A 112,015-nucleotide genomic window follows, 5' to 3' on the forward strand; every position below is an offset into this window, starting at 1 on the left:
CATGATTACTCGGCCATCGAAGAAGAACGGGAGGTAGGGATAGGTGGAACCGGGTCATAACCACCGGGATTCCACGGATGACAGCGACCTAAACGACGAAAGGTCAGCCAGCCACCGCGCAGAAGACCATGATTTTCTATGGCCTCTAACGCGTAGCAGGAACAACTGGGGTAGAAACGACAGTGGCTGGCCATCAGAGGACTAATGGCATAGCGATAAAACTGGATCGGAACGAGTGCCAGTTTACGCATCGGTGCTGTCTACCCCTACAGTTTCGGTGCTGACTGCTGGTGCTGGTTTGTTGGTACGCGCCAGACGTTTCCAGAGCTTGCCGAAATGCTGAATCAATTCGGGGTTTTCTACATCCCCCAAGCCTTTGCGCGCGACGATAACAATATCCCAACCAACCAGGGTGTCCTGGTGGAGGCGAAACGATTCGCGCATCAGACGCTTGAGGCGATTGCGCTCAACGGAGAGCTTTACGCTCTTCTTGCCGATCACCAACCCGAGACGGGGGTGATCAAGATCGTTGTTACGCGCAAGGAGCAGGAGATTTTTCCCCGGAACCTTGCCGGTGGGGGAGTCAAAGACTGCCTTGAAGTGCCGGGGGGTTAGCAGACGCTTTTCCCGACTGAAGTCCTGACTCACCACCAGTACCGGATTATCAAACTGCCAGACGCGCACGACCTTTGGCGCGGCGACGCGACAGGACAGCACGGCCGTTCTTGGTAGCCATGCGAGCACGGAAGCCGTGGGTACGGGCGCGTTTGATGGTGCTTGGTTGGAAAGTACGTTTCATGGCGTTGTTACCTGGTTCGTCCACAACGGGCCGGAATGGCCCCCGTTTTAAGAGACCGGCGATTCTAGAGAAAGCAAGCCTCTAGGTCAATTTCCAACCAGCTTTTCCTTCAATTAGATCTTTACAGGCCTCCAGACCTTTTCTTTCCGTTCTGCTTCCATGAGCAATGCCATAGATATAAAAATAAAGAAGGAAGTTATTTAAAGCTTTTCTGTAAAGCTTATAAAAGCTATGCAGGCAATCCTCTGTGGATAACTGCCTTAAGGCCATATTCCACGTGCTGTACAGAGAATGACAACATGGGGGAGAAGCGGTGCTCTGCCTGTGCTGCGCTGTCGGATAAGCTGTGTGTGGAATGGCATGTTATCCACAGGCCAGTTACCCACAGACTTTCGACCCCACTTGTACAACGAGCTCAGGCGCGCTTATCCACAGTGCTTATGCACAGACCATCTGTCGCATTTTTTGCAGTTAAGGCATTGATTTTGGCTGGCCTGTGAGCAACCTACATGTGGATAAGTGGGCTGCTGGCCGCTACAATGGCGGCTGTTTTTGCCTCACCGGCTTTCAACTTAGGGGATATCCGTGTCAGTGGAACTTTGGCAGCAGTGCGTGGAGCTTTTGCGCGATGAGCTGCCTGCCCAGCAATTCAACACCTGGATCCGCCCGCTACAGGTCGAAGCCGAAGGCGACGAGTTGCGTGTCTATGCGCCCAATCGTTTTGTTCTCGACTGGGTCAACGAGAAGTACCTGAGCCGCGTTCTCGAATTGCTCGATGAACACGGCAATGGCCTTGCGCCCGTGCTCTCCTTATTAATAGGCAGCAAACGCAGCTCGGCACCTCGTGCTGCACCAAATGCTCCGCTCGCAGCGAGTGCCTCGCAGGCTCAAGCCCCTGTGACGCCTGTTAATAACTCGCCAGCGCCGGTTGCTCAGGCGCCTTCGAAATCCTCGTCGCAGAACAACGCGCCTATCAATGAAGAGCCGTCCCGCGACAGCTTCGATCCGATGGCGGGTGCCAGTTCCCAACAGGCTCCGGTCCGCGCCGAGCAGCGCACGGTGCAGGTCGAAGGTGCGCTCAAGCACACCAGCTACCTGAACCGCACGTTCACCTTCGAGAACTTCGTCGAAGGTAAATCCAACCAGCTGGCCCGCGCGGCCGCCTGGCAGGTCGCCGATAACCCCAAGCATGGTTACAACCCGCTCTTCCTGTATGGCGGCGTTGGCTTGGGTAAGACCCACTTGATGCACGCCGTGGGTAACCACCTATTAAAGAAGAACCCGAATGCCAAGGTTGTGTACCTGCACTCGGAGCGCTTCGTCGCTGACATGGTCAAGGCCCTGCAGCTCAATGCGATCAACGAGTTCAAGCGGTTCTACCGCTCCGTTGATGCATTGCTGATCGATGACATTCAATTCTTCGCGCGCAAGGAGCGTTCCCAGGAAGAGTTTTTCCACACCTTCAACGCCCTGCTCGAAGGCGGCCAACAGGTCATCCTGACCAGTGACCGTTACCCGAAGGAAATCGAAGGCCTGGAAGAACGCTTGAAGTCGCGCTTTGGTTGGGGCCTTACCGTTGCGGTAGAGCCGCCGGAGCTGGAAACCCGCGTTGCGATCCTGATGAAAAAGGCCGACCAGGCGAAAGTCGATCTGCCCCACGACGCCGCGTTTTTCATCGCCCAACGCATCCGTTCCAACGTGCGTGAGCTGGAAGGTGCGCTCAAGCGTGTCATCGCGCACTCTCACTTCATGGGCCGCGACATCACCATCGAGCTGATTCGCGAATCCCTGAAAGACTTGCTGGCATTGCAGGACAAACTGGTGAGTGTGGATAACATCCAGCGCACCGTGGCCGAGTACTACAAGATCAAGATTTCCGACCTGCTGTCCAAGCGCCGTTCGCGCTCGGTGGCGCGTCCGCGTCAGGTGGCCATGGCACTCTCCAAGGAGTTGACCAACCATAGCCTGCCGGAAATCGGGGATGTGTTTGGCGGCCGCGACCACACCACGGTCTTGCACGCATGCCGCAAGATCAACGAACTTAAGGAATCCGACGCGGATATTCGCGAGGACTACAAGAACCTGCTGCGTACACTGACTACGTGATGACACCAGCGCAGCTTATTAAGGCAAGGGACTAGACCATGCATTTCACCATTCAACGCGAAGCCCTGTTGAAACCCCTGCAACTGGTCGCAGGCGTCGTCGAGCGCCGACAGACCTTGCCGGTGCTCTCCAACGTATTGCTGGTGGTCGAAGGCCAGCAATTGTCCCTGACCGGTACCGACCTTGAAGTCGAGCTGGTCGGTCGCGTGCAACTGGAAGAACCCGCTGAACCTGGCGAGATCACAGTACCCGCGCGCAAGCTGATGGACATCTGCAAAAGCCTGCCGAACGACGCGCTGATCGACATCAAGGTTGATGAGCAGAAGTTGGTGGTCAAGGCGGGTCGCAGTCGTTTCACGCTGTCTACTTTGCCGGCCAATGATTTCCCGACTGTGGAAGAAGGCCCGGGCTCACTGACCTGCAGCCTGGAGCAAAGCAAACTGCGCCGTCTGATTGAGCGCACCAGCTTCGCCATGGCCCAGCAGGACGTACGTTACTACCTCAACGGCATGCTGCTGGAGGTGTCGGAAGGCATCATTCGCGCCGTGGCCACTGACGGTCACCGTCTGGCGATGTGCTCGATGCGCGCCGATATCGGTCAACCTGACCGTCACCAGGTGATCGTGCCGCGTAAGGGTATTCTCGAACTGGCGCGCCTGCTCACCGAGCCGGATGGCAATGTCAGCATCGTGCTGGGTCAGCACCATATCCGCGCGACCACCGGCGAGTTCACCTTCACCTCCAAGCTGGTCGACGGCAAGTTCCCGGATTACGAGCGCGTTCTGCCTAAAGGCGGCGACAAGCTGGTGATCGGTGATCGGCAGGCTCTGCGTGAAGCGTTCAGCCGTACTGCGATCCTGTCCAACGAGAAGTACCGCGGTATTCGTCTGCAGCTGGCCAACGGTCAGTTGAAAATCCAGGCCAATAACCCGGAGCAGGAAGAAGCGGAAGAGGAAGTGGGCGTCGACTACAACGGCGGTTCTTTGGAAATCGGCTTCAACGTGAGCTACTTGCTGGACGTGCTGGGTGTGATGACCACCGAACAGGTTCGCCTGATCCTGTCCGACTCCAACAGCAGCGCCCTGGTGCAGGAATCCGATAATGACGACTCGGCTTACGTTGTTATGCCGATGCGCCTGTAATCATGCCCAGCAGAAGCTAGATGTCCCTTAGTCGCGTCTCGGTCACCGCGGTGCGCAATCTGCACCCGGTGACCTTCTCCCCCTCCCCCCGCATCAATATCCTCCACGGCGCCAACGGCAGTGGCAAAACCAGCGTGCTGGAAGCCATCCACCTGCTCGGGCTTGCCCGTTCCTTTCGCAGTGCCCGCTTGTTGCCGGTAATTCAGTACGAACAACTGGCCTGCACGGTATTTGGCCAAGTCGAACTGGCAGAGGGTGGGCACAGCAGCCTGGGGATTTCTCGTGATCGCGGCGGTGAGTTCCAGATTCGCATCGACGGGCAAAATGCTCGCAGTGCCGCACAACTGGCAGAGATCCTGCCGTTGCAACTGATCAACCCTGACAGCTTCCGCTTGTTGGAAGGCGCGCCGAAGATCCGCAGGCAGTTCCTCGACTGGGGAGTGTTCCACGTGGAACCGCGATTCATGGCCACGTGGCAGCGCCTGCAGAAGGCCCTGCGGCAGCGGAACTCATGGCTGCGGCATGGTACACTTGACGCCGCTTCGCAAGCGGCCTGGGACCGGGAATTGTGCCTGGCCAGCGATGAAATAGATGAATACCGCCGCGCCTATATCAAAGCCTTGAAACCAGTCTTTGAGCAGACCTTGAGTGAGTTGTTGGATCTCGAGGGGCTGACGCTGAGTTACTACCGTGGCTGGGACAAAGACCGTGAGCTGAGTGCAGTGCTCGCGACGTCCCTGCAGCGGGATCAGCAAATTGGCCATACCCAGGCCGGACCCCAACGGGCTGATTTGCGTCTTAGATTAGGCGCACACAATGCTGCGGATATCTTGTCCCGCGGCCAGCAGAAGTTGGTGGTGTGTGCACTGCGGATCGCCCAGGGGCATCTGGTTAGTCAAGCCCGACGTGGTCAGTGTATTTATCTGGTGGATGACTTGCCGTCTGAACTCGACGAGCAACACCGCCGTGCGTTATGCCGCTTGTTGGAAGACTTACGCTGCCAGGTGTTTATCACCTGTGTAGACCACGAATTATTGAGGGAAGGCTGGCAGACGGAAACGCCAGTCGCTTTGTTCCACGTGGAACAAGGCCGTATCACCCAGACCCACGACCATCGGGAGTGAAGGCATGAGCGAAGAAAACACGTACGACTCGACCAGCATTAAAGTGCTGAAAGGTTTGGATGCCGTACGCAAACGTCCCGGTATGTACATTGGCGACACTGATGACGGTAGCGGTCTGCACCACATGGTGTTCGAGGTGGTCGACAACTCCATCGACGAAGCTTTGGCCGGTCACTGCGACGACATCAGCATCATCATCCATCCGGACGAATCCATTACCGTGCGCGACAACGGTCGTGGCATCCCGGTAGATGTGCACAAAGAAGAAGGTGTGTCGGCAGCAGAAGTCATCATGACCGTGCTCCACGCCGGCGGTAAGTTCGACGATAACTCCTATAAAGTCTCCGGTGGTTTGCACGGTGTGGGTGTGTCGGTGGTGAACGCTTTGTCCGAAGAGCTGATCCTGACGGTTCGCCGCAGTGGCAAGATCTGGGAGCAGACCTACGTCCACGGTGTACCGCAGGAACCGATGAAAATCGTTGGCGACAGCGAAACCACCGGTACCCAGATCCACTTCAAGCCCTCGGCTGAAACTTTCAAGAACATCCACTTCAGCTGGGACATTCTGGCCAAGCGGATTCGTGAATTGTCCTTCCTCAACTCCGGTGTCGGCATCGTCCTCAAGGATGAGCGCAGCGGCAAGGAAGAGCTGTTCAAATACGAAGGCGGCTTGCGTGCGTTCGTTGAATACCTGAACACCAACAAGACTGCGGTCAACCAGGTGTTCCACTTCAACATCCAGCGTGAAGACGGCATCGGCGTGGAAATCGCCCTGCAATGGAACGACAGCTTCAACGAGAACCTGTTGTGCTTCACCAACAACATTCCACAGCGTGACGGTGGCACTCACTTGGTGGGTTTCCGTTCGGCGCTGACGCGTAACCTGAACACCTACATCGAAGCCGAAGGCCTGGCGAAGAAGCATAAAGTCGCCACCACCGGTGACGATGCCCGTGAAGGCCTGACCGCAATCATTTCGGTGAAAGTGCCGGACCCTAAGTTCAGCTCCCAGACCAAAGACAAGCTGGTGTCTTCCGAAGTGAAAACTGCGGTTGAACAGGAGATGGGTAAGTACTTCTCCGACTTCCTGCTGGAAAACCCGAACGAAGCCAAGTTGGTTGTCGGCAAGATGATCGACGCCGCACGTGCCCGTGAAGCGGCGCGTAAAGCCCGTGAGATGACCCGCCGTAAAGGTGCGCTGGATATTGCCGGCTTGCCAGGCAAACTGGCTGACTGCCAGGAGAAGGACCCTGCCCTTTCCGAACTGTACCTGGTGGAAGGTGACTCTGCTGGCGGTTCCGCCAAGCAGGGTCGTAACCGTCGCACCCAGGCCATCCTGCCGTTGAAGGGTAAGATCCTCAACGTCGAGAAGGCTCGTTTCGACAAGATGATTTCCTCCCAGGAAGTCGGCACCTTGATCACGGCACTGGGCTGCGGTATTGGCCGAGACGAGTACAACATCGACAAGCTGCGCTATCACAACATCATCATCATGACCGATGCTGACGTCGACGGTTCGCACATCCGTACCCTGCTGCTGACCTTCTTCTTCCGTCAGTTGCCGGAGCTGATCGAGCGTGGCTACATCTACATCGCCCAGCCGCCGTTGTACAAAGTGAAGAAAGGCAAGCAAGAGCAATACATCAAAGACGACGACGCCATGGAAGAGTACATGACGCAGTCGGCCCTGGAAGATGCCAGCCTGCACTTGAACGACGAAGCCCCGGGGATCTCCGGCGAGGCGCTGGAGCGTCTGGTTAACGACTTCCGTATGGTGATGAAGACGCTCAAGCGCCTGTCGCGCCTGTACCCACAGGAACTGACCGAGCACTTCATCTACCTGCCGTCCGTAAGCCTGGAGCAGTTGGGCGACCACGCACACATGCAGGAATGGCTGGCCCAGTACGAAGTACGCCTGCGTACTGTCGAAAAATCGGGCCTGGTGTACAAGGCCAGCCTGCGTGAAGACCGTGAGCGCAACGTGTGGTTGCCGGAGGTCGAATTGATCTCCCACGGTCTGTCGAACTACGTCACCTTCAACCGCGACTTCTTCGGCAGCAATGACTACAAGACCGTTGTGACCCTCGGCGCGCAACTGAGCACCCTGCTGGACGATGGTGCTTATATTCAGCGTGGCGAGCGTAAGAAAGCGGTCAAGGAGTTCAAGGAAGCCCTGGACTGGTTGATGGCGGAAAGCACCAAGCGCCACACGATCCAGCGATACAAAGGTCTGGGCGAAATGAACCCGGATCAACTGTGGGAAACCACCATGGACCCAGCCCAGCGCCGTATGCTGCGCGTAACCATCGAGGACGCCATTGGCGCAGACCAGATCTTCAACACCCTGATGGGTGATGCGGTCGAACCTCGCCGTGACTTCATCGAGAGCAATGCCCTGGCAGTGTCTAACCTGGATTTCTGATCCAGGCACGACGCGCAAAATAAAAAGGCCAACGCATAGCGTTGGCCTTTTTTATTGCGTGGAAATTATCTTCTGCAAAATGCTCCACGTGGAACATCGTGTTTTTATCCATGAGAAGAAGCCGCCGCCACGCTCTCCAATCGATACCCATACCCATAGATCGTCAGCAATTGCCAGCCCCTGTCAGCGGTAAGCCCGAGCTTGTTGCGTAGCCGATAGATATGCGTATCCAGTGGCCGGGAGGACACCATTTCTTCATGGGTCCAGAACCGCTCATAAAGGTACTCGCGCGACAGCGGCCGAGCCAAGTTGGCGAACAAGCAGCTCGCCAGGCGGTATTCGCGCTCGGTAAGGTTGATCGGTTTGCCTGCGCGCGTAACGGTCAACTCTGCGTCGTCGAAGGTCAGGTCGTTGAAACTCTGCACTTCAGGGGTTGCCGATCTCTGCAGGCCATGCCGACGTAGAACGGCTGTCACTCGTGCCTTCAGTTCGTTAGGCCGAAAGGGTTTACTGACGTAATCGTCGGCGCCACTGTTCAATGCGCTGACGATATCGCTTTCGGCATCACGGCTGGTGAGCATGATGACTGCAGGTGGCGACTCCATGTGTTCACGGGTCCAGCGCAGTAAGGCAATACCGGTGATGTCGGGCAGTTGCCAGTCGAGTATCAGCAGGTCGAAGGTCTCCCGACGCAACTGGCGCAGCAGGTCTTCGCCGCGTTCGAAGCAATGCAGTGTCCAGGGTTGCTCGGCGATGCTGGGGATTTGTCGCAGTGTCTGTTCCACCCGTCGCAATTCAGCGGGTTCGTCATCCAGTATTGCGACACGCATGGGTGGGTCCTTTCTTCTTGAAGAGTACGGCAGTCGTATTGAGGGGCACGTACTGCGCAGATGCCGGTCAATGAATCTGAAGAATTGTGCTCAGGTTCGTCGACCCCTTGGATCTCTCGGTACGCTGGGATCAACAAGCGAATAAGCCATTGAAAGTCCTCCATACCGATGTGGGAAAGATACCGGCTCCAGGCGTTAAGGAAAAGGATCAGCCGACGCGTGCGCTGTCGTAAACTCCTGTGCCCCGATAGTGGATGCCCTTTGGAATCCCCGCCGTTATGAACATCCAGCAGGAAATTTTTTCCACTGCGTCGAAAATGAGCTTCACTGGGCTCAACGCGTCGTTCTATCACGTACGTGTGTCGGCTTACGCCGTGCAACGCCTGAGGAGGAATCGGGGGTCTATGTCATCTTCTATCGCACGCCAACAACTCAGGCGCGTTGATCCATGATGCTCTGGGGAAAGGCCGAAAAGCGCCAACCCACCCATGCTCAGCGCCTGTTCCACGGTCTGGTACGTGAGTGGTTATGGATCGGTTTGCTGCTGTTGCCAATCACTGCCTACCTCTCGATGAGTCCTGGCCTGGCCTTGAACAACCCGCTATACGACAGCCTTCGTCGTCTGGCACCGCTGCCGGTGGACCCGCGTATCCTGCTGGTAACAATCGATGACCCTAGCCTGAAGAAACTCGGCCAGTGGCCCTGGCCGCGCAGTGTGCACGCCGACCTGATCGATCGCCTGAGCGCGGCGCAACCGGCCGGTATCCTGTTTGATGTGGTCTTCAGCGAGCCCGGTAACCCGGTCAATGACAAGCGCCTGGCCGACGCGGTGTGCAACGCCGGCAACGTATTGTTGCCCTTGGCTCGTGACGATTCCGCCAGCTATAGCCAGCCTGGGGCACAAATGTTGTCACTGCTCAAATGTGCCAAGGGTGTCGGGCATATAAATGTGGAGGCGGATAGCGATGGCGTGGTCCGAAGGCTGTATATGCGCGAGGGACCAGCCGACGCCACGGCGCTTCAGTTAGCGTGGCTGGCTTTCGTGATGAGCGGGCAATCGGCCGAGATGCCCGGGGAACCTCTGCCATCGATCACCCAGGATTGGCACCGGGAGCATGCCGTCCGTATCCCGTTTATTGCTGCCGACACCCACTTCCCGAGCGTGTCTTATGCCAGCGTATTACACGGTGAGGTCCCTCCCGAGCGGTTACGGGGCCGTCTGATTCTGGTGGGGGCGACAGCGTCGGGCATGGGCGATCGCTTTGTCACCCCGCTCTCGCCTATGGCCGGTACGACTGCGGGTGTGGAGATCCAGGCCAATGTACTCAATGGCTTGCTGCAAGGTCGAAGTATCGTCGACATGCCCGGTTGGCTGGCCGCACTGATGGCAACGTCCCTGGTGGCGGTGCTGTTGGGCCTGCTGCTCTACCGCCCACGCTATGCGCTGTGGATGACCCTGGGGTGCATGTGCATGGCCTTGCTCGGTTCAGCGGCCTTGTTACGCCTGGGCTACTGGTGGTCGCCCGCGGCCTGTTGGATCGGTTTGCTGCTCAGCTACCTGATCTGGAACTGGCGGCGTCTCAGCGTGATCCTGGCCTACTTTGGCTGGGAATTGGCGCGCCTGGATAACGAACCCAAAGTCTTGCCCGAACGCCGTCGTGCACCCGCCAGCAAAGGTGATGTATTACAGGGCCGTATCTTTGCCTTGGAGCAAGCCGTCAGTCGTACGCGGGACACCCGACGGTTTATGGCCGATGGGTTGGAATGCCTGCCGGTGGCGACACTGATCACAGACACCCAGGGTAATGTCCTGTTGGCCAACCGCATCGCCCGGGAAGTGTTCGGCAATGACTTGATCAACCATAACCTTCTGGAGCAACTGGCCGACCTGGGTTATCCACCGCTGCACAATGGCGTACGCCCCACCCTCTCGACACTGGAACTCGTTGAGTTTCGTGATATCCATCAACGCAGCCTGCGCATGGAACTTGCCCCCTTGCTGCCGGCCGAAGGGGATGTCGCGCTGGGATGGCTGTTGAGCCTTACTGATCTGAGCAAGGAACGCGAGGCCCAGCAGCATCGGGAAACCATGCTGCGTTTCCTCTCCCACGACTTGCGCGCCCCCCACTCGGCGATCCTCGCCCTGTTGGATGTGCACGGCAGTGAGTCGCCGATATTCGCCCAGATAGAGCAACAAGTACGCCGCGCCTTGAGCCTGACCGAATCATTTGTGCAACTGGCGCGGGCTGAGGCCGATGGCTACCAGTTCGAGCCTACGCTGTTCGCCATGTTGGTAATGGATGCCTTTGATCAAGTGGCCGTGATCGCCCAGCTCAAGGGGATTCACCTGGTCCACGATCTGGACGAGGCCGACGAAGGGATGGTGTCAGCCGATCAATCGCTGCTCACCCGCGCATTGTTCAATGTGCTGGAGAACGCGATCAAATACTCCCCGTCCGGTACCACTGTCCGGCTGCGACACAGCAGCGCGCAAGGCTGGTTGGAATGCCGCATCAGCGACCAGGGCCCAGGGATAGCCGCCGAGGATTTGCCTGAACTGTTCAGCCAGTACAAGCGCTTTGACTCGGCCCAAGGCAGCGAAGGGCTGGGGTTGGGACTGAGCATGGTCAAGGCGGTGGTGGAGCGTCATGGGGGCCGTATCGAGTGTGAAAGCGCCGTGGGCAAAGGCACCACTTTCAGTCTGCAGCTGCCCTTGCTGGACGACGGCTAAAACGTACCTTTGCGCTGTGCATAAAAAACCGGTCTCAAGGACCGGTTTTTTAATGCGGGAAAAACTTATGCACGTTTTTTGCGATTTTATTGGATTTAGAAATATCTAAGTAAATCAACTTATTAGGATCAAAAAAAGCCAATTCGCCAACAAAGCGTACACAGGTTATCCACAGATGCTCATACCACCGGCGTCTCCACCACAATCGGCTCCGGCGGTAGGGAACCCATGGCCCGCTGCTGCGCTTCATTCCATGCCTGGGCACGGTCATTCAGCGCGGCAATGGCGCGTGGGCCTTCCCCTTCTGCGTACATTGGCTCGCCTATCACCACAGTGATGGTGCCTGCGCGTTTTGCCCAGCCCGCCTTCGGCCAGAACTTGCCGGCGTTATGCGCAATCGGCAGCACTGGCAGGTTGGCGTTGACTGCCAATGCGGTACCGCCGCGAGAGAACTTGCCGACTGTCCCAAAGGGTACCCGCGTACCTTCCGGGAAGATCAGCACCCACACGCCATCCTTGAGCAGTTCATCGCCCTTCTTGGCGACGTGCTTGAGCGCCGCCTTGGGGTTGTCACGGTCGATGGCGATCGGGCGCAACATGGCCATGGCCCAGCCGAAGAACGGCACGTACAGCAGCTCGCGCTTGAGCACCTGGCTCAACGGCGAGAAGTAAGCCGAGAGGAAGAAGGTCTCCCAGGTGCTCTGGTGGTTCGACAGAATCACGCACGGCTGGTCCGGTACGTTTTCAGCGCCCTGGATCTCGAAGCGAATGTTCAGGAACACCTTGGTCAGCCACAACGCGCAGCGGCACCAATAGACGTTGATAAAGCGATAGCGCGCCTTGAACGGCAGGAACGGCGCAATAAAAAAGCTCAGGGTGCACCAGAGAAACGAACTGGTGCCCAGCAGCAGGTAAAAGAAAAAGGTTCTGATGGCCTGCAAAATCGACATGGCGGCATTTACCGTTGCGGGACATGGCCCGCCTGTTAAAAGCGCACTCCCGAACAGTCCTTGGCCAGGAAGTCGAGGGCGGCTAGTTGTTGATAAGTTCTGCGGCAACCGCCGCCAGATCGTCAAAAATCAAGGTGCCTACCGGCAGGTTTTTCGCCTGGGTCTTTTCGCCTTTCCCGGTCTTTACCAAAACTGGCTGAGAGTCGACGGCTTTGGCCGCCTCCAGGTCACCGAGGCTGTCCCCGACGAACCATATCCCAGCCAAGGGCACCTTGTAATGTTCTGCAATGGTTTTCAACATGCCAGGCTTGGGTTTGCGGCAATCGCAGCCCTCATCCGGCCCGTGAGGGCAATACACCACCAGCCCCACCTCACCGCCCTGCTCCGCCACCAGCGTGCGCAAGCGCGCGTGCATGGCGTCCAGGGTGGCGATGTCATAATAGCCGCGGGCGATGCCGGACTGGTTGGTGGCGATGGCCACCGTCCAGCCGGCTTTGCTCAACTGCGCGATGGCCTCGATCGAACCGGGCAGTGGAATCCATTCCGCCACCGACTTGATGTAAGCGTCGGAGTCGTAATTGATCACCCCGTCCCGATCGAGAATCAGCAGTTTCAACATGGTCAGCTCAGCGTCGAAATGTCAGCGATGTTGACGAACAGGCCACGCAGGCGCGCCAGCATGGCGTAGCGGTTTTTCCGCACGCCGGCATCTTCGGCATTGATCATCACCGCTTCGAAGAACGCATCCACCGGCTCACGCAAGGTCGCCAGGCGTGCCAGGGCTTCGGCGTAATTGCGTTCGGCGATCAGCGGCTTCACCGCGTTCTCTGCCTTGGCAATGGCAGAATTCAGCGAGAACTCCTTGGCATCGGCAAACAAGCCTGGGTCGACATCGGCGTTGCCCAGGCCTTCGGCCTTGCTCAGCAGGTTCGACACACGCTTGTTCACAGCGGCCAGGGCGTCGGCTTCCGGCAGCTTACGGAACGCCTGTACGGCTTGTACGCGCTGATCGAAGTCCAGTGCCGAACCCGGTTGCAAGGCACGTACCGACAGGTAGACGGAAACGTCCACGCCTTCGTCTTCATAACGCGCACGCAGGCGGTCGAACACGAACTCCAGCACTTGCTCGGCCAGGCCGGCTTGCTTGACCTTGCCACCGAACTGGCCGACCGCAAACACCACGGCCTGGGTCAGGTCGAGGTCGAGCTTCTTGTCGATCAGGATACGCAGCACGCCCAGGGCCGCACGACGCAGGGCATACGGGTCTTTGCTACCGGTAGGCAGCATGCCGATACCGAAGATACCGACGAGGGTATCCAGCTTGTCGGCGATGGCCACGGCCGCACCGGTCAGGGTGGTCGGCAGCTCGGCGCCGGCGCCACGCGGCATGTACTGCTCGTTCAGCGCCAGCGCGACATCGTCCGCCTCGCCATCGTTGAGGGCGTAGTAGTAACCGGCAACGCCCTGCATCTCCGGGAACTCGCCGACCATCTCAGTGGCCAGGTCGCACTTGGACAGCAAGCCTGCGCGCGCAGCCCAGGCGGCATCACCGCCGATGCGTGGGGCAATGTAGGCCGCCAGCTTGGAAACGCGCACGGCCTTGTCGTAGACGCTGCCGAGTTTTTCCTGGAACACCACGTTCTGCAGGCGCAGGTTGAAGTCTTCGAGTTTCTGCTTCTTGTCTTGCTTGAAGAAGAACTCGGCGTCAGTCAGGCGCGGACGCACGACCTTCTCGTTACCGGCGATGATCTGCTGCGGGTCCTTGCTTTCGATGTTGGCCACGGTGATAAAGCGCGGCAGCAACTTGCCGTCCACGTCCAGCAGGCAGAAATACTTCTGGTTGTCCTGCATGGTGGTGATCAGCGCTTCCTGCGGCACATCGAGGAAACGTTCTTCGAACGAGCACACCAGCGGAACCGGCCATTCAACCAGCGCGGTCACTTCGTCGAGCAGGCTTGGCGGCACGATGGCGGTGCCTTCCTGCAGGCGGGCGAGTTCTTCGGTGCGCTTGCTGATCAGCTCGCGACGCTCGTTGGCATCGGCCAGCACGTAGGCAGCACGCAGATCGGCGGCATAGTTAGCCGGCGAAGTGATGCGCACCGCTTGTGGATGGTGGAAGCGATGGCCACGGGAATCACGGCCAGCTTTCTGGGCGAGGAGGGTGCAATCGATGACCTGGTCACCGAGCAGCATCACCAGCCACTGGGTCGGGCGCACGAACTCTTCCTTGCGCGCGCCCCAGCGCATGCGCTTGGGAATCGGCAGGTCGTTCAGGGAGTCTTCGACGATGGTCGGCAACAGGCTGGCGGTGGGCTTGCCTGTGATGACCTGGCTGAAACGCAGTTTCGGGCCGCTCTGGTCGATCTCGCTCAGCTCGACGCCACACTTCTTGGCGAAGCCCAGTGCGGCTTGGGTCGGGTTGCCTTCGGCGTCGAAAGCCGCCTGGCGTGGCGGGCCGTCGAGGTTGATGCTGCGGTCCGGCTGCTGGGTTTCCAGCGCGGTCAGCAACACGGCCAGGCGGCGCGGTGCGGCGTAGACTTTTTTCGCTTCAAATTTCAGGCCGGCGCTCTGCAGGCCTTTTTCGATACCGGCCAGGAACGCATCGGCCAGGGTATTGAGTGCCTTGGGTGGCAGCTCTTCGGTGCCCAGTTCAACCAGGAAATCTTGAGCACTCATTGTGCAGCCTCCAGCTTAGCCAACACTTCATCACGCAGGTCCGGGGTGGCCATCGGGAAGCCCAGCTTGGCGCGAGCCAGCAGGTAGGCTTGGGCGACGGAACGCGCCAGGGTGCGTACACGCAGGATGTATTGCTGGCGCGCGGTTACCGAGATGGCACGACGGGCGTCCAGCAGGTTGAAGGTATGGGATGCCTTCAACACCATTTCATAGCTCGGCAACGGCAGCGGCTGGTCGAGTTCGATCAGGCGCTTGGCTTCGCTTTCATAGAAGTCGAACAGTTCGAACAGCTTGTCGACATTGGCGTGTTCGAAGTTGTAGGTCGATTGCTCCACTTCGTTCTGGTGGAACACGTCGCCATAGGTCACTTTGCCGAACGGGCCGTCAGCCCACACCAGGTCGTAGACCGAATCCACGCCCTGCAGGTACATGGCCAGGCGCTCGAGGCCGTAGGTGATCTCGCCGGTCACCGGGTAGCACTCGATGCCACCGGCCTGCTGGAAGTAGGTGAACTGGGTGACTTCCATGCCATTGAGCCAGACTTCCCAGCCCAGGCCCCAGGCGCCGAGGGTGGGCGACTCCCAGTTGTCTTCGACGAAACGGATGTCGTGCACCAGCGGGTCGAGGCCCACGTGCTTGAGCGAGCCCAGGTACAGTTCCTGGAAGTTGTCCGGGTTCGGCTTCAGGACTACCTGGAACTGATAGTAGTGCTGCAGGCGGTTCGGGTTTTCGCCGTAGCGGCCGTCAGTCGGGCGACGACTGGGCTGCACATAAGCGGCGTTCCAGGTTTCCGGGCCGATGGCCCGCAGGAATGTAGCGGTGTGGAAAGTGCCGGCGCCTACTTCCATATCGTAGGGCTGAAGTACCACACAACCTTGCTCGGCCCAGTATTGCTGGAGGGCGAGGATCAAGTCTTGGAAGGTACGCACGGCTGGCGTAGGCTGGCTCACGAAATTCACCTGTTACTTGGGCTGCGATTTAAAGAGCGGGAGTATACCCGATTCGGCCGCGCCACCATCCCCTGGAGCCTTATGCCACGCTGCTTTTGGTGTTCTGAAGATCCGCTGTACATGGCTTATCACGATCAGGAGTGGGGAACGCCGCTGCGCGATGCGCAGGGTTTGTTCGAGTTGCTTTTGCTCGAAGGGTTCCAGGCGGGCCTGTCCTGGATCACCGTTTTACGCAAACGCGAGCATTATCGAAAGGTCTTGTTTGGTTTTGATGCCCGGCGTCTGGCACAGCTGACCGATGCCGAGATCGAAGCGCTGATGCTTGACCCAGGCATTGTGCGTAACCGCCTCAAGCTCAACGCCACCCGGCGCAACGCCGCAGCCTGGCTGGCGCTTGAAGATCCGGTGGGGTGGCTCTGGTCGTTTGTCGGCGGCGCGCCCAAGGTCAACCATTTCAAGGACCGCAGCGAAGTGCCGGCGATTACGCCGGAGGCTGAAGCCATGAGCAAAGCGCTCAAGAAAGCCGGCTTCACCTTTGTCGGCCCGACCATCTGTTACGCGTTCATGCAGGCCTCGGGCATGGTCATGGACCACACCCAGGACTGCGACCGTTACGCGGACTTGGCCAACGCCGGTTAGAATGGCGGCTTTGCGCACCACACACGATCAGGAGTGACCTGTGGAAAAGTTTAAAGGCGCCTTGCTGGTAGGCGCTCTTCGGTTGTTTGCCCTATTGCCCTGGCGCGCGGTTCAAGCGGTCGGCACGGCCATCGGCTGGATCATGTGGAAAACCCCCAACCGCTCCCGTGACACGGTGCGGATCAACCTCTCTAAATGCTTCCCGGACATGGACCCCGCCGCGCGCGAGCGCCTGGTTGGCCAGAGCCTGAAGGACATCGGCAAGTCCCTGACCGAAAGCGCCTGCGCCTGGATCTGGCCGGCCCAGCGCTCCATCGACCTGGTGCGTGAAGTCGAAGGCCTGGAAGTGCTGCACGACGCCCTGGCCTCGGGCAAAGGCGTGGTCGGTATCACCAGCCACCTGGGCAATTGGGAGGTGTTGAACCACTTCTATTGCAGCCAGTGCAAACCGATCATTTTTTACCGTCCGCCCAAGCTCAAGGCAGTGGACGAGTTGCTGCGCAAGCAGCGCGTACAACTGGGTAACCGCGTGGCGGCGTCCACCAAGGAAGGCATCCTCAGTGTGATCAAGGAAGTGCGCAAGGGCGGCCAGGTGGGTATTCCGGCCGACCCGGAGCCGGCCGAGTCCGCAGGGATCTTCGTGCCGTTCTTCGCCACCCAGGCGCTCACCAGCAAGTTCGTGCCGAACATGCTCGCCGGCCACAAGGCCGTGGGGGTGTTCCTGCATGCGCTGCGGCTGCCGGACGGTTCGGGCTACAAAGTGATCCTGGAAGCGGCGCCGGAAGACATGTACAGCACCGACACCGCCACGTCCTGCGCGGCGATGAGCAAAGTGGTGGAGCGCTATGTCGGCGCTTACCCGAGCCAGTACATGTGGAGCATGAAGCGCTTCAAGAAACGCCCGCCGGGTGAAGAACGGTGGTACTGACCCACTGCTGACCAAATGTGGGAGGGAGCTTGCCCCTCCCACATTTTTGATCTGCTCAGGCCTGGCGCTCGAGTTTCTTCAGGAACACCGTCATCTCTTTCTCGGCCTGCTTGTCGCCATGGGCCTGGGCCGCTTCGATGCCCTTCTCCCACGCCTGTCGCGCCGCGGCGTTATCACCCTGCCCCAGCTGCGCCTTGCCCAACAACTTCCACGCCGCCGAATACTTCGGATCGAACTCGACGCATTTGTGCAAATGCTCCGCCGCCTTGGCATTGTCCTTCAGGTCCAGATAACCCTTGCCCAGCCCAAAGCGCAGTAGGGAATTATCCACACCCTTGGCGAGCATTTTTTCCAGGGATTCGAGCATGTCGGTCACTCCGGTTGATCAGAAAAAGCTCAATCCCACGTGGAACAGCTTCTCCACATCGCGGATATGTTTTTTATCCACCAGGAACAGGATCACGTGGTCACCCGTGGCGATCACCGTGTCGTCGTGGGCGATGATCACTTCCTCATCACGAATGATTGCGCCAATGGTGGTGCCCGGCGGCAGGCCTATATCGCGGATGGCCTTGCCGATCACTTTGCTCGACTTCGAATCACCGTGGGCAATCGCTTCGATGGCCTCCGCCGCGCCCCGGCGCAGGGAGTGCACGCTGACGATATCGCCACGGCGCACGTGGGCAAGCAAGGTGCCGATGGTGGCCAACTGCGGGCTGATCGCGATGTCGATGTCGCCGCCTTGGATCAGGTCGACGTAGGCCGGGTTGTTGATGATGGTCATCACCTTCTTGGCCCCCAGCCGCTTGGCCAGCAAGGACGACATGATGTTGGCTTCGTCATCGTTGGTCAGGGCCAGGAAAATATCCGCGTCGGCGATGTTTTCTTCCATCAGCAGGTCGCGGTCCGAGGCACTGCCTTGCAGTACGACCGTGCTGTCCAAGGTGTCGGACAAATGCCGGCAGCGTGCCGGGCTCATCTCGATGATCTTCACCTGGTAGCGACTCTCGATCGCTTCGGCCAGGCGCTCGCCGATCTGCCCGCCGCCGGCGATGACGATGCGTTTGTAGCTCTCATCGAGCCGGCGCATCTCACTCATGACGGCACGAATATTCGCTTTGGCAGCAATGAAGAATACTTCGTCATCGGCCTCGATCACCGTATCGCCCTGGGGCAGGATCGGCCGGTCACGTCGGAAAATCGCGGCTACGCGGGTTTCCACATTCGGCATGTGTTCACGCAGTTGACGCAACTGCTGACCCACCAGCGGCCCACCGTAGTAGGCCTTCACCGCCACCAATTGCGCCTTGCCGCCGGCGAAGTCGATCACCTGCAAGGCGCCGGGGATTTCGATCAGGCGCTTGATGTAGTGGGTGACGACCTGTTCCGGGCTGATCAGCACGTCCACGGGGATAGCGTCGTTATCAAACAGACCGGCGCGGGTCAGATAGGCGGCTTCACGCACCCGGGCGATCTTGGTCGGGGTGTGGAACAGGGTGTGGGCGACCTGGCAGGCGACCATATTGGTCTCGTCGCTGTTGGTGACCGCGACCAGCATGTCGGCGTCGTCGGCACCCGCCTGACGCAGCACGGTGGGAAACGAAGCCCGGCCTTGTACGGTGCGGATATCCAGGCGGTCGCCCAGGTTGCGCAGGCGCTCGGCATCGGTGTCGACCACGGTGATGTCATTGGCTTCACTGGCCAAATGTTCGGCCAGTGTGCCGCCAACCTGCCCTGCTCCAAGGATGATGATTTTCATCCGGTCACTCCCTTAAACCCGTTCAGCCGCGCGCGGCGGCGATCTTGATCAGTTTGGCGTAGTAGAAACCATCATGCCCGCCTTCCTGCGCGAGTAACTGGCGGCCATGGGGCTGCTTGATACCGGCGGCCGTGGCGAGGTCCAGTTCCCGCGCGCCGCTGGTGCGGGCGAGAAAGGCTTCGATCACCTCGGTGTTTTCGGTGGGTAAGGTGGAGCAGGTCGCGTAGAGCAGGATGCCGCCGACTTCGAGGGTCGGCCACAGTGCGTCGAGCAGTTCGCCTTGCAGCACCGCCAGGGCGGCGATGTCGTCGGGTTGGCGGGTGAGCTTGATGTCCGGGTGACGGCGGATCACACCGGTGGCGGAACACGGCGCGTCGAGCAGGATGCGTTGGAACGGTTTGCCGTCCCACCAGGTGGCGGTGTCGCGGCCGTCGGCGGCGATCAGTTCGGCGCTGAGGCCCAGGCGCGCGAGGTTTTCCCGCACACGCACCAGGCGCTTGGCTTCCAGATCGACCGCCACTACACCGGCCAGGTCCTTTTCAACTTCGAGGATGTGACAGGTCTTACCGCCTGGAGCACAGCAGGCGTCCAGTACACGCTGACCGGGAGCCAGGTCGAGCAGGTCGGCGGCCAGTTGCGCGGCCTCGTCCTGCACACTGATCCAGCCTTCGGCGAAGCCCGGCAGGCTGCGCACGTCGGTGGCCGCTTCCAGCACGATGCCGTCGCTGCTGTACACGCATGGCGTGGCGTTGATCCCTGCGTTCGTCAGCAAGTGCAGGTACGCATCACGGCGGTGATGGCGGCGATTGACCCGCAGGATCATCGGCGGGTGCGCGTTGTTGGCCGCGCAAATGGCTTCCCATTGCTCGGGCCAGAAGGCCTTCAGGGATTTTTGCAGCCAGCGCGGGTGAGCGGTGCGCACCACCGGGTCATGTTCCAACTCGACCAGCAGCGCTTCGCTTTCGCGCTGGGCGCGGCGCAGTACCGCGTTGAGCAACGCCTTGGCCCAGGGCTTTTTCAGCTTGTCGGCGCAACCGACGGTTTCACCGATGGCGGCGTGGGCCGGCACGCGGGTGTAGAGCAACTGATAGAGACCGACCAGCAGCAGCGCCTCGACATCAGCATCGGCCGCCTTGAACGGTTTTTGCAGCAGCTTGGCTGCCAGCGCCGACAACCGTGGTTGCCAGCGGGCGGTGCCGAAGGCCAGGTCCTGGGTGAAACCGCGATCGCGGTCTTCAACCTTGTCCAACTGCGTGGGCAGTGAACTGTTCAGCGAAGCCTTGCCGTTGAGTACGGCGGCCAGGGCCTTGGCGGCGGCCAGACGCGGGTTCATTGGGCTGCCACCCCGAGGATCGTGCCCAGGGAAAATTTCTCACGGCGACTGTTGTACAAATCGCTGAAATTAAGCGCCTTGCCACCTGGCAATTGCAGACGGGTCAGGCACAGCGTCTGTTCGCCGCAAGCGACCAGCAGCCCCTCCTTACTGGCACCGATGATTTCACCGGGTGTGCCTTTGCCGTCGGCCAAGGTCGCGGCCAACACTTTCAAGGCTTCTCCATTGAGTGTGCTGTGGCAGATCGGCCACGGGTTGAAGGCACGCACCAGGCGTTCCAGCTCCACAGCCGGGCGGCTCCAGTCGATGCGGGCTTCGTCCTTGTTCAGCTTGTGGGCGTAGGTGGCCAGGCTGTCGTCCTGCACCTCACCTTGCAGGGTGCCAGCGGCGAGACCGGCAATGGCCTGGATCACGGCGGGCGGGCCCATCTCGGCGAGGCGGTCGTGCAGGCTGCCACCGGTGTCTTGGGCCGTGATCGGGGTAGTGACCTTGAGCAGCATCGGGCCGGTGTCCAAACCCGCCTCCATGCGCATCACGGTCACGCCGCTTTCGCTGTCGCCGGCCTCCACGGCACGTTGGATCGGCGCCGCACCGCGCCAGCGTGGCAGCAGTGAGGCGTGGCTGTTGATACAGCCCAGGCGTGGAATATCCAGCACGACCTGGGGCAGGATCAAACCGTAGGCCACCACCACCAGCAAGTCCGGTTGCAGCGCCGCCAGTTCAGCCTGGGCCTCGGCGTTGCGCAGGGTCGGCGGTTGCAGCACGGGGATGTTGTGCTCAAGCGCCAACTGCTTGACCGGGCTCGGCATCAGTTTTTGCCCGCGACCGGCCGGGCGATCCGGCTGGGTGTACACCGCGACGATGTCATAAGGGCTGGCAAGCAGGGCCTTGAGGTGTTCGGCGGCAAATTCAGGCGTGCCGGCAAAAACAATGCGCAATGGCTCGGTCATGGGAGGTCTCGGTTAAAAGCAGTCACAAAAGAAAAAGGCTTGCCGCAGCAAGCCTTTGGAAGGAGGGCATCAAGCTTGCTGGCGATGCTTTTTTTCCAGCTTCTTCTTGATCCGGTCGCGTTTGAGCGTGGACAGGTAATCGACAAACAGCTTGCCGTTGAGGTGGTCGCATTCGTGCTGGATGCACACGGCCAGCAGGCCTTCGGCAATCAGTTCGAACGGTTTGCCGTCGCGGTCGAGGGCCTTGATCTTCACGCGCAGCGGGCGCTCGACGTTCTCGTAGAACTCCGGTACCGAGAGGCAGCCTTCCTGGTATTCGCCCATCTCGTCGGTCAACGGTTCGAACTCGGGGTTGATGTACACCCGCGGTTCGCTGCGATCTTCCGACAAGTCCATGACCACGACACGCAGATGCACGTTGACCTGGGTGGCGGCGAGGCCGATACCAGGCGCTTCATACATTGTTTCAAACATGTCATCGACCAGCTGACGAACCTTGTCGTCCACTACGGCCACCGGCTTGGCGATTGTGCGCAGGCGCGAGTCGGGGAATTCGAGGATGTTCAAAATAGCCATAAGCGTAATTGCTGCACATGTGAGGTAAAGGCAAATCGGCGGTGGGAATGGACCCATACGGCCGGTGTGAAACGCCCGAAAGCCGCGAAGGCTGTGGCATTTCACGCGAACGCACATAATAAAGGAGATTCACCCCATGAGGAAATCGCTACTCGTCTTGCTGCTATGGGCCCCGTTCGCCATGGCCCTGCTTCCAGAGCCCGGCCCGCGGCTGGATCAAGCGACGCAACAGGCCATTCACTATTTCTTGTTACACAATCCCATTCTTAATACTACGACGTCCCAAGGGCTTTACCCCCCATTTCGAGACTGCCCCTCGACCGCAATAAATAGCCTGCTAAATAAGTTACCAACAGAGTTATCCACAGCTTGTTCCGGTCAAGGATGATCAGATGCTTTCGACAAACTGCAATGAAATTTCCCCTTCAGAACTGGAAGCCCGCCTACGCCTGCACAGGCTGCCGGAGGTAGGCCCGAAGCGTTTTCGGTTGTTGATCGAAGCGTTCGGCAGCGCTTCAAAGGCCATCGGTGCCCCGGCCAGCGCGTGGCGCTCCTTGGGGTTGTCACCCATCAGCGCCGATGCCCGCCGTAGCCATGAGATCCGCGACGGCGCCAGTGAGGCGTTGGCCTGGTTGGAGCGTCCAGCCCAGCATTTGCTGATGTGGGACCAACCTGAGTACCCGGCACTGCTCGCCCAGATAGATGATGCCCCGCCGCTTTTATTTGTCGCCGGCGACCCCGGGATCCTGGAAAAACCGCAACTGGCGATGGTCGGCAGCCGCCGTGCATCCCGCCCCGGCATGGACACGGCTGCCGCATTTTCCCGCAGCCTGGCGAGCGCAGGTTTTGTCATCACCAGTGGCCTTGCACTGGGTATCGACGGTGCGGCCCATCAAGCCGCTTTGGATGTGGGGGGTCATACAATCGGCGTACTCGGCACGGGCCTGGAAAATCTTTATCCACAGCGCCATCGACGGCTTGCGGCGGCGATGATTGCCCAAGGCAGCGCCGTGGTTTCCGAGTTTCCGCTGGACGCCGCCCCCCAGGCCGGTAACTTCCCCCGGCGCAACCGCATCATCAGTGGCCTGTCCTTGGGCGTGCTGGTGGTGGAGGCCAGCATGGCCAGCGGCTCGCTGATCACCGCCAAGCTCGCGGCCGAGCAAGGGCGCGAGGTGTATGCAATCCCGGGCTCCATCCATCATCCGGGGGCCAAGGGGTGTCACCAGTTGATCCGAGATGGTGCGATGCTGGTGGAAACCATTGAACACATCCTCGAAGGTTTGCGTGGCTGGCAGGCATTGTCGCGCCCGGCGCCGATGCCTGTGATGCATCCGTTGGTGGCGCTGTTGCACGCGGCGCCCCATACCAGCGAAGCCCTCGCGCTGGCCAGTGGGCGGCCGTTGGCCCAGGTGTTGGCGACCCTCACGGAGTTGGAGCTTGAAGGCCTGGTGATCTGCGAAAGCGGGCGCTGGCTTGCGCGTGGCCAGCTTTTGTAGCGGCCAGTTTTTTGGAACTAGGTTTTGTAAAGAAGATCGGTAAACTGCCCAGAGCTTTAGTCCGGAGAGTAAACAATGGTCAACAGGTGGCGTGTGCTGGAAGCCGCACGAGAAATTCGCGCAGGCGCGGTGATTGCCTATCCAACCGAAGCGGTCTGGGGCCTGGGTTGCGATCCCTGGAACGAAGAGGCGGTGGATCGGCTGCTGGCGATCAAGAACCGTTCGGTGGACAAGGGCCTGATCCTGGTGGCAGACAATATTCGCCAGTTCGACTTTCTGTTCGAAGACTTCCCGGATACCTGGATCGAACGTATGGCCAGCACCTGGCCCGGACCGAATACGTGGCTGGTGCCGCATCAGGATTTGTTACCGGAATGGGTCACCGGTGTCCACGACACGGTGGCGCTGCGAGTGAGCGATCATCCGCTGGTACGGGACTTGTGCGCGCTGGTGGGGCCGTTGATCTCCACCTCAGCCAACCCCCAGGGCCGCCCGGCAGCGCGCACGCGGATTCGTGTGGAGCAGTACTTTCGCGGGCAGGTAGATCTGGTTTTGGGTGGTGCCCTGGGTGGGCGCAAGAACCCGAGCCTGATTCGCGATTTGGCAACGGGTGAGGTGGTGCGGCCTTCCTGAGACCGCGTCCCACCCATCGCGGGCAAGCGCCCTCTCACATTTGAACCGTGTCCGTCATGACAACACGGTCAAATGTGGGAGGGGGCTTGCCCCCGAAGAGGCCCTCAAGGCAACAGAATGGTCGACCCAGTGGTACGCCGCCCCGACAACTCCGTCTGTGCCTTCGCCGCGTCCGCCAGCGAATACCGCTGGTTGATATCAATGCGCACCTTGCCGCTCTTGATCATCGAAAACAGATCATCCGCCATCACCTGCAAGTTCGCCGGATTGTTGGCGTAGGTCGCCAGGGTCGGCCGTGTCACGTACAGCGAGCCTTTGGCCGCGAGTATCCCCAGGTTCACCCCATCCACCGCGCCCGACGCATTGCCAAAGCTCACCACCAGGCCACGTGGCGCCACGCTGTCCAATGAGGTCAGCCAGGTGTCCTTGCCGACCCCGTCGTAGACCACGGGCACCTTTTTGCCGTCAGTCAACTCCAGCACGCGCTGTGCGACATTTTCCTTGCTGTAGTCGATGGTTTCCCACGCGCCGAGGGATTTGGCCAGGGCGGCTTTTTCTGGCGAGCTCACGGTACCGATCAGCTTCACGCCCAGTGCCTTGGCCCATTGGCAGGCCAGGGAGCCCACGCCACCGGCGGCGGCGTGGAACAGGATGGTCTCGCCACCTTTGAGCTCATAGGTCTGGCGCAGCAGGTATTGCACGGTCAGGCCCTTGAGCATGGCGCCGGCGGCTTGTTCGAAGCTGATGTCGTCCGGCAGGTGCACCAGGTTGGCGGCGGGCAGCACGTGCAATTCGCTGTAGGCCCCGAGTGGGCCACTGCCGTAGGCCACGCGGTCACCGACTTTAAATTGCGTGACTTCGCTGCCCACTGCATCAACCACACCGGCGCCTTCTGCGCCCAGCCCCGATGGCAGGGCCGGCGGCGCGTAAAGGCCACTGCGGAAATAGGTATCGATGAAATTCAGGCCAATCGCCTCGTTACGCACTCGAACCTGTTGCGGGCCGGGCTCTGCCGGTGTGTAGTCCACATATTCAAGTACGTCGGGGCCGCCATGGGCGCTGAACTGGATACGTTTGGCCATCTGCACTTCTCCTGAGGTCGAATTCGCGTAGCCCCCTATCGGACTCCTAAGCTTGATCTTCGTCAACTGCGGCGCTCCTAAGTGCAGTGCTGTCCAAGTGCAGTGGTATCCTGTGCGCCCATTTGCCGCCGACGCCCCACGGCTTCGCGTAGCTTTGCCCGATTCAAGGTGATGTCATGACTACTCGCACCGAGGCTGTCAAAGCCTACCTGCTCGACCTGCAAGACCGCATTTGCAGCGCCCTGGAAACCTTCGAGACGGACACTCGCTTTATCGAAGACGCCTGGACCCGGCCTGCCGGCGGCGGCGGCCGCACCCGTGTGATGGAGAACGGCTCGGTCATCGAAAAGGGCGGCGTTAACTTTTCCCACGTGTTCGGCAGCGGCCTCCCACCGTCAGCCAGTGCGCATCGCCCCGAGCTGGCCGGTCGCGGCTTTGAAGCCCTGGGCGTGTCGCTGGTGATTCATCCGCACAACCCACACGTGCCGACGTCCCACGCCAACGTGCGTTTTTTCATCGCCGAAAAAGAAGGCGAAGAGCCGGTGTGGTGGTTCGGTGGCGGCTTCGACCTCACGCCCTACTACGGCAACGAAGAAGACTGCATTCACTGGCACCGCGTGGCCGAGCAGGCCTGCGCGCCGTTTGGCCCGGACGTTTACTCGCGCTACAAGGCCTGGTGCGATACCTACTTCCACATCAAGCACCGCAACGAGCCCCGTGGTATCGGCGGCCTGTTTTTCGATGACTTGAACGAGTGGGACTTCGACACCTGCTTCGCGTTTATCCGCGCCATCGGCGATGCCTACATCGACGCCTACCTGCCAATCGTGCAGCGTCGCAAAGCCAGCGCTTATACCGAACAGCAACGCCAGTTCCAGGAATTCCGTCGCGGCCGTTACGTGGAATTCAACCTGGTCTATGACCGTGGCACTTTGTTCGGCCTGCAATCGGGCGGCCGTACCGAGTCGATCCTGATGTCGCTGCCGCCCCAAGTGCGCTGGAGCTACGACTGGAAAGCCGAGGCCGGCAGCGAAGAAGCACGCCTCACCGACTACTTCCTGCAAGACCGCGATTGGCTGGGCGTCGCGGCGCCTAAGGCGGCTGTCTGATGGATCGTTATGTGGTGTTCGGCAACCCCATCGGCCACAGCAAATCGCCGCTGATTCACCGTATGTTCGCCGAGCAGACCGGCGAACAACTGGACTACAGCACCTTGCTCGCGCCCCTGGAGGATTTCACCGGCTGTGCCCGTGAGTTTTTCCAACAGGGTCGAGGTGCCAACGTCACCGTGCCGTTCAAGGAAGACGCCTACCGCCTGGCCAACAGCCTCACCGAACGGGGCCAGCGCGCCGGGGCGGTGAACACCTTGAGCAAACTGGCTGACGGCACGTTGCTCGGCGACAACACCGACGGCGCCGGCCTTGTGCGTGACCTGACGGTAAACGCCGGCTTGAATCTGCAAGGCAAACGCATCCTGTTGCTGGGCGCGGGTGGCGCGGTAAGGGGCGCGTTGGAGCCGTTGCTGGCTGAACGGCCCGCTTCGTTGATCATCGCCAACCGCACTGTGGAAAAAGCCGAATTGCTCGCCGAGCTGTTCGACGACCTGGGCCCGGTGTCCGCCAGTGGATTCGACTGGCTGCGTGAGCCGGTGGACGTGATCATCAATGCCACGTCCGCCAGCCTGTCAGGCGATGTACCGCCGATTGCCGGCAGCCTGATCGAACCGGGCAAGACATTTTGCTACGACATGATGTACGCCAAGCAACCCACCGCGTTCTGCCGTTGGGCCAGTGAGCAAGGCGCAGCCGTGGCGATGGATGGCCTGGGCATGCTGGTGGAGCAGGCAGCCGAAGCGTTCTTCCTGTGGCGCGGTGTGCGCCCGGATTCGGCGCCGGTGTTGGCTGAACTGCGCCGGCAGTTGGCGCAGTAATCAATCTTCAAACTGGATGGGGCATTTATCGGCCCCCTCCAGTTTTTTCAACTCTTCCACCACCTGCGGCCTGGCACGGCGCAATGTCAGGCTACGGCCCAGCCCGCTTAAACGACGCGCCTCCTGGTGCAGCATCTCCACCCCGGAATAGTCGATAAAGTTGATCTGCTGCGCCTCGATCACCACCCGCTCACCCTGCAAGCTTTGCAGGCGCACTTGCAGGTAATGGCTGGCGCCAAAGAAGATCGACCCACCGACGCGCAGCACATCCTCTTCCTCATCACGCCATTGCTGTACCCGTGGCTGTGAGGTGCGCTTGAGGTAGAAAAACAACGACGCCAACACCCCCGCATAAATCGCCGTTTGCAACTCCAGCAACAAGGTGGCGACACAGGTCAGGCTCATCACTACGAACTCTGCGCGGCTCACGCGGAACAACGCACGAATACCCCGACGATCCACCAGGCCCCAGGAAATCAGCAAGATGCTGGCGGCCATGCTCGGGATCGGAATATGTGCGATCAATGCGGCGCCAAACAGCGCAAACAAGGCCACCCATACTGCGGAAAACACCCCGGCCAACGGCGAACAGGCACCTGCCTCATAGCTGAGGCCGGAGCGGGTGAACGACCCTGCCGACAGATACCCGGAGAAAAATCCGCCAACGATATTGGATAAACCCTGGGCGCGAACTTCCTGGTTGGCATCGAGCAATTGTTGCGAACGGGCCGACAGCGAACGGGCAATCGACAGGCTGGTCACCAGCCCCAGCATGCCCACCGCAACGGCGCTGGGCAGCAGGCGCAGGATCATGTCCGGATCCAGCGGCAACGGGCTGAACGGTGGCAGCTTGCCGATAAACGAACTGACCAGCGCCACATGCCCGAACATCGTCGGCCATAGCCACGTTGCCAGGCTACCCAGGGTCAGTGCGATCAGTAGCGTTGGCCAGCGAGGCACAAGGTATTTGAGCAATGCGCCCACCAGCAAAGTACCGAGCCCAAGGGCAAGGGAGGCGTGGTCCCACTCGCCGGCGTGGTCGATCAGCGCCAGCAGGCTATTGATCGCTGTGGCCTGGCTCGGTAAATCCAGGCCCAGCAGGTTGGGCAGCTGCCCAAGGGCAATCACCACGGCGGCACCGAGGGTAAAACCCAGCACCACCGAATGCGAGACGAAGTTCACCAGCGCGCCAAAGCGCAGCATGCCCAGCAGCCACTGGAATACCCCGGCGAGGAATGTCAGCAACAGGATCAGGGTGATGTAGTCCTGAGACCCCGGCACTGCCAACGGGCTGACGCTGGCGTACAGCACGATGGAAATCGCTGCCGTGGGGCCACAGATCAGGTGCCAGGATGAACCCCACAGGCAGGCGATCAGCACCGGGATGATGGCGGCATACAGACCGTACTCCGGTGGGAGACCGGCGATCAGCGCGTAGGCAATCGACTGGGGCAGCGCGAGCACGGCGCCGCTGAGGCCGACCAGCGCGTCCCGGCCCACAGTGGCTCGGGTTTGACGCGGGAGCCAGCTGAGGAAGGGGAAGAGTGTATGGCGGTTGGGCCGGGGCATTTATAACTCGGCTGAAAAGGTTTGACTCAGGGTATCAGTACACACTGGTCCTTGTGGGAGGGGGCTTGCTCCCGATATAGGTGGACCCGTCTAAATCTCTCTGACTGGCACTCCGCTAGCGGGAGCAAGCCCCCTCCCACATTGGAATAGCGCAAGGCCCTAGAGTTTGGCTTTTACTGCCGGCAACGCATCCTGGCCATCCACCGTTTTCACGCCGTCGAGCCATTTGTCCAATACAGCCGGGTTCGCCTTGATCCACGCCTTCGCCGCGTCGGCATTGCTGACCTTGTTGTTGGCCACCTCAGCCATGATGCTGTTCTCCATCTCCTGGGTGAAGCTCAGGTTGGTCAGCAGTTTGCCGACGTTAGGGCAGGCCTGCGCATACCCTTTGCGGGTCAAGGTATACACACTGCCGGTATCACCGAAGTATTTCTCGCCGCCTTTGAGATAGTGCATTTTCAATTGCACGTTCATTGGGTGTGGCGTCCAGCCGAGGAAGGTGACGAAACGCTGTTTTTTCACCGCCCGTGAGACTTCGGCGAGCATCGCCTGTTCGCTGGACTCGATCAGCTTCCACTGGCCAAGGTCGAAGTCATTCTTCTTGATGATCTCCTGCAGCGAGATATTCGCCGGCGCGCCCGAGCCGATGCCGTAGATCTTCTTGTCGAACTTGTCGGCGAATTTGTTCAAGTCGGCAAAGTCATGCACCCCGGCATCCCACACATAATCCGGCACGGCGAGGGTGAACTCGGTGCCGTCGAGGTTCTTCGCCAACTGCACCACATCGCCGTTGGCCACGAATTTGTCGTAGAAGCCCTGCTGCGCCGGCATCCAGTTGCCCAGGAATACATCCACCTGGCCGTCCTTGAGCCCGCCGAAGGTGATCGGCACCGCCAGGGTGTCGACCTTGGCCTTGTAGCCCATGCCGTTCAGCAGGAAACCGGTAATGGCGTTGGTCGCGGCAATGTCGCTCCAGCCTGGATCGGCCATCTTCACGGTCTCACAGCGGGTGTCCGCATACGCATTGGCGCTACTTAGCACCAACATGCCCACTACTGCAGTTAACTTTTGCATGGCCTTCCCTCTGTACTTATTGGTTTTGGCAGGGTTGTGGATAACGTGCCTTGCGCTCCAGGTCGTCGAGGTCGATATGGTTGCGCATGTATTGCTGACTGGCGTCCACCAGTGGCTGGTGATCCCAGCTCTTCAGCTTGCCCTGGGTCAGCGCCTCGAACACCAGGCGACGACGGCGTTGGCTGGCGAGTACCTGCTGGTGGATCGCCGGGATGTCCCATTTGGCCCGCGCTTCATTCAAAAACGCCTCGAACAGTGGCCGGTGTTCCGGTGACTGGCTGAGGTCTTCCCGCTCGTGCGGGTCGTTGTGCACATCGAACAGTAGACAAGGGTCGTCTTCGCTGTAGATGAATTTGCAGGCACCACGGCGAATCATCATCAATGGGCTGATGGTGCCTTCGGCCATGTATTCGCCAAAGACTTCGTCATGCCCGCCCTGCCCCTGCAAGTGCGGGACCAGCGAGCGACCGTCCAGTGGCAGGCGCGGGTCCAGCTCGCCGCCGGCCAGTTCCACCAGGGTGGGCAGCAGGTCGGCGGTGGACACGGCCTGGGTCACCCGGCCCGGCGCAAATTGCCCCGGCGCAGTGACCAGCAGCGGCACGCGGGCGGCCATTTCAAACCAGTGCATTTTGTACCAGAGGCCGCGCTCACCGAGCATGTCGCCGTGGTCGCCGGAGAAAACTATGATCGTGTCGTCGGCCAGGCCGGTGTCTTCCAGGGTCTGCAGCAGCTTGCCGACATTGCTGTCGATGTAACTGCACGCGCCGAAGTAGGCACGGCGAGCGTCGCGAATCTTATCCACAGGCAACGGTTTGTCCCACAGGTCATAGACCTTGAGCAGGCGCTGGGAATGCGGGTCGAGGTCTGCCTGGCTCGGCGTTGCGGGCAACGGGATGTCGTTGTCGTCGTACAGGTCCCAGAATGGCTTGGGAATGGTGTACGGGTCGTGGGGATGGGTCATCGACACGGTCAGGCAGAACGGCTGGTCGCCGTCTTCGCGGATGTGGTCGAACAGGTACTGCTGGGCCTTGAACACCACCTCTTCGTCGAAGTCCAGTTGGTTGGTGCGCACGCACGGGCCGGCTTGCAGCACCGAGAACATGTTGTGGTACCAGGTGGGGCGTACGTCCGGCTCATCCCAGTTCACCGCCCAGCCATAGTCGGCGGGGTAGATGTCGCTGGTCAGGCGTTCTTCATAACCGTGCAATTGGTCGGGGCCGCAGAAGTGCATCTTGCCCGACAGCGCGGTGCGATAACCGAGGCGCCGCAGGTAGTGGGCATAGGTCGGCACATCGGCGGGAAAATCCGCCGCGTTGTCGTAGGCGCCGATCTTGCTCGGCAATTGGCCGCTGACCAGGGTGAAGCGTGAGGGCGCGCACAGCGGGCTGTTGCAATAGGCCGCATCGAACACCACGCCCTGTGCGGCGAGGCGGCTCAAATTCGGCAACTTGATCGGAGAAGGTCCGTAGAACGGAAGCAGCGGCGCGGCCATTTGATCGGCCATGATGAAAAGAATGTTCTTGCGCTTCATGGGTCTTCGGCATTCCATAGGCAGTGTTTATGCGAATGAGCATGCAGCCCATGGAAAATGGGGTAAAGCCCATGAAAAGCAATGTCTAGGATAAGCACAGCTTATGTATGAAGCCCTTGGCGATGTCTCCCTCGATTTGCTGCGTGCGTTCGAAGCCGCAGCCCGTCACCGCAGCTTTACTGCCGCTGCGATGGAGCTGGGCACCACTCAGCCGGCGATCAGCCAGCAGATCAAGCGCCTTGAAGAACAACTGACGATCCGCCTGTTTGACCGCATCTATCGGGGCATCGAACTGACCGACGCCGGCGCCCTGCTGTTCGAGCATGTGCAAGGCGGTTTGCAGAGCATCAACCAGGGCCTCAGTGTGATTACCCAGCAGGACCAGCATGAAGTGCTGCAAGTAGCCACCGACTTCGCGTTCGCCGCCTACTGGCTGATGCCGCGCCTGCATCGCTTCCACGCCGCCAACCCCCAGGTGGACGTGAGCCTGGTAACCAGCGAGCGCAACCACGCGACACTGCGTAGCGACATCGACGTGGCGGTGCTGTTTGGCGATGGCCGTTTCAAGCAGGGCGACAGCCTGTGGCTGTTCAACGAGGAGGTATTCCCGGTGTGCAGCCCGCAGTGGCTCAAGGAGCAGGCCAGGCCTTTGACTGTGCACACCTTGCCCGACTACCCGTTGCTGCACCTGCGCCAGGAAAACAACAGCCAGTGGTTCGACTGGAGTGGCGTATTCCGCGAGCTGGGCATCACCGCCACGCCCACGCCCGGCCAGCTGCGATTCGACAACTACACCTTATTGATCCAGGCAGCGATTGCCGGCCAAGGGGTGGCGATCGGCTGGCGCCATTTGGTGGATAACTTGCTGGAACAGAACTGGTTGTGCCGACCGATCGGCAATACGGTGATTTCGCGCTTTGGCTATTACGTGGTGCAGCCCCAGCGCAAGCGGCGTGGGCAGTTGGTCGAACGTTTCGTCGACTGGTTGCAGGCAGAACAGGCCAGCAGCGCGCAGTCCCTGACCGGACTGGCCCTGCCGTCGATTGCGGTCTAGGATTTGCCGCACATTGGATCCGGAGTCCGTCATGCAACGTATCAAGGGCTACCATGCCCATATCTACTTTGACGCCAGCACCATCGACCAGGCGCGCACCCTATGTGAAGACGGCGCGAAATTGTTCCCGCTGCGCATGGGCCGTGTGCATGAACGGCCCGTAGGCCCGCACCCGGACTGGAGCTGCCAGCTGGCGTTCGATGCCGAATACATTGGCGTGGTGCTGCCGTGGCTGGCGCTGCATCGCAATGGGCTGGTGGTGTTTCTGCACCCTGAAACCGGCGATGAGCTGAAGGATCACACCGATCACGCGATCTGGATGGGTGCGATGCGCGAGCTGGATCTGTCGGTTTTTTAACCTCTCTTTATCAGATAAAACCCGCTTCTTCCCGCACTAAAAGGCGAGGAAGTTGTAGGATTTATCTTGTTTCGTCTCACTATATGGGACTGTTATTTATATATTGAGATATTGCCGGCCATAGGTTTATATTCGCCCATCTGCTTTTTTCAGCACCCACTCATTTCAGGTGAAGCGATGCAGGCGCAATTGATCGCGCTCGATTGGGGGACCAGCTCCCTTCGTGCTTATAAACTCGGGCCCGCAGGCGTCGTGCTGGAACAGCGCTCGCTGGCGTCGGGCATCATGCATTTGCCCAGTGAGCCCCGGGACATCGGCGGTGTTCACTGCAGCGATGGCTTCGAGTTGGCGTTCGATGCGGCATGCGGCGACTGGCTCGAGGCCCAACCCCATCTTCCAGTGATCGCCTGCGGCATGGTCGGCAGCGCCCAGGGCTGGAGCGAGGCGGCATATCGCAATACGCCGGTCGACGTCGCCAGCCTGGGCCAGGCGTTGCACACGGTGCGCAGCCTGCGCGGCGTCGATGTGCATATCGTGCCCGGCGTGATCGAGCAGGTCGGCTTGCCCAATGTGATGCGCGGTGAAGAAACCCAGGTGCTGGGTGTGCTGCAAAGCCTGCCGGCCAGTGGTGAATTGTTGATCGGCCTGCCCGGCAGCCATTCCAAATGGGTCGAGGTGGTGGAAGGTTGCATTACCCACTTCGATACCTTCATGACCGGTGAACTGTTCGCGGTGCTGAGTAAGCACAGCCTGCTCGGGCGTACGCAAAAGGTATCCGCGCAGTTCCAGGCCGAGGCTTTTGATCGCGGCGTTCAAGTGGCGCTGTCGAAAGAGGGTCAGCGCGGCGTGCTGTCGACCCTGTTCAGTGCGCGCACCCTTGGGCTGACTGCCGAACTTACCCCTGAGCAGCAGCCCGATTACCTGTCCGGCCTGCTGATCGGCCATGAACTGGCCGGTTTGCCAGCCAGTGCACGGCTCGTCCCCATCATCCTGGTGGGCGCCGGCCCGCTTTGCGTGCGCTACCAACGCGCCCTCGCCCTCTGCGGTTTCGCCCACGTCAGCCTGGCGCAGGAAGCGACCGAGCGCGGCCTGTGGCAATTGGCAGTGGCCGCCGGGCTCACTCAACCTGCAACGGAGGCCTGACATGCTCAAGCAAGCACTGGCACAAAACGGTTTGATCGCAATCCTGCGCGGTGTGCGCCCGGACGAAGCCCAGGCGGTCGGCCAGGTGCTCTACGACGCCGGTTTTCGCGTGATCGAAGTCCCGCTCAACTCGCCGGACCCTTACACCAGCATCCGCATCCTGCGCGACAGCCTGCCCGCCGATTGCCTGATCGGCGCCGGTACGGTGTTGACGCCTGCGCAGGTCGAGCAGGTGAAAGCTGCCGGTGGCCAAGTGATCGTCATGCCCCACAGCGATGCCAAGGTCCTGCGCGCCGCCAAGGCCGCTGGCCTGTACCTGTCGCCGGGTGTGGCCACGCCCACCGAAGCGTTCGCCGCGCTGGACGAAGGCGCCGACGTGTTGAAGCTGTTTCCGGCCGAGCAAATGGGCCCTTCTGTGATCAAGGCGTGGCTGGCGGTATTGCCGGCAGGCACGTTGCTGCTGCCGGTGGGCGGCATTACCCCGGACAACATGCAGGTGTTTATCGACGCCGGCGCCAAGGGGTTCGGGCTGGGTTCCGGGTTGTTCAAACCGGGTATGACAGTGGATCAGGTAGCGAGCCGCGCCCAGGCTTATGTCGCCGCCTGGAAAGCCCTGAGCTGAGATCAAGTTCCGCGCCCCTGGCGCTGCATCTATAAGAGAGATAACAGATGAAAATCACCAAACTGACGACCTTTATCGTCCCGCCGCGCTGGTGCTTCCTCAAGGTCGAGACCGACCAGGGCGTGACCGGCTGGGGTGAGCCCGTGGTCGAAGGCCGCGCTCACACCGTGGCTGCGGCGGTCGAGGAACTGTCCGATTACCTGATCGGCAAGGACCCACGCAATATCGAAGATATCTGGACCGTGCTCTACCGCGGCGGCTTCTACCGTGGCGGCGCCGTGCACATGAGCGCCCTCGCCGGTATCGACCAGGCGCTCTGGGACATCAAGGGCAAGGCCCTGGGCGTATCGGTCAGCGACCTGTTGGGTGGCCAGGTACGCGACAAGATCCGCGTGTACTCCTGGATCGGTGGCGACCGTCCGGCCGACACCGCCCGCGCCGCCAAAGAGGCCGTAGCCCGTGGCTTTACTGCGGTGAAAATGAACGGCACCGAAGAGTTGCAGTTCGTCGACAGCTTCGAAAAAGTCGACCTGGCCCTGGCCAACGTCGCGGCCGTGCGCGATGCGGTCGGCCCTAACGTCGGCATCGGCGTCGACTTCCATGGCCGTGTGCACAAGCCCATGGCCAAGGTGCTGATGAAAGAACTCGACCCGTACAAACTGATGTTTATCGAAGAGCCGGTGCTCAGCGAAAACTACGAAGCCCTCAAGGAACTGGCGCCCCTGACCAGCACCCCGATTGCCCTGGGCGAGCGCCTGTTCTCGCGCTGGGACTTCAAGCGCGTGCTCAGCGAAGGCTACGTCGACATCATCCAGCCGGATGCTTCCCACGCGGGCGGTATCACCGAAACCCGCAAGATCGCCAACATGGCCGAAGCCTACGACGTGGCCCTGGCCTTGCACTGCCCGTTGGGCCCGATTGCCTTGGCGGCGTGCCTGCAACTGGATGCGGTTTGCTACAACGCGTTTATCCAGGAGCAAAGCCTGGGCATTCACTACAACGAGAGCAACGACCTGCTCGACTACGTGCGCGACCCGGGCGTGTTCGACTATGACCAGGGCTTTGTGAAGATCCCCAACGGGCCGGGCCTGGGTATCGAGATCAACGAGGAATACGTGATCGAACGCGCAGCCATCGGCCACCGCTGGCGCAACCCGATCTGGCGCCACGCCGACGGCAGCTTTGCCGAGTGGTGATGTCTGCCTGAAAGAACACGGTCAAACATGTGGGAGAGGGCTTGCCCCCTCCCACATGTTGATCCGGTTTCTGCAAAAGTCCCTTCCTCAACAAATATAAGAAGAGGCACCTACCATGCAACCTGAATCCTTGAGCGGGCAGGCTTCTTTAGTCACGCCTACCCGAAAGCGCTACTTCATCATGGTGCTGCTGTTTATCACCGTGGTGATCAACTATCTCGACCGCAGCAACCTGTCGATTGCCGCTCCGGCGCTGACCAGTGAGCTGGGCATCGACCCGGTACATGTCGGGCTGATTTTCTCCGCGTTCGGCTGGACGTACGCCGCCATGCAGATCCCCGGCGGCTGGCTGGTGGACCGGGTGCCGCCGCGTATCCTCTACACCGCCGCCCTGTTGCTGTGGTCCATCGCCACCGTGATGCTCGGTTTTGCCGCCAGCTTCATTGCGCTGTTTGTGCTGCGCATGGCGGTGGGTGCCCTGGAAGCACCGGCTTACCCCATCAACAGTCGCGTGGTCACCAGCTGGTTCCCCGAGCGTGAGCGCGCCACGGCCATTGGCTTCTACACCTCCGGGCAGTTTGTCGGGCTGGCGTTCCTGACGCCGGTCCTGGCCTGGTTGCAGCACCATTACGGCTGGCACATGGTGTTTGTCGTGACCGGCGGCGTGGGCATTCTGTGGGCGGCGATCTGGTATGCCCTGTATCGCGAGCCTCGGGACTTCAAAGGCGTCAACGCCGCTGAAATCGAGTTGATCCGCGAAGGCGGCGGGCTGGTGGACTTGAGCGCACAAGCGAGCAAGAGCAAGGCGCCCTTCAGTTGGGTCGACCTGGGCATTGTCCTGAGCAAGCGCAAGTTGTGGGGTATCTACCTGGGGCAGTTCTGCCTGAACTCCACGTTGTGGTTCTTCCTGACCTGGTTCCCGACCTACCTGGTGAAATACCGCGGCATGGATTTCATCAAGTCCGGCATGCTCGCGTCGCTGCCCTTCCTCGCGGCTTTCGTCGGCGTGCTGTGTTCGGGGTTGTTTTCCGACTGGCTGATCCGCCGTGGCGCCTCGGTGGGGTTTGCCCGCAAGTTGCCGATCATCAGCGGCCTGTTGATCTCGACGGCGATCATTGGCGCCAACTTCGTCGAATCGACACCGTTGGTCATCGCTTTCCTGGCCCTGGCGTTCTTCGGTAATGGCCTGGCCTCGATCACCTGGTCGCTGGTCTCGACCCTTGCCCCGGCACGTCTGCTGGGACTGACCGGCGGGGTGTTCAACTTCATCGGCAACCTGGCGGCGATTGCCACGCCGATCGTCATCGGTTTCCTGGCCAGCGGCGATTCGTTTGCCCCGGCGATCACTTACATCGCCGTGCTGGCGCTGTTGGGCGCACTCTCCTATGTGCTGCTGGTGGGCAAGGTCGAGCGGATCGAGCTGTAAACAGTGGGCGGCCTGCGGGCCGCCCGTTGGCCGGGCTCAGGGCACCGACATTTCGTTACGGAACACATTCGACGGATCCCAGCGTTGCTTGGTTCGGCGCAGACGGTTCTCGATGATCGTGTTGGGGAAGAAAATTCCATACCACAGGGGGTTCTTGGCGTTCGCGGGATTGCCACCGAGGTGGGTCATGTCCAGGTCGGGGTAGTTGATGTAGCAGCCCTCGAACTCCGGGTCATTGGGAACACCGTTGGTGAAGGCAGCGTAATAGAGGCCGCGGATCCAGTCGGCATGGGCGCGGTCGATGGCGTCATCGTCGGCGTGCCAGTAACACTGCGGTTGCCATTTGAGGTACGAGGAGCGTTGCGCGGCTGACGTCTGCGCCAGGATCGGGCCGTCCATCTGGTTGATGCGCCCGCCAAATGACTGGATCTGGATCAGGCTCTGGGTCAGGTATTGCTGATCGTCCGGCAAGTTCAGCGTCGTCCAGATCGCATCCAGCACGCGCTGTGTAAATCCGCCTTTCTGATACGCCGATTTATACCGGCCGCGCTGATTGTCGCCGGAGCCGTTGAGTGATTGGGTGGCGTACAACCAGTCCAGACGCCTGGCGCTTTTGTGGGCGCTCCGCAGTGAATCGATCCGGCGACCCTTTTGCCGACCACGTGGCTGATGCACGACGTGGAACGGCAGGAGCGACTCTGTCGCACTGACGCCCACCGCGGCCTGCATGCTGCTGACAAAGTCGTTGAAAGGCGCCAGGTCATCGAGCTTCCCGTCCTTGTCGACGTAGTGAATGCCGAGGGTCACGTTGCCAGTATTGAGGTGGCGCATCTCCAGTTTGGTGGCCAGGCCCCAGGTTTTCGGGTCGGCCTGATGATCCACGAACCAGTTTTGATAGGCGTGCAGCAAACGTTCGAGGGCGGCGCGTGTGAGGTTTGACCAGTCCCATTCCAATGGCAGCCAGAGCACTTCCTCCGGGGCTTGCGGCAGCGTCTTGAAATAGTAACTGGTGATGATGCCGAACTGCCCGCCACCGGCGCCGCAACAGGCGGCGAACAGGTCCAGCTCATCGGTGTCGAGGCTGTTACGGGACACATGGACAGGTTCAAGACCCGAGCCGGAGGCGTTGGCGACCAGCAGGTCGACGCCGTCCAGCCAGTCGCAGACCAGCCCGTATTTACGCGACAGCAACCCATAGCCGCCGCCGCAGATATGCCCGCCCAGTCCCACCGAATAGCAGGATCCACTGGGCAGCGCCTTGCCTGCCAATTTGTACAGCGCGACGCTGGTATCCCAGTTCTGGCAGCCGGGCTCCAGGCGGAATGCATAGCGATGGGGTGACGCGGGTACCAGCACGGAGCCGATTTGCCCGTTGGGGTCGTAGGCCAATTGGTTCATCTGGCCGATGTCCAGGATCGACAACACCTCGCCCGGCGCATCCGGCATCTTGTTAGAGACGAATCCTTCATAGCAATGCCCGCCGCTGCGCACCGTGATGCGGCCGTTGGGCACAGCCAGGGCCTGGGCGGCTGCGTCGAGGATGTCTTGTGGGTTGCGGCAGAGGTAGATGAGGTTGGCGCCGTTGGCCGAAGACTCGCCCTGGACGTTACCCAATGGCCAGCGCAGGTTGAAACCCTTTTGCAACGTGGAATGACGACGGTCCGAGGGGGTGATGAGATCAAATGCCATGATGGACTCCTGGGAGACGATAATGACTTCTGATGCAGCTAACTTAACGACCGGCAACGCAAGAAGGCGTGACTTGCAGAGGTGGTTAGACGGCAATAGGCACGAAGTGTGTTGAGGGGGGGTTCCCCCTCAAGCCTAGCCTATATGGAAAAAGCCCGGATCAGTTCAGCACGCCGTCCAGAATTTCATAGACGATACCGGTACCCACCGCGATCAACACCACATCCGGCCCCGAACGGCGCCACTCATAACCCGGGTACACCGGCAGGCGCGCCAGCGCACGGTTGTCCAGGCGCTCGCCGTAGTAGCCGCGCGGCAGGGGTTGGCCGCGCACCAGGCGCACATTCGGCGGCGGCGGTGCGCCACGGGAGAACTGGCCGTGGTTGTCGTGAATGATCTGGCGTACCGGGCCGAAGTCCTGGGGCGGGCCTCCGCGACGGTTGTCCTGCGGGCCGCGATGGTCGTCGCCACGTTGCTCGTGCTGGCCTTGTGGGCCGCCACGGTCGTCACCCCGCTGGTCAGGCGGCGCGGCTTGCACCAGGGCGCTGGCGCCAAGCACCAGCACACCAAGACCTGCAATCACGGATTTGGGCATTTTCATCGGGTATTCCTCAGGGCACACATACAAAAAAGGGATCTCGAACGCGGTTCGAAATCCCTTGGTCTTGCTGTTTAGGCCGTGATTGCGCGCGTTGATTCCTCTGTATCAGGAACTTTACCTCTCGCTACATGGCGCTTACTTACGGGCGTTGCGCACACCTTCCGACAGTGCCGCGCACAGGCTCAATACGCCATCGATTGCTTGTTGATCGTTACTGGCATTGGCGATGTGATCGATCAGGGCCGAGCCCACCACCACACCATCAGCCAGGCGCGCGATGGCGGCCGCCTGTTCCGGTGTGCGTATACCAAAACCGATGCTGATCGGCAGGTCGGTATGCCGACGCAGGCGGGTCACGGCTTCCTCGACGTGTTCCAGGGTCGCGGCGCCAGCGCCGGTCACACCGGCCACGGATACGTAGTACACGAATCCGGAACTGCCGTTGAGCACGGTCGGCAGGCGCACGTCATCGGTGGTCGGCGTGGTCAGGCGGATAAAGTCGATACCTGCGGCCTGGGCCGGGTCGCACAGCTCGCCGTTATGTTCTGGCGGCATGTCGACCACGATCAGGCCGTCGACGCCGGCCTCTTTGGCGTCAGCGATGAACTTAGGCACACCGTATTTGTGGATCGGGTTGAAGTAGCCCATCAACACCAGCGGGGTATCGTTGTTGTCCTTGCGGAACTCACGCACCATCTGCAGGGTTTTCAGCAGGTTCTGTTTGGCTTCCAGCGCGCGGATGTTGGCCAGTTGGATGGCCGGGCCGTCGGCCATCGGGTCGGTGAAGGGCATGCCCAACTCGATCACATCGGCGCCCGCAGCGGGCAAGCCCTTGAGGATCGCCAGCGAGGTGTCATAACCCGGGTCGCCGGCCGTGACGAAGGTCACCAGGGCGGCGCGGTTTTGTTCCTTGAGTTGCGCAAAGCGGGTTTGCAGGCGGCTCATTTAGTGTTTCTCCTGCTGAGACTGTTCCATGTGGTGCATCACGGTCTGCATGTCTTTGTCGCCACGGCCGGACAGGTTGACCACCATCAGGTGATCCTTCGGCAGGGTCGGTGCGCGCTTGAACACTTCGGCCAGGGCGTGGGCGCTTTCCAGGGCAGGAATGATCCCTTCCAGGCGGCAGCATTTGTGGAACGCGTCCAAGGCTTCATCGTCGGTCACCGAGGTGTACTGGACACGGCCGATATCGTGCAACCAGGCGTGTTCCGGGCCGATGCCTGGGTAGTCGAGGCCGGCGGAAATCGAGTGGGCGTCGATGATCTGGCCGTCGTCATCCTGCAGCAGGAAGGTACGGTTGCCGTGCAGCACGCCCGGTACGCCGCCGTTGAGGCTGGCGGCGTGCTTGCCGGTTTCGATGCCGTGGCCGGCCGCTTCAACGCCGATGATCTCGACGCTGGTGTCGTCCAGGAACGGGTGGAACAGGCCCATGGCGTTGGAGCCACCGCCGATGCATGCCACCAGGCTGTCCGGCAGGCGGCCTTCCTGGGCTTGCAGTTGGGTGCGGGTTTCCTTGCCGATCACGGCCTGGAAGTCGCGCACCATCGCCGGGTACGGGTGCGGGCCGGCCACGGTGCCGATCAGGTAGAAGGTGTCGTCGACGTTGGTCACCCAGTCGCGCAGGGCTTCGTTCATGGCGTCCTTGAGGGTGCCGGTACCGGCGACCACGGGGATCACTTCAGCGCCCAAAAGCTTCATGCGGAACACGTTGGCCTGTTGGCGCTCGATGTCGGTGGTGCCCATGTAGATCACGCACTGCAGGCCGAAACGCGCGGCCACGGTGGCCGTGGCTACGCCGTGCATACCGGCGCCGGTCTCGGCGATGATGCGTTTCTTGCCCATGCGCCGCGCCAGCAGGATCTGGCCGATGCAGTTGTTGATCTTGTGCGCGCCGGTGTGGTTCAGCTCTTCGCGCTTGAGGTAGATCTTGGCGCCGCCGCAGAACTCGGTCAGGCGCTCGGCGAAATACAGCGGGCTGGGGCGGCCGACGTAGTCGCGCTGGAAGTAGGCCAATTCTTCGTTGAACGCCGGATCGATCTTGGCCGCTTCGTATTCGCGGGCCAGGTCGAGGATCAACGGCATCAGGGTTTCGGCGACGTAGCGGCCGCCAAACGCGCCAAACAGGCCGTTGGCGTCAGGGCCGTTGCGCAGATCGGTCTGGGACTGAGTCATGGGACGCTCCAGGTAGGAATTCTGTATGGGAAGCAATGACGGCCACTCTACCCCTCACATCCGGCGCTGAAAACCGATAAGATCGCTGCAACCTGTCAGGAAAACTCACAGATGAGCCGCGACCTCCCGCCCCTCAATGCCCTGCGCGCATTTGAAGCCACTGCCCGCCTCAACAGCGTCAGCCAGGCTGCCGAGCAATTGCACGTGACCCACGGTGCGGTCAGCCGCCAGTTGAAAGTGCTGGAGGAGCATTTGGGTGTCAGCCTGTTCATCAAGGACGGGCGCGGCCTTAAACTCACAGATGCGGGTGTGCGGTTGCGAGATGCCAGCGCCGAGGCGTTCGAGCGCCTGCGGGACGTGTGCGCCGAACTCACCCAGGCCAGCGCCGACGCACCTTTCGTGCTCGGCTGTTCAGGCAGTCTGCTGGCGCGTTGGTTGATCCCGCGCCTGGGACGCTTGAATGCCGACCTGCCGGACCTGCGCCTGCACCTGTCGGCGGGCGACGGCGACCTCGATCCCCGCCGCCCCGGCCTCGACGCCCTGCTGGTCTTCGCCGAACCGCCGTGGCCGGCGGATATGCAGGTGTATGAGCTGGCGAGCGAGCGTATCGGCCCGGTGATGAGCCCGCGTTTTGCCGGTTACGAGCGCCTGCGCCAGGCGCCGCCGCACGCCTTGTGTGGCGAAGCTTTATTGCACACCACGTCCCGTCCGCAAGCCTGGCCCAGTTGGGCGCAACAGCACGGCATCGAGCCCGGCGCGCTGAAACACGGCCAGGGTTTTGAGCATTTGTATTATTTGCTGGAGGCGGCGGTTGCGGGGTTGGGCGTGGCGATTGCGCCAGAACCGCTGGTAGCAGAGGACCTGCGCGCGGGTCGCCTGGTGGCGCCGTGGGGTTTCAGTGAAACCCCGGCGCACCTGGCGTTGTGGCTACCCAAGCGCGCCGCAGACGGGCGCGCGGGTCAGTTGGCGCACTGGTTCAAGGCTGAGCTGGCGCGCCAGCCGGTGTAGCCTGTCAATCAGTCACCGCGTTTGCACAGCAGGTAAGCCGCCAGCAGGCCCAGTGCGCCAACGGCGACGCCGGCGGTGGTCCATGGGTGCTCTTGTGCGTAGTCCCGGGTGGCAACACCGGTTTCGCGGATTTTGACTTTGCTTTCTTCGTAGGCATCGCTGATCAGGTGACGGGAATGCTTGAGGGCATTCTCGGCATTGCTTTTCAGGGCCTTCAGGGTTTTGCGCGACTCATCCGACGCATCGTCCTTGAGGCTCTCAAGGGACTTGAGCAGGCTCGAAATCTCGGCTTCCATGCTTTCCAGCGACGCTTTGCGTAAAGAAGTGTTGGCCATGTGAATTCTCCTGAAGTGATTGAGTGGCGTGTGTAGATACCGACTCCAGCGTTTTCAGAAAGTGCAGTAAATCTGAACTTTCGGGTAGGAACGGTCGCCAGAAGCAGTATGAACAATGACTGCTAGGCTTTATTGACGACCCTCAGGAGAAACACCATGTCTGATCATCACACCTACAAGAAAGTCGAATTGGTAGGTTCGTCCACCACCAGCATCGAAGACGCAATCAACAATGCCCTGGCCGAAGCCAATAAGAGCATCAAGCACTTGGAGTGGTTTGAGGTGACGGAGACCCGTGGTCATATCAAGGACGGTAAGGTCGCCCACTATCAGGTCACGCTCAAGGTGGGGTTTCGAATTGCCAGTAGTTGATCGCGTCGGTTGAACTTGCCGGCTGGCCGATTGCCATAACCTGCGCTACAAACAATGGGTGCCGATGCCTGCAGCGTCGGCACGCTCGTTTCAATCAGCGCAAGGAAAGTGACGGATGAAGAAGTTCCTGTTAGCGGTAGGTTTGTTGAGCATTGCGGGCACAGCCCTGGCGGCGGGCAAGCCTTGTGAAGAGCTGAAAAGTGAAATTGCAGCGAAAATCGACGCCAAGGGCGCTTCGGGTTATTCCCTGGAAGTCGTGGATAAAGGCGCCTCGACCGACGCTAAAGTGGTTGGCACCTGTGAAGGTGGTACCAAGGAAATCGTCTACAAGCGCGGTTAATTCCGTGTGGCAGGCTTGAAGCCGACGCACCTGTGGCTAGGGAGCAAGCTCCCTAGCCACAGGTGCGTCGGTTTTTTTTCGCCTGGGGGTTTAGCCCTTCATCAACTGCGCCAGCAGCTCGTAGGAATGAATCCGATCGGCGTGCTCGTACAGGTCGCAGGTGAAGATCAATTCGTCGGCGCCGGTCTGTTCGATCAGCACTTCCAGCTTGGCGCGGATCTTCGCCGGGCTGCCCACCATTGCCAGTCCGAGGAAGCTGCCGACGGCGTCTTTTTCATGGGGCAGCCACAGGCCGTCCATGGTTTTCACGGGTGGGCGCTGCACCAGGCTTTGCCCGCGCATCAAGGCAAGGATGCGCTGGTACACCGAGGTGGCCAGGTAGTCGGCCTGTTCATCGGTGTCGGCGGCAACCAACGGAATGCCGAGCATCACGTAAGGCTTGTCCAGCACGGCCGAGGGCTTGAAGTGGTTGCGGTACACGCGAATCGCCTCGTGCATCAAACGCGGTGCGAAATGGGAGGCGAAGGCGTAGGGCAAACCGCGTTCGCCCGCCAGTTGCGCGCTGAACAGGCTGGAACCCAGCAGCCACACCGGTACGTTGGTGCCGGTGCCGGGCACCGCAATCACCCGTTGGTCCGGCGTGCGTGGGCCGAGATAGGCCATCAGCTCGGCCACGTCTTCCGGGAAGTCATCCGCACTGCCGGAGCGTTCACGGCGCAGGGCGCGGGCGGTCATCTGGTCGGAGCCGGGCGCGCGGCCCAGGCCCAGGTCGATACGCCCTGGGTAGAGGCTTTCCAGGGTGCCGAACTGCTCGGCGATCACCAGCGGTGCATGGTTGGGCAGCATCACGCCGCCGGAGCCGACGCGAATCGTCGAGGTACCGCCGGCCAGGTAGCCCAACAATACCGAGGTGGCCGAGCTGGCGATGCCATCCATATTGTGGTGTTCCGCCACCCAGAAACGGTTGTAGCCGAACTTTTCCACATGCTGGGCCAAATCCAGGGAATTGCGCAGCGACTGCGCCGGGCTGCCGTTGGCACGCACCGGCACCAGGTCGAGGGTCGAAAACTTTACGTCGGACAGCGAATTCATAAGCCTGCTTCTCCAATGGGGGCGCAGGCTTCTTAGACGAACCAAAACCTGCCGCTTCATGTGCATGCTCTATGCAATGAGGGCATATACCCGAGATTCAATAGCGGCAATGAAATTTCCTACTTAATCGCTAGGTTTCTCTTACAACTGAACTTTGCCGGCGCGTCTATCCTCAGAACCTTACCGACGCAAAACCACCGTTCGAGGAGAAAGCTATGAGTATCGTTAAAAAGGCATCCGCGCATTGGGAAGGTGATCTGAAGACTGGCCTGGGCTCCATTTCCACCGAAACCGGCGTGCTGCGCGAAGCGCCCTACGGCTTCAAGGCCCGTTTCGAAGGCGGCAAGGGTACCAATCCTGAAGAACTGATTGGCGCGGCCCACGCCGGCTGTTTCTCCATGGCTTTTTCCATGATTCTCGGCGATGCCGGGCTCAAGGCTGACAGCATCGACACCCAGGCCGAAGTGACCCTGGACCAGGTCGAAGGTGGCTTCGCGATCACCGCCGTGCACTTGGTGCTCAAGGCCAAGATCCCGGGCGCCAGCCAGGCGCAGTTCGATGAATTGAGCAAGAAGGCCAAGGAAGGGTGCCCGGTGTCCAAGGTGCTGAATGCGAAGATCAGCCTGGATGCGACGCTGGTCAGCTGACATTGCAGGTCCACTGTGGGAGGGGGCCAGCCCCTCCCACATTTTGTTCTGCGTTAAATCAGAACTCGTGTTTCCCGAATGTGGTCCTATAGCCTATGCAGCCTTAGGCGCACACCCGTGCGCATGCATTCAGGGAGCTTCACACATGAAACGTTTTGCTTTGGCGATCATTTGCGGTGTGTTGGCCACATCGGCTGTGGCCGCACCAAAAGACTGCGAAGAGCTCAGGAAAGAGATTGAGGTCAAGATCCAGGCGAACGCGGTTCCGTCCTACACCTTGGAAATTGTCAGCAAGGAAGAGGCTGACAAGCACGACGTCGCCATGGTCGTCGGCAGCTGTGAGAACGGTACCAAAGCCATCATCTATCAGAAGAACAACGACTGATCAGAGACAGTTGACGCTGCGTTCTTCCGCCAGCAATTGGCGAGCGGCGTTATACAGCCTGATATTCGGCGTGAAGGCCAATGAGCGCCCTTCCAGGCGATAGCGTTGGCCAGCCTCGAAATGGTCGTACTGCAGCGTGATGAAACAGGTGCGGTCGGCCGTTTGCCCAAAGCCATTGAGGCTGCCGCCGGTCGGCACCTCGAAATCAAAGCGCACCATCAACTCGTGACTGCCCGGTGGCACCTGGAAGTAGCGTCCGTCCGGCAGGTTCTTACCATCCAGGCGCTGCGCCATCACCAGCTTGGCTCCCGGCGTCGGCGTAGCGAAATCGACCCAGGCCTGATGCGGGTCGACCGGCGGCAGGGGGGTCGAAGCGCAGGCGCTGAGCAACAGGGCGACGATGGGAAGCAGGAGCTGGCGCATGGCAGGTACTCAACGCAAGGAGAGGTTTGAGTATAAACACGCCACGCCATGGAAAAATCCCCTTCAGGCGCGATAGTCTGGCGAACACATCACCCAGGAGCGGTCGGGGCATGGTCAGGCGTTTTCTTCCAGGGTTGATAGTCGTGCTGCTCAGTGGCTGTTCCAGCGTCAGTTACTACAGCCAATTGGCAGGTGGTCAGTGGCAGCTGTTGCGAGCCCGGGAACCGGTTGCCGAGGTCATCGCCGATCCGTCGCGGCCACAGGGGCTGCGTGATCATCTGGCTCAAGCACAGAAAGCCCGAACCTTCGCCAGCGAACACCTGCATTTGCCGGACAACCAAAGTTACCGGTTGTATGCGGATATTGGTCGACCCTATGTGGTCTGGAATGTCTTCGCCACGCCGGAATTTTCCCTGGCGCCTCAAACCCATTGCTTCCCCATTGCCGGTTGCGTGGCCTATCGCGGCTATTACCGCCAGGGCGCGGCACGGGGTGAGGCGGCGTTGTTGCGCCAGCAAGGCATGGACGTATCGATAGGTGGCGTCGAAGCCTATTCCACCCTGGGTTGGTTCAACGACCCGATCATGAATTCGATGATGAACTGGGGCGACGAACGCCTGGCCACGCTGATTTTCCATGAGCTGGCGCACCAGCGGTTCTACGTGAAGGATGACACCGAATTCAACGAGTCGTTTGCCAGCTTCGTCGAGCAGGAAGGCACCCGCCAGTGGCGCGCGGCCCAGGGCCTGGCGCCGCTTGGCAGCTCGACGCGGCAGCAGCGGGACCAATTTACCCAGCTGATCCTCGATACACGTAAGCGCCTGGAAAAACTCTATGCGCAACCGCTGTCCGTCGAGGCGATGCGCCAGGCCAAGGCCGCCGAATTCGAGGCGTTGCGCCGTGAGTACCGGCAGATGCGCGATAGCCAATGGGGTGGGGACAAGCGTTATGACGCCTGGATGAACCTGCCGATGAACAATGCGCGGTTGTTGCCGTTCGGGCTGTATGACCGGTGGGTGCCGGCGTTTGCGGCGTTGTTCAGGCAGGAAGGCGGCGATTGGCTGAAGTTTTACGCCGCAGTGGAGAAGATGGGCGAGTTGCCGGTGGGGCAGCGCAAGGCTGCGTTGAGGCGGTTGGAAGGTCCTGATCTGTAGAGCCTCATCGGGGCAAGCCGCTCCCAATGTGGGAGGAGGCTTTCCCCCGTGGCGGCCTCAGGGCCGTTGCAAAAACGCCTGATGCATCTGCGCCAACGTCTCGAAATGCCAGGTCGGCGCTTCGGCGTTCAACTCTTCGAAACTACCAAACCCGTAACCGACGGCCGCCGAATCCACGCCATTGCTGCGCGCCCCGATCAGGTCGTGCTTACGATCACCGATCATCAAGGTGGTCGCCGGGTCCAGGCCTTCTTCGCTGATCAGATGCGCAATCAACTCGACCTTGTTGGTGCGTGTCCCGTCCAGTTCGCTGCCGTAGATCACCTTGAAGTGCCTGGCAAAATCGAAATGCCGCGCGATCTCGCGGGCAAACACCCAGGGCTTGGACGTGGCGACGTACAACTGGCGGCCCTGCTTGCCCAGGTCTTCGAGCAGCGGCATCACGCCGTCGAATACGCGGTTTTCATACAGCCCGGTGACCTTGAAGCGCTCGCGGTAGAAATTCACCGCCTCCCAGGCCTTGGCCTCATCGAAGTCGTAGAACTGCATGAAGGCTTGCAGCAACGGCGGGCCGATGAAGTGTTCGAGCTGGGTCAGGTCGGGTTCGTCGATGCCCAGTTTGCCAAGGGCGTACTGGATCGAGCGGGTGATGCCCTCCCGTGGGTCGGTGAGGGTGCCATCCAGGTCGAACAGGACGGTTTGGTAAGGGAGGGTCATTGGTCGAATCCTTCAGCCAGGTGCAGGTCTTTGAGCTTCACGTAGTTGGCGGCGCTGTAGGTGAAAAAGGCGCGTTCCTTGTCAGTCAGCGGGCGGATTTGTTTAACCGGGCTGCCCACATACAAAAAACCACTGTCGAGTTTCTTGCCCGGTGGCACCAGGCTGCCGGCGCCGATGATGACGTCGTCTTCCACCACGGCGCCGTCCATCACGATGCTGCCCATGCCGATCAAAATCCGGTTGCCCACCGTGCAGCCATGCAGCATGACCTTGTGGGCGATGGTCACGTCATCGCCGATCAGCAGCGGGAAACCGTCAGGATTGAACGGTCCGGCATGGGTAATGTGCAGCACGCAGCCGTCCTGCACGCTGGTGCGCGCGCCGATACGGATGCGGTGCATGTCGCCGCGAATCACGGTCAGCGGCCAGACCGAGCTGTCGGTGCCGATTTCGACATCGCCGATCACCACCGCCGAAATATCGACAAAAGCCCCGGTGCCCAGGGTTGGCGTGTGGTTCTGATAGGTGCGAAGGGTCACGATAGCCTCTCTCTTATGTGCTGATAGCTGCGGTGGACGTTGATTGTAATTAAGATGGCCCCATCTTTGTTCTTACATGTTTCTTCAGCCAAGGTGCCAACCGTGAGCGCGAACAACCCTCTTCTGCAGTCCTACGACCTGCCGCCGTTCTCGGCGATCCGTGCCGAGCACGTGCAACCGGCCATCGAACAGATCCTCGCCGACAACCGTGTTGCCATCGAAGGCATCCTGCAAAGCCAGGGTAAAAATCCGACATGGGCCGGCCTCGTGCTGGCTATGGACGAATTGAATGATCGCCTGGGCGCCGCCTGGAGCCCGGTCAGCCACCTCAACGCCGTGTGCAACAGCGCCGAGCTGCGCGAAGCCTACGAGGCGTGCCTGCCGGCATTGAGTGCCTACTCCACCGAGATGGGCCAGAACCGCGCGCTGTTCCAAGCCTTCGAAGCCCTGGCCAACAGCCCGGAAGCCGCCGGTTTCGACGTGGCGCAAAAAACTATTCTTGAACACTCCCTGCGCGACTTCCGCCTCTCGGGTATCGACTTGCCGCCTGAGCAGCAAAAACGTTACGCCGAAGTGCAGAGCAAGCTTTCCGAGCTGGGCAGCAAATTCTCCAACCAACTGCTGGACGCCACCCAGGCGTGGACCAAGCACGTCACCGAGGAAGCCACCCTCGCCGGCCTGACCGATTCGGCCAAGGCGCAGATGGCCGCTGCCGCGCAGGCCAAAGGCCTCGACGGTTGGCTGATCACCCTGGAGTTTCCAAGCTACTACGCGGTCATGACCTACGCCCAGGACCGCGCCCTGCGTGAAGAAATCTACGCGGCCTACTGCACCCGTGCGTCAGACCAAGGGCCGAATGCCGGTCAGAACGATAACGGCCCGGTGATGGAGCAGATCCTCGACCTGCGTCAGGAACTGGCCAAGCTTTTGGGTTACGCCTCGTTCTCCGAGCTGAGCCTGGCCACCAAGATGGCCGAGTCCAGCGACCAGGTGTTGAGCTTCCTGCGTGACCTGGCCAAGCGCAGCAAGCCGTTCGCTGCCCAGGACCTGCAACAGCTCAAGGCCTACGCCGCCGAACAAGGCTGCGCTGACTTGCAAAGCTGGGACAGCGGTTTCTACGGCGAAAAGCTGCGTGAGCAACGCTACAGCGTGTCCCAGGAAGCCCTGCGCGCCTACTTCCCGATCGACAAGGTGCTGGGCGGCCTGTTCGCCATTGTGCAGCGTTTGTACGGCATCGAGATTGCCGAGCAAAAAGGCTTCGACACCTGGCACCCGGATGTTCGCCTGTTTGAAATCAAGGAAAACGGCCAGCACGTCGGGCGCTTCTTCTTCGACCTGTACGCCCGCGCCAACAAGCGTGGCGGTGCCTGGATGGACGGCGCGCGCGACCGTCGTCGCACCATCGACGGTGTGCTGCAAAGCCCGGTGGCGAACCTGGTGTGCAACTTCACCCCGGCCGACAGCGGTAAGCCTGCCCTGTTGACCCACGATGAAGTGACCACCCTGTTCCACGAATTCGGCCATGGCCTGCATCACCTGCTGACCCGCGTCGAGCATGCCGGCGTGTCCGGTATCAATGGCGTGGCATGGGATGCGGTGGAGTTGCCGAGCCAGTTCATGGAGAACTGGTGCTGGGAGCCGGAAGGCCTGGCGCTGATCTCCGGCCACTATGAAAGCGGCGAGCCACTGCCCCAGGACCTGCTGGAAAAAATGCTCGCGGCGAAGAACTTCCAGTCCGGCCTGATGATGGTGCGCCAGTTGGAGTTCTCGCTGTTCGACTTCGAGTTGCATGCCACCCATGGCGATGGCCGCAGCGTGGCGCAGGTGCTTGAAGGTGTGCGCGATGAGGTGTCGGTGATGCGTCCTCCGGCCTACAACCGTTTCCCCAACAGCTTTGCGCACATCTTCGCCGGCGGTTATGCCGCGGGCTACTACAGCTACAAATGGGCCGAAGTGCTGTCGGCGGACGCCTTCTCCAAATTCGAAGAAGACGGCGTGCTCAATGCCGAGACCGGCCGTGCCTTCCGCGAGGCGATCCTGGCGCGCGGCGGTTCCCAGGCGCCGATGGTGCTGTTCGTCGACTTCCGCGGACGTGCCCCGTCGATTGACGCACTCTTGCGCCACAGCGGCCTGAGTGAGGACGCAGCAGCATGAGTGAAGGGCCTGTGATTACCAAAAAGCAATTTATCGCCGGGGCGGTCTGCCCGGCGTGCAGCGAGCCGGACAAGTTGAAGATGTGGACCGAGGACAGCGTGCCGCATCGCGAGTGCGTGGCCTGCGGGTATACCGATACGCTGAATGATCAAGGCCTGTCGGTGCCCAAGGAACTGGGCACGCGGGTCAATACATCGGCGTTGAAAGCGCCGGACCCGAAGGTGCAGGCGGTGCAGTTCTTCCCTAACCCGAAGCTGACGAAAGACTGATTCGTCTACCCCCTGGGAGTGCGTCTCAGGGGGTGACCAGCAGTGCGGTTTTTTCCTCGGCGGGCTCGTGATCCTTGTTCGCCGGGTTCAGCCAGCTGTTCATTGAGCACAACGCAAAGGCGCTGGTGCTGCAATCGCCATTCGCCAAGGCTGTGCGCAACTTGTCGATATCGGCCCTCATCATGTAGCGAACGCCGTCCTTGAAGCCGTTACTGGTGCCGAAACCGCCCAAGGTCATCTCGTTCAACGCATCCTCCTTGCTCCATCCCTGGATCACCACGCGATACATCGCCGCCATCAGGCCGGTGCGGTCAGAGCCGTGCTTGCAATGCATCAGCACCGGGCCGTCAGCTTCCGCTTCCTTGATCGCCCTGAGTGCCGCCAGCACGTCAGAGTCATCCACATGGTTGGTGCGATAACTCAACTGAACCTGACGGATGCTTGGCGCCTTCAGCCAGTTGCTATCGGACTCGGGCAGGAAGTTGATCACGGTGCCGATCTTGAGCTGTTCCAGCAACGGCGCTGCATTGCTATCCGGCAATGCGCTGCGATAGAGCGTGGGCGTCATTTGATGCAGGTTGTAGCGGTCGCCCACTGGCTGGGCCCATTCTGGAGAACGCAGGGACGTAGTGTCATCGGCCCGCGCAAAAGCTGTGGTGAACAGTGCCATGAGCGCCAGGCCCAGGGCCGGCAACCAATGATGCTTGTACATGGGCGACGTCACCCTATAGGGAGTGGTTGATGGCGCCCAGAGTCGGTCACGGCGGGTCAAGGAGGTGTGAGGTGTGCGTCAAAGAATCGTGAATCCTCAATCTTTAGTCGCTGAAGCGATTCTCTCGATGCTTAGGCTGCTATCATTTGTAACTATTGTTTGCGCGCTGCGCTCTATCTCCCTGGATCACCTGGATCCAGTTCGCCGCCCGACAACGCCAAGCCACTCCCTAGAAGCGGCTGATAACCCCGTGACCACATGATGAGGTGCCACCATGTCTGATCAAGATCAAGACAACCCCCGGCGTGACTTTCTACGCAAATCCTTGACCTTGATCCCGGTGGTCACGGTTGCCAGCACCGGCCTTGGCGGTTCGATGCTGATGGCGACGCCTGCGCCGGTCGAGGCTGCGCCAGCCAAGCCTGCGGCCAGCGAAAAAGCCTACGAGCCAAGCTATTTCACTGCCGAGGAATGGGCGTTTATCAACGCTGCCGTCGAGCGTCTGATCCCGGCCGATGCCCAAGGCCCCGGCGCCCTGGAAGCTGGCGCGCCGGAGTACATCGACCGGCAGATGAACACGCCTTACGCCAGCGGTGCGCTGTGGTTCATGCAAGGCCCGTTTAATGCCGATGCGCCGCCGGAGATGGGCTGGCAGAGCAAATTGGTGCCCAAGGATATCTATCGCCTGGGTATTGCCGCGACGGATGCCTGGTCGAAGGCGTTCAACGGCAAAGTTTTTGCTGCGCAAGACAGCGCTACCCGAGACGATATGTTGCGACGCCTGGAGGCGGGCGGCAGTGAGGTCACGGCACATTTTGACGCGGTGCCGCCGAAGATGTTCTTCAATCTGTTGCTGCAAAACACCAAGGAAGGCTTCTTCTGCGACCCGATCCATGGTGGCAACAAAGGCATGGTCGGCTGGACCATGATTGGTTTCCCCGGCGCCCGCGCCGATTTCATGGACTGGGTGGAACGCAACGAGCAGTACCCCTTCCCGGCAGTATCCATCCGCGGCGAGAGGGCATAAACGTGGCGACCATCATGAAGAAAGTGGATGCGGTGATTGTCGGCTTTGGCTGGACCGGCGCGATCATGGCCAAGGAGCTGACGGAAGCCGGACTGAACGTGCTGGCGCTGGAGCGCGGCCCGATGCAGGACACTTACCCGGACGGCAACTATCCCCAGGTCATCGACGAACTGACCTACAGCGTGCGTAAAAAACTCTTCCAGGACATCTCCAAGGAGACGGTGACGATTCGCCATAGCGTGAATGACGTTGCCTTGCCTAACCGTCAGCTCGGCGCGTTTTTGCCGGGTAACGGCGTGGGCGGTGCGGGCTTGCACTGGTCGGGCGTGCATTTCCGTGTCGATCCGATTGAACTGCGCATGCGCAGCCATTACGAAGAGCGCTACGGCAAGCATTTCATTCCCAAGGACATGACCATCCAGGACTTCGGCGTGAGCTACGAAGAGCTGGAGCCGTTTTTCGACTATGCGGAAAAAGTCTTCGGCACCTCAGGCCAGGCCTGGACCGTGAAAGGCCAGGTGGTGGGCGAAGGGCGTGGCGGCAACCCCTATGCGCCGGACCGTTCCAACCCGTTTCCGTTGGAAGCGCAAAAGAACACAGTCTCCGCACAGCTGTTTCAGAAAGCCGCCGCCAGCGTCGGGTACAAGCCCTACAACCTGCCGTCAGCCAATACCTCGGGGCCTTACACCAACCCCTACGGCGCGCAGATGGGCCCGTGCAACTTCTGCGGTTTTTGCAGCGGCTACGTGTGCTACATGTACTCCAAGGCCTCGCCGAACGTGAATATCCTGCCGGCGCTGCGCCAGGTGCCGAATTTCGAGCTGCGGCCCAACTCCCACGTGCTCAAGGTCAATCTGGACAGCACCAAGAGCAAGGCCACCGGCGTGACCTACATCGACGCCCAGGGCCGAGAGTGCGAACAACCGGCAGACCTGGTGATCCTCGGCGCGTTCCAGTTCCACAACGTGCGGTTGATGCTGCTGTCGGGCATCGGCAAGCCTTACGACCCGATGACCAATGAGGGTGTGGTGGGCAGGAACTTTGCTTACCAGAACATGGCCACCATCAAGGCGTTCTTCGACAAGGACACCCATACCAACAACTTTATCGGTGCCGGCGGCAATGGCGTAGCCATCGATGACTTCAACGCCGACAACTTCGATCACGGGCCCCATGGCTTTGTGGGCGGTTCGCCGATGTGGGTCAACCAGGCCGGCAGCCGGCCGATTGCCGGTACGTCCAATCCGCCCGGCACGCCGGCCTGGGGCAGTGCCTGGAAGCGCGCCACCGCCGATTACTACACCCACCAGGTGTCGATGGATGCACACGGTGCCCATCAATCCTACCGGGGTAACTACCTGGATCTGGACCCTGTCTACCGCGATGCCTACGGCCTGCCGTTGCTGCGCATGACGTTCAACTGGCAGGAAAACGACATCAAGATGAACCGCTTCATGGTCGAGAAAATGGGCAAGGTCGCCGAAGCGATGAACCCCAAGGCGATAGCCGTACTGGGCAAAAAAGTCGGTGAGCACTTCAACACCGCGTCCTACCAGACCACCCACCTCAACGGTGGCGCGATCATGGGGACCGACCCGAAGACCAGTGCGCTGAACCGCTACTTGCAGTGCTGGGATGTGCACAACGTGTTTGTCCCCGGCGCATCCGCTTTCCCACAGGGCTTGGGCTACAACCCTACCGGCCTGGTGGCGGCATTGACCTACTGGTCGGCCCGGGCGATCCGCGAGCAGTACCTGAAAAACCCCGGCCCGCTGGTTCAGGCATAAGGAGCGATGACCATGAAAGCATTTGTTATCGCGACGTTTGCCCTGCTCAGCAGCTGCTCGATCAGTGCCGCCGAAACCGACCTGATCAAGCAGGGCGAATACCTGGCCCGCGCCGGCGACTGCGTGGCCTGCCACACCGCCAAGGGCGGCAAACCGTTCGCTGGTGGCCTGCCGATGGAAACCCCCATCGGTGTGATCTATTCCACCAACATCACCCCGGACAAGACCGGCCTGGGCGACTACAGCTTCGAGGACTTCGACAAGGCCGTGCGTCACGGTGTCGCCAAGAGTGGTAGTACGCTTTACCCGGCGATGCCCTACCCGTCCTATGCGCGTGTCAGCGAAAGCGATATGCAGGCGTTGTATGCGTACTTCATGAAGGGCGTGGAACCGGTCGCCCAGGAGAACAAGGACAGTGACATTCCGTGGCCGTTGAGCATGCGTTGGCCGCTGGCGGCGTGGCGCTGGATGTTTGCCCCTGAGGTGGTGGATAAGCCTGTCATGGCCGACGCAGACCCGGTGATCAGCCGCGGCGCTTATCTGGTGGAAGGCCTTGGCCACTGTGGCGCGTGCCATACACCACGCGCCCTGACCATGCAGGAAAAAGCCCTGAGCGCGACTGACGGCAAGGCCTTCCTGTCCGGCAGCGCGCCACTGGAAGGCTGGATCGCCAAGAGCCTGCGCGGTGACCATAAGGACGGCCTCGGCAGTTGGAGCGAGGCGCAGCTGGTGCAATTCCTCAAGACCGGTCGCAGTGATCGCAGTGCGGTGTTTGGCGGTATGAGCGACGTGGTCGTGCATAGCATGCAGTACATGTCCCAGGACGACCTGACCGCTATCGCCCGTTACCTCAAGAGCCTGCCGGCGGTGGACCCGCAGGACCAGCCGCACCAGTATGACAAGCAGGTGGCCGAGGCGCTGTGGAAGGGCGATGACAGCAAGCCCGGTGCCTCGGTGTATATCGACAACTGCGCGGCCTGCCACCGTACCGATGGCCATGGTTACACACGGGTGTTCCCGGCGTTGGCGGGCAACCCGGTGGTGCGGACGGCGGACGCCACGTCGTTGATCAACATCGTGTTGAACGGCGGCACGTTGCCGGCCACTCACACGGCACCGTCGACCTTTACCATGCCGGCGTTCGCCTGGCGCCTCTCGGACCAGGAAGTGGCGGATGTGGTCAGCTTCATCCGTGGCAGTTGGGGTAATCAGGGGGCCGCGGTGAAAGCCAGTGACGTGGCCGACCTGCGCAAGAACGACATGCGCACCACCTCGGGCGATGACCTGGGGCAGGTCACCCAAAAGCACTGACCGCCAGACGGCACTGGTCAGGAACCTCGCGCCTCTATACTGTATATAAAAACAGTATCGAGGCGCTTTCATGTCTACTCCGCTGCCGCCCCGTGGTCGGGGCACGGCCACCAACCTGCACAACCGCTTTGCGCCCACCGCCAGCGTGGCCGAGGACGACGGCTGGTACCAGGAAGTGCCGCCGACCCAAGGCACCGAAGTGCGCATCGAAACGGCCAAGACCATCATCACCCGCAACAACTCGCCTGACCTGCCGTTCGACCGCTCCATCAATCCTTACCGTGGCTGCGAACATGGCTGCATTTACTGCTATGCGCGGCCCAGCCACGCCTATTGGGACATGTCGCCGGGGCTGGATTTCGAAACCAGGCTGATCGCCAAGAGCAATGCGGCCGACGTGCTGGAACAGCAGCTGTCGAAGCCGGGCTATGTGTGTGCGCCGATCAACCTAGGTTCCAACACCGACCCGTACCAGCCTATCGAGCGTGAGTACAGGATCACCCGGCAAACCCTCGAAGTGCTGCTGCGCTATCGGCACCCGGTCACCATCATCACCAAGGGCTCGTTGATCCTGCGCGACCTGGACCTGCTGGCGGAGCTGGCCAGGCAACGCCTTGTGGCGGTGATGATCAGCCTCACCAGCCTGGATGATGAGCTCAAGCGCATCCTGGAGCCGCGCACCGCCGCGCCCAAGGCACGGTTGCGGGCCATACGGGTGATGCGCGAGGCGGGCATCCCGGTGGGCGTGCTGTGCTCGCCGATGATCCCGATGATCAACGACAGCGAGTTGGAAAGCCTGCTCACCGAAGCCCATGCCGCCGGTGCGCAGAGTGCGGCGTACATGATGTTGCGCCTGCCGCTGGAGGTGGCGCCGCTGTTCGAGGAGTGGCTGGCGGTGCATTACCCGCAGCGTGCGGCCCATGTGATGAGCCTGGTGCGCCAGGTGCGCGGTGGTGAGGTCTACGACAGCCGGTTCGGTGTCCGCATGCGGGGCGAGGGGCCGTTTGCCGACCTGCTGGCCCAGCGCTTCAGCAAGGCGATCAAGCGCCTGGGGCTCGATCGCAGAGAAGGCTTCAATCTGGATTGCACGGCGTTCTGTCCTCCGGGCAGACAGATGGCATTGTTGTAGACTGATGAGGCGGAATGCACCTTCCTTGTAGGAATAGTCGCGTTTTGACATCACTGAAACCCGCGATCTAGAGCGGTTCATTCAGTTTGAGTTAAGTTTCGGTGGTTACCTTGTTCAGCGAGTGACTGATGAGTCGGCAGCCTGGTTTGTGGCTTTTACAACTATTTCACTGGCCTGGCGTCGAACTGACCTGAAAACTCCCCTGCATTAATCAAGAGGATGAATCATGAGTGACAAGGATAAACAGCCGTTGGCTGCGTCGGCTTCAGCCCCTCAGGTGGCAGAGTCTGCCGATGCAGCGCTAAAACATATCGTTGACGGCTTTTTGCATTTCCATCACGACGTCTTCCCTCAGCAGGAAGAACTCTTCAAGAAACTCGCCACGGCCCAGAGCCCACGGGCGATGTTCATTACCTGCGCCGACTCGCGCATCGTGCCTGAGCTGATTACCCAAAGCTCTCCCGGCGACCTGTTCGTGACCCGCAACGTCGGTAACGTCGTGCCGCCTTATGGGCAGATGAACGGCGGTGTCTCCACTGCCATCGAGTACGCGGTACTGGCCCTGGGCGTGCAGCACATCATCGTGTGCGGGCACTCCGATTGTGGCGCCATGCGGGCGGTCCTCAACCCCGCCAGCCTGGAGAAGATGCCAACGGTAAGGGCCTGGCTGCGGCACGCCGAAGTCGCCAGGTCCATGGTCGAGGACAATTGCGACTGTGCCAACGAAGGCGAGAGCATGAAAGTGCTCACCGAAGAAAACGTCATCGCCCAACTGCAGCATTTGCGTACCCATCCTTCGGTGGCGTCGCGCATGGCCAACGGTCAGCTGTTTATTCACGGCTGGATCTACAACATCGAGACCAGTGAAATTCGAGCCTACGATGCTGATCAGTCGGCATTCCGACCGTTGAGCGGCGAAGGGCCGATTCCTTCCGCGACGCCTAAAGCGCGCTTCTAAACACTTCCCTGCCGGGTAAAGCGGTGGCTGCCATGGATGCAGCCAGGCTTTGCCGCGCCCGGCGAATACCTCGGGAGAGCCATCATGCGTGCTGCTCAATTGAAAGCTGTATTGCCACGGGAGCTGCTCGCCTCCGTGGTTGTGTTTCTGGTCGCCCTGCCCCTGTGCATGGGGATCGCCATCGCGTCCGGCATGCCGCCGGCCAAGGGCCTGATCACCGGGATTATCGGTGGCCTGGTGGTGGGCTGGTTGGCGGGCTCGCCGCTGCAGGTCAGCGGCCCGGCAGCGGGTCTGGCGGTCTTGGTGTTCGAGCTGGTGCGCCAGCACGGGATGCTGATGCTCGGGCCGATCCTGCTGCTGGCCGGCTTCCTGCAACTGGTGGCCGGGCGCCTGCGCCTGGGTTGCTGGTTCCGCGTCACGGCGCCGGCGGTGGTGTACGGGATGCTGGCGGGGATCGGCGTATTGATTGTGCTATCGCAGATCCATGTGATGCTCGACGGTGCGCCCAAGCCCTCAGGGCTGGATAACCTGGCGGGCTTCCCCGCCGCGCTGGTGGAGGCGATTCCAACCTTGGGCGGTGGCCTGGGTTGGCAGGCCGGCTTGCTCGGTTTGTCGACGATGCTGGTGATGTACCTGTGGGATAAATTCCGCCCGCAAACCCTGCGTTTCGTGCCGGGAGCCCTGTTAGGCGTGGGCCTGGCAACGGTGGCCAGCCTGGTGCTGGCGTTGCAGGTCAAGCGTGTGGAAGTCCCGGAGAACCTCGCCGACGCCATCGATTGGCTGCGTCCCAGCGACCTGTTGAACCTGGCTGACCCTCAGTTGTTGATCGCTGCGTTTGCGGTGGCGTTTATCGCCAGTGCCGAAACCCTGCTCTCTGCGGCAGCGGTCGACCGCATGCACAGCGGCCAGCGTTCCGATTTCGATAAGGAATTGTCCGCCCAGGGTGTGGGCAACATGCTGTGCGGCCTGGTCGGTGCCCTGCCGATGACCGGTGTGATCGTGCGCAGCTCCGCCAACGTGCAGGCCGGTGCCACCACGCGGTTGTCAGCGATGTTCCATGGCGTATGGCTGTTGGGGTTCGTACTGTTGCTGTCGAGCGTGCTGCAAAGCATTCCTGTGGCAAGCCTGGCGGGTGTGTTGGTGTACACCGGGATCAAGCTGGTGGACATCAAGGCCTTCAAGGCCCTCGGTCGTTATGGGCGCATGCCGATGTTTACCTACGCGGCCACGGCGTTGGCGATCATTTTCACCGACCTGCTGACCGGTGTGCTGGTGGGCTTCGGGCTCACACTGGTCAAGCTGGCGCTCAAGGCCTCACGCCTGAAAGTCAGTCTGATCGACCTGCCCCCGGAGGGGGAAATGGAGCTGCGTTTGACCGGTGCGGCGACTTTCCTGAAAGTGCCGGCGTTGACCCAGGTGCTGGCGACGGTTCCTCCGGGCACGACTGTGCACGTACCGCTGAGTAACCTGAGTTATATCGACCATTCCTGCCTGGAGTTGCTGGAGGAATGGGGTCGGGCGAATGCGGCCAAGGGTTCGAGGCTGGTGATCGAGGCGCGTGGGTTGAAGCGCAGGCTCGAAGGCCGGGTCAGGACGACGACAGGGATAGGCTCGGCGCCCTCAGTCGGCTGACGGAACCGGAGCAACATGTGGGAGGGGGCAAGTCCCCTCCCACATTCGTTCTGTGTCGAATTCAGGATTTAAGCCGGCTGGTCCAACGCCAACTCAACCCCCAGCTGGCGGGACAGGCACGGCCAGCGCTTCCACGCGGCTTCCGTTGCCGGGCTTTTCAGCTGTTCGCGATATGCTTCGACAGATTCCAGTGCAAAGCTGTCTTCGTTGAGCATTTCATCCACCGCATGATGAACGGCTTCATCCAGCTGGTTGGCGAATGCTTCGCCGATCAACTGATGGGCAATCACGTTGGCCACGGTGGTATCTGCCGGAATCAGTGGCTGGCCAAAGTGTTTGATGTACAAATCGTTGACCTCTTCCACCAGGCGATGGGCCAGGTAAGCCTCGTCCAGCAGACCGTCGAGCCCTTCATGGCCGGCCAGGATGGCGGGGGGCTGCAGGAAGAAATGCTCGGCGATTTTCAGCACTGGCTTGATCTGGCTTTCGATGCCGGCCTCGCGGGCCACGTCGTTGGCGGCGTCCAGCAGGTCTGGTACCAGATCGATGTAGGCCGTGACGAAGCGGGTCATGACAATGTTGCGATCACCATCAGCCAGGGAAATGGCCGAATGCAGGTGCGGCAATTGCTCTTCCAGCTGCTTGGCCAACTGGCCAGTGCTGGATTCGTGTTGATGGGCACGGGAAATCTGCTCGCGCAATGCGGCGGTGTTCATGAAGGCTCCAGTGAAGCAGGTGTAGGAATAGGGACAGCATAAGGTAGCTCGTTTATACGAGCGCCTAAGACGCATTTGTCATAATTATTTCATGGTTATGCACAGGCGTTATATCGAATTGCCATCGTTGGTCGGATAAACGATTCCGCACCCGGTTTTATTAGGCCTGGCCACTCATTTTTGCTCATTTGCCCCTACACATTGCGGGGTTGCAGAGCGTGTCTATACTCGGGTTTGTACGCGATTAGCTGATGACGCCAGACTGCATAAGCAGGTAAGGCTAAGCGGTTGTAAGCAGTATGGAAGCCGCTCCCTTCGACGCAGGTGCAAACCGGCGGGATAACAAGAACGATAAGGGGAACCCGCAATGACGCGACATCCACATGTTTGGATGGGCCTCCTGTTGTGGTCGGTATTCGGCCAGGCGCACGCCGCCTGGACAACGAATATGGCGCCAGGGGCAACTGAAGTCAGTCACGCTGTGTTCGACCTGCACATGACCATTTTCTGGATCTGTGTAGTGATCGGCATTGTCGTTTTTGGCGCGATGTTCTGGTCGATGATCCTTCATCGCCGCTCTACGGGCCAGGTCGCGGCCAAATTCCACGAAAGCACCACCGTGGAAATCCTCTGGACCGTGGTGCCCTTGCTGATCCTGGTCGCGATGGCCATTCCGGCGACCAAGACCTTGATCAATATCTACGACAGTACCGAGTCGGATATCGATATCCAGGTCACCGGCTATCAGTGGAAGTGGCATTACAAATACCTGGGCCAGGACGTGGAGTTCTTCAGCAACCTGGCCACGCCCGCCGAGCAGATCCGTAACCAGGCCACCAAGGGCGAACATTACCTGCTGGAAGTCGACCAGCCGCTGGTGCTGCCGGTGGGCGCCAAGGTGCGCTTCCTGGTGACCGCCGCCGACGTGATCCACTCCTGGTGGGTGCCGGCCTTTGCGGTCAAGCGTGACGCCATCCCGGGGTTCGTCAACGAGGCCTGGACCCGCGTCGAGAAGCCTGGCATCTACCGTGGCCAATGCGCCGAACTGTGTGGCAAGGACCACGGTTTCATGCCCATCGTGGTGGAGGTCAAGTCCAAGGCCGACTACGACACCTGGCTCGGCGAACGCAAGGCAGAGGCCGCCAAGCTCAAGGAGCTGACCTCCAAGGAGTGGACGCTGGAAGAGCTGGTGGCCCGCGGCGACAAGGTCTACCACACCACCTGCGTGGCCTGTCACCAGGCCGAGGGCCAGGGCCTGCCACCGATGTTCCCGGCCCTCAAGGGTTCGAAAATCGCCACCGGGCCCAAGGAAGGTCACCTGAGCCTCGTCTACCACGGCAAGCCCGGTACGGCGATGGCCGCATTCGGCAAGCAGCTCTCGGAAGTGGATATCGCCGCCGTGGTGACCTACGAGCGCAACGCCTGGGGTAATAACAAAGGCGACATGGTCACGCCTAAAGACGTGCTGGCCATCAAGCAGGCGGAAAGCAAATGACTTCATTCATTGCGTATACCCCGAACCGCCCCGCCCACTCGCTTGCAGGAGAACGGCCATGAGCGCTGTGATCGATGACCATGGCCACGCCGGTGACCATGCCCACGGCCCCGCCAAAGGCTTGATGCGCTGGGTGCTGACCACCAACCACAAGGACATCGGCACGATGTACCTATGGTTCGCGTTCACCATGTTCCTGCTCGGCGGCTCGTTCGCCATGGTGATCCGTGCCGAGCTGTTCCAGCCTGGCCTGCAGATCGTCGAGCCGGCGTTTTTCAACCAGATGACCACCATGCACGGCCTGATCATGGTGTTCGGTGCGGTAATGCCGGCGTTTGTCGGCCTGGCCAACTGGATGATTCCGCTGATGATCGGCGCGCCGGACATGGCCTTGCCGCGCATGAACAACTTCAGCTTCTGGCTGCTGCCGGCGGCGTTCCTGCTGCTGGTCTCGACCCTGTTCACGCCCGGTGGCGGGCCGAATTTCGGCTGGACGTTCTACGCCCCGCTCTCCACCACCTACGCGCCGGAAAGCGTGACGTTCTTCATCTTCGCCATCCACTTGATGGGCATCAGCTCGATCATGGGCGCGATCAACGTGGTCGCCACCATCCTCAACCTGCGTGCGCCCGGCATGACCTTGATGAAAATGCCGCTGTTCGTCTGGACCTGGCTGATCACCGCCTTCCTGCTGATCGCGGTGATGCCGGTGCTGGCCGGCTGCGTGACCATGATGCTGATGGACATCCACTTCGGCACCAGCTTCTTCAGTGCGGCCGGTGGCGGTGATCCGGTGCTGTTCCAGCATGTGTTCTGGTTCTTCGGCCACCCCGAGGTGTACATCATGATCCTGCCGGCGTTTGGCGCCGTCAGTTCGATTATCCCGACCTTCTCGCGCAAGCCATTGTTCGGCTACACGTCGATGGTCTACGCCACGGCGAGCATCGCGTTCCTCTCGTTTATCGTGTGGGCGCACCATATGTTCGTGGTGGGCATTCCATTGGTCGGCGAGTTGTTCTTCATGTACGCCACGTTGCTGATTGCGGTGCCCACCGGTGTGAAGGTGTTCAACTGGGTCAGCACCATGTGGCAAGGCTCGCTGACCTTCGAGACGCCGATGCTGTTTGCCGTAGCGTTCGTGATCCTGTTCACCATCGGCGGTTTCTCCGGATTGATGCTGGCGATTGCCCCGGCGGACTTCCAGTACCACGACACCTACTTTGTGGTGGCGCACTTCCATTACGTACTGGTGCCTGGAGCGATCTTCGGCATCTTCGCCTCGGCCTACTACTGGCTGCCGAAATGGACCGGCCACATGTACGACGAAACCCTGGGCAAGCTGCATTTCTGGTTGTCTTTCGTGGGCATGAACATGGCCTTCTTCCCGATGCACTTCGTGGGACTGGCCGGCATGCCGCGTCGGGTGCCGGACTACAACCTGCAGTTCGCCGACTTCAATATGGTCTCGTCGATTGGCGCGTTCATGTTTGGCGCCACGCAGATCTTCTTCCTGTTTATCGTGATCAAGTGCATCCGTGGCGGCCCGCCCGCGCCGGCCAAGCCGTGGGATGGCGCCGAAGGCCTGGAGTGGAGCGTGCCCTCGCCCGCGCCGTACCACACCTTCACCACGCCACCGGAGGTCAAATGAACAGGGTGAGCGGAGGTGGTCATGGCTGACTCCGTGCCCCTCAAGCGCCTGGTTACCCGCCTGCTGATCCTGGTGCTAGCGATGTTCGCCTTCGGCTTTGCCCTGGTGCCGATCTACGACGTGATGTGCAAGGCATTCGGCATCAACGGCAAGACGGCCGGGCAGTACGAAGGCGAGCAGGTCGTCGACCTCACGCGCCAGGTACGGGTGCAGTTCCTGTCCACCAATGCCATCGACATGGTCTGGGAGTTTCATTCCAAGGCTGATGAGGTGGTGGTCAACCCCGGTGCCGTCACCGAGATGCTGTTTGTGGCCTACAACCCCACTGACAAGCCGATGACCGCCCAGGCGGTGCCGAGCATTTCCCCTGCCGAAGCGGCGATGTATTTCCACAAGACCGAATGCTTTTGCTTCACCCAGCAAGTGCTGCAGCCAGGCCAGCGCATCGAGATGCCGGTGCGTTTTATTGTCGACCGTGACATGCCCAAGGATGTGAAGCATTTGACCCTGGCGTACACGCTGTTTGATATCACTGCGCGCCAACCGCCCGTGGCTGTCCGTACCGGCGGCTAGCTACTGTTTGCCCGCTCAATCAGGAGAGCGAATACATGTCGACTCATGATACGTACTACGTACCAGCTCAAAGCAAATGGCCGATAATTGCCACGATTGGCATGCTGGTCACCGTGTATGGCCTGGCCGTGTGGTTCAACGACCTGAAGGCGGCACGCCCGGAATCCCACGGGCCGTGGATCTTTTTCGTCGGAGGGCTGTTGCTGGCCTACATGCTGTTTGGCTGGTTCGGAGCGGTGATCAAGGAAAGCCGCGCCGGTTTGTACAGCGCCCAGATGGACCGCTCGTTTCGCTGGGGCATGACCTGGTTCATTTTTTCCGAGGTGATGTTCTTTATCGCGTTCTTCGGTGCGCTGTTCTACGTGCGCCACTTGTCCGGTCCCGCATTGGCCGGCGAAGGCCCCAAAGGCATTGCGCACATGCTGTGGCCGAACTTCGAGTTTGCCTGGCCGTTGCTCAACAACCCGGACCCGAAGCTCTATCCCGCGCCGGAGGGCACCATCAGCCCGTGGGGCTTGCCGTTGGTCAACACCATCCTGCTGGTGAGTTCCAGCGTGACCATCACCATTGCCCACCACGCCTTGCGCAAGGGGCATCGCGGCGCGCTGAAGATCTGGCTGGCGATCACCGTCTTGCTGGGCCTGGCATTCCTCGGGTTCCAGGCCGAGGAATACATCCATGCCTATAAAGAACTGGGCCTGACCTTGGGTTCGGGGGTATACGGCGCGACGTTCTTTATGCTCACGGGTTTTCACGGTGCTCACGTGACCATCGGCACCATTATTTTGTTTGTGATGCTGATGCGCATCCTGCGCGGGCATTTCAATGCCGAGCATCAGTTCGGTTTCGAGGCGGCCAGTTGGTATTGGCACTTCGTGGATGTGGTTTGGATCGGGCTGTTTTTCTTCGTCTATGTGCTGTGAGGCGACTTACCAGGGCGCATGAGATACCAGCTGGCCGCTGAAAAATCCCCAGGCGATCAACGCCACGGTGATCACGGCCAGTACCACACGCACGGTCAAGGCCGTGACGAGGCGGTGGGAGTTGCCCTCGTCCTTGACCAGGAAGAACAGGCCACTGAACAGGCTCACGACGGTCGCGATCAGCATCAGGGCAATGGCTGCTTTGAGCATGGTCTGGTTCCTGGCGTTGGTGGGCATCAAGGGGATGGGCGGGCAATGAAAACAAGTATAGCCAGCGCCATGAAACGCTTTCGTCCAGGTATCGCACCAACCGTGGTGGTGATGATTCTGCTGCCTTTGATGGTGGGCTTGGGCGTCTGGCAGCTGTCGCGCGGCCATGAGAAACAGTTGCTGGTGGACAGCTATGCCGAACGCCGCGCCGCTGAGCCGATCAGCAGTGTGCAACTCGGGGATATGGCGGACCCGGCCTTCCGCCGCGTGCATCTGCGCGGCCAGTTCGATGCCGAGCACAGCGTATTGCTGGATAACCGCATGCGTGACGGCAAGGCGGGTGTCGAGCTGCTGCAACCCTTTCATGACCAGGCCAGCGGCCTGTGGTTATTGCTCAATCGGGGCTGGTTGCCGTGGCCGGATCGGCGCACCCCGCCCGTCTTCACTACTCCGGCTCAGCCTTTGAATCTCGACGCCTGGGTGTATGTCGCGCCCGGCGAAACCTTCCAGCTGCATGCGGACCCTGCCACTGCCCAATGGCCGCGCCTGTTGACCGCGCTGCACCCCGCCGCGTTGTGGGCTGAGCTGGGCCGCAACGGTTTTGCCTATGAGCTGCGCGCTGAAGCCGGCCCCGGCACGTACGAAACCACCTGGCCCATCGTTGCGATGGGTCCGGAAAAACACCTGGCCTACGCGGTGCAGTGGTTCGCCATGTCCCTGGCGCTACTGGCTCTTTACCTCTACCTCGGATGGCACACCACAAAGGAGAAGCCCCATGGGAACGGCCACGAATCCACTCAACATGTCTGAGGTGCCTGATCGGCGCAAAGGACGCTGGCAGCTGATGCTGATCCTGCTGATGGTGATCGGTCCGATGGTGCTGGCCACCTTCATGTACAAACTGCAGTTCTGGGTGCCGGACAGTCGCAGCTACCACGGAGAAATGATCGGTAACGGTCAGACCCGCGCCGATATTGGCGTGCAGGCCGATGAGCAGCGCTGGCAGTTGCTGGTCACCGCGCCTGGCGCCTGCGCCGCCGATTGCCGGCAACTGGTGTACCTCGCGCGTCAGTTGCAGATCGGCCTGGGGCGCGACGCTTCACGCGCCAGCCATGCCTTGGCCAGTGCGCAACCGGTCGCTGCCGACTATGACACCAAGCTCAAGGCCGAATACCCGCAATTGCAGCGCTACTCGCTGGATCTCTCGACCTTCACCAAAAACGCCGCCGCGCCGGGCGCTGCGCAACTATGGATCGTCGACCCCCACGGCAACCTGGTGCTGCGCTACGACGCCAAGGTCAAGGGCAAGGACTTGCTCAATGACCTGCGCCACCTGTTGAAACTGTCGAACATCGGATAAGGGCATCGTCATGGCCAAACCTGGATTTCGCCTCGCGTTATTTGCCACTCTGCTGGCGCTGATCGTCGTGCTGCTTGGCGCCTACACCCGCCTGACCCACGCCGGCCTCGGTTGCCCGGACTGGCCGGGCTGCTACGGGTTTATCAGCGTGCCGCAAAGCGAGGCCCAGCTGGCCCATGCCGAATTGCATTTTCCCGATACGCCGGTGGAGGCTGACAAGGGCTGGGCGGAGATGACCCATCGCTACTTCGCCGGCACCCTGGGCCTGTTGATTGTGCTGTTGGCGGCGCGTTCGTGGAGCCATCGGCGTGATCCGGGCCAGCCAGTGAAACTGCCGTTGTTTCTGTTGATGGTGGTGTTCGCCCAGGCCGCGTTTGGCATGTGGACGGTGACCTTGAAGCTGTGGCCCCAGGTGGTGACGGGGCATTTGTTGGGCGGTTTTGCGACCTTGAGCCTGCTGTTTCTGCTGACCCTGCGCTTGTCTGGGGTGTTGCCCGCGTTGATCGTACCCAGGCGCCTGCAATATTGGGCCACGGCCGGCCTGGTGCTGGTGATCGGTCAGATCGCCTTGGGCGGCTGGGTCAGTTCCAACTACGCGGCAGTGGCCTGTATCGATTTGCCCACCTGCCACGGCCAGTGGTGGCCTGCGGCGGACTTCGCCAACGGCTTTCACCTGACCCAGCACATCGGCCCCAATTACCTTGGCGGCCAACTCGACAGCGACGCGCGCACCGCTATCCACCTGACCCACCGCATCGGTGCGGTGCTGGTCACCCTGGTGCTTGCGGGGCTGGCCTGGCAGCTGCGTGCGGTGGGTATGACGCGGCTCGCGGGCCTGCTGTTGATTGCCCTGGCGGTACAAATCAGCCTGGGCCTGAGCAACGTGTATTTCCACCTGCCACTGCCGGTTGCGGTCGGCCATAACGCCGGCGGTGCGGCGCTGTTATTGACCCTGGTGCTGGTCAATTACCACGCCCGCACCAGTCTGGTCCGGGTGCGTCACCAGTTGCCGTTCGGCTGGCGCTTCAGCCCGCGCAAACACGTATCGGGCCTCATCACCCTTAAAGGAGAGATGCCATGGCGACCTTGATCGGCGCGCGCCACAGCCAGGCGATCTGGCGCGATTACCTGGAGCTGACCAAGCCGAAAGTGGTGGTGCTGATGCTCATCACCTCCCTGGTCGGCATGTTCCTCGCGACCCGCGCCGGTGTGCCGTGGGCGGTACTGATTTTCGGCAACCTGGGAATAGCCCTGTGTGCCGGTGGTGCGGCGGCGGTGAACCATGTGGTGGACCGACGGATTGATGCAGTGATGGCTCGCACCCATAAGCGGCCGTTGGCGGAGGGGCGTGTGTCGCCGGTGGCGGCGCTGGCCTTTGCTTTGTTTCTAGCCGTTGCAGGATTGGCCTTGTTGCTGGCGTTTACCAACCCTCTGGCGGCATGGCTGACGCTGGCTTCGCTGCTCGGTTACGCGGTGGTCTACACCGGTTTTCTCAAGCGGGCGACGCCACAAAATATTGTTATCGGAGGCCTGGCCGGTGCCGCGCCACCGCTGTTGGGTTGGGTCGCCGTTACCGGCCATGTCAGCGCCGAGCCCTTGTTGCTGGTGCTGATCATCTTCGCCTGGACGCCGCCGCACTTCTGGGCCCTGGCCATTCACCGCAAGGAGGAATACGCCAAGGCCGATATCCCGATGCTGCCTGTCACTCACGGCGAGCACTACACCAAGGTGCATATCCTGCTCTATACCTTTGCCCTGTTGGCGGTGAGCCTGATGCCCTATGTGATCCACATGAGCGGCCCGCTCTACCTGGCCTGTGCGCTGGTTTTGGGCGGACGCTTTCTGCAATGGGCCTGGGTGCTGTACCGTGGCGCTCAGCCGCACGCGGCGATCAACACCTTCAAGTACTCTATCTGGTACCTGTTCCTGCTGTTTATCGCCCTGCTCGTAGACCACTACTTACTGTTGAACCTATGACTCGAACTCAAAAAACCGTCTTTATCCTGGTGGCCATCGTCGCGTTGATCATGGGCCTGACCGTTAACAAAGTGCTCTCGGGCAAGGGCCAGGGCGACCCTACGGCATTGATTGATGCCGGTATCATCCTGCTGCCGCAAAGCCGCCAGCTGCCGCCGGTGAGCATGACCAACCAGGAAGGCCAGCCGGTGCTGGTTAACGAGTTGAAAGGCAAGTGGAGCCTGCTGTTCTTCGGCTACACCTTCTGCCCCGACATCTGCCCGACCACCCTCGCCCAACTGCGCCAGATCAAGAGCGAGCTGCCTAAGGAGGCTGTGGACAAGTTGCAGGTGATCCTGGTCAGCGTCGACCCGAACCGCGACACCCCGACCCAGCTCAAGCAGTACCTGGGCTACTTCGACCCGCAATTCCAAGGCCTCACCGGTGCGAACGTGGAGGATGTGCAGAAGGTCTCGAATGCCGTGAGCATCCCGTTCATCCCGGCAGACACCAGCAAGCCCAACTACACCGTCGACCACAGCGGCAACCTCGCGCTGATCGGTCCGGATGGTACCCAGCGCGGCTTTATTCGTTCGCCGTTGAACAACCAGAAGCTGGTAGCGCAACTGCCGGGGCTGTTGCAGCGCAAGTAACAGGCAATGCACAACACATGTGGGAGGGGGCTTGCCCCGATGGCGGCAGATCAGTCAGCTCATGCAGCGACTGATACTCCGCAATCGGGGGCAAGCCCCCTCCCACATTTTTTGATCTCCAGCGTGTTGGAGACCGAGTCGGATCAGAACGCCGGCAGGATCGCGCCTTTGTACTTCTCTTGGATGAATTGCTTCACCTCAGGGGTGTGCAGGGCTGCAATCAGCTTTTTCATCGCGTCCGAATCCTGGTTGTCTTCGCGGCTCACGAGGATGTTCACGTAAGGCGAGTCATTGCCTTCGATCACCAGGGCGTCCTTGGACGGGTCCAGCTTGGCTTCCAGCGCATAGTTGGTGTTGATCAGCGCCAGGTCGACCTGGGTCAGCACGCGCGGCAGGGTGGCGGCTTCCAGTTCGCGGAATTTCAGGTTTTTCGGGTTTGCGGTGATGTCCTTGATGGTCGACAGGATGTTGGTCGAGTCCTTCAATTTGATCAAACCGGCTTTGGCCAGCAGCAACAGCGCGCGGCCACCGTTGGTGGCGTCGTTCGGGATCACCACGTTGGCGCCGTCAGGCAGGTCTTCCAGTTTTTTGTACTTGCTGGAGTAAGCGCCCAGGGGCTCCAGGTGCACAGCGCCGACGCTCACCAGGTGAGTGCCCTTGGCCTTGTTGAACTCATCCAGGTATGGCTGGTGCTGGAAGAAGTTCGCGTCCAGGCGCTTTTCCGCTACCTGGACGTTGGGCTGTACGTAATCGGTGAAGACTTTGACTTGCAGGTCCACGCCTTCTTTAGCGAGGGCAGGCTTCACGAATTCCAGGATTTCCGCGTGGGGCACCGGCGAGGCTGCGACTTTCAGGGTGTCGGCGGCGTGGGCGGAAAACGCGGCAACGGCGGCGAAAGCAACCAGTAGTTTTTTCATCCAACAAGCTCCTTGTTCGGGCATGTGCCGGCTTTTGACCGGCAATGGCCGTTATTTTCGAGAAAAGTGCACCACCAGCTTGTCGCCGACGGTTTGCAGAATTTGCACCAGGATCAACAGCATTACCACGGTGACCACCATCACGTCGGTCTGGAAGCGCTGGTAACCGAAACGGATCGCCAGGTCACCCAGGCCGCCGGCACCGACGACACCGGCCATGGCCGTGTAGGACACCAGGGTAATCGCCGTCACCGTTATCGCCGCGAAGATGCCGGGGCGTGCCTCGGGCAGCAGCGCGTTGATGATGATCTGGCGGGTGCTGGCGCCCATGGACTGGGTGGCCTCGATGATGCCGCGGTCCACTTCACGCAAGGCGGTTTCCACCAGGCGCGCGAAGAATGGCGTGGCACCCACCACCAGCGGCGGGATCGCGCCCGCTACGCCCAGGGAGGTACCGGTGATCAGCACAGTGAACGGGATCATCACGATCAGCAGGATGATGAACGGCAGCGAGCGCAGGATGTTCACGATCAGCGACAGCAGTGCGTACAGGCCTTTTTGCTCGAACAGCTGGCGTGGGCTGGTCAGGAACAACAGCACGCCCAAAGGCAGGCCCAATACCACGGTGAAGAACAGCGAACCGAACAGCATGATCATGGTGTCGCCGGTGGCGAGCCAGATTTCGGACCAGTCGATATTGGCGAAGAAACTCAAGAAAACGTCCATCAGCGCAGCACCTCCATGTGGACGTCTGCGGCGGTAAAGCGGGCAAAGGCCGCTTCCATGTCACCGCCGGTGACCGCAAGGGTCAGTTGCCCGTAGGGGATGTCTTTGATGCGGTCGATGCGGCCGGCGAGGATGCTGTAGTCCACCCCAGTTTCGCGGGCGACGGTGCCCAGCAGTGGCGCGTAGGTCGCTTCACCCTGGAACGTAAGCCGTACGATGCGACCCGGTACATGGGCGAAGTCATCGCGCTGCTCGCCTTCATCGACCTGCTCGGCTTCCTGCACGAAGCGCTTGGTGGTCGGGTGCTTGGGGTGCAGGAACACGTCGGCCACCGAGCCTTGCTCGACGATCACGCCGGCGTCCATCACGGCGACTTGGTCGCATACGCGGCGGATCACATCCATTTCATGGGTGATCAGCACGATGGTCAGTTTCAACTCGCGATTGATCTCGGCCAGCAGTTGCAGGACCGAGGCGGTGGTTTGCGGGTCGAGGGCGCTGGTGGCCTCGTCGCACAGCAGGATTTTCGGCTTGGTCGCCAGGGCGCGAGCAATGCCGACGCGCTGCTTCTGGCCACCGGACAACTGCGCCGGGTACTTCCTGGCGTGGTCCGACAGGCCGACGCGGGCGAGTAGCTCGGCGACGCGTTGGTCGATGTCCTTGCGCGACAATTCGCCGGCCAGGGTCAGTGGCAGGGCCACGTTGTCGGCAACGGTCTTGGACGCCAGCAGGTTGAAATGCTGGAAGATCATCCCGACCTGCTGGCGGAAACGGCGCAGGCCGTTGGCGTCCAGGGCGGTGACTTCTTCGCCGTCCACCGTGATCTGGCCGCCGCTGGGCTCTTCCAGGCGGTTGATCAGGCGCAGCAGCGTGCTTTTACCTGCACCCGAGTGGCCGATCAGGCCAAACACCTGGCCGTTTTCGACGCGCAGGCTGGTGGGGTACAGCGCGGGAATATCCTTACCGGCGACGCGGTAGGTTTTATGGACGTTTTGAAACTCGATCACGTAGCGAACCTTGTGGGGCGCATTGAAAAGGGATCAGCGGTTAGCCGGGCGCGCATTTTAGCCTGTCCGTATAGCGTTTCTTAGCATTTATTTCGCATTCAACCAGTGATTTGGCAATAACGCGATCAAAGGTCACAAAAAAGGAACGGTGCAAAACCGTGTCAGTCACTACTTAAGCAACTCGATTTCCCAGGTGCCGTGCCTGGGGTTTTGCTCAAACGAGCCGGGGACCGCTCTGGCCACTTTGAATAAGGAGTTTTGACTGATGAGTACCAAGAAGCCAGCCACCCCGTCGAAGAGTGAGCTCGCGGGCACCAATACCCTGGACCGTGGCAACACCAACGCCAAGCTGCAGGCCCTGGAGGAATTCCGTTCCGATGCGACCGGCCAGGCCCTGCGTACCAACCAAGGCGTGAAGATTTCCGACAACCAGAACACCTTGAAAGTCGGCGCCCGCGGCCCCTCGCTGCTGGAAGACTTCATCATGCGTGAAAAAATCACGCACTTTGACCATGAGCGTATCCCCGAGCGCATCGTGCATGCCCGGGGCACAGGCGCCCATGGCTATTTCCAGACCTATGAAAACCATTCCGCGCTGAGCAAGGCGGGTTTCCTGCGTAACCCCGAGCATAAAACCCCGGTGTTCGTGCGTTTCTCCACCGTGCAGGGCCCGCGTGGCTCGGGCGATACGGTGCGTGACGTGCGCGGTTTCGCGGTGAAGTTCTTCACCGACGAGGGCAACTTCGACCTGGTCGGCAACAACATGCCGGTGTTTTTCATTCAGGATGCGATCAAGTTTCCCGACTTCGTGCATGCGGTAAAGCCTGAGCCGCACAACGAAATTCCTACCGGCGGCTCGGCTCACGATACGTTCTGGGATTTTGTTTCGTTGCAGCCGGAGTCGGCGCACATGGTGATCTGGGCGATGTCTGACCGCGCCATTCCAAAAAGCCTGCGTGCCATGCAGGGGTTTGGCATTCACACCTTCCGCTTGATCAATACCGAAGGTAAGTCCAGCTTTGTGAAGTTCCACTGGCACCCGAAGGTCGGCACCTGCTCCCTGGTGTGGGACGAAGCGCAAAAGCTTGCCGGTAAAGATACCGATTACCACCGTCGTGACCTGTGGGAGGCGATTGAAAGCGGCGACTACCCTGAGTGGGAGTTGGGTGTGCAGATCGTTGCGGAAGAAGACGAGCATAAGTTCGACTTTGACCTGCTCGATCCGACCAAGATCATCCCCGAGGAACTGGTGCCGATCACACCGCTGGGCAAGATGGTGCTGAACCGCAACCCGGATAACTTCTTTGCCGAAGTCGAGCAGGTCGCGTTTTGCCCGGGTCATATCGTGCCGGGCATTGATTTCACCAACGACCCTTTGCTGCAAGGCCGTCTGTTTTCCTACACGGATACACAGATCAGCCGTCTCGGTGGTCCGAACTTTCATGAGCTGCCGATCAACCGACCTGTGGTGCCTTTCCACAACGGTCAGCGTGATGCCCAGCACCGCACCGTGATCGACAAGGGCCGTGCCGCGTACGAGCCGAATTCGATTGATGGCGGTTGGCCGAAAGAAACCCCACCGGCTGCCCAGGACGGGGGGTTTGAGACCTATTACGAGCGCGTCGACGCCAATAAGGTGCGTGAGCGCAGTGAGTCGTTTGGCGACCACTTCTCGCAAGCCGCGCTGTTTTTCCACAGCATGAGCCACCACGAGAAAGAGCACATCATCGCGGCCTACAGCTTCGAGTTGGGCAAGGTGGAGCGCGAGTTTATCCGCGCGCGGCAGGTCAACGAGATTCTGGCCAATATCGATCTGGAGCTGGCCAAGCGTGTCGCGCAGAACCTTGGTTTGCCTGCGCCGACGAAAGGCACGGTGCCGCCGCGTAAGACGTCGCTGAAAGAGTCGCCGGCGTTGAGCCAGGTGAACCTGCTATCGGGTGATATCAAAACGCGCAAAGTCGCGATTCTGGCGGCTAACGGTGTGGACGGCGCGGCGATCGATGCGCTGAAAAAAGCCCTGGAGGCAGAAGGTGCCCATGCGAAGTTGCTGGGGCCGACCTCGGCGCCGGTGAAGACGGCAGATGGCAAGAGCCTGCCGGTGGATGCGTCGATGGAAGGCATGCCGTCGATTGCGTTTGATGCGGTGTTTATCCCTGGCGGGAAAGAGTCGGTGAAAGCACTGAGCGGCGATGGTGTGGCGTTGCATTACGTTCTGGAGGCCTACAAACACCTGAAGGCGATTGCAGTTGCCAGTGACGTGAAGCCACTGCTGGATCTGCTGAAGCTAGAGGCGGATGCGGGGTTGATCGTTGGCTCGGATGCGAAAGCTTTCAAGGCGTTTTTTGCCGCGATTGCACAGCATCGGGTTTGGGATCGTGAGCCGAAGGCTAAGGCGATTCCGGCCTGATTTTTTGGTTGTTTGTTAGATTGCCATCGGGGGGCAAGCCCCCGATGCTTTATTCCGCCTTGCGCGGAGTCAGCACAACCTGCGCCGGAATATGTTTCAGAATCTGCCGGTGGATCTTCAGGCCATACCCCGAATCAATACGCTTCACCCGTTTGGTCAGCAATGTGGCCAGCCACGGGTAATCCTGGGTGCGCGGCGCCTGGATCGTCACATCGCACTGGTAATTCACCACGTCGGTGGCAATCGCATCCAGTTGATGGCGCAGCGCTTCAATATCAGTAAGGTTCAGCGCCACGGTGGTGCTTGGCGCGGCCGGGTCGATGACTTTGGCAGCGGGCTTGGCTTCGGCGGCCTTGAGGGCCTCTTCGGCTTTATCCAGCTCGACTTTACGGGCATGGGTGATGGCGCTGTTGACGCCACCGGTCAGCGCCGGTGCCTTGGGCATCAGCGCGCGGGCACGGCTCAGGGCGGTGGCGGCGGCGTTTACGTCGCCTTTTTGCAGCACGATCTGGCTGCGCTGCAAGTAAGCCTCGGCCAATTGACGTTGGTAGGGTTCCAGCGTCGGGTCATTGGGCGACTGGGCCTGCAGCGAGGCCAGTTGGTCTTCGGCGGTGGCCAGCTCACTGCTGGCCAGGTTTTGCTCCAGCTGCGCGATGGCCGCAGCACGCGGATCCGGGGCCTCTGGGGCGGCGGGCGGTGTGCTTTGACAGGCGCCCAGCAGCAGGGAAAACGCGGCAAGGAGCAGATAACGGGAGGTGAACAGCTTCATTCCTGCGACTCTCTATTTGCGCAAAAAGCGAGCAAGTCTACACCCCTCGACGGGGCAGGACAAAACTCAGCAGAAACAGGGCGGCCGCCGTGACTACGATCGACGGTCCGGCCGGCGTGTCCTTGAACCATGACAACGCCAGGCCCCCGCACACTGCCAGCATCCCCAACAGGCTGGCACCGATTGCCATCTGCTCCGGCGAGCGGGCGTGGCGCTGGGCGGCGGCGGCGGGAATGATCAACAGCGATGTGATCAACAATACGCCGACAATCTTCATCGCGACAGCGATCACCACGGCAATCAGCAGCATCAGGGCCATGCGCAACGCGGATACGGGCAAGCCCTCGACCCTGGCCAGTTCTTCATGCACCGTGATGGCCAGCAGTGGGCGCCACAGGGCGACCAACAGCACCAATACTGCGGCGCTGCCGCCGAGAATCCAGGCAAGATCGGTGGGGCTGATCGCCAGCAGGTCGCCGAACAGATAGGCCATCAGGTCGATGCGCACTTCATGCATAAAGCTCAGCACCACCAGGCCCAGGGACAGCGTGCTCGGCGCCAGGATGCCCAGCAGGGTGTCCGAGGCCAGTGGCTGGCGCTGTTGCAGGGTCACCAGCAGTACCGCCAGCAGCAGGCAGCCCACGGTCACGGCGATGGTCGGGCTCACATCCAGCAGGAAGCCCATGGCCACGCCCAGCAGCGCGGCGTGGGACAAGGTGTCGCCAAAGTACGCCATGCGCCGCCAGACCACGAACGAGCCCAGTGGGCCCGCCACCAGCGCCAGAGCCAAGCCTGCCAGCAGGGCGTAAAGCAGAAAATCAGCCATGCTTGCAGCTATCTCCATGAACGTGGGTGTGGGGTGTCGCGGGATCGTCAACGACAGCGCCATGCAGGTCATGGGCGTGATCGTGATGGTGGTGATAGATCGCCAGGCTCTGGGCATTCTTGCCGAACAGTTCGACGAACGCCGGGTCGCTGCTGACTTGCTCCGGGTGGCCGGAGCAGCACACGTGGCGGTTGAGGCATACCACCTGGTCGGTGGTGCTCATCACCAGGTGCAAGTCATGGGAGACCATCAGCACGCCGCAGCCATGACGGTCGCGCAGGCGGGTAATCAGGCTGTACAGCTCGGCCTGGCCGGCGACGTCGACGCCCTGCACGGGTTCATCCAGCACCAGCAACTCGGGCTCGCGCAACAGGGCACGGGCCAGCAGCACGCGCTGCATTTCGCCGCCGGAGATGCTTTGCACCGGGCTGTCGATGACCTGCTCGGCGCCGACTTCCTTCAGGGCCGCCTGCGCGCGGGCGCGGTCCACACCGGGCACCAGGCGCAAAAACCGCAGTACAGACAAGGGCAAGGTCGAATCAACGTGCAGCTTTTGCGGCATGTAGCCCACGCGCAGCCTGGGCTTGCGCCACACGCTGCCGGTGTCGGGCTTGAGCAGGCCGAGTACGGCGCGCACCAGGGTGGTCTTGCCGGCGCCATTGGGGCCGATCAGGGTGACGATCTGCCCCGGCTCAACACTCAACGCGATGTTATCCAGCACGTTTTGCCCGGCAAACGTGACGCCGACCTGCTCCAGGCGAATTAACGCATTGCTCATCAAGCCCCCTGGCAGCCCGAGCACAGGCCGACCACTTCGACCGTCTGCCCTTCGACCCGGAAGCCTACGTCGGCGGAGCTCTTGATGATGGCGTCGCTGATGCTCTTTTGTTCAAGCTCGATGGCGGCGTGGCACTCGCGGCAGATCAGGAACTGGCCCTGATGCGCGTGTTCCGGGTGGTTGCAGCCGACAAAGGCGTTGAGCGAGGCAATGCGGTGCACCAGGCCGTTTTCCAGCAGGAAATCCAGCGCACGGTACACGGTCGGCGGCGCGGCCCGGCGGCCGTCCTGCTCGCTGAGCACGCCCAGGATGTCGTAGGCACCCAGGGGCTTGTGGCTCTGCCAGACGAGTTCCAGCACCCGGCGACGCAGGGCGGTCAGGCGCAAGCCTTTCTGAGCGCACAGGGTGTCGGCCTCCGACAGCGCGGTATGCACGCAGTGAGAGTGGTCGTGTGGACGGCTGGCAAGCGGTGTTTTAGGCATGAGCGGCGACAGATATTTGATAGAGACGTTATTATGTTACCCGTTCCTACGTCATTGAGTGGTCATCGTGTCCCGACTTTTTCCCGTTTTTGTCGTATTTGTCACCAGTTTGTTCCTCGCTGGGGCCGCTCAGGCCGAGGTCAAGGTGCTCACGAGCATCAAGCCATTGCAGTTGATTGCCGCTGCCGTGCAGGACGGTGTGGCGGTTCCGGAGGTGTTGCTGCCGCCGGGTGCATCGCCCCATAACTTTGCCTTGCGCCCATCCGACGTACGGCGTGTGCAGTCGGTCGATCTGCTGTATTGGATCGGGCCGGACATGGAGGGCTTCCTGCCTCGCGTGCTCAAGGGGCGTACCGCGCCGACCGTAGCGGTTCAAGACCTGCCGGGGATGAAACTGCGTCGTTTCGCCGAAGATAGCCATTCCCACGCCGACGATGCCGACGAACATGACCATGATCACCGCCCGGGTAGCCTGGATGCGCACCTGTGGCTGTCCACGGTGAACGCTCGGGTGATCGCAGCGCGTATGGCCGCTGACCTCAGTGCAGCCGACCCCGTGAACGCCGCGCGTTATCAGAGTAATGCCAAGGCTTTCGACGAGCGCCTTGATGCACTGGATGCGCGCCTGAAAAAACGCCTGGCGAGCATCGGTGACAAACCTTACTTCGTGTTCCACGAAGCCTTTGATTACTTTGAAGACGCCTACGGGCTCAAGCACACTGGCGTGTTCAGCGTTGCTGCCGAAGTGCAGCCTGGCGCCCAGCATGTGGCGGCGATGCGTACGCGTTTGCAGGAAGTGGGCAAGACCTGTGTGTTCAGTGAGCCGCCGTTGCGTCCACGTCTGGCTGAAACCCTGGTGGCAGGTTTGCCGGTGAAGCTGGCGGAATTGGATGCGCTGGGCGGCTACACCCCCGCCACGGCCCAGGGTTATGAGCAGGTGCTGGAGAAATTGGGGAACGACTTGGCAGGGTGCCTGGAGTCGTTATAAGCCCCCTCCCACATTTTGACCGGGTTGGTCCTTAGAGCGCGAACGGCAGGTGAACGCTGACCTGCTGACGCTGCGTCAACCGATGCTCGAACTCGGCGGGATCGTGGATCAACACATCCTGCCCAGCAAACGACTCAGCGGCGATCAAGCGTGATAGCCAGAACCGCACGCACGCCACCCGCAACATGGTTGGCCATAGCTCGGCCTCCTTGGCCGTGAACGGCCGCAGGCCGGCGTAGGCACCCAGCAGCGCTCGGGCGCGCGGGCCATCAATCACGCCATCGGCGTGTGAACACCAGTCATTCAGGGCGATCGCCACGTCGTACAGCATCGGGCCCGAGCAGGCATTGTAGAAGTCGATCAGACCCGTCAGGTGCGTGCCCTCGAACATCGCGTTGTCACGGAACAGGTCGGCGTGCACGTTGGCGCGTGGCAGGGCGAGGATCTCGGCCTTATGGGCCTCGATTTCAGTCAATGCTGCTTGCAGCAGGCTTTGCTGCGCATCGTCCAGGTGCGAAATCAGCTGCGCACCTTCGCTGAGCATCCAGTCCAGACCGCGATCGGTCTTGCGCTCCAGTACCTTCTCGCCTTGTGTCGCCAAGTGCAGATGGCCGAGCAGGTCGCCGACCTGGGCGCAATGCTGTGGGTTGGCGTCCTTGATGTGTTTGCCGGCCAGGCGTGGTTGCAGCAGGGCTGGTTTGCCTTTCAGTTCGCGCAATGCAACGCCATCGGTGGTGCGCAGGGCGTAGGGCACCGGCAGGTCGGCGTCGTGGAGCACGTCGAGCAGTTCGATGAAGAACGGCATTTCCTGCACGGGGCCGCGCTCAACCAGGGTTAGGACGTACTCGCCCTGTTCCAGGCTGATAAAGAAATTGGTGTTTTCGCTACCAGCGGCAATCCCCTGGAAGTCAAGCAGGCGGCCGAGCCCGTAGGGGGCGAGAAAAGTTTCCAGCTCGGGCCGAGCCAGGGGGGTGAACACAGACATGGTTAAAACTGCCAGTACGGGCGCCGCAGTGGGCGGCGCCAATTGAAGTTAAGAAATCATTTCCATTCGAAGATCTTCCATGACGGGATCAGCATATCCGGCTGGTCAGAGCGGATGAAGTTCGCGTCGGTTCCATCCGCGCGTACCAGGAAATACGGAGGCGCGCCTTTTACGGTCACCTTGATTGCATACAGGAAACCGTTCTGACGGTACTCCTGGATGGTCCGGTCGCCTTCCGTACGAATGGTCACTTCCGGATCACCCGAAGGCGCGCCGTCTGCCGCCATGGCAGCCATCGGAGCGAGTGCAATCAGGCCGGTCAACAGCAGGCGATTGAATGTACGCATGATAACCTTGTCCCTTTGTTTTCATTGGTCCGGCTATTCTAGCGCCTGACCCGCCGAAAAGGTTGATCCTGCTCATGAGCCAAGCCCCCCTCGTCCTGGTGGACGGTTCGTCTTACCTGTACCGCGCGTTCCACGCGCTGCCACCGCTGACCACCTCCAAAGGCCTGCCGACCGGTGCGGTCAAGGGCGTGTTGAACATGCTCAAAAGCCTGCGCAAGCAGTACCCGGACAGCCCGTTCGCGGTAGTGTTCGACGCCAAGGGTGGGACGTTTCGCGATGACATGTACGCCGAATACAAGGCCAACCGCCCAAGCATGCCCGATGACATGCGCGTGCAAATCGAGCCCCTGCACCAGAGCGTGATCGCCCTGGGCTTCCCTTTGCTGTGCGTCGAAGGCGTCGAGGCCGATGACGTGATCGGCACCCTGGCCCGCAGCAGTGCCGCCGCTGACCGTCCGGTGGTGATCTCCACCGGCGATAAGGACATGGCGCAGTTGGTCGACGGGCACATTACCCTGGTCAACACCATGACCGGTAGCTCGATGGACATCGAGGGCGTAAAGGAGAAATTTGGCGTCGCTCCGGAGCAGATCATCGACTATCTGGCGTTGATGGGCGATTCGTCCGACAACATCCCGGGCGTTCCGGGCATTGGTCCGAAGACCGCTTCCGGCTTGCTGGTGGGGGTGAACGGCGGCCTCAAAGAACTTTATGAGCAGTTGGACATTGTGCCGAGCCTGCCGATCCGGGGTGCCAAGACGCTGCCGGCGAAGCTGGAAGAGCATAAGGAGATGGCATTTCTCTCCTATCAGTTGGCGACGATCAAGATCGATGTGCCGCTGGACGTGGGTCTGGACGATTTGCACCTGATTGAGCCGGATCGCGAAAAGTTGCTGGAGCTTTACACCCTGCTGGAGTTCAAGAGCTGGTTCGATGAGATTCAGCGCGATGCCAAGCGAGTGGAGCTCAAGGCCGCGCCTGTTGCCGAGGACATTGTTGAGGCCGCGCCTGCGGCACCCGTAGAAACGACCTACACCACGATCCTCGACCAAGCCACATTCGATGCCTGGCTGAAGAAGCTCAACGGCGCGACGTTGTTCGCTTTCGACACCGAAACCACCGGGATCGACGCTCAACAGGCGCAACTGGTGGGGGTTTCCTTCTCCGTGCAGCCCCATGAAGCCGCCTACATCCCGCTGACCCATTCCTATATCGGTGCGCCGCAGCAGCTGGATCGCGACACCGTGCTGCTGGCCTTGAAGCCATTATTGGAAGACCCGAGCAAGCTCAAGGTCGGCCAGCACGCCAAGTTCGATATGAATATCCTGGCCAACTGTGCCATCGGCGGTGACCCGGCGAATGGCATCAGCGTGCGCGGTATCGCGTTCGACACCATGCTTGAATCCTACGTGTTGAATTCCACTGCGACCCGCCATGACATGGACAGCCTGGCCAAGAAGTACCTGGACTACGACACCGTCAGTTTCCAGGACATCGCCGGCAAAGGCGCCAAGCAGCTGACCTTCGACCAGATCCCGCTCGAACAGGCTGGCCCTTATGCCGCCGAGGATGCCGACGTGACGCTGCGCCTGCATCAGGCACTGTACGCACAGCTCACCGCAATACCGAGCCTGGCAAGTGTGCTGACGGACATCGAAATCCCCCTGGTACCGGTGCTGGCGCGTATCGAACGCCAGGGCGCCCTGGTGGATGCGCAGCTGCTCGGTGTCCAGAGCATCGAGCTGGGCAACAAGATGGTTGAACTGGAGCGCCAGGCGTTCGAGATCGCCGGCGAAGAGTTCAACCTGGGTTCGCCCAAGCAACTCGGCGCGATTCTCTACGAGAAACTCGGCCTGCCGGTGCTGAAAAAGACGGGCAAGGGCCAGGCATCCACGGCAGAGGAAGTGCTGGCCAAGCTGGCCGAAGATGACTATCCGCTGCCCAAGGTACTGATGCAGTACCGCAGCATGAGCAAGCTGAAAAGCACTTACACCGACCGCTTGCCGGAGCAGATCAACCCGCGGACCGGGCGTGTTCACACCTCTTACCATCAGGCGGTGGCGGCGACCGGGCGGCTGTCTTCCAGCGACCCGAACCTGCAGAACATCCCGGTGCGCACCGCCGAAGGGCGACGCATCCGCCAGGCATTTGTCGCGCCCAAGGGCTACAAACTGCTGGCGGCGGACTATTCGCAGATCGAGCTGCGGATCATGGCGCACCTGTCCAAGGACGAGGGGCTGATGAATGCGTTCCGTAACGACCTGGACGTGCATACCGCCACGGCGGCCGAGGTGTTCAAGGTTGAATTGGCTGAGGTCACCTCCAATCAGCGTCGCAGTGCCAAGGCGATCAACTTTGGCCTGATCTACGGCATGGGGGCACAGAAGCTCGGCAAGGACATCGGTGTCGATACCAAGACTGCAAAGGCTTACATTGATGTGTACTTCGCCCACTACCCGGGGGTTCGCGAGTACATGGAGCGCACCCGCGCCCAGGCTGCCGATCAAGGCTACGTGGAAACCTTCTTAGGACGTCGGCTGTATTTGCCGGATATCAACTCCAACAAGCCTCAGGAGCGCGCGGCTGCAGAACGCACGGCGATCAACGCGCCGATGCAGGGCACGGCGGCGGATATCATCAAGAAAGCCATGGTGCTGGTGGATAACTGGCTGACCGCGTCGGGCCTGGATGCCAAGGTTATCCTGCAGGTACACGATGAATTGGTGCTGGAGGTGCGTGAGGATCTGGTGGCAGAGGTCAGCGAGAAGATTCGCGAGCACATGAGCGCGGCCGCGCAGTTGGATGTGCCGTTGGTGGTGGACGTTGGCGTAGGCGACAACTGGGACGAAGCGCACTGATTTGGCGGCGGCGCCACCACCGAGGGTGGTGGCGCAGTGCTTTAGATCGGAAATCCGCTTCAGTTATTTCCAATAGTTTTTTGAACCTGCCGGAACTTAACCTGTGAACTGCTACTCAGAGTTACTGAATGGGTGGTGAAGCCCTTCAATGCTCCTATGTTGTGTTAAGTGTTGGCAGATATCCGGACCCCGCCCTAGCGGTCCGGTACTTGAACCCCGAACTTCCCCTCCCCATACGAAGTCCGGGGTTTTTTTTGCCCGCAGAAAAGTTACTCCGCGAGTTCCGCGCCTTTGTCAGCCAACTCCATCCAGCCGGCCAGCACGGTATAGGCATCTTCCAGGCCCATGCGCTTGGGGGCCGAGAACAGCTGGATGGTGATTGTGTCACCCCAACCCTTGCGGATTTCGGACTGCACTTTAAGCAGGGTGTTCTTGGCGGCGCCGTAGGTGAGCTTGTCGGCCTTGGTCAGCAGGATATGCATCGGCATGCCGCTGGCAACCGCCCAATCCAGCATCAGCAGGTCGAAGTCGGTCATTGGATGACGGATGTCCATCATCAGGATCAACCCCTTCAAACTCTCGCGGCCACCCAGGTAAGCCTCCAGGTGACGCTGCCAGTGCAGCTTCAGCGGGATAGGTACTTTTGCATAACCGTAGCCCGGCAGGTCGACCAGACGCCGATCATCGTCTAGCTTGAAGAAGTTGAGTAACTGCGTGCGGCCCGGGGTTTTCGAGGTGCGCGCGAGGCTGGCGTGGGTCAGGGTGTTCAGTGCGCTGGATTTACCGGCGTTGGAGCGACCGGCAAAGGCGACTTCAAAGCCTTCGTCATCGGGGCATTGGTCAACTTTGGCGGCGCTGAGCATGAAGGTGGACTGTTGGCACAGGCCGAGGATGGGGTTCTTGAGTTGCATGAGATTTCCGATGTGGGCGGTGCCGAAAAAGGGTGCGGCAAGCGGTGTCGTTTCCGTTTCAGTAGCGCCAGTATATAATGCCGCAGATTTTGTGTGTGCTTTGTCCCAGCGAAGGATGAAGTTCACGGGAGCGATAGACCTTTATTGCGCATTAGAACGCAAAACGCTCTCAAACCCTGAAAAGGTCGATGTATGACCCGATGGTTGCTCGCTTTCGGTGCCCTGGTTCCGCTGTATGGCGCTCAGGCTACACAGGATCCGGAAGCGGTGTACAACCGAGTTTGCGTGGCTTGCCATGCCGGCCAACTGCCGAACGCCCCGAAACGGGGTGACCAGGCAGCCTGGGCGCCAAGACTGGCGCAGGGCATGGACACGCTGGTGCAACACGTGACCCAGGGTTTCAAGGCAATGCCGCCGCGTGGTTTGTGCATGGACTGCAGTACCGAGGATTACCAGGCCATCATTGAGTTGATGGTGAGTAAACCCGGTAGATAACTCTTAAACCCTTAGCCGTAGTTGGATTAGCTGATGAACAAACTGATCGTGAGTCTGCTGTTGACCTTGGGCATCACCGGTGTTGCCTTCGCCGCAGAGGGCCCCTTTAAAGGTGATGCCACTGCCGGTCAAGCGAAAGCCGCCGTATGTGGTGCCTGCCATGGGCCGGATGGTAACAGCCCGGCACCGAACTTCCCCAAATTGGCCGGCCAGGGTGAGCGTTACCTGACCAAGCAGATGCACGACATCAAGGATGGCAAGCGCACGGTCCTGGAAATGACCGGCCTGCTGACCAACCTCAGTGATCAGGACCTGGCAGACCTCGCGGCTTATTTTGCCAGCCAGAAAGGCAGTGTGGGAGCTGCTGATCCGAAACTGGTTGCTCGTGGCGAAAAATTGTTCCGCGGCGGAGACCTGGATAAAGGCCTGCCTGCCTGCACCGGTTGCCACTCGCCCAATGGCGCGGGCATAGCCGCCGCCGGCTTCCCGCACCTGAGCGGCCAGCACGCTACCTACATTGCCAAGCAGCTGACCGATTTCCGTAAGGAAGAGGCCGGGCGAGCCAATGATGGCGACGCGGCAATCATGCGCACCATCGCCCGCAAGCTGAGTGACGAGGACATCGCCGCCGTCTCCAGCTACATCCAGGGCCTGCACTAAGTGCCCCGGCAACGTTAACGCTCGATTAATCCATCGATGCAAGCATAAAAAGGGTGGCTTAGGCCGCCCTTTTTTGTGGCCGCTGCCGTTACACTAACGAACTCATGCCCGCGTAGACCTGTCACAACAAAGGTCGCGTGAGGCGACTTTATTTGTCCAGGAGTAAAGCATGCGTAATCTGATCCTCAGCGCCGCTCTCGTCACTGCCAGCCTCTTCGGCATGACCGCGCAAGCTGCCGATGTGCCGCTTGAAGCCGGTAAAACCTACGTTGAATTGGCCAACCCAGTGCCCGTTTCGGTGCCGGGCAAGATCGAAGTGGTGGAGCTGTTCTGGTACGGCTGCCCGCATTGCTACGCTTTTGAGCCGGTCATCAACCCTTGGGTCGAGAAGCTGCCCAAGGACGTGAACTTCAAGCGCATCCCCGCCATGTTCGGCGGCCCATGGGATGCCCACGGCCAACTGTTCCTGACCCTGGAAGCCATGGGGGTGGAGCACAAGGTCCACAACGCGGTATTCGACGCCATCCAGAAACAAGGCAAGCGCCTGACCAAACCGGACGAAATGGCTGACTTCATTGCCACCCAAGGCGTCGACAAGGACAAGTTCCTGGCCACCTTCAACTCCTTCGCCATCCAGGGCCAGATCAAGCAGGCCAAGGAACTGGCGCAGAAGTACGGCGTGCAAGGCGTACCGACCATGATTGTCAACGGCAAGTACCGTTTCGACCTGGGCACCACCGGTGGTCCTGAAGCGACCCTCAACGTTGCCGACCAGTTGATCGCCAAAGAACGCGCAGCCAAGTAAGGGGCTCCTCATGCGCCGCTGGGGTACTGAACGTGTGGTTGGCCTGCGTGAACCGCAGGTCAACGAACATCACCTGGAGTCCACAGGTTTGCCGGCAGACAACCGCCTGCGCCTGCTCAGCTTCAATATCCAGGTGGGCAACAGCACCGAGAAGTACCGGCACTACCTCACCCGTGGCTGGCAGCATTTGCTGCCCCACAACGGCCGGGCCGGTAACCTGCAGAAGATCGGCGACCTGTTGAATGATTTCGACCTGGTCGCCCTGCAGGAAGCCGACGGCGGCAGCATGCGCTCCGGCTATATCAATCAGGTCGAACATCTGGCGCACCTCGGGGCCTTCCCCTACTGGTACCAGCAGCTCAATCGCAACCTCGGGCGCCTGGCGCAGCACAGTAATGGTGTGCTCAGCCGTTTGAAGCCCACCTCCATCGAAGATCACCCATTGCCGGGCCCCAAGGGGCGCGGGGCGATTCTCGTGCGTTTTGGTGAAGGGCCTGAGGCCTTGGTGGTGGTGATGATGCACCTGGCGCTCGGGGGGCGTACGCGTAACCTGCAGTTGGCCTACGTGCGCGACCTGATCGGCAACTACAAGCATCAGGTGTTGATGGGTGACATGAACACCCATGCGAACGACCTCCTGCTGAATTCCCCGTTGCGTGACCTCGGGCTACTGGCGCCGCAAGTCGAAGCCACGTTCCCCAGCTGGCGCCCGCAACGCTGTCTTGACCATATCCTGCTCAGCCCGAGCCTCACACTCGAGAGTGTGCAGGTGCTGGCGCAGCCCATCTCCGATCACCTGCCAGTCGCGGTAGAGATTCGTCTGCCGGGTTCGCTCACGGCTGATGCATTGCCCGCGTTGAGCCCCGGCCCTCGCGGACCCCTTGCATGAGCGACGACGCCCAGCGCTGGAAAGAGAAATACCTGTTAAGCATCGAGCAACAAGAAAAGCTCGAGCGCCGTTGGGCTGCTCGCCTCGACCTGCTGCGTCGTGGGCTGGTGCGCAGCACACTGGCGGCGGAAGGCACCGACCGCGCAGTTGACCAATGCATGAAGGAAATGCGCGACGTCGTGCGTACCGACGACATGGATGCCGCCCTCGCCGCTTTGCTGCCGCGCCTGGAGAAGGCGGTACTGGATTCGGAGCAGCGCCGCGAAACCCGGATCGAGCAGATGAGCACTGCACTGACCTCCCTGGTCACGCAGTTGCAAAAGCTGCCGCTGCCCCGTGAGGTCGCCCGTCCACTGAAAACCTTTGCCAAGCAGTTGGACGGCCGCGTCAGCCAGGCGCGCGAGATTCCCTTGCTGCTCAGCGAGTTGAGCAGCCTGCAAGGGCAGGTGCTGGATAACCTGGAGCCGGACGGTGAAACCGTGCGTCCCGGGCCGGGCCTGTTGCAACGCCTGTTTGGGGCCAAGGACGCTTCGAGCGAGGCGCCGGCCAGCGAGCCCATCCCCAGTCCGCCGCCGGCCCCTGTTGCCCCCAAGCTTGCCGCCGAGCCCCAGGAGCCCGAACAGTCCGACGAGTTGACGCAAGCGTTGCGGGCCTTTGCGCCGCAGCCTCAGGCGCCTCAGTCGCCGCTTGCCGCGCAGCCCGAAGCCGCAGCGCCCGCCAAGGCTGCCGATGTCGCCAGTGAAAAGTTTGTGTACGAGGCGCCTGCCCAAAGGGCGGCAGTAGCTGCGCCTGTCGACGTATCTCCAGCACCTGTCGAGCCCGGGGAGCCTGAGCCGCAGTTGCAAGAGCCCGCCACCGAAAGCGCGCTCGCCGCCTTTATCGAAACGCCGCAGGTTGCCGTCGAGGCGCCGCAGGAGACGGTGATCGGCAGCCTCTCGTTCCCTCCGGTTCTTGACGTCGAAGAACCGGACCCCGATGAACTTCAATCGGATGGCCTCTACTCCCTGCCGGATTCACCGGAGCCATCGTACAGCTCCGTGGCCAAGCACATCGAAGACACCCTGATCGGCCTGCTGGAGGAACTGGCCCTGCCTGAGCGCCATCGGCCCCAGGCCGAAGCCATGCGTGAGCGCTTGGCCCACGGCTTGAATTGGTACGAATTGCTGCCGATCCTCGATGACCTGGCGGTGCTGATGCTGGCGATCACCGACAGCGGCCAGCACGAGTTTGAGGCTTACCTCAAACAGCTCAACGAACGCCTTGAAGCCTTCCAGGGCCATCTGCAGGTGGCCAGCGACGGCCATGCCGACAGCCGCTCCGCGGCCAGGGAGTTGGACACGCAGATTCGCGAACAGGTCGACGGCCTGCAAAGCAGTGTCCAGGAAGCCGCGGACCTGGACAGCCTCAAGCAGGTGCTCGAAAGCCATCTGGAGGGTTTGCTCGGGACCATGGACGAGCACCAGCAACAACGTGACCAGCGCGAACAGGAAGTGGCGGCGCGCCTGAAAGGCCTGGCCGAGCGGGTCGCCAATATGGAGCAGGAAGCCCAAGGCTACCGCGAGCACCTGGAGGTGCAGCGCCAGAAGGCCCTGATCGATCCGCTCACCGGTTTGCCTAACCGTGCGGCCTGGAGCGAGCGGCTGGACCATGAGGTCAATGCCTGGCACCAGCGTGGCAATAGCCTGTCGCTGGCGATGTTGGACCTGGATCACTTCAAGCGCATCAACGATGGCTACGGCCATCTGGCGGGTGACAAGGTGCTGAAAATCATCGCCAACGTCCTGCGCAAGCGCCTGCGCCCCAATGACTTTATCGCGCGTTTTGGCGGTGAGGAGTTTGTGTTGCTGATGCCTGACTCGTCCCTCTCGGACGCCCTGGCAGTGGGTGAAGTATTACGTGCTGCGATTGCGGCCTGCCCGTTCCACTTCAAGGGCGAGCCGGTGACGATTACCGTGTCCATGGGCGTGGCGCAACTGCAGCCGGGTGAGCGCAGTGAGCTGGCGCTCAAGCGAGCCGACGAGGCGTTGTATCGGGCCAAGGCGGCTGGGCGTAATCAGGTGCAGGCCGCGTAAAAGGCGTTCCATCGTGTAATTTGACCGCTGGTCACAAACGGTACGTTACACTGTTGCATTATCGTCTTCAGCGTACTGTCTTCCGCCATGAAATCCTTGTACTTCGCCTGTGTATTTCTTCTGCTCGCCGGCTGCGCCAGTGGTCCGCGCCTGGACACCCGCCACCCTTCGGCGAACCACGACAATCGCGTGCAGTTCGTGGTCGTGCACTACACCTCCACCAACCTTGAGCGTTCCCTCGCCCTGCTGACCCACGGCCAGGTCAGCGCTCACTACCTGATCGGTGACGACGCCGGCGCCACCATCTACAAGCTGGTGGATGAGAGCCAACGTGCCTGGCATGCGGGAGAAAGCGAGTGGATGGGGCGTACCTGGCTCAATTCCAGCTCCATCGGCATCGAGATCGTAAACCCGGGCTATAAGGACACCCCCACAGGCCGCTTGTGGTACCCCTACTCCGAGGCCCAGGTGAAATCGCTGGTGGTGCTGCTCAAGGACATCAGCAAGCGCAATGGCATCGACCCCAGGAACATCATCGGCCATAGCGATATCGCGCCGCTGCGCAAGCTCGACCCGGGGCCGCTGTTCCCCTGGAAGCGCCTGGCCGATGAAGGCCTGAGTGTGTGGCCGGATGCCCAGGCCGTCGCCCGTTTCCAGGTGCAGTACGCCGCTGAATTGCCGAGCATCACCTGGTTCCAGGAAGAATTGGCGCTCTTCGGTTACCCGACACCCCAGACGGGTGAGTTGGATGTCGCCACGCGCCATGTGATCGCGGCGTTCCAGATGCGCTTCCGGCCATCCCGGTTCGATGGCGTGCCGGATGCCGAAAGTGCTGCCATCCTGCGTGCCCTGAACCGGCGCTAGCTGGCGCCTACAAGGGCAGCGCCATATAGAACTGGGTGCCCTGCCCCGGCCGCGAATACACCCCCATACGGCCGCCGTGCAATTGCACGATCTCCTTGCACAGCGCCAGCCCCAGGCCGGCGCCGCCCTTCTTGCGCCCAACCTGGACAAAGGGTTCGAAGATGCGCCCTTGCTGGCCATAAGCGATACCTTCGCCGTTGTCTTCGACGCTGATAATCACCCGTTCGCCATGACGTCGGGCCTGCAGGCGAATCTGCCCGCCGTCGGCGGTATGACGCAGGGCATTGCCCAGCAGGTTGTCGAGTACCCGTTCCAATTGCGCCTGGTCGGCATACAGCCGTGGCAGGTCGGATTGCACTTCTACCAGCAGTTCGATGTGTTGCGCATTGGCGGGCTCCACAAAGCGCGCGCGGGCGTGTTCGAGCAGATCGGTCACGTCGCAGGGGCCCAAGGTGAGTTTCTGCAGGCCGTTCTGGTAGCGCGAGAAATTGAGCAGGTCGTTGATCAACTGCATCAGGCGCTGCATTTCTTCATTGACCGTATCCAGCAGGTCCGCTTCACGGGAGTCCGGCGGGAACTTCGCGCGTTCACGGAACAGGCCGAACGCCATGTGCATGCCGGTCACCGGCGTGCGCAGTTCATGGGAGGCGCGCAAGACGAATTCGCTGCGCACTCGCTCGAAGGCGCGCTGTTCGGTGACGTCGTGCAGCACCATCACCGCCCCAAGGATATGTCCCTGGGTATGGCTGACAGGGGTGAGGCTGTAGGTCAGCAGGCGCAGTTCGCCCTCGACTTCGACTTCCAGGTCCTCCGGCGCGCGCTCCAGGGTGCCGCCGCGCAACACCAGTTGCAGTTGTTCATCCAGCTCCGGGCGCACCAGGGCTTCGCCAAGGCCTTGGCCGAGGCGTTCCTCGTCCCAGCCCAATTGGCGTTGTGCAACCGGATTGAGATGCTCCAGGCGGCCTTGGCGGTCAATCATCAGCAGGCCGTCGTCGATGCTGTCGAGCACGGCTTGCAGGCGCTGCTGGCCGGCCAGCAACTCGTCAACGTTAGTCGCCTGATGCTGGCGCACCGCCTCGGCCATAAGGCCGAAGCGACGCGTCAACAGGTTCATTTCCGCTGCCGAAGAGAGCGGCAGCGTCACTTCAAAATCGCCCTGGCCGATCTTGTCCGCTGCTTTTGCCAGCGCTTCGATCGGGCCGCCAAATCGCCGGGCGATGCCATGGGCCGTGACAAATCCGATGATCAGCACGGCAAGGCCCACCAACCCCAGCAAACCGGCGATCAGCAAGGCGCGTGCGCGGGATTTATGTTCGCTGGTGCTGATGTTTTCCAAGGCCTGCTTATGTTCGGCAATCAGCCCGTTACGCAGCACATTGAAGGTTTCGGTGAGTTTTTCCTTGCTGCCCGGTGGTGGCGACGCCTGCTGGGATTGCTCGAAGGCGTCCAGCAGGTCCTGGTATTGGGCCCGCGCCTGGCTGAAGCCGTGGCTATGGCCGTCACGTTGCTCATGGGCGATGCCTTGGTCCAGCAGGTCGAAGTAATGCTGCTTTGAGCTTTGCAATGCCTGCGGATCGGGGCGATGTTCCAGCATCATGATCAGCTGGTCGCCCAGGCTTTGGCGCAGCTTGAGTCCCAGGTCCAGCGTGACGAAGTTGCTGCGAATCAGGGACTCCTGGGTCTTGGCCATTTGCATGACGCTGACCAGACCCAGGATCAGACCCAGCAAGGCGACGGTGATCAGCGCTGAGATACTCAGGAACAACCGAGTGCGCAGTTTCATCGCTAGCTTCATAGGGTGCAGCTCACAGGTTGTACTGTTTGCGTTTGCGGTACAGGGTCGACGCGTCGATGCCGAGGGTGCGGGCGGCCTGGTCCAGGGTATCGCTGGTGGCCAGTACGGCGCCGATATGGGCTTTCTCCAGCTCGTCCAGGCTCAGCGCCGCGCCAATTCGTGGGGCGTTATTGGTCGGTTGCTCGGCCATGCCGAGGTGGATGATTTCGACCTTTTCCTGTGGGCAGATGATGCTGGCGCGTTCCACCACGTTGCGCAGTTCGCGGATATTGCCTGGCCAGCGATAGTTGAGCAGCGCTTCGCGCGCCTGATCACTGAAGCCTCGCGCCGGGCGGGCGTATTCCTTGACGAAGCGCGCCAGGAAACGGTCTGCCAGGGTGAGGATGTCTTCACTGCGCTCGCGCAGCGGTGGCAGGTGCAAGGTGATGACGTTGAGGCGATACAGCAAGTCTTCACGGAAGCGGCCGTCGCGCACCATGTCTTCCAAGTTCAGGTTGGTGGCGGCCAGGATGCGCACATCGGCGCGACGGGTGACCGGGTCGCCCACGCGCTCATACTCTTTGTCCTGGATAAATCGCAGCAACTTGGGTTGCAGAGTGAGGGGAAAGTCGCCGATCTCGTCGAGAAACAGCGTACCGCCGTCCGCCTGGTTAACTCGGCCCAGCGTACTCTCACTGGCACCGGTAAAGGCGCCACGGCTATGGCCGAACAGCTCGCTTTCCATCAGTTCTGCCGTCAGGGACGGACAGTTGATGGTCACGCAGGATTTCTTCGCGCGCTTGCTCCAGCCGTGAATGGCCCGGGCCAGTTCGCCTTTACCCGTGCCGGACTCGCCGAGGATCAGGATGTTGGCATCGGTGCCCGCCACCTGGCGTGCGGTTTCAAGCACAACCATCATTGACGGGCTGTGGGAGTCGAGGCCGTCTTTCTGCTGGCGTACCGCGCCTTCCAATACTTCCAGGCGCGCGGAGAGTTGGCGTACTTCCAGCTGTTTGGCGGTGGCCAGGCGAAGTTGGTCGGGGCTGCAAGGCTTGACCAGGTAGTCGGCGGCACCGGCCTGGATCGCGTCCACGGCGGTATCCACGGCGGAATGGGCGGTCACGATCACCACACGCATCCATGGCGCCTGGATACGCATCTGGGCCAATACCACCAGGCCATCGTCTTCACCCAGGCGCAGGTCCAGGAAGCACAGGTCGAACACCTGGCGTTGCATCAGGGCATCGGCCTGGGCGGCGCTGTTGGCGGTGGCGACGGTGTAGCCTTCATCTTCCAGGCAATAACGGAAGGTGCGGAGGATCGCGGACTCGTCATCCACTAAAAGAATGCGGCCTTGAAGTTCCTTGGCTGATTCCATCTGTCCCGCGCTCCTTAACTATATAAATGATGGTGTTTAGTCCCGGAATAATCGGGCAAGTTGCATGGTTTATTCTGATCGATAAAAGGCGATGTCGTGCAGATATCTGCGCGGCTTCCTACGAAGTCCCGCCTGACAGCGTTTTCATGCTGTCTGCCCCTTCGGCACCACCCTCTTTGCTTTCTATCCCTTCATCCGACCACTGACCATCGTGCATTTCGCACGGCGTAGTAGAGGGCATCGTGCAGGATGCTGGGCGAATGACCTAATGCATATATTTAAGTTGTTGATTTTATTGATGTTTATTTTATAAAAAAGCTGGCATGCGCTCTGCAATAGCTATCCCAACGAATAATCAGAATGTGGGAGAAATGCAGCATGACTCGCCAAAGCCTCAGCCAACTGCGTGTATCGCCACTGCGCTTGCAACAAGGGCTGTTTGCCAGCCTGGCCCTGATGGTCACGCTGATTGCAGGCCAGCAGTTGCAGCAATGGCAGCAGAGTCAGCAGCAAGCCCCATCGTTCGACCGTCCGGTTACGACCCAGACCCATTTCAGTTCCATTGGCACCCGTAGCGCCGATGTAACCGCCCCGCAATTGCGTGTGGCCGACCAGGATTCCACCCTGGGCGAGCTGCCGACTCAAGAGCGTTGGGTGTTTTAAGCAAGAACGTCGGTCGCTTGATGTCGAGCGCCCGTCCGGCACTACCGCTGTTACCTCTTAAAAGAAGCGTAAGGAGAATCACCATGTTGAGTTGGGCAATCACATTTCTGATCATCGCCATTGTGGCTGCAGTCTTGGGCTTCGGTGGTATCGCGGGCACCGCCACGGGTATCGCCAAGATTCTCTTTGTCGTCTTCCTGGTGATGTTCATTGCTTCGTTCTTCTTTGGTCGTCGCGGCCGAGGCTGAATATGACCACTTTGTCCCTCAAAGCCATTGCTGCCGCCCTGCTCTTGGGCGGCAGCGGTTTGGCGATGGCCGCCAATGACGGCCAATCCCGAGCCAACGAATTGCTCAGTGCGGACCCGCAATACCGCGAGACCTGGCAAGGCGTGGTAAAGAAAGAAGAGCGCCTGCCGGAATGGGTGATGAACCTGTCGGGCACGGCCGAGCAAATGAATGCCGTGGAAGAAGATGGCGACAAGTACTTGGTGGGGCCGCTCTGCGAGACTGCGGATACATGCCTCCAAAAGCGCCTGATCGTCGCCTTCAGCCTCGACAAGGAAGATGCCTACGCCATGTTGGTGGAAGTCCCGGCCGGTTTGCCGGCGGACAAGTCCCCGACGCGGCACGCCGATTATCGGTTTATCGGTAAGCCGGACGAAGGCATGCAAAAGCTGCTCATGGAGCAGCTGAAGAAAGATCCGAATTGGTACTAGGTTGCGTCTGACGCGTCTGTCGTCTGCGCAATCAGCGTCCATGGAAAGAAGCCCCGCGCTTCTTTCTGTCTGCATTGCCCGCCAAGGGTGATGCATGACCAGGGGGCCGGGTTGCTCTGATCAATCGGGATCGGCGTGACCTACGGGCACAGGGAGTGCCTGCGCAAGGGCCGGGTCAGGCGAAAAGCTGCGACGCAGGTTCACAAGCCCACGGCTTGCTGAACTTGCGGCGGGCTTATGACTCTTATTCCCGCTTCATATGCCGCCCATAGCCGCAAATCCTGATTTTGCTTTCGACCAACCATTTCTGGGTGTGTCGGGGCGACCATCTATCGAGAAAGTTTTGCCCGCGCCATAGGACGTTTCCGACGCTCGACGGCAGAGTTCTCGGGCATTTCTGCCAACCTCTCCAAGACGACCAGAATCTCTGCGCGAGCCTGAATTGGCCGGTTCACGGCATATTCACCGGACAAAATGTCACATTTGAACTGACCGTTCGGACAGTTATTATGAAAAAAAGCCATGCCGATTCGGTATGGGGTAGGCGTTTACGGCATTAGACGTCGTCCCCTTGCATGGGAATAGTTGCGCCTTTTTTCGCCTGCCAGTAAGCCATTTCGGCCATGCTGCGGTGACCTTCCATGGAGGCAGATGCACACACTTTTTCGCTTTCGAGCGTTGCAGCTGGCGCATTTGCCTTAAGTTCACTTGAAGTAAGGGTAATGACATGAAGAAGGCAAAGCTAAGCCTCGCCTGGCAGATCCTCATCGGTTTGGTGCTAGGGATTGCAATCGGCGCAGTGCTCAACCATTTCAGTGCTGAAAAGGCCTGGTGGATCAGCAATGTGTTGCAGCCAGCGGGCGATATCTTTATCCGCCTGATCAAGATGATCGTGATCCCGATTGTGATTTCCTCGTTGATCGTCGGCATTGCCGGTGTCGGTGACGCGAAAAAACTCGGGCGCATCGGCGTCAAAACCATCCTTTACTTCGAAGTGGTCACCACCATCGCCATCGTGGTCGGCCTGCTGCTGGCCAACCTGTTCCACCCCGGTGCAGGCATCGACATGAGTACCCTGGGTACCGTCGATATTTCCAAGTACCAGGCGACCGCCGCCGAGGTGCAGCATGAGCATGCGTTCATCCAGACCATCCTCAACCTGATCCCGTCTAACATCTTCGCCGCGGTGGCCCGTGGCGAGATGCTGCCGATCATCTTCTTCTCCGTGCTGTTCGGCCTGGGCCTGTCGAGCCTCAAGCCTGATTTGCGCGAGCCGCTGGTGACCATGTTCCAGGGCGTGTCCGAGAGCATGTTCAAAGTCACCCACATGATCATGAAATACGCCCCCATCGGCGTATTCGCACTGATCGCGGTGACCGTGGCGAACTTCGGCTTCGCTTCGTTGCTGCCATTGGCCAAGCTGGTGATCCTGGTTTACGTCGCCATCCTGTTCTTCGCCTTTGCAGTGCTGGGCCTGATCGCTCGCCTGTTCGGCTTCTCGATCCTCAAGCTGATCCGCATCTTCAAGGACGAGTTGGTGCTGGCCTACTCCACCGCCAGTTCCGAAACCGTGCTGCCGCGCGTGATCGAGAAGATGGAAGCCTACGGCGCGCCGAAGGCCATCTGCAGCTTCGTGGTACCGACCGGCTACTCGTTCAATCTCGACGGTTCGACCCTGTACCAGAGCATCGCGGCGATCTTTATCGCCCAGTTGTATGGCATCGACTTGTCGATCGGCCAGCAACTGATGCTGGTATTGACCCTGATGGTCACCTCCAAAGGCATCGCGGGTGTACCGGGCGTATCCTTCGTGGTGCTGCTGGCCACCCTGGGGAGCGTGGGCATCCCATTGGAAGGCCTGGCGTTCATCGCCGGTGTCGACCGCATCATGGATATGGCCCGCACCGCCCTGAATGTGATCGGCAACGCCCTGGCCGTGCTGGTCATCTCCCGTTGGGAAGGCATGTACGACGACGCCAAGGGCGAGCGCTACTGGAACTCCCTGCCGCACTGGCGCACCAAGGAAGCGCTGCCGGCCGGCGAGATCACTCGCGGCTGATCGTACGATTGCGCTGACACAAGCCTCGGATCATTCCGGGGTTTGTCGTTTCTGCCAGCCCCGCTATCATTCGCCCCATCTTTCGGGGGATTCAACTGATGCTCAATGGCCTGTGGCTTGGCTTCTTTGTCGTGGCAATGGTGTCAGCACTGGCGCAATGGCTGGTGGGCGGTAACGCCGGGATTTTCGCGGCGATGGTCGAAAGCATTTTCGCCATGGCCAAATTGTCGGTGGAAGTGATGGTGCTGTTGTTCGGCACCCTGACGTTATGGCTGGGCTTCCTGCGGATCGCCGAAAAAGCCGGGATTGTCGAATGGCTGGCCAAGGCCCTGGGCCCGCTGTTCCTGCGCCTGATGCCGGAAGTGCCGGCCGGTCACCCGGCCATTGGCCTGATCACCCTCAACTTTGCCGCCAACGGCTTGGGCCTGGATAACGCAGCGACACCTATCGGCCTGAAGGCCATGAAGGCGCTGCAAGAGCTCAATCCCATCCCTAACACGGCGACTAACGCGCAGATCCTGTTCCTGGTGCTCAATGCATCCTCCCTGACCCTGTTGCCGGTGACGATCTTCATGTATCGCGCCCAGCAAGGTGCGCCCGATCCGACCCTGGTATTCCTGCCGATCCTGCTGGCCACCAGCGCATCCACATTGGTGGGCCTGCTGTCGGTGGCGGTGATGCAGCGCCTGCGGCTGTGGGACCCGGTGGTGCTGGCCTACCTGGTTCCAGGCGCATTGGTACTGGGTGGGTTCATGGCCCTGCTGGCGACCCTCTCGGCCACCGCATTGGCCGGGTTGTCGTCAATCCTCGGCAACCTCACGTTGTTCGGCCTGATCATGCTGTTCCTGCTGATCGGCGCACTGCGCAAGGTGAAGGTCTACGAAGCATTTGTCGAAGGCGCCAAGGAAGGTTTCGACGTTGCCAAGAACCTGCTGCCGTACCTGGTGGCGATGCTCTGTGCGGTGGGCGTGTTGCGTGCCTCCGGCGCGCTGGACCTGGGCCTCGAAGGCATTCGCCATGTGGTGGCCTGGACGGGCATGGACACGCGTTTTGTCGACGCCTTGCCGACCGCAATGGTCAAGCCCTTCTCCGGCAGCGCGGCCCGGGCGATGTTGATCGAGACCATGCAGACCCAGGGCGTGGACAGCTTCCCGGCGTTGGTGGCGGCGACGATTCAGGGCAGTACGGAAACCACCTTTTATGTGTTGGCGGTGTACTTCGGTTCGGTGGGCATCCAGCGGGCGCGGCATGCCGTAGGGTGCGCGTTGCTGGCTGAGTTTGCCGGTGTAGTGGCGGCGATTGCGGTGTGCTACTGGTTCTTTGGCTGAGGCTTAAATAGCTATCGGGAGCAAGCCCCCTCCCATATTCTGAATGTGTTCACAGATCCACATGTGGGAGGGGGCCCCCGATGAGGCCCTCAGCGTTTCCCCGCACCATTGCCCTGCTGAACAACCCACTCCACCACCTGCCTGTTCAACTGATCCCCGGCCTGACCAAAAGCAGCCACCACCGCCGGCACTTTGGTGTCAGTCACCGCCTGCTGCACTTCAAACCGCCGGCTGGCAATAATCCGCTGATCACTCCCACGCACCAGGCGTGCGTCGAGGCGGATCACCACCGCCACCGCACTGCCCCGGTACTCGCTCTGAAACGCCTGCAACTGCCCGCCCAACTCATAGTCGGCCTGCAGGTTGGTGTCGTCGGTGCTCAACAGCGTCACGCGCCCATCGCGCTGGAACCCGTCCATCAGGCGATTGCGCAGCAGCACCGGCGCCGGATCGCTCCAGCGTGAGTTCGCATAGCTGCTGATCAAATCGCCATTGGGCACCACGGCGATGCGTGGGCTGTCGAGGAACTCACTGGTCTGTGGCTTGGCCAGGCGCAGCGACCAATTGACTGGCGCGCCCTGGGTCGTGTCCTGGGCCGCAGGCAGTCGGTAGACGTCCGATGGATCCGCCTTGGGCAGGATCGAACACGCGCTGATCAGCGCCAAGGCCACAGGGACGATCATTTGGTAAGCACGCTTCATGGCGTGAACTCCTTGTTCTTGTCGCTGCCCAGCAGGTAGCCGCTGGGGTTGGCTTCCAGGCGGCGAGAGATGGCGCGCAGTGAACCGAGGGTTTCGCGCAGTTCGCGCACGGCCGGCGCCAGTTCGTTGAGGCCCTGCATGCCGCTGTTCACCGAGTCCTTGTTGTTGGTCAGCAAGGTATTGATGGTGGCGGTGCTTTGTTCAAGGGATTTCATCGCCTGTTCGGCGCTGCCGAAGACCTGCTTGCCTTGATCACTGAGCAGGCCATTGGCGTTGCGCATCAGCGCCGTGGTCTGCTCCAGGGCGGCTCCGGCCTGTTTGCTTACCTGCATCAATTGCTGCATCACCACCTTGATATCCCCACGCTGGTCGGCAATCGCGCCGGTGGTTTGTTCCAGATGGTCCAGGGTGTTGCTGAGGCGCTCGACATTCTGCGCGGAGAACATGTCGTTGGCGTTGTGCAGCAGCAGGTTGATGCTGGTCATCAGGTCGTTGCTGTTATTGAGCAATCGCGCGATCGGCGATGGCGAGGCGATGATCTCCGGCAGGTTGCCGTCCTTGCCCTTGAGCTCCGGGCTTTGCGGCGTGCCGCCGCTGAGTTGGATGATCGAGGTGCCGGTGATGCCGGTCAGCGCGAGTTTGGCCTGGGTGTCTTCCTTGATCGGCGTCTGGCCGGCCAGGCGAATGCGCGCGAGTACGCGGCGCGGATCCTTGGGATCCAGGCGCAGGCTGATGACATCGCCCACCTTGATCCCGCTGTATTGCACCGAGCTGCCCTGGGACAGGCCGCTGACCGCTTCGTTGAAGATCACTTCGTAATCCTGGAAGGCGCTGTCGACGCTGGATTTGGCCAGCCACAGGCCAAACAGCATCGCGCCGACCACCACGATCACGCTGAACAGACCGATCATCACATGATGGGCTCGGGTTTCCATGTCATACCTCGTTGAGCGGTTGAGCAGCATCCAATGCCGCGCGGCCTCGGGGGCCGTGGAAATATTCGTGAATCCAGGCGTCGTCCGTTTCCGAGACGATATCGATGGCATCGGCCACCAGCACCTTCTTCTGCGCCAGCACCGCCACACGGTCGGTGATGGTGTAGAGCGTGTCCAGGTCATGGGTGACCAGGAACACGCTCAGGCCCAGCGCATCACGCAGGGTCAGGATCAGTTGGTCGAATTGCGCCGCACCAATCGGGTCGAGGCCGGCGGTGGGTTCGTCGAGGAACAGGATGTCCGGGTCCAGCGCCAGGGCGCGTGCCAGGGCCGCGCGCTTGATCATGCCGCCGGACAGCGAGGCCGGGTATTTGTCGGCCGCCGACAGCGGCAGTCCGGCCAAGGCCAGCTTGACCGCCGCCAAGTGCTCGGCATCACGGCGGCTGAGCCCGGCATGTTCGATCAACGGCAGCGCGACGTTCTCGGTCACCGTCAGTGAGGAAAACAGCGCGCCCTTCTGGAACAGTACGCCAAAGCGCCGTTCCACCAGCGAGCGTTCATGTTCCGGCAGGCTCGGCAGGTTCTTACCGAACACCCGCACTTCGCCTTCACTGGGCCGGCGCAGGCCGACGATGCTGCGCAGCAGCACCGACTTGCCGCTGCCGGAGCCGCCGACCACCGCAAGGATTTCGCCCTTGTACAGATCCAGGTTGAGATGCTCGTGCACGCGCTGGCTGCCAAAGCGATTGCACAGGCCACGCACTTCAATCACCGCCTCGGTGGGCGCACGGTGCAGACGACTCACCAGCCCATCTCCATGAAGAACAACGCGGCCACCGCATCCAGCACGATCACCACAAAGATCGATTGCACCACGCTGGAGGTGGTGTGGGCGCCGACCGATTCGGCGCTGCCGCTGACCTTGAAGCCTTCCAGGCAGCCGATGGCGGCGATCAGGAAGGCGAAGAACGGGGCTTTTACCATGCCCACCAGGAAGTGCTGCACGCCAATGTCCGATTGCAGCAGCGAGAGGAACATCGCCGGCGAGATGTCCAGGGCCACGGCGCAGACCACGCCGCCGCCGACGATCCCCGCCAGCATCGCCATGAACGTCAGCATCGGCAGTGCCACCAGCAACGCCAGCACGCGCGGCAATACCAGCAACTCCATCGGGTCCAGGCCCAGGGTGCGGATGGCGTCGATTTCTTCATTGGCCTTCATCGAGCCGATTTGCGCGGTAAAGGCGCTGGCGGTGCGACCGGCAATCAGGATGGCGGTGAGCAATACGCCGAATTCCCGTAGGAAAGAGAACGCCACCAGGTCCACGGTAAAGATCGTTGCGCCAAAGCTCTTGAGCACTGTAGCGCCGAGGAACGCCACCACGGCACCGACCAGAAAGGTCAGCAACGCGACGATGGGCGCGGCGTCGAGGCCGACCTGCTCAAGATGGGCGACCATCGGCGTCAGGCGCCAACGCTTGGGCCGGAAAATGCCCCGGGCGAAGGTTTCGAGGATCAGGCCGATAAAGCCCAGCAGTTGCTTGCTGTCTTGCCAGACCTTGTCCACGGCCGCGCCGATACGCGCCAGCACCTGAATGCCAGTGGCTTCTTCCGGCGCTTTGTCCGGCACGCAAAAATCGTTGAGGGAGCGGTAGACGGTCTTGAGCAGCGCGCGGTCGGCGGCGGACAGGCTGCAGTCGGTCTGCTCGGCGGTTTGCTCGATCCGGGCAGGTCCCAGCAGCTCCACCAGCAACGAGGCGCCGGCGGTATCCAGGGCGCCGAGGCCATTGAGATCGATGCGCGCGCCGGCGTCGTATTGGCCGTCGAGCTTGTCCGACAGCTTCTTCAGGTTTGCGTAGTGGGCAAGCGTCCAGTCCCCGGTAATCCGCAGTAACGGGGGAGCGGTGGACGTATCGAGGTGGGCTGCGCCGGCCGTGGTGCTACTGGTCATAAGCTCCGAGCTTGTTTGCTATCCACAATTCCTACGTAATAGCACGATCCTGCCTACTTTGGGTTGTCCGTTTGTGCTGCGTCAGTCACTTTGAAGCGCAGCACACCGATGACCTGCCCGTCTTCGGTCAGCACCCTCACCTGCCAGCGGCCGACCGCATCGGGCGGGAAGTTCTGCTTGTGGGTCCAGGCGCGATAGCCTTCCTTGCGCCCGCCGTGGATATCCAACGCGATGCGGTCCACCTCTTTGCCGTTGAGTTTCCACACGTGGTAGATCCGCTCATCCAGGCCGCGCGGCGCGTTGATTGCGGTGTAGGCATAGAGCCCGCCGCTGCGCAGTTGGGCGGCGCTGACTTCCTTGAGGTCGTCACCCGGCGTGCGGTCTTGCAGTTGGGTGCTGATCGCCACTTCGGTCATCCACAAGGTGGCCGGCGGTACCCAACTGCGCAGGAACCAGCCCGCGCAACCAATGGCGGCCGTTACCCCCAGCAGCATCGCCCAGCCCTTGAGGCTGCGCAGCGGCAGGCTTACCGCCAGGCTTGGAATCGACAAGGCCATGGCGACGCCGAGGGCAAGCTTGTAACTTTCGGCGGTGGTCAGGTGCAGGATGATCGGCAGCGCAGTGAGCAGCGCGGCGAACAGGGTCAGGGTGTGCAACGCGAGGAACAACGAACGCTTGGGCGCCAGCCATTTGTAGTACAGCGGGTCGACGATCGACACCAGCGCGGCCGCGCCGAGCAGGCCGGTAAACACTGATTGGCCGCTGTTCCACGCAGTGGTGACGAAAAAGAACGGCAGCACGAAGAACAGACTTTCCTGGTGGATCATCTGGGTCGCGTAGCGCAGCAGGGGTTCGGGTATTTCGCGCTTGAAGACTTTGGTGAACAGCTGGGTAAAGCTGTTTTCCAGCATCAGCCACAGCCAGCTCACCAGCATGATCACCGCGATCCAACTGGCCATGCCCTGCTGGCGATCTACCAGGATGAAGCTGCATACACCCGAGATAAAACCGCCGAGTGCAATCACCCCTGGGTAGCGCTTCATCAGTTCGAGGATGCGGGTGATTAAGCGGGTCAGGTTTTGCATTCGGCGGTTCGCAGTCTTTGTAGGAAAAAATCCCAGACAGAATAACGTCTTAGGCCAGGGTTCGGTGCCTCATTACGCGATCCGTTTGCGATAACGGCGCAGGCCGATCAACGCAATGGCGATCAGCCCGAGGACGCCGGCGCCGATCCAGTTGAGCATGTCGTAGCTCAGCAGTGGTTTCTCGATGCGCCAGTAACCCGGTTGCTTGAGCAACTCGCGCATGGCCTGGCTGGTCTGCTCCAGGCTCACGGCCTTGATGCGTTTGACCGGATCGCTGAAGTGGCCGTTGTCATAATCGCCCGAGGCGCTCCAGTAATAGTCGGCCAGCGCGCTATTGCCCTGCACGGCCCAGGCCTGGCGGGCGATGGCGGCCTGTTTGAGGCGCGCGAATACCGTTGGGTCAAGGCCGTCCTTGAGCAGTTGCGCCTTGAGGTCCTGCAGCACCCGCTCGGCTTCGGGGAGGTTGTCCCGCTCGAGGTCGGCATTCAGGCTGAGGAAGCCAACGCCGCCCAGCACCTCGCGCTCGCTCCAGGGGCCGTAGGACAACCCATGCTTGAGGCGCAGTTGGCGGTACAGCGCCCAGTCCAGGTAATCCTTGAGCAGGTCGTAGGTTTCATCGTGCTGGTCGTCCAGCACCGGCTCGGGGAACAGCCAGTGCAGTTTGGCACTGTCGCCCACCCAGCCGTGGATCAGGTCGCGGTGGCTGGCGGCGGCGTGCTGGATCTGCGGCAGCGCCGGGTGCTCGCTGGGTTCGATCGGGTCGAGTTGGCCGTAGGTGCGCTCCAGATAGGCCGGCAGCAGTTTGTCGAGGTCGCCGACGATGATCAGGGTCATGTTGTTGGGGGCGTACCAATTTTTGCGCAGCGTCTCCAGTTGGTCGCGGGTCAGGTGATCGACCTCGGCGCGCTCGGCGCATTTGAGCCCCAGCTCGATGGCCAGTTGATTGCTGGCGGTGTGGCCCAGGTCCTGGCGGTCGAGCAGGCGTTGCAGGTGGGAGTAATGACCGCCGTCTTCGCGCTCGACTACCTGTTTGGCCGCGTTGATATTGGCGTCGGTCAGCTGGGTGCGGGTGATGATCGCCAGCAGCAGGTCGAGCACCTTGCGCTGGTTTTGCGCGGGTGCCTCGATCACAAAGGTTGTATCGGCGTTGCTGGTGTAGGCGTTCCACTCGCCACCCAGGGCTTGCATGCGGTCTTCCAACTCGCCTTCGCCGCCGCCGTCGATACCGCTGAACAGCAAGTGTTCGAGCAGGTGCGGCAGTTCCTTGTCTTCGCAACCGAAGTCGTCCAGGCCGACGCCGACCACCAGGCGAATCGCCACATGGCCGCGCTCGGTGCCCGGTTTAAGCAGCAATTGCAGGCCGTTGGGCAAGGTGTAGCCCTCAACCTGCAAGCGGTCAAAGGCAAAGACGTGGGCAGAACCCATGAGCAGGCAAGCGAACAACAGGCGACGCATAACAAGCTTCCTGGCGAGTGAGGTCAGCTTTAACTGACTTCACGGGCCATCGTACGTTCAGGGCGAATGTGTGATGTCGGCAATATCTTCGGCGGAGAGTGCGCCGGTGTCGGACGTTTCCAAGACTACATAAGCACTGCTGCAAAACAACGAGTTCAAGCGTTTCATGTCGGCAATCAGCTCCAGGTGCAGGGAACTGGTCTCCAGGCTCTGCACGATCTTGCGTTGCAGGCGGCTGACGTGGGCGTGGGCCAGGCGGCGTTCCTGGGCGCGGAAGCGGCGCTTTTCGCGCAGCAGTTGGCGGGCGCTTTCCGGGTCGGCACTGAGGAACACCGACAAGCCCAGGCGCAGGTTGGCGATCAATTGGCTGTGCAGGCCGGTGAGTTCTTCCAGGCCCACTTCGGAAAACTGGCGGCGTTGGGAGGTTTTCTGCTGCTGGACTTTGCGCAGCATGCGTTCGATCAGGTCGCCGGCCAGTTTCAGGTTGATCGACAGCTCGATGATTTCGGCCCAGCGCCGACTGTCTTGCTCGCTGAGGTCTTCGCGGGGCATTTGCGCCAGGTAGAGTTTGATTGCGCTGTAGAGTGCCTCGACATCGTCGCTGAGGCTGCGTATTTCCTGGGTAATGGCTGTCTGTTTGCCGCGCAGCACTTCCTGCATGGCGGTGAGCATGTTGTCGATCAGATCACCCAGGCGCAGGGTTTCGCGCGCGGCGTTGGCCAGGGCCAGGCTCGGTGTGGTCAGGGCCGTGGGGTCCAGGTGGCGCGGTTGGGCCTTGCCGTTGACCTCGTCCCGCTCCGGCAGTAACCAGGCGCACAGCTTGGCCATTGGGCCGATGGTGGGCAGCAGGATCAGGCAGCGGCTGACGTTGTAGAGCAGGTGGAAGGTGATGACCATGCCTTGGGCGCTGTAGTCCAGCCCGTCCATCCACAGCACCAACGGGTCGAGGACCGGAATAATCAGCAGCAGGCCGATCAGTTTGTACAGCAGGCTGCCCAAGGCGACCTGGCGACCGGCGGCGTTCTGCATGCTGGTGCTGAGAAAGGCCAGCACGCCGCTGCCGATGTTGGCGCCGATCACCAGACCGATGGCCACGTGCAAGCCGATCACCCCGGCGCCGGCCAGGGTGGCGGTCAGCAGGACAGCGGCGAGGCTGGAGTAGGAAATCATCGCGAACAGGGCGCCGACCAGGGCATCGAGCAAAATATCGCCGGTCAGCGAGGCGAACAGCACTTTCACGCCCTGGGCGTGGGTAATCGGCCCAGCGGCTTCGACGATTAACTGCAGCGCGAGGATGATCAGCCCGAGGCCGATCCCGACCCGGCCCAACTGCCCGGCCCGCGTTTGTTTGCGTGACAGGAAAAAAATCACCCCGAGAAAGATCAACAGCGGCGACAGCCAGGACAGGTCGAAGGTCAGCACCCGCGCCATCAGCGCGGTACCGACGTCGGCGCCGAGCATGGTCGCCAGGGCGGGCACCAGCCCCATCAGGCCCTGGCCGACAAAGGAGGTCACCAGCATTGCCGTGGCGTTGCTGCTCTGCACCATGGCAGTCACCAGGATGCCGGCGACAAATGCCAGCCAGCGCTTGGACATGTTCTGCCCGATGACTTGACGCAGGTTGGAACCGTAGACCCGCAGGATGCCGGTACGGACGATGTGCGTGCCCCAGATAAGCAGGGTCACGGCGGAAAGCAGATTGAGCAAGGTCAGCATGCTCGGCCCCCCGTGTGGGTGCGCTCCAAGAGGAGCGAAGGAAAGTTGCCGCGTGCCGTTCTACGTCTTGTAGTTAAGCTGTAGTTGGCGAATGGGCTCGGCGCCAGCATCGCATAGCTAAAGTGGGGATTGAAACAAAACTGTCATGAAATCAGCTTTTTATGCATGAAAAAAAGGGGCTTATAAAAGCCCCTTTTTTGTCTGGCTCGGGTTTATTGACCCGGAATGTCCTTGCGCAGTTTCACAGGGTCCTGCTGTTTCTTCTTTTTCGCGATGGCGGTGCGCATCTTGATGTTCACCGCTTCCACCGCCAGCGAGAACGCCATGGCGAAGTAGACGTAGCCTTTTGGCACGTGCACGTCGAAGGATTCGGCGATCAGCACGGTACCCACCACCAGCAGGAACGACAGCGCCAGCATCTTCAGCGACGGGTGCTTGTCGATGAAGTCGCTGATGGTGCCGGCGGCGAGCATCATCACCAATACGGCAACAATGATCGCGGCAACCATGACCGGCACATGGGAGACCATGCCCACGGCGGTGATCACCGAGTCCAGGGAGAACACGATGTCGATGATCGCGATCTGGATGATGGTGTAGATGAACTTGCCACCGGCGCCCTTGGGTTCGTCGTGGGTTTCGTCTTCACCTTCCAGGGCGTGGTACATCTCCTGGGAGCTTTTCCACAGCAGGAACAGGCCACCGAAGAACAGGATCAGGTCGCGGCCGGAAATGCCTTGGCCGAAGACCACGAACAGATCGTCGGTCAGGCGCATGACCCAGGTGATCGACAGCAGCAGCAGGATTCGCGTGACCATGGCCAATGCCAGGCCGAAGATCCGGGTGCGTGCCTGCATATGCTTGGGCATGCGGCTGACCAGGATCGAAATCATGATGATGTTATCGATGCCCAGGACGATCTCGAGGGCCGTCAGGGTGAAGAAGGCAATCCAGATTTCCGGATTGGTCAGCCATTCCATGTGTATTCCTTTGAGCAAATGTTAAACCGCGCAAGCTGCAGCGCCGCGCGGTGAGTGAGTCGGTACGATTATAGAGTGCTGAACAGCGGAAAAATCCCCATCAGCAATGCGGCGAACATTATGCACAGGCATACCAGTACTGCCCACTTCAGGGTAAAGCGCTGGTGATCGCCAAATTCGATACCGGCCAGGGCCACCAACAGGTAGGTCGACGGTACCAGCGGGCTGAGCAAGTGCACGGGCTGGCCAACGATCGAGGCGCGGGCCATTTCCACTGCGGTGATGCCGTAGTGGCTGGCGGCTTCGGCGAGTACTGGCAGTACGCCGTAGTAGAACGCATCGTTGGACATGAAGAAGGTGAACGGCATGCTCACCAGTGCGGTGATCACCGCCAGGTAAGGGCCCATGGCTTCCGGAATGACGGCCAGCAGGCTCTTGGACATGGCATCGACCATGCCGGTGCCCGACAGGATGCCGGTGAAGATCCCTGCGGCGAAGATCAACCCTACCACCGCCAATACGCTGCCGGCGTGGGCGGCGACGCGGTCTTTCTGCTGTTGCAGGCACGGGTAGTTGACGATCATCGCGATACTGAATGCCACCATGAACAGCACCGGCAGCGGCAACAGGCCGGCGATCAGGGTGCACATCAGGGCCAGGGTCAGGGCACCGTTGAACCAGATCAGCTTCGGACGGCGGGCGTCCGGGTATTGCGACACGCTGATCTCGCTGTGGTCGATCTCGTCGCCTTGTAGGTGCAGTTCACCCAGGCGCGCCCGTTCGCGCTTGCCGTACATGTAGGCAATCACCAGGATCGCCACCACACCGGCGGCCATCGCCGGGATCATCGGGACGAAAATATCCGAGGGGTCCACGTGCAGCGCACTGGCGGCGCGGGCGGTCGGGCCGCCCCAAGGGGTCATGTTCATCACGCCACCGGCGAGGATGATCAGGCCGGCCATGATCCGCGGGCTCATGCCGATGCGCTGGTACAGCGGCAGCATGGCGGCCACGCAGATCATGTAAGTGGTGGCGCCGTCACCGTCGAGGGACACCACCAGGGCCAGCACCGCGGTGCCGACCGACACCTTCAGCGGGTCGCCCTTGACCATCTTGAGGATCTTGCGCACGGCCGGGTCGAACAGGCCGGAGTCGATCATCAGGGCAAAATAGAGGATGGCGAACATCAGCATCACGCCGGTGGGCGCGAGCTTGGTGATGCCTTCGAGCATCATCGGGCCGATCTTCGGTGCGAAACCGCCGAACAGCGCGAACAGGATAGGCACGATGATCAGGGCGATCAGCGCGGACAGGCGCTTGGTCATGATCAGGAACATGAACGTGATGACCATGGCAAAGCCAAGGAAAGTCAGCATAGGAATACTCCAGGCGTAGCGCGGCTAGGGAATGGCAAACCGGGGTGGGGTCAGCGCAGAACGAAGGGCACGAGGCGTACGGGTGGAGTTGGGGCGAACAGGCGGGTACGGACGGACATCGGGGATCACCATTGTTGTTGTGTACAGCCGGTCTGTTGCCGGCAGTTGGGGGCGATCCTAGACGCGTTAGCTTTCAGCCAGCTTTCGTTGGTAAAACAGTTGGTGGTGGGAAGATGTACGGTCTTCAGGTGTACACAATTCAAATGTGGGAGGGGACTTGCTCCCACATTGGAATGTGTTTATTCCGTGTACTTCAGGGCAGCTCGAGGCCGCCCGCTGCTTTGTGCAGTTTGCGCAGGTGTTCACCCACCTGCTTGAGGTTGGCTTCACATGCGGCAATTTCGGCCGCGCGGGACGGCTCCAGCAGCGCCCTCACCTCTTTATCCAGCTCGCCGGTGAGCGATTGCAGCTGCTTCTGGCGCTCAGCGCTTTCCGATTCCAGGCGCTTGGCTTCCGATGGTTGCGGCAGGCCATAGCCACCGCTGCCCAGCAGTTCTGCGGGACGGCTGAGGAAGCCGCTGTTGGCGAGGATCTGCTGCAGCGTGGCGTTGGCTTTCTCCATGCCGCCGTTTTTCAGCTCGCGTGCACCGAGGTAGCGTTGCTTGACTTCGTCCTGGGCCAGCATCAGCTGTTTGCGAAAGCTCGCCTGTTCCAGCAGCAGCAGTGCGGCGCTGGTGCGCAGGTCGGCCTGGTCAAACCACTGGCGGCGCTCTTCGGCGCTGAGGGACAGCCAGTCTTCAACCTGGGTCTGTTTGATCGGCAGGTGTTTGCGCAGCACGTCGAACATGGCCTGGTAGCGTTCGCGGAAGGAGTCGAAGTGATACCCCAGGCGCATGGCCTCGCGTTTGTCGTTGAGTACGCTGGTATCCGCCAGGCCGCGGGCTTGCAGCACTTCCAGCAGGCCATTCGGTGTGATGTTGTCCAGGCCGGTCAGCTGCGGGTTGGCGCTGCCGCTGCGCAGCAGTTTCAGGCTTTCGACCGCGCAGTTGTTGGACAGGAAGTAATAGTTGCCGTCATAGCTCCAATGCATTTCAGCGGCGTGCTCGACGGTGTCGTTGATCTCCTGGCGCGACAGTTTCAGCGGCACGGACGCCAGGCCGCGCAGTTCGGTCTTGGTGTATTCGTCAATCACCTGGGCCAGCGGCAGCACGAACAGCCGTGACGGGTACTTGCCCACCAGGCCGTCCCAGCTGGACAGCTGTACATCGCCGACGAAGGCGCGGTAGGACAGCACCAGGTGCTGGTCCAGGTCGAGCCGGCAGTCCGGCCCACGGGGGCGGCCCGGCGCGCAGATCACCAGGCGCAACATACTGTGGCCCCAGCGGCTGACCAGGTTCTGGTTGGCTTCGGCCAGCAGGTAGTCGATTTCGTAGACCCGCTCCGGGTCGACGTGGCCCAGGGGGGTCTTGGCGAAATCGTTGCCGGCGTTGAGGAACGCGTAGGTCTTGGCGCAGGTGTCTTGTTCCGGTGGGGCCCAGCCGAAGTGTTCCTTGTAATAGCGGAACAGCGCGGGGCGCCGGCAGGCATAGCTTGGGTCGAGGAGGAAGTACTCCATATTGACCGCTACGAATTCCAGCGGGCTGGTGGTTTCGTAGATATCCGGGCTGCGCGCGACCTGACGGTTGTGTTGTTCGCGCTCACCGCGACGGCCGACATATTGCGGCCAGCCCGCCAGGTCCAGCAGGCGCGGGTCATCGCTGAGGGTGAAGCGCCGGTCATTCTGGCCACGACATTGGTCGGGCAGGCCGATCAGGCCGGTGATGTTGTTCTGGCGGCTGCAACGCTGGATCAGCGCGCGTTCGTCCTTGGGCCACAGGCGCGCACGGTCATAGATGTGGGTCAGTTCATGCAGCACGGTCGCGAGCATTTCCCGGCGCACGGTGCCGTGGGGGCGATTGGTTTTCTGTGTGGCGGCGCTGCCGTCGGTCAGACTGTCGAGCAGGTTGCGGTTGAGGTCCAGCTCGGACACCAACGAAGCCTGGCCATAGGCATTTTCGGGCATCTTGTCGGTCCAGCCGACATCAATGCGCCGGTCCAACTGCTCGACGAAGCGCGGTGGCAGCGAACGCATCGCCTCATCGAGCAATGCCTGGCTGGCCTGCTGTTCGGCCGGGCTCAAGCCATCTGTCTTGAGCCGCAGTTGCAGGCTGGCCTGGGCTGCACTGGCACACAGCAGCACAGTCCCGGCCAGGAGCCAGGCGACAAGGCGCCTCACAGAGCGAGAATGGCTTCGGCGAGGGTCTGGTCACTGGCATCGCGCGCTTCCGGCAGGCGGGTGCGCAGGGTGTCGAAGGCGGCTTCCAACTGCGCGCCGCGGATCTCGCCGTTGGTGGCGACGAAACTGGCCGCGTCATCGTGGGCTTCGCGCACGACTTTGGAGTCGCGGATGGAGGTGGTGGTGTCCGAAGTGAAATCAATGGTGCGGCCAGAGGCGCGAACAATGATGTTACTGGTGGCCACCAGGGTATGTGCCTGGGCAACGTCGGCCAACAACAGCAGGCCAAGGGTGGCGGCGATCAGCGGGCTACGCATGGAATGACTCCGAAATACAAAGATGATTATTGGACGAGAATTGCCTGCGCCAGTTCAAGGTCGCTGGCGTTAAGTTTTGGTTGGGTACGGCGCAGGTAATCCAGCGCGGATTCCAGCCGTGCGCCCCGCCATTGGCCGTCAGTGGCGATAAACGCAGCGGCATCATCCTGGGCCGCCACGACTACTTTCCGGTCGAAAGGCGCGGAGGTCACCTTGCTGGTGGCGTACGCACTCGCGACGGTACCTTGGATGGTCAGGTCGAAGGCCGAAGCCAATGGCGACCAGTTGGCACACAAACACACAGGGACTATTAGCAGGCGGTATGAAAAAGCCATGGGACTCGACAACTGAAAACGAGCGCCAAGGCTAGCGTAATGCCCGGACGAGAGCCAGTGCGGCGGCATCGGGGAGCGACGGGCGCTCCCTTTGGGTCAACTCACTCAAATAGCCAGGATGGCTTGGGCCAGCTGTGCGTCAGTCGCGGTGTTCAGTTGCGGCGCTTGTTGGCGGATCTGGGCCAGGGCGCTTTCCAGCTTCACACCACGAATGGCGCCTTCGCTTGCGACGAAGCTGGCTGCGTCGTCACGGGCGGCGCGCACGACCTTGTTATCCCGCAGTGACGAAGTGGCATCTGAGGTGGCGTCGGAAGTAGCCTTCAGTGCGCCGACGATGGAGTCAGTGGTCACGATGAAGCTGGATGCGCTGGCGTTGGTGGCCAGGGCCAGCAGGGCAGCAGCACTCAGCAGGCGAATACGGGACATGGGGTGACTCCTGTAGGTGAACGAATAAGGTGGCGCAGGGCGGCCATTGGGAATCAGACGCCTGTCCTAAACGGTTCGCCACGTTGTGCATGGATATTAAGCCGCTGTTTATCCGTTCGGAAAGCTTCTTGACTGCCTAGTCTCGCCAGAACGGCTTGGACAACTCGGCCATTCGGTCTCCCGGGCTGATGCCGACATCGGAGAGTTCTCGAAGATCGAGCTGCGCCAGTTGGCGGCGTTCGTAGGCGTGGCGGAGCCATTTGGCCAGCGTGGAAGCTGTCCTGTGTAACAGCCGTTTATAGAGAGAGGGTTGGGTGTCCATGGTGAGCGCCTTTCGTGAGGTCCTGGAACACCATGGTGGGCGAGTGGCTCTGACCGTTACAGATACACCGATGTTTAATTGTACTGCTTAACTGTTATATTTTTTAAACTGTACTGGTTCGGATAAAGGGTTTCTGTTTGGACGGAAAGAAGGCTCTCCCGGAAAACAACAAAGCCCGCCTCCGGTCTCCCGGGGCGGGCTTTGTTTTGACAAATCAGTGCTGGCAGTGGACCCGGTAGGTCAGGGCCAGCGGGCGTCAATTAACGCCAGAACGGCTTGCTCAGCTCTTCATAGCGTTGAGCTTCGCTGATACCGGCATCAGCCAGCAGACGCGAATCCAGACGAGCCAGTTGATGGCGGCTGGAGATGCGGCGCTGCCACAACATCAGGTTGGCGAGAACGCGCAAAGGCAGGGAAGCCTGGGTGTTTACAGCTTTTTCTTCGAAGAACAGTTCGGAACTGAGTGTACGTTCCATGATGACATCCTTCCGCTTGTGGCGGGATTAGGTAGTGGTTTAACTGATGCCAATGATCCTCTTCCGGCGCAAGACTCTCTAGATACAGTTCACCTGTATTGTGAGGGGCCAGTTAACTGTTTATAGGTGCTGTACTGTACGGAAATGGGGCAACTGTACCTGTCTGCACTGAAATAGTGCGAAATAAGTATTTTGTGACGTGAGTGTGGGAATTTTCGGTAGGAAATGACCGGTACAGCAGTACAGTTTTTTCAAGAAGTGAGGAGTGTGGCATCGAGCTGACGAAACTGTGTTTGCGTCAGCTCGAATCTGTATCAATCAGGCCTTGAGCATATGCCCGGTTTCTTCCAGGTTAATGTGCCAACTCAGTGCTTCGCGCAGGATGTGTGGGGTGTGTCCGCCGATGGCGCAGGCCGAGTTGAAGTAACTGTTCAGCGCATCGCGGTATGCCGGATGCACACAGTTGTCGATGATCACCCGGGCCCGCTCCCGCGGCGCCAGGCCCCGCAGGTCGGCGAGGCCGACTTCGGTGACCAGGATGTCGACGTCGTGTTCGGTGTGGTCCACATGGCTGACCATCGGCACCACGCTGGAAATCGCGCCGCCCTTGGCAATCGACTTGGTGACGAAGATCGCCAGATGCGCGTTGCGCGCGAAGTCGCCGGAACCGCCGATGCCGTTCATCATCCGCGTGCCGCAGATGTGGGTGGAGTTGACGTTGCCGTAGATGTCGAACTCCAGCGCCGTGTTGATGCCGATAATGCCCAGGCGCCGCACTACTTCAGGGTGATTGGAAATTTCCTGCGGGCGCAGCACCAGCTTGTCTTTGTAGTGCTCCAGGTTGCCGAACACGTCGGCATTGCGCCGCTCCGACAGGGTGATCGAGCTGCCCGAGGCAAAGCTCAGTTTGCCGGCGTCGATCAGGTCGAACGTCGAGTCCTGCA

112 protein-coding genes and 1 pseudogene (2 of these 113 running past the window's edge) are annotated in these 112,015 nt (G+C 60.8%); 55 read left to right on the forward strand and 58 right to left on the reverse strand.

The genetic code is table 11. The annotated features are described in order from the left end of the window. The 4 genes in view from yidC to rpmH are tightly spaced (at most 16 nt apart) and all read right to left on the reverse strand, a layout consistent with a single transcriptional unit that may run on beyond the window. Window positions 1–3 carry the 5' portion of a membrane protein insertase YidC gene (gene yidC, locus AC07OT_RS10830; protein ID WP_027608166.1) on the reverse strand. 1,701 nt of this gene lie to the left of the window's left edge, so only the first 3 of its 1,704 coding nucleotides appear in the window; it begins with the start codon at window positions 1–3; the stop codon falls past the left edge of the window. Between the two features lie 2 nt (window positions 4–5). Continuing rightward, the gene (yidD, locus tag AC07OT_RS10835) at window positions 6–251 is read right to left on the reverse strand and encodes a membrane protein insertion efficiency factor YidD (RefSeq protein ID WP_010207715.1); all 246 of its coding nucleotides are present in this window, start codon (window positions 249–251) and stop codon (window positions 6–8) included. Then, entirely contained in the window at window positions 244–648 is a 405-nt protein-coding gene (gene rnpA, locus AC07OT_RS10840) for a ribonuclease P protein component (RefSeq protein ID WP_053128141.1), read from the reverse strand. Before rnpA ends, yidD begins: the two co-directional genes overlap by 8 nt. A 16-nt stretch (window positions 649–664) precedes the next feature. Further along, window positions 665–799, reverse strand: a complete 135-nt coding sequence (rpmH, locus tag AC07OT_RS10845) for a 50S ribosomal protein L34 (protein ID WP_003213577.1) — start codon at window positions 797–799, stop codon at window positions 665–667. Between the two features lie 585 nt (window positions 800–1,384). On the opposite strand from rpmH, the gene dnaA reads away from it, so the two are divergent. Genes dnaA through gyrB form a run of 4 tightly spaced genes read left to right on the forward strand, consistent with a single transcriptional unit; the run spans window position 1,385 to window position 7,593 of the window. Then, a complete protein-coding gene (dnaA, locus tag AC07OT_RS10850; RefSeq protein ID WP_495108053.1) occupies window positions 1,385–2,905 on the forward strand; it encodes a chromosomal replication initiator protein DnaA in 1,521 nt (506 codons plus the stop codon). A gap of 38 nt (window positions 2,906–2,943) precedes the next feature. Further along, window positions 2,944–4,047, forward strand: a complete 1,104-nt coding sequence (dnaN, locus tag AC07OT_RS10855) for a DNA polymerase III subunit beta (RefSeq protein ID WP_005783345.1) — start codon at window positions 2,944–2,946, stop codon at window positions 4,045–4,047. 20 nt (window positions 4,048–4,067) lie between these two features. Continuing rightward, window positions 4,068–5,171 (forward strand): DNA replication/repair protein RecF, encoded by a 1,104-nt coding sequence (gene recF, locus AC07OT_RS10860; RefSeq protein WP_027608164.1) that lies wholly within the window; start codon window positions 4,068–4,070, stop codon window positions 5,169–5,171. A 4-nt stretch (window positions 5,172–5,175) separates the two neighbouring features. Beyond that, on the forward strand, window positions 5,176–7,593 hold the full coding sequence (gene gyrB, locus AC07OT_RS10865; protein ID WP_495108054.1) for a DNA topoisomerase (ATP-hydrolyzing) subunit B: 2,418 nt from the start codon (window positions 5,176–5,178) through the stop codon (window positions 7,591–7,593). A 104-nt stretch (window positions 7,594–7,697) separates the two neighbouring features. Here gyrB and AC07OT_RS10870 read toward each other — a convergent pair whose 3' ends face one another. Then, window positions 7,698–8,423, reverse strand: a complete 726-nt coding sequence (locus AC07OT_RS10870) for a response regulator transcription factor (protein ID WP_495108055.1) — start codon at window positions 8,421–8,423, stop codon at window positions 7,698–7,700. 448 nt (window positions 8,424–8,871) lie between these two features. Here AC07OT_RS10870 and AC07OT_RS10875 point away from each other — a divergent pair, with 448 nt between their 5' ends. Continuing rightward, the gene (locus AC07OT_RS10875; RefSeq protein ID WP_495108056.1) at window positions 8,872–11,154 is read left to right on the forward strand and encodes a CHASE2 domain-containing protein; all 2,283 of its coding nucleotides are present in this window, start codon (window positions 8,872–8,874) and stop codon (window positions 11,152–11,154) included. 179 nt (window positions 11,155–11,333) lie between these two features. Here the strand turns inward: AC07OT_RS10875 and AC07OT_RS10880 are convergent, their stop codons facing one another. From AC07OT_RS10880 to glyQ, 4 genes are all read right to left on the reverse strand, one after another. Then, complete coding sequence (locus AC07OT_RS10880) at window positions 11,334–12,104, reverse strand: lysophospholipid acyltransferase family protein (RefSeq protein ID WP_495108057.1); 771 nt, start codon at window positions 12,102–12,104, stop codon at window positions 11,334–11,336. Window positions 12,105–12,186: 82 nt separating this feature from the next. After that, window positions 12,187–12,723, reverse strand: a complete 537-nt coding sequence (gene gmhB, locus AC07OT_RS10885) for a D-glycero-beta-D-manno-heptose 1,7-bisphosphate 7-phosphatase (RefSeq protein ID WP_012721458.1) — start codon at window positions 12,721–12,723, stop codon at window positions 12,187–12,189. Between the two features lie 2 nt (window positions 12,724–12,725). After that, window positions 12,726–14,780 (reverse strand): glycine--tRNA ligase subunit beta, encoded by a 2,055-nt coding sequence (gene glyS, locus AC07OT_RS10890; protein WP_495108058.1) that lies wholly within the window; start codon window positions 14,778–14,780, stop codon window positions 12,726–12,728. Next, complete coding sequence (glyQ, locus tag AC07OT_RS10895; RefSeq protein WP_003187265.1) at window positions 14,777–15,730, reverse strand: glycine--tRNA ligase subunit alpha; 954 nt, start codon at window positions 15,728–15,730, stop codon at window positions 14,777–14,779. Before glyQ ends, glyS begins: the two co-directional genes overlap by 4 nt. An 81-nt stretch (window positions 15,731–15,811) precedes the next feature. Between glyQ and AC07OT_RS10900 the strand changes: the two genes are divergently transcribed. Further along, window positions 15,812–16,369: a DNA-3-methyladenine glycosylase I gene (locus tag AC07OT_RS10900; protein WP_065937903.1), complete on the forward strand. Its 558-nt coding sequence runs from the start codon at window positions 15,812–15,814 to the stop codon at window positions 16,367–16,369. A gap of 40 nt (window positions 16,370–16,409) precedes the next feature. Next, window positions 16,410–17,297: a lysophospholipid acyltransferase gene (locus AC07OT_RS10905; protein ID WP_092488127.1), complete on the forward strand. Its 888-nt coding sequence runs from the start codon at window positions 16,410–16,412 to the stop codon at window positions 17,295–17,297. A 55-nt stretch (window positions 17,298–17,352) separates the two neighbouring features. Here AC07OT_RS10905 and AC07OT_RS10910 read toward each other — a convergent pair whose 3' ends face one another. The 5 genes from AC07OT_RS10910 to def form a co-directional block, all read right to left on the reverse strand. Further along, entirely contained in the window at window positions 17,353–17,664 is a 312-nt protein-coding gene (locus AC07OT_RS10910; RefSeq protein ID WP_092488126.1) for a tetratricopeptide repeat protein, read from the reverse strand. 18 nt (window positions 17,665–17,682) lie between these two features. Continuing rightward, window positions 17,683–19,056: a Trk system potassium transporter TrkA gene (gene trkA, locus AC07OT_RS10915; RefSeq protein WP_027608153.1), complete on the reverse strand. Its 1,374-nt coding sequence runs from the start codon at window positions 19,054–19,056 to the stop codon at window positions 17,683–17,685. 22 nt (window positions 19,057–19,078) lie between these two features. Beyond that, window positions 19,079–20,389 (reverse strand): 16S rRNA (cytosine(967)-C(5))-methyltransferase RsmB, encoded by a 1,311-nt coding sequence (gene rsmB, locus AC07OT_RS10920; RefSeq protein ID WP_495108059.1) that lies wholly within the window; start codon window positions 20,387–20,389, stop codon window positions 19,079–19,081. Then, on the reverse strand, window positions 20,386–21,339 hold the full coding sequence (gene fmt, locus AC07OT_RS10925) for a methionyl-tRNA formyltransferase (protein ID WP_495108060.1): 954 nt from the start codon (window positions 21,337–21,339) through the stop codon (window positions 20,386–20,388). Before fmt ends, rsmB begins: the two co-directional genes overlap by 4 nt. 69 nt (window positions 21,340–21,408) lie before the next feature. After that, the gene (gene def / locus AC07OT_RS10930; protein ID WP_005783383.1) at window positions 21,409–21,915 is read right to left on the reverse strand and encodes a peptide deformylase; all 507 of its coding nucleotides are present in this window, start codon (window positions 21,913–21,915) and stop codon (window positions 21,409–21,411) included. Window positions 21,916–22,051: 136 nt separating this feature from the next. Here def and AC07OT_RS10935 point away from each other — a divergent pair. The 3 genes and pseudogenes from AC07OT_RS10935 to tsaC all read left to right on the forward strand — a co-directional run. Next, window positions 22,052–22,189 (forward strand): annotated as a pseudogene (locus AC07OT_RS10935) (peptidoglycan-binding protein); the annotation flags it as partial. Between the two features lie 118 nt (window positions 22,190–22,307). Continuing rightward, window positions 22,308–23,411, forward strand: a complete 1,104-nt coding sequence (gene dprA / locus AC07OT_RS10940; RefSeq protein ID WP_495108061.1) for a DNA-processing protein DprA — start codon at window positions 22,308–22,310, stop codon at window positions 23,409–23,411. Window positions 23,412–23,486: 75 nt separating this feature from the next. Further along, on the forward strand, window positions 23,487–24,044 hold the full coding sequence (gene tsaC / locus AC07OT_RS10945) for an L-threonylcarbamoyladenylate synthase type 1 TsaC (protein ID WP_027608149.1): 558 nt from the start codon (window positions 23,487–23,489) through the stop codon (window positions 24,042–24,044). Window positions 24,045–24,148: 104 nt separating this feature from the next. Here tsaC and AC07OT_RS10950 read toward each other — a convergent pair whose 3' ends face one another. After that, complete coding sequence (locus tag AC07OT_RS10950) at window positions 24,149–25,126, reverse strand: quinone oxidoreductase family protein (protein ID WP_065926821.1); 978 nt, start codon at window positions 25,124–25,126, stop codon at window positions 24,149–24,151. Window positions 25,127–25,302: 176 nt separating this feature from the next. Here AC07OT_RS10950 and hemF point away from each other — a divergent pair, with 176 nt between their 5' ends. Together hemF and aroE are read left to right on the forward strand one after the other, a co-directional pair. Then, window positions 25,303–26,235: an oxygen-dependent coproporphyrinogen oxidase gene (gene hemF / locus AC07OT_RS10955; protein WP_495108062.1), complete on the forward strand. Its 933-nt coding sequence runs from the start codon at window positions 25,303–25,305 to the stop codon at window positions 26,233–26,235. After that, on the forward strand, window positions 26,235–27,056 hold the full coding sequence (gene aroE, locus AC07OT_RS10960; protein ID WP_495108063.1) for a shikimate dehydrogenase: 822 nt from the start codon (window positions 26,235–26,237) through the stop codon (window positions 27,054–27,056). The genes hemF and aroE overlap by 1 nt, the downstream gene beginning before the upstream one ends. Here aroE and AC07OT_RS10965 read toward each other — a convergent pair whose 3' ends face one another. The 3 genes from AC07OT_RS10965 to betC form a co-directional block, all read right to left on the reverse strand. Beyond that, window positions 27,057–28,625, reverse strand: coding sequence for a SulP family inorganic anion transporter (locus AC07OT_RS10965; RefSeq protein WP_495108064.1), 1,569 nt, complete (start codon window positions 28,623–28,625; stop codon window positions 27,057–27,059). It abuts the gene before it with no gap. Between the two features lie 159 nt (window positions 28,626–28,784). Beyond that, window positions 28,785–29,699, reverse strand: coding sequence for a choline ABC transporter substrate-binding protein (gene choX / locus AC07OT_RS10970; RefSeq protein ID WP_065937893.1), 915 nt, complete (start codon window positions 29,697–29,699; stop codon window positions 28,785–28,787). 16 nt (window positions 29,700–29,715) lie between these two features. Continuing rightward, on the reverse strand, window positions 29,716–31,230 hold the full coding sequence (betC, locus tag AC07OT_RS10975; RefSeq protein WP_495108065.1) for a choline-sulfatase: 1,515 nt from the start codon (window positions 31,228–31,230) through the stop codon (window positions 29,716–29,718). A gap of 103 nt (window positions 31,231–31,333) precedes the next feature. Here betC and AC07OT_RS10980 point away from each other — a divergent pair, with 103 nt between their 5' ends. From AC07OT_RS10980 to AC07OT_RS11005, 6 genes are all read left to right on the forward strand, one after another. Beyond that, window positions 31,334–32,284: a choline sulfate utilization transcriptional regulator gene (locus tag AC07OT_RS10980; protein WP_141156376.1), complete on the forward strand. Its 951-nt coding sequence runs from the start codon at window positions 31,334–31,336 to the stop codon at window positions 32,282–32,284. Window positions 32,285–32,315: 31 nt separating this feature from the next. Beyond that, window positions 32,316–32,642, forward strand: coding sequence for a DOPA 4,5-dioxygenase family protein (locus tag AC07OT_RS10985; protein WP_027608141.1), 327 nt, complete (start codon window positions 32,316–32,318; stop codon window positions 32,640–32,642). 177 nt (window positions 32,643–32,819) lie between these two features. After that, on the forward strand, window positions 32,820–33,785 hold the full coding sequence (locus AC07OT_RS10990) for a 2-dehydro-3-deoxygalactonokinase (protein ID WP_495108066.1): 966 nt from the start codon (window positions 32,820–32,822) through the stop codon (window positions 33,783–33,785). 1 nt (window position 33,786) lies between these two features. Beyond that, complete coding sequence (locus AC07OT_RS10995; protein ID WP_027608139.1) at window positions 33,787–34,407, forward strand: 2-dehydro-3-deoxy-6-phosphogalactonate aldolase; 621 nt, start codon at window positions 33,787–33,789, stop codon at window positions 34,405–34,407. A 47-nt stretch (window positions 34,408–34,454) separates the two neighbouring features. Continuing rightward, the gene (dgoD, locus tag AC07OT_RS11000; protein ID WP_003170741.1) at window positions 34,455–35,603 is read left to right on the forward strand and encodes a galactonate dehydratase; all 1,149 of its coding nucleotides are present in this window, start codon (window positions 34,455–34,457) and stop codon (window positions 35,601–35,603) included. 115 nt (window positions 35,604–35,718) lie between these two features. Then, complete coding sequence (locus AC07OT_RS11005; protein ID WP_027608138.1) at window positions 35,719–37,029, forward strand: MFS transporter; 1,311 nt, start codon at window positions 35,719–35,721, stop codon at window positions 37,027–37,029. A 36-nt stretch (window positions 37,030–37,065) separates the two neighbouring features. Here the strand turns inward: AC07OT_RS11005 and AC07OT_RS11010 are convergent, their stop codons facing one another. From AC07OT_RS11010 to trpB, 4 genes are all read right to left on the reverse strand, one after another. Further along, window positions 37,066–38,718 carry an FAD-binding oxidoreductase gene (locus tag AC07OT_RS11010; protein WP_495108067.1) on the reverse strand — a complete coding sequence of 551 codons (1,653 nt, stop codon included), beginning with the start codon at window positions 38,716–38,718 and terminating at the stop codon, window positions 37,066–37,068. Between the two features lie 160 nt (window positions 38,719–38,878). Further along, window positions 38,879–39,319: an anti-virulence regulator CigR family protein gene (locus AC07OT_RS11015; RefSeq protein ID WP_027608136.1), complete on the reverse strand. Its 441-nt coding sequence runs from the start codon at window positions 39,317–39,319 to the stop codon at window positions 38,879–38,881. 135 nt (window positions 39,320–39,454) lie between these two features. Continuing rightward, window positions 39,455–40,264 (reverse strand): tryptophan synthase subunit alpha, encoded by an 810-nt coding sequence (trpA, locus tag AC07OT_RS11020; RefSeq protein WP_065926830.1) that lies wholly within the window; start codon window positions 40,262–40,264, stop codon window positions 39,455–39,457. Then, on the reverse strand, window positions 40,265–41,491 hold the full coding sequence (gene trpB, locus AC07OT_RS11025; protein WP_027608134.1) for a tryptophan synthase subunit beta: 1,227 nt from the start codon (window positions 41,489–41,491) through the stop codon (window positions 40,265–40,267). A 111-nt stretch (window positions 41,492–41,602) separates the two neighbouring features. Between trpB and AC07OT_RS11030 the strand changes: the two genes are divergently transcribed. Further along, entirely contained in the window at window positions 41,603–42,499 is an 897-nt protein-coding gene (locus AC07OT_RS11030; RefSeq protein ID WP_495108068.1) for a LysR family transcriptional regulator, read from the forward strand. 8 nt (window positions 42,500–42,507) lie between these two features. Here the strand turns inward: AC07OT_RS11030 and AC07OT_RS11035 are convergent, their stop codons facing one another. After that, complete coding sequence (locus tag AC07OT_RS11035) at window positions 42,508–42,834, reverse strand: ElaB/YgaM/YqjD family protein (protein ID WP_003170746.1); 327 nt, start codon at window positions 42,832–42,834, stop codon at window positions 42,508–42,510. A 156-nt stretch (window positions 42,835–42,990) separates the two neighbouring features. Here AC07OT_RS11035 and AC07OT_RS11040 point away from each other — a divergent pair, with 156 nt between their 5' ends. Beyond that, complete coding sequence (locus tag AC07OT_RS11040) at window positions 42,991–43,206, forward strand: dodecin (protein WP_027608132.1); 216 nt, start codon at window positions 42,991–42,993, stop codon at window positions 43,204–43,206. Between the two features lie 115 nt (window positions 43,207–43,321). Next, a complete protein-coding gene (locus tag AC07OT_RS11045; protein WP_005783407.1) occupies window positions 43,322–43,546 on the forward strand; it encodes a DUF1161 domain-containing protein in 225 nt (74 codons plus the stop codon). Window positions 43,547–43,636: 90 nt separating this feature from the next. Here the strand turns inward: AC07OT_RS11045 and AC07OT_RS11050 are convergent, their stop codons facing one another. After that, window positions 43,637–44,638, reverse strand: coding sequence for an LLM class flavin-dependent oxidoreductase (locus AC07OT_RS11050; RefSeq protein ID WP_495100752.1), 1,002 nt, complete (start codon window positions 44,636–44,638; stop codon window positions 43,637–43,639). Between the two features lie 215 nt (window positions 44,639–44,853). Here AC07OT_RS11050 and AC07OT_RS11055 point away from each other — a divergent pair, with 215 nt between their 5' ends. Both AC07OT_RS11055 and AC07OT_RS11060 read left to right on the forward strand, forming a co-directional pair. Then, window positions 44,854–45,285 carry an OsmC family protein gene (locus AC07OT_RS11055; RefSeq protein WP_141156381.1) on the forward strand — a complete coding sequence of 144 codons (432 nt, stop codon included), beginning with the start codon at window positions 44,854–44,856 and terminating at the stop codon, window positions 45,283–45,285. Window positions 45,286–45,430: 145 nt separating this feature from the next. Next, window positions 45,431–45,670 carry a DUF1161 domain-containing protein gene (locus AC07OT_RS11060; RefSeq protein WP_017734725.1) on the forward strand — a complete coding sequence of 80 codons (240 nt, stop codon included), beginning with the start codon at window positions 45,431–45,433 and terminating at the stop codon, window positions 45,668–45,670. Here the strand turns inward: AC07OT_RS11060 and AC07OT_RS11065 are convergent, their stop codons facing one another. Further along, window positions 45,671–46,093, reverse strand: a complete 423-nt coding sequence (locus AC07OT_RS11065; protein WP_141156382.1) for a PA0061/PA0062 family lipoprotein — start codon at window positions 46,091–46,093, stop codon at window positions 45,671–45,673. 110 nt (window positions 46,094–46,203) lie between these two features. Here AC07OT_RS11065 and AC07OT_RS11070 point away from each other — a divergent pair, with 110 nt between their 5' ends. Further along, window positions 46,204–47,247: an aminopeptidase gene (locus tag AC07OT_RS11070; RefSeq protein WP_495108069.1), complete on the forward strand. Its 1,044-nt coding sequence runs from the start codon at window positions 46,204–46,206 to the stop codon at window positions 47,245–47,247. Between the two features lie 57 nt (window positions 47,248–47,304). Here AC07OT_RS11070 and AC07OT_RS11075 read toward each other — a convergent pair whose 3' ends face one another. Both AC07OT_RS11075 and AC07OT_RS11080 read right to left on the reverse strand, forming a co-directional pair. After that, on the reverse strand, window positions 47,305–47,964 hold the full coding sequence (locus tag AC07OT_RS11075) for an HAD family hydrolase (protein ID WP_065937881.1): 660 nt from the start codon (window positions 47,962–47,964) through the stop codon (window positions 47,305–47,307). Beyond that, on the reverse strand, window positions 47,961–48,503 hold the full coding sequence (locus AC07OT_RS11080) for a gamma carbonic anhydrase family protein (RefSeq protein WP_065937880.1): 543 nt from the start codon (window positions 48,501–48,503) through the stop codon (window positions 47,961–47,963). The genes AC07OT_RS11075 and AC07OT_RS11080 overlap by 4 nt, the downstream gene beginning before the upstream one ends. 54 nt (window positions 48,504–48,557) lie before the next feature. On the opposite strand from AC07OT_RS11080, the gene prlC reads away from it, so the two are divergent. Continuing rightward, the gene (gene prlC, locus AC07OT_RS11085; protein ID WP_174556988.1) at window positions 48,558–50,657 is read left to right on the forward strand and encodes an oligopeptidase A; all 2,100 of its coding nucleotides are present in this window, start codon (window positions 48,558–48,560) and stop codon (window positions 50,655–50,657) included. After that, entirely contained in the window at window positions 50,654–50,926 is a 273-nt protein-coding gene (locus tag AC07OT_RS11090; RefSeq protein ID WP_495108070.1) for a YheV family putative zinc ribbon protein, read from the forward strand. Before prlC ends, AC07OT_RS11090 begins: the two co-directional genes overlap by 4 nt. Window positions 50,927–50,951: 25 nt before the next feature. On the opposite strand, the gene AC07OT_RS11095 is transcribed toward AC07OT_RS11090, so the two are convergent. After that, on the reverse strand, window positions 50,952–51,638 hold the full coding sequence (locus AC07OT_RS11095) for a phosphatase domain-containing protein (protein ID WP_495108071.1): 687 nt from the start codon (window positions 51,636–51,638) through the stop codon (window positions 50,952–50,954). 274 nt (window positions 51,639–51,912) lie between these two features. Here AC07OT_RS11095 and AC07OT_RS11100 point away from each other — a divergent pair, with 274 nt between their 5' ends. From AC07OT_RS11100 to AC07OT_RS11125, 6 genes are all read left to right on the forward strand, one after another. Further along, window positions 51,913–52,665 carry a gluconate 2-dehydrogenase subunit 3 family protein gene (locus AC07OT_RS11100; RefSeq protein WP_027608123.1) on the forward strand — a complete coding sequence of 251 codons (753 nt, stop codon included), beginning with the start codon at window positions 51,913–51,915 and terminating at the stop codon, window positions 52,663–52,665. Window positions 52,666–52,667: 2 nt separating this feature from the next. After that, the gene (locus AC07OT_RS11105) at window positions 52,668–54,452 is read left to right on the forward strand and encodes a GMC family oxidoreductase (protein ID WP_495108072.1); all 1,785 of its coding nucleotides are present in this window, start codon (window positions 52,668–52,670) and stop codon (window positions 54,450–54,452) included. Window positions 54,453–54,464: 12 nt separating this feature from the next. Continuing rightward, window positions 54,465–55,763 (forward strand): c-type cytochrome, encoded by a 1,299-nt coding sequence (locus AC07OT_RS11110; RefSeq protein ID WP_495108073.1) that lies wholly within the window; start codon window positions 54,465–54,467, stop codon window positions 55,761–55,763. A 70-nt stretch (window positions 55,764–55,833) separates the two neighbouring features. Beyond that, complete coding sequence (locus AC07OT_RS11115) at window positions 55,834–56,892, forward strand: PA0069 family radical SAM protein (protein ID WP_495108074.1); 1,059 nt, start codon at window positions 55,834–55,836, stop codon at window positions 56,890–56,892. Window positions 56,893–57,118: 226 nt separating this feature from the next. Next, window positions 57,119–57,850, forward strand: a complete 732-nt coding sequence (locus AC07OT_RS11120; RefSeq protein ID WP_495108075.1) for a carbonic anhydrase — start codon at window positions 57,119–57,121, stop codon at window positions 57,848–57,850. An 84-nt stretch (window positions 57,851–57,934) separates the two neighbouring features. Further along, window positions 57,935–59,482: a SulP family inorganic anion transporter gene (locus AC07OT_RS11125; RefSeq protein ID WP_495108076.1), complete on the forward strand. Its 1,548-nt coding sequence runs from the start codon at window positions 57,935–57,937 to the stop codon at window positions 59,480–59,482. A 68-nt stretch (window positions 59,483–59,550) separates the two neighbouring features. On the opposite strand, the gene AC07OT_RS11130 is transcribed toward AC07OT_RS11125, so the two are convergent. Further along, window positions 59,551–60,198 carry a hypothetical protein gene (locus tag AC07OT_RS11130; RefSeq protein WP_027608050.1) on the reverse strand — a complete coding sequence of 216 codons (648 nt, stop codon included), beginning with the start codon at window positions 60,196–60,198 and terminating at the stop codon, window positions 59,551–59,553. A 367-nt stretch (window positions 60,199–60,565) separates the two neighbouring features. On the opposite strand from AC07OT_RS11130, the gene coxB reads away from it, so the two are divergent. The 4 genes from coxB to AC07OT_RS11150 are packed head-to-tail and all read left to right on the forward strand — an operon-like array spanning window position 60,566 to window position 64,837. Then, window positions 60,566–61,693, forward strand: a complete 1,128-nt coding sequence (coxB, locus tag AC07OT_RS11135; RefSeq protein ID WP_141156387.1) for a cytochrome c oxidase subunit II — start codon at window positions 60,566–60,568, stop codon at window positions 61,691–61,693. 58 nt (window positions 61,694–61,751) lie between these two features. Then, window positions 61,752–63,341, forward strand: a complete 1,590-nt coding sequence (ctaD, locus tag AC07OT_RS11140; protein ID WP_024072609.1) for a cytochrome c oxidase subunit I — start codon at window positions 61,752–61,754, stop codon at window positions 63,339–63,341. 21 nt (window positions 63,342–63,362) lie between these two features. Further along, window positions 63,363–63,914, forward strand: coding sequence for a cytochrome c oxidase assembly protein (locus AC07OT_RS11145; protein WP_065937874.1), 552 nt, complete (start codon window positions 63,363–63,365; stop codon window positions 63,912–63,914). A gap of 35 nt (window positions 63,915–63,949) precedes the next feature. Beyond that, window positions 63,950–64,837: a cytochrome c oxidase subunit 3 gene (locus tag AC07OT_RS11150; RefSeq protein ID WP_027608047.1), complete on the forward strand. Its 888-nt coding sequence runs from the start codon at window positions 63,950–63,952 to the stop codon at window positions 64,835–64,837. Window positions 64,838–64,843: 6 nt separating this feature from the next. Here the strand turns inward: AC07OT_RS11150 and AC07OT_RS11155 are convergent, their stop codons facing one another. Continuing rightward, window positions 64,844–65,047, reverse strand: a complete 204-nt coding sequence (locus AC07OT_RS11155; protein ID WP_495108077.1) for a twin transmembrane helix small protein — start codon at window positions 65,045–65,047, stop codon at window positions 64,844–64,846. A 45-nt stretch (window positions 65,048–65,092) separates the two neighbouring features. Here AC07OT_RS11155 and AC07OT_RS11160 point away from each other — a divergent pair, with 45 nt between their 5' ends. The 5 genes from AC07OT_RS11160 to AC07OT_RS11180 are packed head-to-tail and all read left to right on the forward strand — an operon-like array spanning window position 65,093 to window position 69,016. Beyond that, window positions 65,093–65,857 (forward strand): SURF1 family protein, encoded by a 765-nt coding sequence (locus AC07OT_RS11160; protein WP_495108078.1) that lies wholly within the window; start codon window positions 65,093–65,095, stop codon window positions 65,855–65,857. Then, a complete protein-coding gene (locus tag AC07OT_RS11165) occupies window positions 65,823–66,407 on the forward strand; it encodes a PA_0111/PP_0108 family redox-active disulfide protein (RefSeq protein ID WP_065926846.1) in 585 nt (194 codons plus the stop codon). Before AC07OT_RS11160 ends, AC07OT_RS11165 begins: the two co-directional genes overlap by 35 nt. Window positions 66,408–66,417: 10 nt before the next feature. Beyond that, window positions 66,418–67,497 (forward strand): COX15/CtaA family protein, encoded by a 1,080-nt coding sequence (locus tag AC07OT_RS11170; protein WP_092356034.1) that lies wholly within the window; start codon window positions 66,418–66,420, stop codon window positions 67,495–67,497. After that, the gene (gene cyoE, locus AC07OT_RS11175) at window positions 67,485–68,384 is read left to right on the forward strand and encodes a heme o synthase (protein WP_027608043.1); all 900 of its coding nucleotides are present in this window, start codon (window positions 67,485–67,487) and stop codon (window positions 68,382–68,384) included. The genes AC07OT_RS11170 and cyoE overlap by 13 nt, the downstream gene beginning before the upstream one ends. Next, the gene (locus AC07OT_RS11180; protein ID WP_495108079.1) at window positions 68,381–69,016 is read left to right on the forward strand and encodes an SCO family protein; all 636 of its coding nucleotides are present in this window, start codon (window positions 68,381–68,383) and stop codon (window positions 69,014–69,016) included. The genes cyoE and AC07OT_RS11180 overlap by 4 nt, the downstream gene beginning before the upstream one ends. A 143-nt stretch (window positions 69,017–69,159) precedes the next feature. On the opposite strand, the gene AC07OT_RS11185 is transcribed toward AC07OT_RS11180, so the two are convergent. The 3 genes from AC07OT_RS11185 to AC07OT_RS11195 are packed head-to-tail and all read right to left on the reverse strand — an operon-like array spanning window position 69,160 to window position 71,666. Then, on the reverse strand, window positions 69,160–69,933 hold the full coding sequence (locus AC07OT_RS11185) for a MetQ/NlpA family ABC transporter substrate-binding protein (protein ID WP_495108080.1): 774 nt from the start codon (window positions 69,931–69,933) through the stop codon (window positions 69,160–69,162). Between the two features lie 51 nt (window positions 69,934–69,984). Then, a complete protein-coding gene (locus AC07OT_RS11190; protein WP_098480654.1) occupies window positions 69,985–70,659 on the reverse strand; it encodes a methionine ABC transporter permease in 675 nt (224 codons plus the stop codon). Next, window positions 70,659–71,666 carry a methionine ABC transporter ATP-binding protein gene (locus AC07OT_RS11195; protein WP_027608039.1) on the reverse strand — a complete coding sequence of 336 codons (1,008 nt, stop codon included), beginning with the start codon at window positions 71,664–71,666 and terminating at the stop codon, window positions 70,659–70,661. The genes AC07OT_RS11190 and AC07OT_RS11195 overlap by 1 nt, the downstream gene beginning before the upstream one ends. Window positions 71,667–71,931: 265 nt before the next feature. On the opposite strand from AC07OT_RS11195, the gene katE reads away from it, so the two are divergent. Further along, window positions 71,932–74,073, forward strand: a complete 2,142-nt coding sequence (gene katE / locus AC07OT_RS11200) for a catalase HPII (protein WP_495108081.1) — start codon at window positions 71,932–71,934, stop codon at window positions 74,071–74,073. A gap of 49 nt (window positions 74,074–74,122) precedes the next feature. On the opposite strand, the gene AC07OT_RS11205 is transcribed toward katE, so the two are convergent. The 4 genes from AC07OT_RS11205 to zur are packed head-to-tail and all read right to left on the reverse strand — an operon-like array spanning window position 74,123 to window position 76,928. After that, window positions 74,123–74,842: a PA5502 family lipoprotein gene (locus AC07OT_RS11205; RefSeq protein WP_495108082.1), complete on the reverse strand. Its 720-nt coding sequence runs from the start codon at window positions 74,840–74,842 to the stop codon at window positions 74,123–74,125. 37 nt (window positions 74,843–74,879) lie between these two features. After that, window positions 74,880–75,668: a zinc ABC transporter permease subunit ZnuB gene (gene znuB, locus AC07OT_RS11210; RefSeq protein ID WP_092488099.1), complete on the reverse strand. Its 789-nt coding sequence runs from the start codon at window positions 75,666–75,668 to the stop codon at window positions 74,880–74,882. Further along, entirely contained in the window at window positions 75,661–76,446 is a 786-nt protein-coding gene (gene znuC / locus AC07OT_RS11215; protein WP_495108083.1) for a zinc ABC transporter ATP-binding protein ZnuC, read from the reverse strand. The genes znuB and znuC overlap by 8 nt, the downstream gene beginning before the upstream one ends. Continuing rightward, window positions 76,446–76,928, reverse strand: a complete 483-nt coding sequence (gene zur / locus AC07OT_RS11220) for a zinc uptake transcriptional repressor Zur (RefSeq protein ID WP_026136513.1) — start codon at window positions 76,926–76,928, stop codon at window positions 76,446–76,448. Before zur ends, znuC begins: the two co-directional genes overlap by 1 nt. 58 nt (window positions 76,929–76,986) lie before the next feature. Between zur and AC07OT_RS11225 the strand changes: the two genes are divergently transcribed. Beyond that, window positions 76,987–77,916, forward strand: a complete 930-nt coding sequence (locus AC07OT_RS11225; RefSeq protein ID WP_092356040.1) for a zinc ABC transporter substrate-binding protein — start codon at window positions 76,987–76,989, stop codon at window positions 77,914–77,916. A 31-nt stretch (window positions 77,917–77,947) separates the two neighbouring features. On the opposite strand, the gene AC07OT_RS11230 is transcribed toward AC07OT_RS11225, so the two are convergent. After that, on the reverse strand, window positions 77,948–78,901 hold the full coding sequence (locus tag AC07OT_RS11230) for a homoserine kinase (RefSeq protein ID WP_495108084.1): 954 nt from the start codon (window positions 78,899–78,901) through the stop codon (window positions 77,948–77,950). A gap of 56 nt (window positions 78,902–78,957) precedes the next feature. After that, window positions 78,958–79,248: a DUF2782 domain-containing protein gene (locus AC07OT_RS11235; protein ID WP_027608032.1), complete on the reverse strand. Its 291-nt coding sequence runs from the start codon at window positions 79,246–79,248 to the stop codon at window positions 78,958–78,960. 74 nt (window positions 79,249–79,322) lie between these two features. On the opposite strand from AC07OT_RS11235, the gene polA reads away from it, so the two are divergent. Next, window positions 79,323–82,106 (forward strand): DNA polymerase I, encoded by a 2,784-nt coding sequence (gene polA, locus AC07OT_RS11240; RefSeq protein ID WP_495108085.1) that lies wholly within the window; start codon window positions 79,323–79,325, stop codon window positions 82,104–82,106. A 269-nt stretch (window positions 82,107–82,375) separates the two neighbouring features. Here polA and yihA read toward each other — a convergent pair whose 3' ends face one another. After that, window positions 82,376–83,017 (reverse strand): ribosome biogenesis GTP-binding protein YihA/YsxC, encoded by a 642-nt coding sequence (gene yihA, locus AC07OT_RS11245; protein WP_027608030.1) that lies wholly within the window; start codon window positions 83,015–83,017, stop codon window positions 82,376–82,378. 192 nt (window positions 83,018–83,209) lie between these two features. Between yihA and AC07OT_RS11250 the strand changes: the two genes are divergently transcribed. The 6 genes from AC07OT_RS11250 (at window position 83,210) to AC07OT_RS11275 (ending at window position 88,802) form a co-directional block, all read left to right on the forward strand. Continuing rightward, entirely contained in the window at window positions 83,210–83,512 is a 303-nt protein-coding gene (locus tag AC07OT_RS11250; RefSeq protein ID WP_027608029.1) for a c-type cytochrome, read from the forward strand. A gap of 33 nt (window positions 83,513–83,545) precedes the next feature. Continuing rightward, complete coding sequence (locus AC07OT_RS11255) at window positions 83,546–84,172, forward strand: c-type cytochrome (RefSeq protein WP_495108086.1); 627 nt, start codon at window positions 83,546–83,548, stop codon at window positions 84,170–84,172. Window positions 84,173–84,341: 169 nt separating this feature from the next. After that, window positions 84,342–84,977 carry a thiol:disulfide interchange protein DsbA gene (gene dsbA / locus AC07OT_RS11260; protein WP_027608027.1) on the forward strand — a complete coding sequence of 212 codons (636 nt, stop codon included), beginning with the start codon at window positions 84,342–84,344 and terminating at the stop codon, window positions 84,975–84,977. Window positions 84,978–84,987: 10 nt separating this feature from the next. Then, window positions 84,988–85,866 (forward strand): endonuclease/exonuclease/phosphatase family protein, encoded by an 879-nt coding sequence (locus AC07OT_RS11265; protein WP_065937860.1) that lies wholly within the window; start codon window positions 84,988–84,990, stop codon window positions 85,864–85,866. Continuing rightward, window positions 85,863–87,938: a GGDEF domain-containing protein gene (locus AC07OT_RS11270; RefSeq protein WP_495108087.1), complete on the forward strand. Its 2,076-nt coding sequence runs from the start codon at window positions 85,863–85,865 to the stop codon at window positions 87,936–87,938. Before AC07OT_RS11265 ends, AC07OT_RS11270 begins: the two co-directional genes overlap by 4 nt. Before the next feature lie 87 nt (window positions 87,939–88,025). Next, a complete protein-coding gene (locus tag AC07OT_RS11275) occupies window positions 88,026–88,802 on the forward strand; it encodes an N-acetylmuramoyl-L-alanine amidase (RefSeq protein WP_495108088.1) in 777 nt (258 codons plus the stop codon). A 7-nt stretch (window positions 88,803–88,809) separates the two neighbouring features. Here the strand turns inward: AC07OT_RS11275 and AC07OT_RS11280 are convergent, their stop codons facing one another. Both AC07OT_RS11280 and algB read right to left on the reverse strand, forming a co-directional pair. After that, a complete protein-coding gene (locus AC07OT_RS11280; RefSeq protein WP_115488290.1) occupies window positions 88,810–90,597 on the reverse strand; it encodes a KinB sensor domain-containing domain in 1,788 nt (595 codons plus the stop codon). 10 nt (window positions 90,598–90,607) lie between these two features. Next, window positions 90,608–91,954, reverse strand: coding sequence for a sigma-54-dependent response regulator transcription factor AlgB (gene algB / locus AC07OT_RS11285; protein ID WP_027608022.1), 1,347 nt, complete (start codon window positions 91,952–91,954; stop codon window positions 90,608–90,610). Between the two features lie 378 nt (window positions 91,955–92,332). On the opposite strand from algB, the gene AC07OT_RS11290 reads away from it, so the two are divergent. From AC07OT_RS11290 to AC07OT_RS11310, 5 genes are all read left to right on the forward strand, one after another. After that, the gene (locus AC07OT_RS11290) at window positions 92,333–92,617 is read left to right on the forward strand and encodes a hypothetical protein (protein ID WP_065938050.1); all 285 of its coding nucleotides are present in this window, start codon (window positions 92,333–92,335) and stop codon (window positions 92,615–92,617) included. 83 nt (window positions 92,618–92,700) lie between these two features. Next, window positions 92,701–92,865, forward strand: coding sequence for a DUF1328 domain-containing protein (locus AC07OT_RS11295; RefSeq protein WP_003170804.1), 165 nt, complete (start codon window positions 92,701–92,703; stop codon window positions 92,863–92,865). A gap of 2 nt (window positions 92,866–92,867) precedes the next feature. Continuing rightward, the gene (locus tag AC07OT_RS11300; RefSeq protein ID WP_027608020.1) at window positions 92,868–93,335 is read left to right on the forward strand and encodes an inhibitor of vertebrate lysozyme family protein; all 468 of its coding nucleotides are present in this window, start codon (window positions 92,868–92,870) and stop codon (window positions 93,333–93,335) included. A gap of 727 nt (window positions 93,336–94,062) precedes the next feature. Next, window positions 94,063–95,394, forward strand: coding sequence for a glutamate/aspartate:proton symporter GltP (gltP, locus tag AC07OT_RS11305; RefSeq protein ID WP_108573568.1), 1,332 nt, complete (start codon window positions 94,063–94,065; stop codon window positions 95,392–95,394). Window positions 95,395–95,492: 98 nt separating this feature from the next. Then, a complete protein-coding gene (locus tag AC07OT_RS11310) occupies window positions 95,493–96,722 on the forward strand; it encodes a nucleoside recognition domain-containing protein (protein WP_027608018.1) in 1,230 nt (409 codons plus the stop codon). Between the two features lie 89 nt (window positions 96,723–96,811). Here the strand turns inward: AC07OT_RS11310 and AC07OT_RS11315 are convergent, their stop codons facing one another. The 16 genes from AC07OT_RS11315 to scpC all read right to left on the reverse strand — a co-directional run. Beyond that, the gene (locus tag AC07OT_RS11315) at window positions 96,812–97,423 is read right to left on the reverse strand and encodes an ABC-type transport auxiliary lipoprotein family protein (protein ID WP_495108089.1); all 612 of its coding nucleotides are present in this window, start codon (window positions 97,421–97,423) and stop codon (window positions 96,812–96,814) included. Further along, entirely contained in the window at window positions 97,420–98,358 is a 939-nt protein-coding gene (locus tag AC07OT_RS11320; RefSeq protein WP_027608016.1) for an MlaD family protein, read from the reverse strand. Before AC07OT_RS11320 ends, AC07OT_RS11315 begins: the two co-directional genes overlap by 4 nt. Before the next feature lies 1 nt (window position 98,359). Next, window positions 98,360–99,163 (reverse strand): ABC transporter ATP-binding protein, encoded by an 804-nt coding sequence (locus tag AC07OT_RS11325; protein WP_495108090.1) that lies wholly within the window; start codon window positions 99,161–99,163, stop codon window positions 98,360–98,362. After that, on the reverse strand, window positions 99,160–100,308 hold the full coding sequence (locus AC07OT_RS11330; protein ID WP_495108091.1) for an ABC transporter permease: 1,149 nt from the start codon (window positions 100,306–100,308) through the stop codon (window positions 99,160–99,162). The genes AC07OT_RS11325 and AC07OT_RS11330 overlap by 4 nt, the downstream gene beginning before the upstream one ends. A gap of 53 nt (window positions 100,309–100,361) precedes the next feature. Beyond that, a complete protein-coding gene (locus AC07OT_RS11335; RefSeq protein ID WP_495108092.1) occupies window positions 100,362–101,393 on the reverse strand; it encodes a DUF5924 family protein in 1,032 nt (343 codons plus the stop codon). Window positions 101,394–101,465: 72 nt separating this feature from the next. Further along, window positions 101,466–102,848: a M16 family metallopeptidase gene (locus AC07OT_RS11340; protein WP_027608012.1), complete on the reverse strand. Its 1,383-nt coding sequence runs from the start codon at window positions 102,846–102,848 to the stop codon at window positions 101,466–101,468. A gap of 57 nt (window positions 102,849–102,905) precedes the next feature. Then, window positions 102,906–104,564 carry a Na/Pi cotransporter family protein gene (locus AC07OT_RS11345; RefSeq protein WP_065937850.1) on the reverse strand — a complete coding sequence of 553 codons (1,659 nt, stop codon included), beginning with the start codon at window positions 104,562–104,564 and terminating at the stop codon, window positions 102,906–102,908. 212 nt (window positions 104,565–104,776) lie between these two features. Continuing rightward, complete coding sequence (locus tag AC07OT_RS11350; protein ID WP_027608010.1) at window positions 104,777–105,544, reverse strand: TerC family protein; 768 nt, start codon at window positions 105,542–105,544, stop codon at window positions 104,777–104,779. Between the two features lie 68 nt (window positions 105,545–105,612). Beyond that, window positions 105,613–106,920, reverse strand: a complete 1,308-nt coding sequence (locus tag AC07OT_RS11355; RefSeq protein ID WP_003170826.1) for a CitMHS family transporter — start codon at window positions 106,918–106,920, stop codon at window positions 105,613–105,615. A gap of 313 nt (window positions 106,921–107,233) precedes the next feature. Further along, window positions 107,234–109,195 carry a DUF7844 domain-containing protein gene (locus tag AC07OT_RS11360; RefSeq protein WP_146476868.1) on the reverse strand — a complete coding sequence of 654 codons (1,962 nt, stop codon included), beginning with the start codon at window positions 109,193–109,195 and terminating at the stop codon, window positions 107,234–107,236. After that, the gene (locus tag AC07OT_RS11365; RefSeq protein ID WP_027608008.1) at window positions 109,192–109,512 is read right to left on the reverse strand and encodes a DUF2388 domain-containing protein; all 321 of its coding nucleotides are present in this window, start codon (window positions 109,510–109,512) and stop codon (window positions 109,192–109,194) included. Before AC07OT_RS11365 ends, AC07OT_RS11360 begins: the two co-directional genes overlap by 4 nt. A 26-nt stretch (window positions 109,513–109,538) precedes the next feature. After that, window positions 109,539–109,847, reverse strand: a complete 309-nt coding sequence (locus AC07OT_RS11370) for a DUF2388 domain-containing protein (RefSeq protein WP_447891913.1) — start codon at window positions 109,845–109,847, stop codon at window positions 109,539–109,541. Between the two features lie 105 nt (window positions 109,848–109,952). Continuing rightward, a complete protein-coding gene (locus AC07OT_RS11375) occupies window positions 109,953–110,273 on the reverse strand; it encodes a DUF2388 domain-containing protein (RefSeq protein ID WP_027608006.1) in 321 nt (106 codons plus the stop codon). Window positions 110,274–110,409: 136 nt separating this feature from the next. Then, window positions 110,410–110,595 (reverse strand): DUF1127 domain-containing protein, encoded by a 186-nt coding sequence (locus AC07OT_RS11380; RefSeq protein ID WP_027608005.1) that lies wholly within the window; start codon window positions 110,593–110,595, stop codon window positions 110,410–110,412. Between the two features lie 260 nt (window positions 110,596–110,855). After that, complete coding sequence (locus AC07OT_RS11385) at window positions 110,856–111,071, reverse strand: DUF1127 domain-containing protein (RefSeq protein WP_003187413.1); 216 nt, start codon at window positions 111,069–111,071, stop codon at window positions 110,856–110,858. A 318-nt stretch (window positions 111,072–111,389) separates the two neighbouring features. After that, window positions 111,390–112,015 carry the end of a succinyl-CoA:acetate CoA-transferase ScpC gene (gene scpC / locus AC07OT_RS11390; RefSeq protein WP_115488283.1) on the reverse strand. The gene runs 868 nt beyond the window's last position, so 626 of the gene's 1,494 nt are visible here — the last part of the coding sequence; the start codon falls outside the window, past its right edge; the stop codon is at window positions 111,390–111,392.

This window comes from Pseudomonas sp. GW821-FHT09C10, assembly GCF_059418085.1.

Coding starts and splice junctions, on each gene's coding strand:
- cyoE (WP_027608043.1), top strand. CDS start 67,485: ATGGCGACCTTGATCGGCGCGCGCCACAGCCAGGCGATCTGGCGCGAT.
- dprA (WP_495108061.1), top strand. CDS start 22,308: ATGCTTTCGACAAACTGCAATGAAATTTCCCCTTCAGAACTGGAAGCC.
- AC07OT_RS10910 (WP_092488126.1), bottom strand. CDS start 17,664: ATGCTCGAATCCCTGGAAAAAATGCTCGCCAAGGGTGTGGATAATTCC.
- AC07OT_RS11345 (WP_065937850.1), bottom strand. CDS start 104,564: ATGCTGACCTTGCTCAATCTGCTTTCCGCCGTGACCCTGCTTATCTGG.
- choX (WP_065937893.1), bottom strand. CDS start 29,699: ATGCAAAAGTTAACTGCAGTAGTGGGCATGTTGGTGCTAAGTAGCGCC.
- dnaN (WP_005783345.1), top strand. CDS start 2,944: ATGCATTTCACCATTCAACGCGAAGCCCTGTTGAAACCCCTGCAACTG.
- AC07OT_RS11375 (WP_027608006.1), bottom strand. CDS start 110,273: ATGTCCCGTATTCGCCTGCTGAGTGCTGCTGCCCTGCTGGCCCTGGCC.
- AC07OT_RS10995 (WP_027608139.1), top strand. CDS start 33,787: ATGCTCAAGCAAGCACTGGCACAAAACGGTTTGATCGCAATCCTGCGC.
- AC07OT_RS10950 (WP_065926821.1), bottom strand. CDS start 25,126: ATGGCCAAACGTATCCAGTTCAGCGCCCATGGCGGCCCCGACGTACTT.
- trkA (WP_027608153.1), bottom strand. CDS start 19,056: ATGAAAATCATCATCCTTGGAGCAGGGCAGGTTGGCGGCACACTGGCC.
- znuC (WP_495108083.1), bottom strand. CDS start 76,446: ATGAGCAATGCGTTAATTCGCCTGGAGCAGGTCGGCGTCACGTTTGCC.
- AC07OT_RS11235 (WP_027608032.1), bottom strand. CDS start 79,248: ATGCGTACATTCAATCGCCTGCTGTTGACCGGCCTGATTGCACTCGCT.
- AC07OT_RS11040 (WP_027608132.1), top strand. CDS start 42,991: ATGTCTGATCATCACACCTACAAGAAAGTCGAATTGGTAGGTTCGTCC.
- AC07OT_RS11185 (WP_495108080.1), bottom strand. CDS start 69,933: ATGAAAAAACTACTGGTTGCTTTCGCCGCCGTTGCCGCGTTTTCCGCC.
- AC07OT_RS11145 (WP_065937874.1), top strand. CDS start 63,363: ATGGCTGACTCCGTGCCCCTCAAGCGCCTGGTTACCCGCCTGCTGATC.
- AC07OT_RS11290 (WP_065938050.1), top strand. CDS start 92,333: ATGACTCGCCAAAGCCTCAGCCAACTGCGTGTATCGCCACTGCGCTTG.
- yidD (WP_010207715.1), bottom strand. CDS start 251: ATGCGTAAACTGGCACTCGTTCCGATCCAGTTTTATCGCTATGCCATT.
- AC07OT_RS11110 (WP_495108073.1), top strand. CDS start 54,465: ATGAAAGCATTTGTTATCGCGACGTTTGCCCTGCTCAGCAGCTGCTCG.
- katE (WP_495108081.1), top strand. CDS start 71,932: ATGAGTACCAAGAAGCCAGCCACCCCGTCGAAGAGTGAGCTCGCGGGC.
- AC07OT_RS10870 (WP_495108055.1), bottom strand. CDS start 8,423: ATGCGTGTCGCAATACTGGATGACGAACCCGCTGAATTGCGACGGGTG.
- trpA (WP_065926830.1), bottom strand. CDS start 40,264: ATGAGCCGCCTGCAAACCCGCTTTGCGCAACTCAAGGAACAAAACCGC.
- AC07OT_RS11055 (WP_141156381.1), top strand. CDS start 44,854: ATGAGTATCGTTAAAAAGGCATCCGCGCATTGGGAAGGTGATCTGAAG.
- AC07OT_RS11010 (WP_495108067.1), bottom strand. CDS start 38,718: ATGGCATTTGATCTCATCACCCCCTCGGACCGTCGTCATTCCACGTTG.
- AC07OT_RS11255 (WP_495108086.1), top strand. CDS start 83,546: ATGAACAAACTGATCGTGAGTCTGCTGTTGACCTTGGGCATCACCGGT.
- AC07OT_RS11015 (WP_027608136.1), bottom strand. CDS start 39,319: ATGAAAATGCCCAAATCCGTGATTGCAGGTCTTGGTGTGCTGGTGCTT.
- AC07OT_RS11250 (WP_027608029.1), top strand. CDS start 83,210: ATGACCCGATGGTTGCTCGCTTTCGGTGCCCTGGTTCCGCTGTATGGC.
- polA (WP_495108085.1), top strand. CDS start 79,323: ATGAGCCAAGCCCCCCTCGTCCTGGTGGACGGTTCGTCTTACCTGTAC.
- gltP (WP_108573568.1), top strand. CDS start 94,063: ATGAAGAAGGCAAAGCTAAGCCTCGCCTGGCAGATCCTCATCGGTTTG.
- yihA (WP_027608030.1), bottom strand. CDS start 83,017: ATGCAACTCAAGAACCCCATCCTCGGCCTGTGCCAACAGTCCACCTTC.
- betC (WP_495108065.1), bottom strand. CDS start 31,230: ATGAAGCGCAAGAACATTCTTTTCATCATGGCCGATCAAATGGCCGCG.
- prlC (WP_174556988.1), top strand. CDS start 48,558: ATGGCCCCATCTTTGTTCTTACATGTTTCTTCAGCCAAGGTGCCAACC.
- AC07OT_RS11050 (WP_495100752.1), bottom strand. CDS start 44,638: ATGAATTCGCTGTCCGACGTAAAGTTTTCGACCCTCGACCTGGTGCCG.
- AC07OT_RS11160 (WP_495108078.1), top strand. CDS start 65,093: ATGAAAACAAGTATAGCCAGCGCCATGAAACGCTTTCGTCCAGGTATC.
- hemF (WP_495108062.1), top strand. CDS start 25,303: ATGACTACTCGCACCGAGGCTGTCAAAGCCTACCTGCTCGACCTGCAA.
- AC07OT_RS11315 (WP_495108089.1), bottom strand. CDS start 97,423: ATGAAGCGTGCTTACCAAATGATCGTCCCTGTGGCCTTGGCGCTGATC.
- AC07OT_RS10985 (WP_027608141.1), top strand. CDS start 32,316: ATGCAACGTATCAAGGGCTACCATGCCCATATCTACTTTGACGCCAGC.
- AC07OT_RS10990 (WP_495108066.1), top strand. CDS start 32,820: ATGCAGGCGCAATTGATCGCGCTCGATTGGGGGACCAGCTCCCTTCGT.
- AC07OT_RS11065 (WP_141156382.1), bottom strand. CDS start 46,093: ATGCGCCAGCTCCTGCTTCCCATCGTCGCCCTGTTGCTCAGCGCCTGC.
- fmt (WP_495108060.1), bottom strand. CDS start 21,339: ATGACCGAGCCATTGCGCATTGTTTTTGCCGGCACGCCTGAATTTGCC.
- AC07OT_RS11005 (WP_027608138.1), top strand. CDS start 35,719: ATGCAACCTGAATCCTTGAGCGGGCAGGCTTCTTTAGTCACGCCTACC.
- AC07OT_RS11180 (WP_495108079.1), top strand. CDS start 68,381: ATGACTCGAACTCAAAAAACCGTCTTTATCCTGGTGGCCATCGTCGCG.
- AC07OT_RS11380 (WP_027608005.1), bottom strand. CDS start 110,595: ATGGACACCCAACCCTCTCTCTATAAACGGCTGTTACACAGGACAGCT.
- AC07OT_RS11280 (WP_115488290.1), bottom strand. CDS start 90,597: ATGAAGCTAGCGATGAAACTGCGCACTCGGTTGTTCCTGAGTATCTCA.
- AC07OT_RS11265 (WP_065937860.1), top strand. CDS start 84,988: ATGCGCCGCTGGGGTACTGAACGTGTGGTTGGCCTGCGTGAACCGCAG.
- AC07OT_RS11230 (WP_495108084.1), bottom strand. CDS start 78,901: ATGTCTGTGTTCACCCCCCTGGCTCGGCCCGAGCTGGAAACTTTTCTC.
- AC07OT_RS10980 (WP_141156376.1), top strand. CDS start 31,334: ATGTATGAAGCCCTTGGCGATGTCTCCCTCGATTTGCTGCGTGCGTTC.
- AC07OT_RS11270 (WP_495108087.1), top strand. CDS start 85,863: ATGAGCGACGACGCCCAGCGCTGGAAAGAGAAATACCTGTTAAGCATC.
- AC07OT_RS11370 (WP_447891913.1), bottom strand. CDS start 109,847: ATGGCTTTTTCATACCGCCTGCTAATAGTCCCTGTGTGTTTGTGTGCC.
- AC07OT_RS11165 (WP_065926846.1), top strand. CDS start 65,823: ATGGGAACGGCCACGAATCCACTCAACATGTCTGAGGTGCCTGATCGG.
- rpmH (WP_003213577.1), bottom strand. CDS start 799: ATGAAACGTACTTTCCAACCAAGCACCATCAAACGCGCCCGTACCCAC.
- zur (WP_026136513.1), bottom strand. CDS start 76,928: ATGCCTAAAACACCGCTTGCCAGCCGTCCACACGACCACTCTCACTGC.
- AC07OT_RS11070 (WP_495108069.1), top strand. CDS start 46,204: ATGGTCAGGCGTTTTCTTCCAGGGTTGATAGTCGTGCTGCTCAGTGGC.
- AC07OT_RS11275 (WP_495108088.1), top strand. CDS start 88,026: ATGAAATCCTTGTACTTCGCCTGTGTATTTCTTCTGCTCGCCGGCTGC.
- recF (WP_027608164.1), top strand. CDS start 4,068: ATGTCCCTTAGTCGCGTCTCGGTCACCGCGGTGCGCAATCTGCACCCG.
- AC07OT_RS11045 (WP_005783407.1), top strand. CDS start 43,322: ATGAAGAAGTTCCTGTTAGCGGTAGGTTTGTTGAGCATTGCGGGCACA.
- AC07OT_RS11330 (WP_495108091.1), bottom strand. CDS start 100,308: ATGACCAGTAGCACCACGGCCGGCGCAGCCCACCTCGATACGTCCACC.
- AC07OT_RS11030 (WP_495108068.1), top strand. CDS start 41,603: ATGAGCCGCGACCTCCCGCCCCTCAATGCCCTGCGCGCATTTGAAGCC.
- AC07OT_RS11090 (WP_495108070.1), top strand. CDS start 50,654: ATGAGTGAAGGGCCTGTGATTACCAAAAAGCAATTTATCGCCGGGGCG.
- znuB (WP_092488099.1), bottom strand. CDS start 75,668: ATGGCTGATTTTCTGCTTTACGCCCTGCTGGCAGGCTTGGCTCTGGCG.
- dgoD (WP_003170741.1), top strand. CDS start 34,455: ATGAAAATCACCAAACTGACGACCTTTATCGTCCCGCCGCGCTGGTGC.
- aroE (WP_495108063.1), top strand. CDS start 26,235: ATGGATCGTTATGTGGTGTTCGGCAACCCCATCGGCCACAGCAAATCG.
- AC07OT_RS10875 (WP_495108056.1), top strand. CDS start 8,872: ATGATGCTCTGGGGAAAGGCCGAAAAGCGCCAACCCACCCATGCTCAG.
- AC07OT_RS10880 (WP_495108057.1), bottom strand. CDS start 12,104: ATGTCGATTTTGCAGGCCATCAGAACCTTTTTCTTTTACCTGCTGCTG.
- AC07OT_RS10900 (WP_065937903.1), top strand. CDS start 15,812: ATGCCACGCTGCTTTTGGTGTTCTGAAGATCCGCTGTACATGGCTTAT.
- coxB (WP_141156387.1), top strand. CDS start 60,566: ATGACGCGACATCCACATGTTTGGATGGGCCTCCTGTTGTGGTCGGTA.
- gmhB (WP_012721458.1), bottom strand. CDS start 12,723: ATGTTGAAACTGCTGATTCTCGATCGGGACGGGGTGATCAATTACGAC.
- gyrB (WP_495108054.1), top strand. CDS start 5,176: ATGAGCGAAGAAAACACGTACGACTCGACCAGCATTAAAGTGCTGAAA.
- AC07OT_RS10965 (WP_495108064.1), bottom strand. CDS start 28,625: ATGCCCCGGCCCAACCGCCATACACTCTTCCCCTTCCTCAGCTGGCTC.
- AC07OT_RS11060 (WP_017734725.1), top strand. CDS start 45,431: ATGAAACGTTTTGCTTTGGCGATCATTTGCGGTGTGTTGGCCACATCG.
- AC07OT_RS11350 (WP_027608010.1), bottom strand. CDS start 105,544: ATGGAATGGCTGACCAATCCGGAAATCTGGATTGCCTTCTTCACCCTG.
- AC07OT_RS11130 (WP_027608050.1), bottom strand. CDS start 60,198: ATGAACACCGCCGCATTGCGCGAGCAGATTTCCCGTGCCCATCAACAC.
- AC07OT_RS11115 (WP_495108074.1), top strand. CDS start 55,834: ATGTCTACTCCGCTGCCGCCCCGTGGTCGGGGCACGGCCACCAACCTG.
- AC07OT_RS11310 (WP_027608018.1), top strand. CDS start 95,493: ATGCTCAATGGCCTGTGGCTTGGCTTCTTTGTCGTGGCAATGGTGTCA.
- AC07OT_RS11155 (WP_495108077.1), bottom strand. CDS start 65,047: ATGCTCAAAGCAGCCATTGCCCTGATGCTGATCGCGACCGTCGTGAGC.
- AC07OT_RS11125 (WP_495108076.1), top strand. CDS start 57,935: ATGCGTGCTGCTCAATTGAAAGCTGTATTGCCACGGGAGCTGCTCGCC.
- AC07OT_RS11100 (WP_027608123.1), top strand. CDS start 51,913: ATGTCTGATCAAGATCAAGACAACCCCCGGCGTGACTTTCTACGCAAA.
- AC07OT_RS11335 (WP_495108092.1), bottom strand. CDS start 101,393: ATGCAAAACCTGACCCGCTTAATCACCCGCATCCTCGAACTGATGAAG.
- AC07OT_RS11355 (WP_003170826.1), bottom strand. CDS start 106,920: ATGCTGACTTTCCTTGGCTTTGCCATGGTCATCACGTTCATGTTCCTG.
- AC07OT_RS11170 (WP_092356034.1), top strand. CDS start 66,418: ATGGCCAAACCTGGATTTCGCCTCGCGTTATTTGCCACTCTGCTGGCG.
- ctaD (WP_024072609.1), top strand. CDS start 61,752: ATGAGCGCTGTGATCGATGACCATGGCCACGCCGGTGACCATGCCCAC.
- algB (WP_027608022.1), bottom strand. CDS start 91,954: ATGGAATCAGCCAAGGAACTTCAAGGCCGCATTCTTTTAGTGGATGAC.
- AC07OT_RS11300 (WP_027608020.1), top strand. CDS start 92,868: ATGACCACTTTGTCCCTCAAAGCCATTGCTGCCGCCCTGCTCTTGGGC.
- AC07OT_RS11035 (WP_003170746.1), bottom strand. CDS start 42,834: ATGGCCAACACTTCTTTACGCAAAGCGTCGCTGGAAAGCATGGAAGCC.
- AC07OT_RS11385 (WP_003187413.1), bottom strand. CDS start 111,071: ATGGAACGTACACTCAGTTCCGAACTGTTCTTCGAAGAAAAAGCTGTA.
- glyS (WP_495108058.1), bottom strand. CDS start 14,780: ATGAGTGCTCAAGATTTCCTGGTTGAACTGGGCACCGAAGAGCTGCCA.
- AC07OT_RS11095 (WP_495108071.1), bottom strand. CDS start 51,638: ATGTACAAGCATCATTGGTTGCCGGCCCTGGGCCTGGCGCTCATGGCA.
- rsmB (WP_495108059.1), bottom strand. CDS start 20,389: ATGAACCCGCGTCTGGCCGCCGCCAAGGCCCTGGCCGCCGTACTCAAC.
- AC07OT_RS11205 (WP_495108082.1), bottom strand. CDS start 74,842: ATGAAGCTGTTCACCTCCCGTTATCTGCTCCTTGCCGCGTTTTCCCTG.
- dsbA (WP_027608027.1), top strand. CDS start 84,342: ATGCGTAATCTGATCCTCAGCGCCGCTCTCGTCACTGCCAGCCTCTTC.
- tsaC (WP_027608149.1), top strand. CDS start 23,487: ATGGTCAACAGGTGGCGTGTGCTGGAAGCCGCACGAGAAATTCGCGCA.
- trpB (WP_027608134.1), bottom strand. CDS start 41,491: ATGACTCAGTCCCAGACCGATCTGCGCAACGGCCCTGACGCCAACGGC.
- def (WP_005783383.1), bottom strand. CDS start 21,915: ATGGCTATTTTGAACATCCTCGAATTCCCCGACTCGCGCCTGCGCACA.
- AC07OT_RS11150 (WP_027608047.1), top strand. CDS start 63,950: ATGTCGACTCATGATACGTACTACGTACCAGCTCAAAGCAAATGGCCG.
- AC07OT_RS11190 (WP_098480654.1), bottom strand. CDS start 70,659: ATGGACGTTTTCTTGAGTTTCTTCGCCAATATCGACTGGTCCGAAATC.
- AC07OT_RS11120 (WP_495108075.1), top strand. CDS start 57,119: ATGAGTGACAAGGATAAACAGCCGTTGGCTGCGTCGGCTTCAGCCCCT.
- AC07OT_RS11075 (WP_065937881.1), bottom strand. CDS start 47,964: ATGACCCTCCCTTACCAAACCGTCCTGTTCGACCTGGATGGCACCCTC.
- AC07OT_RS11320 (WP_027608016.1), bottom strand. CDS start 98,358: ATGGAAACCCGAGCCCATCATGTGATGATCGGTCTGTTCAGCGTGATC.
- AC07OT_RS11340 (WP_027608012.1), bottom strand. CDS start 102,848: ATGCGTCGCCTGTTGTTCGCTTGCCTGCTCATGGGTTCTGCCCACGTC.
- AC07OT_RS11365 (WP_027608008.1), bottom strand. CDS start 109,512: ATGCGTAGCCCGCTGATCGCCGCCACCCTTGGCCTGCTGTTGTTGGCC.
- AC07OT_RS11295 (WP_003170804.1), top strand. CDS start 92,701: ATGTTGAGTTGGGCAATCACATTTCTGATCATCGCCATTGTGGCTGCA.